General features: G+C 40.8%; 109 protein-coding genes (2 of these 109 running past the window's edge). 82 read left to right on the forward strand and 27 right to left on the reverse strand.

The window, feature by feature from the left end:
* Nucleotides 1-244 carry the 3' end of a hypothetical protein gene (locus AC1DOK_RS09355; protein WP_477553984.1) on the forward strand. 671 nt of this gene lie to the left of the window's left edge, so only the last 244 of its 915 coding nucleotides appear in the window; the start codon falls outside the window, past its left edge; the stop codon is at nucleotides 242-244.
* 421 nt (nucleotides 245-665) lie between these two features.
* Entirely contained in the window at nucleotides 666-1,118 is a 453-nt protein-coding gene (locus AC1DOK_RS09360) for a DUF2663 family protein (RefSeq protein WP_477553985.1), read from the forward strand.
* A 2-nt stretch (nucleotides 1,119-1,120) separates the two neighbouring features.
* On the opposite strand, the gene AC1DOK_RS09365 is transcribed toward AC1DOK_RS09360, so the two are convergent.
* Nucleotides 1,121-2,083, reverse strand: coding sequence for a peptidoglycan DD-metalloendopeptidase family protein (locus tag AC1DOK_RS09365; RefSeq protein ID WP_477553986.1), 963 nt, complete (start codon nucleotides 2,081-2,083; stop codon nucleotides 1,121-1,123).
* A 164-nt stretch (nucleotides 2,084-2,247) separates the two neighbouring features.
* Here AC1DOK_RS09365 and AC1DOK_RS09370 point away from each other — a divergent pair, with 164 nt between their 5' ends.
* The 10 genes from AC1DOK_RS09370 (at nucleotide 2,248) to aroF (ending at nucleotide 15,506) form a co-directional block, all read left to right on the forward strand.
* Entirely contained in the window at nucleotides 2,248-2,964 is a 717-nt protein-coding gene (locus tag AC1DOK_RS09370) for a response regulator transcription factor (RefSeq protein ID WP_477553987.1), read from the forward strand.
* Nucleotides 2,954-4,693 carry a sensor histidine kinase gene (locus tag AC1DOK_RS09375; protein WP_477553988.1) on the forward strand — a complete coding sequence of 580 codons (1,740 nt, stop codon included), beginning with the start codon at nucleotides 2,954-2,956 and terminating at the stop codon, nucleotides 4,691-4,693. The genes AC1DOK_RS09370 and AC1DOK_RS09375 overlap by 11 nt, the downstream gene beginning before the upstream one ends.
* 134 nt (nucleotides 4,694-4,827) lie before the next feature.
* Nucleotides 4,828-5,739 carry a sporulation protein YtxC gene (gene ytxC, locus AC1DOK_RS09380; protein WP_477553989.1) on the forward strand — a complete coding sequence of 304 codons (912 nt, stop codon included), beginning with the start codon at nucleotides 4,828-4,830 and terminating at the stop codon, nucleotides 5,737-5,739.
* Nucleotides 5,740-6,081: 342 nt separating this feature from the next.
* Complete coding sequence (thrS, locus tag AC1DOK_RS09385) at nucleotides 6,082-8,028, forward strand: threonine--tRNA ligase (protein ID WP_477553990.1); 1,947 nt, start codon at nucleotides 6,082-6,084, stop codon at nucleotides 8,026-8,028.
* 115 nt (nucleotides 8,029-8,143) lie between these two features.
* A complete protein-coding gene (locus AC1DOK_RS09390) occupies nucleotides 8,144-8,866 on the forward strand; it encodes a 3D domain-containing protein (protein WP_477553991.1) in 723 nt (240 codons plus the stop codon).
* Between the two features lie 253 nt (nucleotides 8,867-9,119).
* A complete protein-coding gene (locus tag AC1DOK_RS09395; RefSeq protein ID WP_477553992.1) occupies nucleotides 9,120-10,748 on the forward strand; it encodes a S1C family serine protease in 1,629 nt (542 codons plus the stop codon).
* Nucleotides 10,749-10,920: 172 nt separating this feature from the next.
* Entirely contained in the window at nucleotides 10,921-11,610 is a 690-nt protein-coding gene (locus tag AC1DOK_RS09400; RefSeq protein WP_477553993.1) for a response regulator transcription factor, read from the forward strand.
* A 4-nt stretch (nucleotides 11,611-11,614) separates the two neighbouring features.
* Nucleotides 11,615-13,165: a sensor histidine kinase gene (locus AC1DOK_RS09405; RefSeq protein ID WP_477553994.1), complete on the forward strand. Its 1,551-nt coding sequence runs from the start codon at nucleotides 11,615-11,617 to the stop codon at nucleotides 13,163-13,165.
* A gap of 94 nt (nucleotides 13,166-13,259) precedes the next feature.
* On the forward strand, nucleotides 13,260-14,219 hold the full coding sequence (locus AC1DOK_RS09410; RefSeq protein ID WP_477553995.1) for a 4-hydroxy-3-methylbut-2-enyl diphosphate reductase: 960 nt from the start codon (nucleotides 13,260-13,262) through the stop codon (nucleotides 14,217-14,219).
* Nucleotides 14,220-14,462: 243 nt separating this feature from the next.
* Entirely contained in the window at nucleotides 14,463-15,506 is a 1,044-nt protein-coding gene (gene aroF, locus AC1DOK_RS09415) for a 3-deoxy-7-phosphoheptulonate synthase (RefSeq protein ID WP_477553996.1), read from the forward strand.
* Nucleotides 15,507-15,583: 77 nt separating this feature from the next.
* Here the strand turns inward: aroF and AC1DOK_RS09420 are convergent, their stop codons facing one another.
* Nucleotides 15,584-16,021, reverse strand: a complete 438-nt coding sequence (locus AC1DOK_RS09420; protein ID WP_477553997.1) for a Dps family protein — start codon at nucleotides 16,019-16,021, stop codon at nucleotides 15,584-15,586.
* Between the two features lie 154 nt (nucleotides 16,022-16,175).
* On the opposite strand from AC1DOK_RS09420, the gene serC reads away from it, so the two are divergent.
* From serC to AC1DOK_RS09435, 3 genes are all read left to right on the forward strand, one after another.
* Nucleotides 16,176-17,267 (forward strand): 3-phosphoserine/phosphohydroxythreonine transaminase, encoded by a 1,092-nt coding sequence (gene serC / locus AC1DOK_RS09425; RefSeq protein ID WP_477553998.1) that lies wholly within the window; start codon nucleotides 16,176-16,178, stop codon nucleotides 17,265-17,267.
* Nucleotides 17,268-17,467: 200 nt separating this feature from the next.
* A complete protein-coding gene (gene trmL / locus AC1DOK_RS09430; protein ID WP_477553999.1) occupies nucleotides 17,468-17,932 on the forward strand; it encodes a tRNA (uridine(34)/cytosine(34)/5-carboxymethylaminomethyluridine(34)-2'-O)-methyltransferase TrmL in 465 nt (154 codons plus the stop codon).
* 165 nt (nucleotides 17,933-18,097) lie between these two features.
* Nucleotides 18,098-18,352 carry an AbrB/MazE/SpoVT family DNA-binding domain-containing protein gene (locus tag AC1DOK_RS09435; RefSeq protein ID WP_477554000.1) on the forward strand — a complete coding sequence of 85 codons (255 nt, stop codon included), beginning with the start codon at nucleotides 18,098-18,100 and terminating at the stop codon, nucleotides 18,350-18,352.
* Between the two features lie 319 nt (nucleotides 18,353-18,671).
* On the opposite strand, the gene AC1DOK_RS09440 is transcribed toward AC1DOK_RS09435, so the two are convergent.
* Both AC1DOK_RS09440 and AC1DOK_RS09445 read right to left on the reverse strand, forming a co-directional pair.
* Nucleotides 18,672-19,733, reverse strand: coding sequence for a phosphodiester glycosidase family protein (locus AC1DOK_RS09440; protein ID WP_477554001.1), 1,062 nt, complete (start codon nucleotides 19,731-19,733; stop codon nucleotides 18,672-18,674).
* Nucleotides 19,733-20,182, reverse strand: a complete 450-nt coding sequence (locus AC1DOK_RS09445) for a hypothetical protein (protein ID WP_477554002.1) — start codon at nucleotides 20,180-20,182, stop codon at nucleotides 19,733-19,735. The genes AC1DOK_RS09440 and AC1DOK_RS09445 overlap by 1 nt, the downstream gene beginning before the upstream one ends.
* Nucleotides 20,183-20,430: 248 nt before the next feature.
* Here AC1DOK_RS09445 and AC1DOK_RS09450 point away from each other — a divergent pair, with 248 nt between their 5' ends.
* Nucleotides 20,431-20,592: a hypothetical protein gene (locus AC1DOK_RS09450; RefSeq protein WP_477554003.1), complete on the forward strand. Its 162-nt coding sequence runs from the start codon at nucleotides 20,431-20,433 to the stop codon at nucleotides 20,590-20,592.
* On the opposite strand, the gene AC1DOK_RS09455 is transcribed toward AC1DOK_RS09450, so the two are convergent.
* Nucleotides 20,589-21,341: a DUF2161 family putative PD-(D/E)XK-type phosphodiesterase gene (locus AC1DOK_RS09455; protein ID WP_477554004.1), complete on the reverse strand. Its 753-nt coding sequence runs from the start codon at nucleotides 21,339-21,341 to the stop codon at nucleotides 20,589-20,591. The two genes, AC1DOK_RS09450 and AC1DOK_RS09455, sit on opposite strands and share 4 nt — an antisense overlap.
* Complete coding sequence (locus tag AC1DOK_RS09460) at nucleotides 21,257-21,598, reverse strand: hypothetical protein (protein ID WP_477554005.1); 342 nt, start codon at nucleotides 21,596-21,598, stop codon at nucleotides 21,257-21,259. Before AC1DOK_RS09460 ends, AC1DOK_RS09455 begins: the two co-directional genes overlap by 85 nt.
* 482 nt (nucleotides 21,599-22,080) lie before the next feature.
* Between AC1DOK_RS09460 and AC1DOK_RS09465 the strand changes: the two genes are divergently transcribed.
* Nucleotides 22,081-23,976, forward strand: coding sequence for a PrkA family serine protein kinase (locus AC1DOK_RS09465; protein ID WP_477554006.1), 1,896 nt, complete (start codon nucleotides 22,081-22,083; stop codon nucleotides 23,974-23,976).
* A gap of 161 nt (nucleotides 23,977-24,137) precedes the next feature.
* On the opposite strand, the gene AC1DOK_RS09470 is transcribed toward AC1DOK_RS09465, so the two are convergent.
* Nucleotides 24,138-24,371: a hypothetical protein gene (locus AC1DOK_RS09470; protein WP_477554007.1), complete on the reverse strand. Its 234-nt coding sequence runs from the start codon at nucleotides 24,369-24,371 to the stop codon at nucleotides 24,138-24,140.
* Between the two features lie 331 nt (nucleotides 24,372-24,702).
* Between AC1DOK_RS09470 and AC1DOK_RS09475 the strand changes: the two genes are divergently transcribed.
* The 6 genes from AC1DOK_RS09475 to AC1DOK_RS09500 all read left to right on the forward strand — a co-directional run bounded on the left by AC1DOK_RS09475 (nucleotide 24,703) and on the right by AC1DOK_RS09500 (nucleotide 30,408).
* Nucleotides 24,703-25,005, forward strand: a complete 303-nt coding sequence (locus AC1DOK_RS09475) for a hypothetical protein (protein WP_477554008.1) — start codon at nucleotides 24,703-24,705, stop codon at nucleotides 25,003-25,005.
* Between the two features lie 24 nt (nucleotides 25,006-25,029).
* Nucleotides 25,030-25,287, forward strand: a complete 258-nt coding sequence (locus AC1DOK_RS09480; RefSeq protein WP_477554009.1) for a hypothetical protein — start codon at nucleotides 25,030-25,032, stop codon at nucleotides 25,285-25,287.
* A 265-nt stretch (nucleotides 25,288-25,552) separates the two neighbouring features.
* Nucleotides 25,553-27,613, forward strand: coding sequence for an S-layer homology domain-containing protein (locus tag AC1DOK_RS09485; protein ID WP_477554010.1), 2,061 nt, complete (start codon nucleotides 25,553-25,555; stop codon nucleotides 27,611-27,613).
* A 329-nt stretch (nucleotides 27,614-27,942) separates the two neighbouring features.
* Entirely contained in the window at nucleotides 27,943-28,698 is a 756-nt protein-coding gene (locus AC1DOK_RS09490) for a DeoR/GlpR family DNA-binding transcription regulator (RefSeq protein WP_477554011.1), read from the forward strand.
* A 36-nt stretch (nucleotides 28,699-28,734) separates the two neighbouring features.
* Nucleotides 28,735-29,712: a sugar kinase gene (locus tag AC1DOK_RS09495; protein ID WP_477554012.1), complete on the forward strand. Its 978-nt coding sequence runs from the start codon at nucleotides 28,735-28,737 to the stop codon at nucleotides 29,710-29,712.
* 33 nt (nucleotides 29,713-29,745) lie between these two features.
* Complete coding sequence (locus AC1DOK_RS09500) at nucleotides 29,746-30,408, forward strand: bifunctional 2-keto-4-hydroxyglutarate aldolase/2-keto-3-deoxy-6-phosphogluconate aldolase (protein WP_477554013.1); 663 nt, start codon at nucleotides 29,746-29,748, stop codon at nucleotides 30,406-30,408.
* A gap of 220 nt (nucleotides 30,409-30,628) precedes the next feature.
* Here the strand turns inward: AC1DOK_RS09500 and AC1DOK_RS09505 are convergent, their stop codons facing one another.
* Nucleotides 30,629-31,687, reverse strand: coding sequence for a M15 family metallopeptidase (locus tag AC1DOK_RS09505; RefSeq protein ID WP_477554014.1), 1,059 nt, complete (start codon nucleotides 31,685-31,687; stop codon nucleotides 30,629-30,631).
* 266 nt (nucleotides 31,688-31,953) lie between these two features.
* Between AC1DOK_RS09505 and AC1DOK_RS09510 the strand changes: the two genes are divergently transcribed.
* The 3 genes from AC1DOK_RS09510 to AC1DOK_RS09520 all read left to right on the forward strand — a co-directional run bounded on the left by AC1DOK_RS09510 (nucleotide 31,954) and on the right by AC1DOK_RS09520 (nucleotide 33,998).
* Entirely contained in the window at nucleotides 31,954-32,397 is a 444-nt protein-coding gene (locus AC1DOK_RS09510) for a MarR family winged helix-turn-helix transcriptional regulator (RefSeq protein WP_477554015.1), read from the forward strand.
* A gap of 112 nt (nucleotides 32,398-32,509) precedes the next feature.
* Complete coding sequence (locus tag AC1DOK_RS09515) at nucleotides 32,510-33,289, forward strand: pirin family protein (RefSeq protein ID WP_477554016.1); 780 nt, start codon at nucleotides 32,510-32,512, stop codon at nucleotides 33,287-33,289.
* Nucleotides 33,290-33,293: 4 nt separating this feature from the next.
* Nucleotides 33,294-33,998: a pirin family protein gene (locus tag AC1DOK_RS09520; protein ID WP_477554017.1), complete on the forward strand. Its 705-nt coding sequence runs from the start codon at nucleotides 33,294-33,296 to the stop codon at nucleotides 33,996-33,998.
* A 156-nt stretch (nucleotides 33,999-34,154) separates the two neighbouring features.
* On the opposite strand, the gene AC1DOK_RS09525 is transcribed toward AC1DOK_RS09520, so the two are convergent.
* Both AC1DOK_RS09525 and AC1DOK_RS09530 read right to left on the reverse strand, forming a co-directional pair.
* A complete protein-coding gene (locus tag AC1DOK_RS09525; protein ID WP_477554018.1) occupies nucleotides 34,155-34,943 on the reverse strand; it encodes a polysaccharide deacetylase family protein in 789 nt (262 codons plus the stop codon).
* A gap of 175 nt (nucleotides 34,944-35,118) precedes the next feature.
* Nucleotides 35,119-35,322, reverse strand: a complete 204-nt coding sequence (locus AC1DOK_RS09530; RefSeq protein ID WP_477554019.1) for a hypothetical protein — start codon at nucleotides 35,320-35,322, stop codon at nucleotides 35,119-35,121.
* A 166-nt stretch (nucleotides 35,323-35,488) separates the two neighbouring features.
* Between AC1DOK_RS09530 and AC1DOK_RS09535 the strand changes: the two genes are divergently transcribed.
* Together AC1DOK_RS09535 and AC1DOK_RS09540 are read left to right on the forward strand one after the other, a co-directional pair.
* Nucleotides 35,489-36,502: a protoglobin domain-containing protein gene (locus AC1DOK_RS09535; RefSeq protein WP_477554020.1), complete on the forward strand. Its 1,014-nt coding sequence runs from the start codon at nucleotides 35,489-35,491 to the stop codon at nucleotides 36,500-36,502.
* Between the two features lie 28 nt (nucleotides 36,503-36,530).
* Nucleotides 36,531-37,091: an N-acetyltransferase family protein gene (locus tag AC1DOK_RS09540; protein ID WP_477554021.1), complete on the forward strand. Its 561-nt coding sequence runs from the start codon at nucleotides 36,531-36,533 to the stop codon at nucleotides 37,089-37,091.
* Between the two features lie 86 nt (nucleotides 37,092-37,177).
* Here the strand turns inward: AC1DOK_RS09540 and AC1DOK_RS09545 are convergent, their stop codons facing one another.
* From AC1DOK_RS09545 to AC1DOK_RS09555, 3 genes are read right to left on the reverse strand one after another with little or no spacing between them, the layout of a single operon-like run.
* Nucleotides 37,178-37,543 carry a DUF2304 domain-containing protein gene (locus AC1DOK_RS09545; RefSeq protein WP_477554022.1) on the reverse strand — a complete coding sequence of 122 codons (366 nt, stop codon included), beginning with the start codon at nucleotides 37,541-37,543 and terminating at the stop codon, nucleotides 37,178-37,180.
* On the reverse strand, nucleotides 37,540-38,250 hold the full coding sequence (locus AC1DOK_RS09550) for a glycosyltransferase family 2 protein (RefSeq protein WP_477554023.1): 711 nt from the start codon (nucleotides 38,248-38,250) through the stop codon (nucleotides 37,540-37,542). Before AC1DOK_RS09550 ends, AC1DOK_RS09545 begins: the two co-directional genes overlap by 4 nt.
* The gene (locus tag AC1DOK_RS09555) at nucleotides 38,247-39,479 is read right to left on the reverse strand and encodes an ArnT family glycosyltransferase (RefSeq protein ID WP_477554024.1); all 1,233 of its coding nucleotides are present in this window, start codon (nucleotides 39,477-39,479) and stop codon (nucleotides 38,247-38,249) included. Before AC1DOK_RS09555 ends, AC1DOK_RS09550 begins: the two co-directional genes overlap by 4 nt.
* 129 nt (nucleotides 39,480-39,608) lie before the next feature.
* Between AC1DOK_RS09555 and AC1DOK_RS09560 the strand changes: the two genes are divergently transcribed.
* From AC1DOK_RS09560 to AC1DOK_RS09660, 21 genes are all read left to right on the forward strand, one after another.
* On the forward strand, nucleotides 39,609-39,974 hold the full coding sequence (locus AC1DOK_RS09560) for an EamA family transporter (protein ID WP_477554025.1): 366 nt from the start codon (nucleotides 39,609-39,611) through the stop codon (nucleotides 39,972-39,974).
* 425 nt (nucleotides 39,975-40,399) lie between these two features.
* Nucleotides 40,400-41,215: a sugar phosphate isomerase/epimerase family protein gene (locus tag AC1DOK_RS09565; protein ID WP_477554026.1), complete on the forward strand. Its 816-nt coding sequence runs from the start codon at nucleotides 40,400-40,402 to the stop codon at nucleotides 41,213-41,215.
* Between the two features lie 31 nt (nucleotides 41,216-41,246).
* The gene (locus tag AC1DOK_RS09570; RefSeq protein WP_477554027.1) at nucleotides 41,247-42,263 is read left to right on the forward strand and encodes a sugar ABC transporter substrate-binding protein; all 1,017 of its coding nucleotides are present in this window, start codon (nucleotides 41,247-41,249) and stop codon (nucleotides 42,261-42,263) included.
* Between the two features lie 12 nt (nucleotides 42,264-42,275).
* Nucleotides 42,276-43,775, forward strand: a complete 1,500-nt coding sequence (locus AC1DOK_RS09575) for a sugar ABC transporter ATP-binding protein (protein WP_477554028.1) — start codon at nucleotides 42,276-42,278, stop codon at nucleotides 43,773-43,775.
* On the forward strand, nucleotides 43,768-44,733 hold the full coding sequence (locus tag AC1DOK_RS09580; protein WP_477554029.1) for an ABC transporter permease: 966 nt from the start codon (nucleotides 43,768-43,770) through the stop codon (nucleotides 44,731-44,733). Before AC1DOK_RS09575 ends, AC1DOK_RS09580 begins: the two co-directional genes overlap by 8 nt.
* A gap of 76 nt (nucleotides 44,734-44,809) precedes the next feature.
* Nucleotides 44,810-45,652: a sugar phosphate isomerase/epimerase family protein gene (locus AC1DOK_RS09585; RefSeq protein WP_477554030.1), complete on the forward strand. Its 843-nt coding sequence runs from the start codon at nucleotides 44,810-44,812 to the stop codon at nucleotides 45,650-45,652.
* Between the two features lie 5 nt (nucleotides 45,653-45,657).
* Nucleotides 45,658-46,659 (forward strand): Gfo/Idh/MocA family protein, encoded by a 1,002-nt coding sequence (locus AC1DOK_RS09590; protein WP_477554031.1) that lies wholly within the window; start codon nucleotides 45,658-45,660, stop codon nucleotides 46,657-46,659.
* Nucleotides 46,660-46,682: 23 nt separating this feature from the next.
* Nucleotides 46,683-47,513: a class I fructose-bisphosphate aldolase gene (locus AC1DOK_RS09595; RefSeq protein ID WP_477554032.1), complete on the forward strand. Its 831-nt coding sequence runs from the start codon at nucleotides 46,683-46,685 to the stop codon at nucleotides 47,511-47,513.
* A gap of 20 nt (nucleotides 47,514-47,533) precedes the next feature.
* Nucleotides 47,534-48,688, forward strand: a complete 1,155-nt coding sequence (locus tag AC1DOK_RS09600; protein WP_477554033.1) for a Gfo/Idh/MocA family protein — start codon at nucleotides 47,534-47,536, stop codon at nucleotides 48,686-48,688.
* Nucleotides 48,689-48,693: 5 nt separating this feature from the next.
* Nucleotides 48,694-50,022: a carbohydrate kinase family protein gene (locus tag AC1DOK_RS09605; protein ID WP_477554034.1), complete on the forward strand. Its 1,329-nt coding sequence runs from the start codon at nucleotides 48,694-48,696 to the stop codon at nucleotides 50,020-50,022.
* A 24-nt stretch (nucleotides 50,023-50,046) separates the two neighbouring features.
* Nucleotides 50,047-50,802 carry a DeoR/GlpR family DNA-binding transcription regulator gene (locus AC1DOK_RS09610; protein WP_477554035.1) on the forward strand — a complete coding sequence of 252 codons (756 nt, stop codon included), beginning with the start codon at nucleotides 50,047-50,049 and terminating at the stop codon, nucleotides 50,800-50,802.
* A gap of 14 nt (nucleotides 50,803-50,816) precedes the next feature.
* On the forward strand, nucleotides 50,817-51,521 hold the full coding sequence (locus AC1DOK_RS09615) for a PIG-L deacetylase family protein (protein ID WP_477554036.1): 705 nt from the start codon (nucleotides 50,817-50,819) through the stop codon (nucleotides 51,519-51,521).
* A 25-nt stretch (nucleotides 51,522-51,546) separates the two neighbouring features.
* Nucleotides 51,547-52,497 (forward strand): sugar phosphate isomerase family, encoded by a 951-nt coding sequence (locus AC1DOK_RS09620; RefSeq protein WP_477554037.1) that lies wholly within the window; start codon nucleotides 51,547-51,549, stop codon nucleotides 52,495-52,497.
* Between the two features lie 171 nt (nucleotides 52,498-52,668).
* Nucleotides 52,669-54,003 (forward strand): APC family permease, encoded by a 1,335-nt coding sequence (locus AC1DOK_RS09625; RefSeq protein WP_477554038.1) that lies wholly within the window; start codon nucleotides 52,669-52,671, stop codon nucleotides 54,001-54,003.
* A 51-nt stretch (nucleotides 54,004-54,054) separates the two neighbouring features.
* The gene (locus tag AC1DOK_RS09630; RefSeq protein ID WP_477554039.1) at nucleotides 54,055-54,813 is read left to right on the forward strand and encodes an SDR family NAD(P)-dependent oxidoreductase; all 759 of its coding nucleotides are present in this window, start codon (nucleotides 54,055-54,057) and stop codon (nucleotides 54,811-54,813) included.
* Nucleotides 54,814-55,161: 348 nt separating this feature from the next.
* Nucleotides 55,162-56,859, forward strand: a complete 1,698-nt coding sequence (locus AC1DOK_RS09635; RefSeq protein WP_477554040.1) for an extracellular solute-binding protein — start codon at nucleotides 55,162-55,164, stop codon at nucleotides 56,857-56,859.
* Nucleotides 56,860-56,953: 94 nt separating this feature from the next.
* A complete protein-coding gene (locus AC1DOK_RS09640; protein ID WP_477554041.1) occupies nucleotides 56,954-57,859 on the forward strand; it encodes an ABC transporter permease in 906 nt (301 codons plus the stop codon).
* Nucleotides 57,860-57,893: 34 nt separating this feature from the next.
* A complete protein-coding gene (locus AC1DOK_RS09645) occupies nucleotides 57,894-58,778 on the forward strand; it encodes a carbohydrate ABC transporter permease (RefSeq protein WP_477554042.1) in 885 nt (294 codons plus the stop codon).
* Nucleotides 58,779-58,818: 40 nt separating this feature from the next.
* Entirely contained in the window at nucleotides 58,819-60,552 is a 1,734-nt protein-coding gene (locus AC1DOK_RS09650; protein WP_477554043.1) for a sensor histidine kinase, read from the forward strand.
* Between the two features lie 13 nt (nucleotides 60,553-60,565).
* Nucleotides 60,566-62,233 carry a response regulator gene (locus tag AC1DOK_RS09655; RefSeq protein WP_477554044.1) on the forward strand — a complete coding sequence of 556 codons (1,668 nt, stop codon included), beginning with the start codon at nucleotides 60,566-60,568 and terminating at the stop codon, nucleotides 62,231-62,233.
* 91 nt (nucleotides 62,234-62,324) lie between these two features.
* Entirely contained in the window at nucleotides 62,325-63,581 is a 1,257-nt protein-coding gene (locus AC1DOK_RS09660) for a Gfo/Idh/MocA family protein (protein ID WP_477554045.1), read from the forward strand.
* A 239-nt stretch (nucleotides 63,582-63,820) separates the two neighbouring features.
* On the opposite strand, the gene AC1DOK_RS09665 is transcribed toward AC1DOK_RS09660, so the two are convergent.
* Both AC1DOK_RS09665 and AC1DOK_RS09670 read right to left on the reverse strand, forming a co-directional pair.
* A complete protein-coding gene (locus AC1DOK_RS09665; RefSeq protein ID WP_477554046.1) occupies nucleotides 63,821-65,212 on the reverse strand; it encodes a SpoVR family protein in 1,392 nt (463 codons plus the stop codon).
* 152 nt (nucleotides 65,213-65,364) lie between these two features.
* On the reverse strand, nucleotides 65,365-65,544 hold the full coding sequence (locus AC1DOK_RS09670; protein ID WP_477554126.1) for an EamA family transporter: 180 nt from the start codon (nucleotides 65,542-65,544) through the stop codon (nucleotides 65,365-65,367).
* Nucleotides 65,545-66,077: 533 nt separating this feature from the next.
* Between AC1DOK_RS09670 and AC1DOK_RS09675 the strand changes: the two genes are divergently transcribed.
* From AC1DOK_RS09675 to AC1DOK_RS09755, 17 genes are all read left to right on the forward strand, one after another.
* Nucleotides 66,078-66,815: a hypothetical protein gene (locus tag AC1DOK_RS09675; protein ID WP_477554047.1), complete on the forward strand. Its 738-nt coding sequence runs from the start codon at nucleotides 66,078-66,080 to the stop codon at nucleotides 66,813-66,815.
* Between the two features lie 11 nt (nucleotides 66,816-66,826).
* Nucleotides 66,827-68,515, forward strand: a complete 1,689-nt coding sequence (locus tag AC1DOK_RS09680; RefSeq protein WP_477554048.1) for a vWA domain-containing protein — start codon at nucleotides 66,827-66,829, stop codon at nucleotides 68,513-68,515.
* 34 nt (nucleotides 68,516-68,549) lie between these two features.
* Complete coding sequence (locus AC1DOK_RS09685; RefSeq protein ID WP_477554049.1) at nucleotides 68,550-69,689, forward strand: toxic anion resistance protein; 1,140 nt, start codon at nucleotides 68,550-68,552, stop codon at nucleotides 69,687-69,689.
* A gap of 215 nt (nucleotides 69,690-69,904) precedes the next feature.
* Entirely contained in the window at nucleotides 69,905-70,588 is a 684-nt protein-coding gene (locus AC1DOK_RS09690; protein ID WP_477554050.1) for a GntR family transcriptional regulator, read from the forward strand.
* Nucleotides 70,589-70,794: 206 nt separating this feature from the next.
* Nucleotides 70,795-71,268, forward strand: coding sequence for a flavin reductase family protein (locus AC1DOK_RS09695; protein WP_477554051.1), 474 nt, complete (start codon nucleotides 70,795-70,797; stop codon nucleotides 71,266-71,268).
* Between the two features lie 15 nt (nucleotides 71,269-71,283).
* Complete coding sequence (locus tag AC1DOK_RS09700; RefSeq protein WP_477554052.1) at nucleotides 71,284-72,168, forward strand: cytidyltransferase; 885 nt, start codon at nucleotides 71,284-71,286, stop codon at nucleotides 72,166-72,168.
* 168 nt (nucleotides 72,169-72,336) lie between these two features.
* Nucleotides 72,337-73,554 carry an ABC transporter substrate-binding protein gene (locus AC1DOK_RS09705; protein ID WP_477554053.1) on the forward strand — a complete coding sequence of 406 codons (1,218 nt, stop codon included), beginning with the start codon at nucleotides 72,337-72,339 and terminating at the stop codon, nucleotides 73,552-73,554.
* Between the two features lie 38 nt (nucleotides 73,555-73,592).
* Nucleotides 73,593-74,474, forward strand: a complete 882-nt coding sequence (locus AC1DOK_RS09710) for a branched-chain amino acid ABC transporter permease (RefSeq protein ID WP_477554054.1) — start codon at nucleotides 73,593-73,595, stop codon at nucleotides 74,472-74,474.
* Nucleotides 74,475-74,483: 9 nt separating this feature from the next.
* Nucleotides 74,484-75,557 (forward strand): branched-chain amino acid ABC transporter permease, encoded by a 1,074-nt coding sequence (locus tag AC1DOK_RS09715; protein ID WP_477554055.1) that lies wholly within the window; start codon nucleotides 74,484-74,486, stop codon nucleotides 75,555-75,557.
* Complete coding sequence (locus tag AC1DOK_RS09720) at nucleotides 75,557-76,339, forward strand: ABC transporter ATP-binding protein (protein ID WP_477554056.1); 783 nt, start codon at nucleotides 75,557-75,559, stop codon at nucleotides 76,337-76,339. Before AC1DOK_RS09715 ends, AC1DOK_RS09720 begins: the two co-directional genes overlap by 1 nt.
* A complete protein-coding gene (locus tag AC1DOK_RS09725) occupies nucleotides 76,339-77,070 on the forward strand; it encodes an ABC transporter ATP-binding protein (protein ID WP_477554057.1) in 732 nt (243 codons plus the stop codon). Before AC1DOK_RS09720 ends, AC1DOK_RS09725 begins: the two co-directional genes overlap by 1 nt.
* Nucleotides 77,067-79,103 carry a methyl-accepting chemotaxis protein gene (locus AC1DOK_RS09730; RefSeq protein WP_477554058.1) on the forward strand — a complete coding sequence of 679 codons (2,037 nt, stop codon included), beginning with the start codon at nucleotides 77,067-77,069 and terminating at the stop codon, nucleotides 79,101-79,103. The genes AC1DOK_RS09725 and AC1DOK_RS09730 overlap by 4 nt, the downstream gene beginning before the upstream one ends.
* 134 nt (nucleotides 79,104-79,237) lie before the next feature.
* Nucleotides 79,238-80,146: a 2,4-dihydroxyhept-2-ene-1,7-dioic acid aldolase gene (gene hpaI, locus AC1DOK_RS09735; RefSeq protein WP_477554059.1), complete on the forward strand. Its 909-nt coding sequence runs from the start codon at nucleotides 79,238-79,240 to the stop codon at nucleotides 80,144-80,146.
* Nucleotides 80,147-80,207: 61 nt separating this feature from the next.
* Nucleotides 80,208-81,704, forward strand: coding sequence for a 5-carboxymethyl-2-hydroxymuconate semialdehyde dehydrogenase (gene hpaE, locus AC1DOK_RS09740; protein WP_477554060.1), 1,497 nt, complete (start codon nucleotides 80,208-80,210; stop codon nucleotides 81,702-81,704).
* 23 nt (nucleotides 81,705-81,727) lie between these two features.
* Nucleotides 81,728-83,200: a 4-hydroxyphenylacetate 3-monooxygenase, oxygenase component gene (gene hpaB / locus AC1DOK_RS09745; protein ID WP_477554061.1), complete on the forward strand. Its 1,473-nt coding sequence runs from the start codon at nucleotides 81,728-81,730 to the stop codon at nucleotides 83,198-83,200.
* Between the two features lie 25 nt (nucleotides 83,201-83,225).
* Nucleotides 83,226-84,209, forward strand: coding sequence for a 3,4-dihydroxyphenylacetate 2,3-dioxygenase (gene hpaD / locus AC1DOK_RS09750; RefSeq protein WP_477554062.1), 984 nt, complete (start codon nucleotides 83,226-83,228; stop codon nucleotides 84,207-84,209).
* Between the two features lie 20 nt (nucleotides 84,210-84,229).
* A complete protein-coding gene (locus AC1DOK_RS09755; protein ID WP_477554063.1) occupies nucleotides 84,230-85,648 on the forward strand; it encodes an aldehyde dehydrogenase family protein in 1,419 nt (472 codons plus the stop codon).
* A gap of 56 nt (nucleotides 85,649-85,704) precedes the next feature.
* Here AC1DOK_RS09755 and AC1DOK_RS09760 read toward each other — a convergent pair whose 3' ends face one another.
* The 3 genes from AC1DOK_RS09760 to AC1DOK_RS09770 are packed head-to-tail and all read right to left on the reverse strand — an operon-like array spanning nucleotide 85,705 to nucleotide 87,669.
* A complete protein-coding gene (locus tag AC1DOK_RS09760) occupies nucleotides 85,705-86,091 on the reverse strand; it encodes a 5-carboxymethyl-2-hydroxymuconate Delta-isomerase (protein ID WP_477554064.1) in 387 nt (128 codons plus the stop codon).
* Nucleotides 86,092-86,116: 25 nt separating this feature from the next.
* Nucleotides 86,117-86,878: a fumarylacetoacetate hydrolase family protein gene (locus tag AC1DOK_RS09765; protein ID WP_477554065.1), complete on the reverse strand. Its 762-nt coding sequence runs from the start codon at nucleotides 86,876-86,878 to the stop codon at nucleotides 86,117-86,119.
* Nucleotides 86,875-87,669 (reverse strand): fumarylacetoacetate hydrolase family protein, encoded by a 795-nt coding sequence (locus tag AC1DOK_RS09770; protein WP_477554066.1) that lies wholly within the window; start codon nucleotides 87,667-87,669, stop codon nucleotides 86,875-86,877. Before AC1DOK_RS09770 ends, AC1DOK_RS09765 begins: the two co-directional genes overlap by 4 nt.
* Before the next feature lie 268 nt (nucleotides 87,670-87,937).
* Between AC1DOK_RS09770 and AC1DOK_RS09775 the strand changes: the two genes are divergently transcribed.
* A complete protein-coding gene (locus AC1DOK_RS09775; protein ID WP_477554067.1) occupies nucleotides 87,938-89,161 on the forward strand; it encodes an MFS transporter in 1,224 nt (407 codons plus the stop codon).
* A gap of 46 nt (nucleotides 89,162-89,207) precedes the next feature.
* On the opposite strand, the gene yhbH is transcribed toward AC1DOK_RS09775, so the two are convergent.
* Entirely contained in the window at nucleotides 89,208-90,347 is a 1,140-nt protein-coding gene (yhbH, locus tag AC1DOK_RS09780; protein ID WP_477554068.1) for a sporulation protein YhbH, read from the reverse strand.
* A gap of 379 nt (nucleotides 90,348-90,726) precedes the next feature.
* Here yhbH and AC1DOK_RS09785 point away from each other — a divergent pair, with 379 nt between their 5' ends.
* Nucleotides 90,727-91,098, forward strand: coding sequence for a cytochrome-c oxidase (locus AC1DOK_RS09785; RefSeq protein ID WP_477554069.1), 372 nt, complete (start codon nucleotides 90,727-90,729; stop codon nucleotides 91,096-91,098).
* Nucleotides 91,099-91,235: 137 nt separating this feature from the next.
* On the opposite strand, the gene AC1DOK_RS09790 is transcribed toward AC1DOK_RS09785, so the two are convergent.
* From AC1DOK_RS09790 to AC1DOK_RS09805, 4 genes are all read right to left on the reverse strand, one after another.
* Complete coding sequence (locus AC1DOK_RS09790; protein WP_477554070.1) at nucleotides 91,236-92,471, reverse strand: molybdopterin-dependent oxidoreductase; 1,236 nt, start codon at nucleotides 92,469-92,471, stop codon at nucleotides 91,236-91,238.
* 202 nt (nucleotides 92,472-92,673) lie between these two features.
* Nucleotides 92,674-93,438 (reverse strand): DUF6081 family protein, encoded by a 765-nt coding sequence (locus tag AC1DOK_RS09795; protein ID WP_477554071.1) that lies wholly within the window; start codon nucleotides 93,436-93,438, stop codon nucleotides 92,674-92,676.
* Between the two features lie 29 nt (nucleotides 93,439-93,467).
* On the reverse strand, nucleotides 93,468-94,388 hold the full coding sequence (locus AC1DOK_RS09800) for a UbiA family prenyltransferase (protein WP_477554072.1): 921 nt from the start codon (nucleotides 94,386-94,388) through the stop codon (nucleotides 93,468-93,470).
* Nucleotides 94,389-94,598: 210 nt separating this feature from the next.
* Nucleotides 94,599-95,303, reverse strand: a complete 705-nt coding sequence (locus AC1DOK_RS09805; RefSeq protein WP_477554073.1) for a FadR/GntR family transcriptional regulator — start codon at nucleotides 95,301-95,303, stop codon at nucleotides 94,599-94,601.
* A 105-nt stretch (nucleotides 95,304-95,408) separates the two neighbouring features.
* On the opposite strand from AC1DOK_RS09805, the gene AC1DOK_RS09810 reads away from it, so the two are divergent.
* The 4 genes from AC1DOK_RS09810 to AC1DOK_RS09825 all read left to right on the forward strand — a co-directional run bounded on the left by AC1DOK_RS09810 (nucleotide 95,409) and on the right by AC1DOK_RS09825 (nucleotide 101,484).
* The gene (locus tag AC1DOK_RS09810) at nucleotides 95,409-96,824 is read left to right on the forward strand and encodes an FAD-binding oxidoreductase (protein ID WP_477554074.1); all 1,416 of its coding nucleotides are present in this window, start codon (nucleotides 95,409-95,411) and stop codon (nucleotides 96,822-96,824) included.
* Nucleotides 96,821-98,194: a (Fe-S)-binding protein gene (locus tag AC1DOK_RS09815; RefSeq protein ID WP_477554075.1), complete on the forward strand. Its 1,374-nt coding sequence runs from the start codon at nucleotides 96,821-96,823 to the stop codon at nucleotides 98,192-98,194. The genes AC1DOK_RS09810 and AC1DOK_RS09815 overlap by 4 nt, the downstream gene beginning before the upstream one ends.
* Before the next feature lie 61 nt (nucleotides 98,195-98,255).
* Complete coding sequence (locus tag AC1DOK_RS09820; RefSeq protein ID WP_477554076.1) at nucleotides 98,256-99,365, forward strand: serine hydrolase domain-containing protein; 1,110 nt, start codon at nucleotides 98,256-98,258, stop codon at nucleotides 99,363-99,365.
* A 349-nt stretch (nucleotides 99,366-99,714) separates the two neighbouring features.
* Nucleotides 99,715-101,484 (forward strand): putative bifunctional diguanylate cyclase/phosphodiesterase, encoded by a 1,770-nt coding sequence (locus AC1DOK_RS09825; protein WP_477554077.1) that lies wholly within the window; start codon nucleotides 99,715-99,717, stop codon nucleotides 101,482-101,484.
* A 24-nt stretch (nucleotides 101,485-101,508) separates the two neighbouring features.
* On the opposite strand, the gene AC1DOK_RS09830 is transcribed toward AC1DOK_RS09825, so the two are convergent.
* Nucleotides 101,509-102,018, reverse strand: a complete 510-nt coding sequence (locus AC1DOK_RS09830) for a hypothetical protein (RefSeq protein WP_477554078.1) — start codon at nucleotides 102,016-102,018, stop codon at nucleotides 101,509-101,511.
* 202 nt (nucleotides 102,019-102,220) lie between these two features.
* On the opposite strand from AC1DOK_RS09830, the gene AC1DOK_RS09835 reads away from it, so the two are divergent.
* From AC1DOK_RS09835 to sufB, 6 genes are all read left to right on the forward strand, one after another.
* Complete coding sequence (locus AC1DOK_RS09835; RefSeq protein WP_477554079.1) at nucleotides 102,221-102,535, forward strand: YunC family protein; 315 nt, start codon at nucleotides 102,221-102,223, stop codon at nucleotides 102,533-102,535.
* A gap of 308 nt (nucleotides 102,536-102,843) precedes the next feature.
* Nucleotides 102,844-103,671: a Fe-S cluster assembly ATPase SufC gene (gene sufC, locus AC1DOK_RS09840; protein ID WP_477554080.1), complete on the forward strand. Its 828-nt coding sequence runs from the start codon at nucleotides 102,844-102,846 to the stop codon at nucleotides 103,669-103,671.
* Between the two features lie 23 nt (nucleotides 103,672-103,694).
* Entirely contained in the window at nucleotides 103,695-104,996 is a 1,302-nt protein-coding gene (gene sufD, locus AC1DOK_RS09845; RefSeq protein WP_477554081.1) for a Fe-S cluster assembly protein SufD, read from the forward strand.
* Nucleotides 104,993-106,219, forward strand: coding sequence for a cysteine desulfurase (locus AC1DOK_RS09850; protein WP_477554082.1), 1,227 nt, complete (start codon nucleotides 104,993-104,995; stop codon nucleotides 106,217-106,219). Before sufD ends, AC1DOK_RS09850 begins: the two co-directional genes overlap by 4 nt.
* Nucleotides 106,206-106,634 carry a Fe-S cluster assembly sulfur transfer protein SufU gene (gene sufU / locus AC1DOK_RS09855; protein ID WP_477554083.1) on the forward strand — a complete coding sequence of 143 codons (429 nt, stop codon included), beginning with the start codon at nucleotides 106,206-106,208 and terminating at the stop codon, nucleotides 106,632-106,634. Before AC1DOK_RS09850 ends, sufU begins: the two co-directional genes overlap by 14 nt.
* 12 nt (nucleotides 106,635-106,646) lie before the next feature.
* Nucleotides 106,647-108,044 (forward strand): Fe-S cluster assembly protein SufB, encoded by a 1,398-nt coding sequence (gene sufB, locus AC1DOK_RS09860; RefSeq protein WP_477554084.1) that lies wholly within the window; start codon nucleotides 106,647-106,649, stop codon nucleotides 108,042-108,044.
* Nucleotides 108,045-108,278: 234 nt separating this feature from the next.
* Here sufB and AC1DOK_RS09865 read toward each other — a convergent pair whose 3' ends face one another.
* Nucleotides 108,279-108,353, reverse strand: coding sequence for a YjcZ family sporulation protein (locus tag AC1DOK_RS09865; protein WP_477554127.1), 75 nt, complete (start codon nucleotides 108,351-108,353; stop codon nucleotides 108,279-108,281).
* Between the two features lie 755 nt (nucleotides 108,354-109,108).
* On the opposite strand from AC1DOK_RS09865, the gene AC1DOK_RS09870 reads away from it, so the two are divergent.
* Nucleotides 109,109-109,633 carry a DUF3189 family protein gene (locus tag AC1DOK_RS09870; RefSeq protein WP_477554085.1) on the forward strand — a complete coding sequence of 175 codons (525 nt, stop codon included), beginning with the start codon at nucleotides 109,109-109,111 and terminating at the stop codon, nucleotides 109,631-109,633.
* Between the two features lie 73 nt (nucleotides 109,634-109,706).
* Here AC1DOK_RS09870 and AC1DOK_RS09875 read toward each other — a convergent pair whose 3' ends face one another.
* Together AC1DOK_RS09875 and AC1DOK_RS09880 are read right to left on the reverse strand one after the other, a co-directional pair.
* Complete coding sequence (locus AC1DOK_RS09875) at nucleotides 109,707-110,816, reverse strand: HD-GYP domain-containing protein (protein WP_477554086.1); 1,110 nt, start codon at nucleotides 110,814-110,816, stop codon at nucleotides 109,707-109,709.
* 108 nt (nucleotides 110,817-110,924) lie between these two features.
* Nucleotides 110,925-111,977 carry a ThiF family adenylyltransferase gene (locus AC1DOK_RS09880; protein ID WP_477554087.1) on the reverse strand — a complete coding sequence of 351 codons (1,053 nt, stop codon included), beginning with the start codon at nucleotides 111,975-111,977 and terminating at the stop codon, nucleotides 110,925-110,927.
* Nucleotides 111,978-112,174: 197 nt separating this feature from the next.
* Between AC1DOK_RS09880 and AC1DOK_RS09885 the strand changes: the two genes are divergently transcribed.
* The 3 genes from AC1DOK_RS09885 to AC1DOK_RS09895 all read left to right on the forward strand — a co-directional run.
* Nucleotides 112,175-113,623, forward strand: coding sequence for a bifunctional metallophosphatase/5'-nucleotidase (locus AC1DOK_RS09885; RefSeq protein WP_477554088.1), 1,449 nt, complete (start codon nucleotides 112,175-112,177; stop codon nucleotides 113,621-113,623).
* A 15-nt stretch (nucleotides 113,624-113,638) separates the two neighbouring features.
* A complete protein-coding gene (locus AC1DOK_RS09890; RefSeq protein ID WP_477554089.1) occupies nucleotides 113,639-114,457 on the forward strand; it encodes an undecaprenyl-diphosphate phosphatase in 819 nt (272 codons plus the stop codon).
* Between the two features lie 177 nt (nucleotides 114,458-114,634).
* Nucleotides 114,635-115,343, forward strand: the 5' portion of a protein-coding gene (locus AC1DOK_RS09895; protein WP_477554090.1) for an HD-GYP domain-containing protein. 395 nt of this gene lie beyond the right edge of the window; the window shows 709 of its 1,104 coding nt (coding positions 1-709); the start codon lies at nucleotides 114,635-114,637; its stop codon lies beyond the right edge, outside the window.

Here is a 115,343-nt window from a genome sequence, read left to right on the forward strand (position 1 = left end):
CATGGTTGATTCTGATAAAAATGAAAAACCAACAATGATGAATAAAATATCATATATTGTAAAGCGAAGTATTCAGGCAAAATGGTTTAAAGTTGCAATATTTATATTTTTAAATATTAGTATATTTTGTTTAATGGTTTTATATAAAGACATTACCTATATTCCAGCTATTGTGACAGTGATTGCATTTTCATTTGGCGTACTTAGTTTGATGTTGCAAACTAATGGTAACTCAAACAACTAAATAAAATCTATAATTAAATTGATCCTAATGACAAAAATACTATAAACAACTAGATACGAGCACAATTCTGGATAGGTAAAAGAAAGAATCCAAGTGTTTTATATGTCATATTGTCTGGAGATGACTTAATATAAAACAAGAACATATTAAAGAGTTTATTGTCATTTACCAAAAACAACATGCATCTTGTCCATAATGTGGTTGGATATTTTAATGATGCAGAAATTGGATTCGTTTAGTGTGTTCGAGGTAAGAAGAATATATAAATCGATACTTAATCACTTAATTAGATAGAATACTCTAAATGGAACGCTTATCTCATCACTCCTACTACTAGGGCGATGTTAGATAAGCGTTCTTTGTTTTTAATCGTGTTATTCAGTTGGACAACCGCATACAATGTGTACAAAAGGTGGTGTATATGAAGATGTGGAATGAATTCGGAATATCAGCGGACTCACAAAAGATGCTTGAGACATTAATCAAAAGTAACAACAAGCTCAATAATCTGAAGCAACGACTGAGGTACAGTGTAACGGCAAGTATATTTTTCATGGCCCTGTTTGGACTCGCATTTCTGAAGCTTACTCTAATTCCATCCCATGGCGATGTTCTCTATATCCTAAGTGCGTTGACGAATGAAAAGCTTCTACTGACTCTTCTTCTTGCTAGTGTTACATGTGTTATTTATACAAGCAATGTATCCAAGAAGGTCGAATCCATGAAAAAGAAATATGAAGGTCTGAGATCAGAAGTGATTGATAAGCTGTATACTTCCTGGCTCAAAAATACAAGCTCAGAAATTAGAGATCGGATATCCCAAAAAATGAATGAAGAGTATGGCATTAATATGGTATACAAAACGAAACAGTAGTCTTATATGCCCGGTTTGACGAACTGTCCGCGAATTGGTTCAATATCGCCTTTGAGTCGTATACGAATGGACTTCCCGGCTTCTAAATCGGGTGAATTCTGTACTTGGAAATGAATATGAGCCTCACTGGAATTCCCCGAATTTCCGCATAGTCCGATAGGATCCCCTTGTTTAACTTGATCCCCAATCTTGACGGTGGCTGATTGGTGTTTCATATGAGCAACTACGCTGTATTCCTGATTCCCATGGTCGATGATTACATAATTTCCGTAGGGCTCTTGCTCGTTCATTTGGCCTACAGGCACATTATCTTGCACATTCATCTCCACATCGACTACAACCCCGTCCGCAGGAGCAACCACAGGCTTCTCATAAGCATAATAACTCTCATTGACTGCATCATTTCCTTCAAAGGTTTGATTATCTTTCATTACAACAAGATCATATGCGTAACGCTGGCTTTCATAAGGATAATGGTAGTTGAGTATTTCATTTGTCCCACCCCAAAAGGTGAACCATTTCTCCTCGATCGGCATGATGTAAGTATTCTTCGTATAGATTTGATCTGTTTCTCGGAATGTTAGATTCGGCTGAATCATTAAGCCTGAGATTATGCCTGTATGGTCTGCAAAAGCTACGATGCTTTTGGTACCGGTTTGATCAAACCAAATGTATTGTGTTTGGTTCGGATCAAGTGGCAGACTCGTTTGGAATACATATTCGGTTACACCTTCATTAAATTGTTCTCCAAGTGATCGTAAGTCTTGAAGTGATACCTCTTTTTGAAAATCCTCAGACATCTGTCTATAGATACGTTCAAAATCCCCCTGCAAGAAAAACTCGTTCAATTGTTCAATTTCTATTGTCTCGATTGTACTCACTCCTTTTGGCCCACTACAGCTTATAAGTAAACTTAGACTCACGATAGCAATGATCCACTTACTCATTCTCTTCACTGCGCTCATATGGTTAGCCCCCTTTATTTATGTATGTATACTTATCATAGGGTAGTAACTTTACGAGAGCCTTAAGTTGAATCTTACAATTACCTTAATTTTCAGCGATATTCGATTTGCACCGCGATAAGCATGTTATTCTTAGTCATATAAAGCTACTAGGAGAGGATTTCATGGATAACGCACAAATCTTGCTTGTCGACGATGAGCAGGCTATTCTCAAAATGTTAACAATAATTCTTCATAAAGAAGGCTTCAAGCATATAGATACAGCTATTACGGGAGAGCAAGCGATTGCGTCTTGTGAGAGAAAACGTTATGACCTCATTATTCTAGATGTCATGCTCCCTAAGCAAAGTGGCTTTGACATCTGCCCCTTCATACGTAGAACGACGAATGCACCGATTCTTTTCTTGACGGCACGCATGACTGATTTTGATAAATTAACCGGGTTTGCTGTAGGCGGTGATGACTATATTACGAAGCCTTTTAATCCACTAGAGGTTGTCGCGCGCATAAAAGCTCAATTACGTCGATATCTTCCCTCGGAACAGATCGTTACCATTCCTAAAATTTATGATTTTGGAAGATTTACTTTGGATGAGCATGCTGGTGAGCTGCGTGTTGAGGGGAGGCTTGTTGAATGTCCTTCACAGGTATTTGGGCTGTTACTATTCTTCTGCCAAAATCCAAATCGTTTATTTAGTAAAGCACAGCTGTATGAACAGGTATGGGGGGAGCAAAGCATTTCAGATGATAATACAGTGATGGTGCATATCCATCGTATTCGGGAGCGGATTGAGAAAAAATCAAGTGCCCCAGAGTATTTAATAACGGTAAGAGGGCTTGGATATAAGCTTGTTCGAAAAGAGGCTATCCATGAGCGCTAGGAAGCGATTGACAGGACAATTCGTCTGGCAGCTCATAATAGCGGGTGTGCTCATGATCATGCTGATCGTAGGAACCTTCTTTGTTATAGTAAACAAATTATTAGAAGTGGAAATGAACAAAGACTTTGCATCTACTGGCCTTCCGATGCTGATCGAGTCGATAACTCTGAAGGACGGGCAGGTTGTTTTTGATGAGCAACTGCTTGAGAGTGCACGAAAGCAAGGGGGATGGCTGCAAGTACTTAATGAACAAGGTGAGGTAATCTCCTCCTATCATAAGCCAGATGATGTACCGACCTTCTATACAGCAGGGGAACTCGCTTCGTATATAAATGGTCAAATGGAGTTTCCGTATCACTTGTATATTTGGATAGAGCCCAAAGACAATACGATGTATACGTTATTGTATGGCACGCCTAAGGAAAGCATAGACTTGGTGAGTGAGATTAAGCAATCTGCTATTTTACAGAACGGTCATATTGATTTATCACCAGCACTTATCAAGCAAATTCAAGATATGAATGGTTATATACAAGTTCTAGATGCACGCGGATTGGAGATTGCATCACGATTTAAAGCGGCTGATGCACCCGATCATTATACCGTTCAAGAACTAACACTGAGATCGATGTATAGTGAGCGATATCAAAGTAAGCTTTATTTTGAATATGATGCGGAAGCTATGCAGACCTGGCTTTTACATGTTCCTTTGCAAAACGGCGTTAAGTCGAATCCTAGCTTAACACCAGAGCTTGCCATTGTATTTATGGGATTTATTTTTATTATAGTGGTAATCATTGTGATTTTCTTATTTCTGTCTTTGTGGTACGGGAATCGATTTGGCACACCGATCTTACATATGATGAATTGGCTCCGTAATTTAGCTCTGGGGCAATATGAAGAACCGCATGATCTGTCAGGGCGGCCCAAAAGTCAGACAAGAACAGGTAAAATTAGACGAAAATATCGAATGTACGCGGATATTATACAATCTTTGCGGCATCTAACGGATAGTTTGAAGCGTAATGATGAAGTTCGTCTCCAATTAGAGAAGACCAAAGAGGAATGGATCGCAGGAGTCACCCACGATATGAAAACACCACTTTCCTCTATTATGGGTTATGCGCACATGCTTAAAGCTGAGAATTATGAATGGACGAATGAGGAAATACATGAGTTCGCAGCCATCATTAATGATAAAGCGGATTACATGGATCTGCTAATCGCTGATCTCAGTATGACATATCGTCTTCAGAACGATTCGGATGTATTGCATTTTGACAAGGTTGAAATCAATCAATTTGTTCAATTATGTATGGTGCAATTTATGAATGATCCAAACTATGAGACAGCAGAACTTACGCTTGAACAAGCGAGTGAGCCCATTATTTATCCTATCGATACGAATGGATTCAAACGGATCATGATGAATTTGTTAGCGAATGCATTTATTCATAATCCCATTGGGACCAAGGTACAGGTGACCATTTATTATCAGAATAAAGGATTTAGTATTCAATTTCAGGATGATGGTGAGGGCATGGATGAAGAGACAATGAATCAGCTTTTTGAGCGATATTATAGAGGAACGAATACGGAGGGAATCGGGAATGGTACGGGTTTAGGAATGGCTATTGCCAAGCAGCTCGTACTTAAGCATAGGGGTACAATTGAGGTTATAAGTGCTAAGGGCCAAGGAACTCAAATTGATCTGAGTTTTCAATTGTGAGGAACTTGTAATTTAGAAATCATACGTTTGCTTTCTGCCAAATTGTTCGTCGTATATCTGTCGATGCTGAGCCATATACTTAGCTTAAAGCAGAGGAATATCAACGTGAGAGGCAATAGAAAGGAAGTGAGCGTGTGAAGCTATTATCGATCATTGTCAAGCCATCGAAGTCCTATGTGTCTAAATTATGTGAACGAATAACAATTGAACTGGGAAATTTACATAACGGTCGTATGCAGGAAACGATTAATTGCCAATCGTTTGAGCAGTTTGACCAAATAACCATTCATGCAGACTTGTTTAGTAATGATACTGAAGAGATGGATGTTCAAATTTTTGATGCGGTATCCATTGCGCTTGCTCAGCATGTCATTAATGAGGAAACACCTAGCATAATCCAGGATATTATAACCAAAGAATTTCACTATCGTGATCGTGAGGAAATACAGCAAATCAAGCAATATTGTGATCAATTTCTGTGTGGTTCTTGTGAATCAATTCAAGATTTAGAACAATCAAGGGTTCGTCGCGTCCTCAAAATGAGTACACATCTACATCAATATATAATGGAAAATAAGACGATTAATTTAACTGGATTCATTCGTTTTCGTCTAGATGATTATATGGAAGAAATGCGTGAAATCGTGGAATACGCGATTGATGAGTTTATGATGGAGCGTCAATACAAGGAATTTATTGCGTTGCTTAAATACTTTGTCTATATCCAAGAATCCAAAATTTCAGGCGTACATTTGCTCCATAAAGGGGGGCATGAATTTACGATTCTTAATGAGATGATGCAGCCAGTAGATGCCAATCGATTTGAATCTACGCTTACAACGGAGTTTCTGGAGAAAGATATGAATTTTGAGGATATGATCGTCTCCACACTAATTACTGTATCACCTGCGAATATTTATATTCATACCAAAGAACCTGAACTTCCCATTATAAAAACAATTATGCAGATTTTTGAAGATCGGACGGAATTGTGCTCCCATTGCCCAGTCTGTCATGGCTTTTTTGGAGAGATCCTACAATATTGACAAGTACTGCTCATCCGTTATAAAGTAAGTAATACAGGCAATAATCAAAGATATGAATTCCTTGACGTTAGCTGCTCAGAGATAGGAGACATTAGGCTGTAAGCTCCTACTGCATCGCATGGAATTTACCCCTTTGTAGCCGCACTATGGAATACGCGAGTTAAGATCAGCGTTAGTATAGAGTGCCGGGTTCATTCACGTTAACGAATGTTTTAATGAGGATTTGTATATCTATGACAGATCAAAATTAGGGTGGAACCACGAGCTAAGCGCACTCGTCCCTTTATGGGATGAATACTGCGCTTTTTATTATGTTTATATATGTGTATAGGAGGAAGTAAAATGACAATCAAGGTTAAATTACCTGATGGAGCAGTAAGAGAATACGAGCAAGGTACAACAATTGAAGGTGTGGCAGAGTCGATCTCCACAGGCCTACGCAAGAATGCAATTGCTGGAAAAGTCGATGGCAAGCCAGTTGATTTGAGCTATATACTCATGAATGACGCTGATCTTGAAATTCTGACAGTTGATTCCGAAGCGGGACTTGAAGTATATCGTCACTCTACAGCGCATTTACTTGCACAAGCTTTGAAGCGAATTTATGGTGACCGTAATGTGAAGCTAGGGATTGGTCCTGTTATTGAAGACGGTTTCTATTATGACATTGATATGGAGACATCCATTACTCCAGAGGACTTGCCAAAGATTGAGAAAATGATGGAGCGTATTATTGGGGAGAACTTGCCGATCACAAACCGCGTTGTTTCTAAAGAAGAAGCACTTGCGATTTACACTGAGCTTGAAGATCCACTTAAGCTTGATCTGATTAAGGATTTTTCAGACGATGCTACCATTACAATCTATACACAAGGAGAATTCTTCGATCTATGTCGTGGACCGCATTTGCCGTCTACTGGCCGCATTAAAGCCTTTAAATTGCTAAGTATTGCAGGTGCATATTGGAGAGGCGATTCCAAGAATAAAATGCTACAACGTATTTATGGAACAGCTTTCCCTAAGAAAGCGCAGCTGGACGAGCATTTGGTACTACTTGAAGAAGCGAAGAAACGTGATCATCGTAAACTGGGTAGAGAGCTTAAAATGTTTACTTTCTCACGTGAAGTTGGACAAGGCTTGCCTATGTGGTTACCTAATGGTGCAACAGTTCGTCGTACATTAGAAAGATATATCGTTGATCTTGAGGAAAGATTAGGCTATTCTCACGTTTATACACCTGTGCTTGCTAATGTTGAACTCTACAAAACATCAGGTCACTGGGATCACTATAAAGAGGATATGTTCCCTCCAATGGCACTTGATAACGAAGAGCTTGTCCTTCGTCCGATGAACTGTCCACATCATATGATGGTGTTTAAGAGCGATATGCGTTCGTATCGTGATCTACCAGTGCGTATTGCTGAGCTTGGTATGATGCATCGTTATGAAATGTCTGGTGCATTGACAGGTCTTCACCGTGTTCGTGCAATGACACTCAATGATGCCCATATTTTCTGTCGCCCAGATCAAATTAAAGAAGAATTCGGACGTGTTGTTCATTTAATTCAGCAGGTATATGCAGACTTTGGAATCACTGATTACCGTTTCCGGTTGTCTTATCGTGATCCTAAGGATACAGAAAAGTATTTCCCGAACGACGCTATGTGGGAAATGTCTCAACGTATGCTTCGTGAAGTTGTAGAAGAAATGGGAATTCCATTCTACGAAGCTGAAGGTGAAGCAGCTTTCTACGGTCCTAAGCTAGATGTTCAAATTAAAACAGCTCTGAAGAAAGAAGAAACGCTGTCGACTGCACAGCTTGATTTCTTGCTTCCTGATCGCTTTGAACTTGAATATGTTGGCGAAGATGGACAGAAGCATCGCCCTGTTGTTATCCACCGCGGAATTATTTCGACAATGGAACGCATGATGGCTTACCTGCTTGAGAACTATGCGGGTGCTTTACCTACTTGGCTCTCACCAGTTCAAGCTAAGGTCATCCCTGTATCACCTAACTACGAAGCTTACGCTCGTGAGGTAGCAGAGCGACTTCAAGGATCTGGTATTCGCACTGAATATGATATTCGTAACGAAAAGCTCGGATACAAAATTCGTGAAGCACAGCTTGAAAAGATCCCATACATGCTTGTTGTGGGAGAGAATGAGATGAATAGTGGCACTTTCTCTGTTCGTAAGCGTGGCGAAGGAGATATCGGCGTTCATACAATCGAAGCAGTAGTTGAGATGATTACCACTGATATTACTCGCAAGGGCAGAGTAGAAGCTTAAGTTAAACAAGTTATATAATTTCAGAACAACCCTTAATTCCAACAATTGGATTTAAGGGTTGTTTATTTTATCTCTCATATGGGTACACTCCATTAGTAGGGGGAGATATAACCATATGTTAAATAAACTATTGAGTCATTCGAAATGGGTAAGTGCGTGGGTTTTTATTCAGATTGTGTTTATGATCACCGGATCAAACCAATTAGATGGTCCAAAAGTAGAAAATACGAGTGTAATAAATGCATGGCCGCATAAATCAGCAGTTCAGTTGACACGGAGTCAAATGAGCCTTGATCCAGCTCCTTTACATCAACCGCAAGTCGTACATGAGCTTCCTGAGCCGGAATCTGAACCAGTTCAAGAAAGCTATAAGTATAAGCCTGATCTAGGTCATGATTTACAAAAATATGTACCTGTAGAAGTTGTGGCCACTGGTTATTATGCTGGCAAAGAATCAACTGGTAAAGATAAGAATCATCCAGAGTATGGCGTTACCTATTCTGGGGTTAAGGTCGTGAGGGATGTAAATTCCTTCTCCACGATAGCTGCGGATCCTAAGGTATTTCCGATCGGGAGTATACTCTACATTCCAGGTTATGGTTATGGTATTGTCGCAGATACCGGTAGTGCGATTAAAGGGAAGAAAATTGATTTATATTTCGAAACCAAAGATCAGGTCTATAAAGAATGGGGTAAGAAGAAGCTGAATATTTTTCTAGTCAAGAAAGGCGTAGGTAAGCTTAATAAGACCATTTGGAATGAATCTAAAATTGAGTTATTCCCTGTTGCACATAATCAGAAGCAACCAGCTCACAGGGTGAATGGAAATACTATGTGATGCAAATGCTAAGCTTACAGCAAAAACAAATCGCAAAATGAGCAAAATCAAAAATAGAAGATGTAAACAGTAGAGACATCATGTATAGCTCTCTGCCAAACTAGAAAGAGGGGGCAACCCCTCTTTCTAACTTTTTAACTGTCATTTACCCAATTTTAATGTGTATTTAAGGTTGATAGACGATTATATATACATAGCTTGTTATACTTAATTAAATAAACAGATATAGTTATTTAAACGGAGGGGAAAATTAATGACTGATAACAATCGTAATGATTATAGTGATTTTTTCAAAGACAACATGAATGAGGCAGAGCCAACAAATGATAATGGTGGTAGAGAGAAGGAGAATGTGTCTTCTAATCAACCGGATGAGTCAACTTATTATGCATACGGCCCATACAGGAATCAGGTTGAACCAAGTGAAACTAAACAGCCAAATCAACCAATAGATGTGACACCTGTATATTCACATATAGATGGAAATCCAACTAGTGATATTACGCCACCTAAACCTTTACGCACAATTACTTATGGGGATGAGAGAGGCAAAATTCCATTTACACCGGCTTCACCTGGATCTGGTAACGGAGGATCTTGGACAACACCACCGAAGAAGAAATCTAATTTCAAAGGATACTTTGCCGCTTTTGCCGCTGGCGTCATTCTGGTAGGTGGTCTTATGGCGACAGCTGATTATAATAATTGGTTCACTAAAGGCGGCACACTTGCATCAAGCGGCAACAAGATCACTCAAGGAACGGATGCAAACAAGAATGGGACTAGTTCCAATGCGACTCAATCATCGTTTGATACAGCTAGACCTGATATTTCAGGGATAGTAGATCAATCATCTAAAGCTGTCGTTCTCGTTGAGAGTCTGGTTAAGAAGAGCAGTTCATCTCAAGGAAATAGTAATAGTCCACTTAACGATGAGTGGTTTAGACAGTTTTTTGGAGATAGTTCTGGTAGCGAAGCTCCTAAGACGAATCAAGATAAAAATACTGGAGAATTGCAAAAGCAGGGTATGGGAACTGGATTTATTTTTGAGGATTCTGGCTATATTTTAACTAATCAACACGTTATTGATGGTGCAGATCAGGTTAAGGTTACAGTGGAAGGCTATGATAAACCTTTCGTTGCTAAAGTTCTAGGAACTTCATATGAGCTAGATCTTGCTTGTTTAAAGATTGAAGGTCCGGAGAAATTCCCGATCCTTCCTCTTGGGAACGCAGATGAAGTAAAGGTAGGCGACTGGGTTGTAGCGATTGGTAATCCATATGGATTCGATCATACTGTCACAGTTGGTGTACTTAGCGCCAAAGGTCGTCCAATTTCCATTCCAGATACTAAGGGTACACGTAATTATGAGAACTTGTTCCAAACAGATGCTTCCATTAACCCAGGGAACTCGGGTGGTCCCTTACTCAACATGCGAGGCGAAGTGATTGGGATTAACACAGCGGTTAGCTCTCAAGCACAAGGCATTGGATTTGCGATTCCATCATCTACTGTCTCAAAGGTTGTGGATAATCTGAAGAATAACGTTGAAATTCCAAAGACACCTAGCCCATATATTGGTGTACAGCCTACAGATATTGATAAAGACTGGGTTACTGAGCTTAAGTTGAAAAATACAGAAGGTGCGTTTATGCAGGGTGTTGAGCGCAAGAGCCCTGCATTTGCAGCTGGTATTCGCCAATATGATGTGGTTGTAGATATCGGAGGCAAAAGTGTTAAGAATGCACAGGAATTACGCGATATCATTCTAACGCATAAGGTTGGAGATAAGGTTAAGTTTGGTATTATGCGTGATGGTGAGAAACTTGAATTAACGGTTACGATTGGTGATCGTAATGAGTACGTGCAATCCCCAAATTAATCACATACTGGGATTATGCTAAGTAGCGATTCATTTGGCATATCGATGATGGGAAAAGCAAGGTATGAAGGGAATCGGGTTCCCTTTGTGCTTTGCTTCTTCTGCTTTCATTCAACAAGTATTTCCACAGAGTAGGTATTTCTAGTAAAATAGGTTGAAGAGGTGAGGCAATATGAGGGAAACAATTATTGTAATAGACGACGATGATAAAATTACATCCATGCTTAAACGTGCACTTGCTTTTGAAGGATACACCGTTACAACAGCTGGAAATGGAGCAGATGGATTGAAAGTTATGCTGACACAAGATCCTGACCTCATTATTCTTGATGTTATGATGCCACAGATTGATGGCTTAGAAGTATGCCGGAGGATTCGGGAAAGTGGGAGCCAAGTTCCCATTATGATGTTAACAGCCAAAGATGAAATTAGTGATCGTGTGCGTGGTCTAGACTTAGGAGCAGATGATTATCTTGTTAAGCCCTTCGCACTTGAAGAGTTATTAGCACGAGTTCGTGTACTGCTCAGAAGACGCAGCGAAGCAACTGTTAAGCAGGATACCATTCTAACCTATGAGGACTTGATCCTAAATGTTGAATCTCGAGAAGTTGTCCGTGATCAACATTCTATTGAGCTAACCGCCAAAGAGTTTGATCTCTTGCATTTTCTATTGCAAAATCCGAATCGCGTGTTATCAAAAGATATACTGATGGAGAAAATTTGGGGATATGACTTTAGTGGAGAATCTAATGTGCTTGAGGTTTACATAGCACTGTTAAGACAAAAAATGGAGGAACACGGCCACACACGCATCATCCAAACTGTTCGCGGAGCGGGGTATGTGCTTAGGGGGGAATCATGACGTTATGTCGATTCGACTTCGTTTAACACTGTGGTACTCCAATATTCTAGCGATTACATTACTGCTGTTCGGTGTAGGTCTTTATTACTTTTTGAACATGAGTATTTATCAGGAACTCAAGAAGGATGTAAGTACTCGAACACATGAAGTATACAATCGGGTCGAAACTAATGCATGGTTAACTCTTAAGGGGTTAAATATCAAGCTACAGCTAGGAGAACGCGACCGTTACTCTAACATGGACTACCAAGTTAATAATTTTACGAATAACAATAAGAGTCGTTCTTCACGACTGGAGGAAGCTGGCTTATATATACCGGTCACAGAATCGATGAAGAAAAAAGCAGATCAGCAGCAAATGTTTTTTGAAGAAGTCCCTCTCGGCAATGATATTTTGTTAACTTATAACATCCCGTTTGTAGCAACAGGAGAAAATGGGAGTTCCGCGACGATTGGACTGCTGCAAGGTGCGATTTCTGTTGGTATGTATAAACGTTTCTTTGATTTGTTAACTTATATGCTATTCTTTCTTGCTTTAGTATCGGTCATACTCGCTGCAACTTTTGGCTGGTTCCTATCTAGAAAGGCACTTCAGCCTATTGAACAAATTATCAAATCAGCTGATCAGATTGGCAAAGGCTCTGATTTGGATAAGCGAATTGCATATACGGGGCCTCCAGATGAAATCGGGCGATTAACCGAAACGATTAATAGCATGTTAGCGCGAATTCAAATAGTTTATTCTGAACTAGAGGAAGCTTATGGTACACAGCGTAGGTTCGTCTCGGATGCTTCACACGAGCTAAGAACTCCGCTTACAACCATTCGGGGAAATGTAGATTTACTTGAGAAAATGTGGCGACAAAATCTGAATAATACGCAAGCGATACAATCGGGTGATCATAACCAGTCGAAGGGAATTTATATTCAAGATCCAGAGCAAATGCAAATGTCATTAGAGGCGATGCAAGATATTGCCGGAGAAGCCAGACGAATGAGCCAATTAGTTAATGATTTGCTTGCACTTGCAAGAGCCGATGCCGGCTTCAGAATGGAACTAAAGCCGCTTGAGCTCAGACCATTAGTAGAAGAAGTAGCTCGCAAGATTCAATTCCTGCCTCATACAGCTAGTTGGCATGTAGGTAATCTAGATGCACTAGATCAGGATAAATTCGTAATGGGAAACAATGATTATTTGCAACAGATGCTGATGATTTTCATTGAGAATGCATTCAAATATACGACTGAAGGTACAGTTGAGTTAGATGCTTTACTAGGTAATGGACAGATAGGAATTCGTATTTCAGATACCGGTATTGGGATGGATAAGGCCGAGGTCCCTCTAATATTCGAACGTTTCTATCGAGCAGATCTCTCAAGGGGAGTAACAGGGGGGACAGGCTTAGGTCTATCAATAGCGAAGTGGATTATTGATGAACATGGCGGGTCAGTGGAGGTCATTACTCGAAAAGATGAAGGTAGCAGGTTTATCGTGTGGCTACCACTTTCGAATCTAACGAAGAATCAAACGAAGGAAATTGATAACATTATGTAAGATGTACAGTAGTTGCTCCTAGCTAATATTCCTCATGTAAGCTATAATTAAATGGTTAATATATATACAAGATTTGTACTAAGGAGTGGTTCGAATGGAAGTCATTAAGATTTCTCCTAGAGGTTATTGCTACGGAGTAGTTGATGCAATGGCCATAGCGATGCAGACAGCTAGAAACTTAAATTTACCACGTCCCATTTATATATTAGGTATGATCGTGCACAATGCACATGTGACAGAGTTTTTTGAGAATGAAGAAGGCATCATTACGTTAGATGGACCCAATCGTTTGGAAATTCTGGAGAAGGTCGATAAAGGAACGGTTATTTTTACCGCTCACGGAATTTCACCGGAAGTACGTGTGCGTGCTCGTGAGAAGGGCTTGACTGTCGTAGATGCGACTTGCCCAGACGTTACAAGAACACATGATTTGATTCGTGAGAAGGTAGCGTTAGGATATGAAGTCATCTATATTGGCAAAAAAGGTCATCCTGAGCCAGAGGGAGCAGTAGGCGTTGCGCCTGATCATGTTTATTTGATTGAGCATGTTGAGGAAGTGGAAGCACTGCAATTGAAGCCAGGTCGTATTCTAATTACGAACCAGACAACAATGAGTCAATGGGATATTAAACATACAATGAATAGACTGCTTGAACGCTTTCCAAATGCTGAGATTCATAACGAAATTTGCCAAGCGACTCAAGTCAGACAAGAAGCTGTAGCAGAACAAGCGAAGGAAGCTGATCTTGTGATCGTCGTCGGCGATCCTAAGAGTAATAATTCGAATCGACTCGCTCAAGTATCAGAAGAGGTCGCAGGTGTTAGAGCCTATCGTGTCGCTGATGTGACGGAAATCGATCCGAAGTGGTTATTGAACGTTCGTAAAGTTGCAGTCACTTCGGGCGCCTCTACACCAACACCGATTACGAAAGAAATCATTACGAATCTAGAAAATTTTGATCCACAGGATGAAAATTCCTGGCAGGTTGTACGTTCTATAAACATGAAAAAGCTTATTCCTACTGCTAAACAAGCCAAAACGGCTACAAAGTAGGTCTCATGAATAGTAGTTATTAGGCATCTGAATAGTAATAAGATAAAGGACTCAGCAGAAATAGTTTCTGCTGAGTTTTTTTGCGTGAATCAATTTCATAACTTACCTGAATCCATTTTATATCGTCTAGCTCAAAAGATTGTTATAGTGTTTGACTAAATGTCATTAAGTGAGTAATATAAACTTTAATATATAAAAGCTTAAAAGCGAAGACGCACTGAAGTTGACTGGAGGAAAATTATAATGATCGTAATTACATCAGCAGGTTTGCAAGAAGAGCGTTTAAATGAAATTGTTCAATTCATTGAGAAGCATGAGGTTAATACGCATGTTGTTAGAGGCGAAGATCGAATTGTCATTGGTATCATTGGTAAAGCAGATCCTAAGTTAGCAGAACAATTGCGTCAAATGAAAGGTGTTACTGAAGTTGTGAAAATATCTAAGTCATATAAACTTGCATCAAGAGAGTTTCAGTCTGCGAATACAGTTATTTCGATCAAGGGTGTCGATATTGGTGGCGATCAGCTAGTTGTAATGGGTGGTCCTTGTGCAGTTGAAACTGCTGAGCAAATCGATGAAATAGCAAGACTTGTCAAAGCTGCGGGTGCTCAGGTTCTACGCGGTGGCGCATTTAAGCCTAGAACAGGTCCATACAGCTTCCAAGGAACTGGTGTTGAAGGGCTTGAAATGATGGCAAGAGCAGGCGAGAAGCATGGTATTCTAACCATTACAGAGGTTATGACACCGGAATATGTAGATGTATGTGCTGAATACGCTGATATCTTGCAAGTTGGTACACGTAATATGCAGAACTTTGATCTTCTTCGTAAGCTTGGGTCCATTCAGACTCCCGTTCTGCTCAAGCGTGGCTTTAGTGCTACGTACGATGAGTTCCTGAACGCAGCAGAATACATCTTAGCTGGCGGAAATCCCAATGTAATGCTCTGTGAACGCGGGATACGTACATTTGAGACGTATACACGTAATACACTTGATCTTGCTGCTATACCAGTACTACAATCGCTAAGCCACTTGCCTGTCATCTCTGACCCAAGTCACGGGACAGGACGTAGAGAATTGGTTGAGCCAATGGCTAAAGCATCTGTTGCGGCTGGCGCTAACGGCTTAATTATCGAAATGCATACAGACCCTGATAATTCTATGACTGGTGATGGTGTACAGTCTTTATTCCCAGATCAATTTGCAAATCTTATGGTTGATCTTGAGAAGCTTGCTCCGCTATGCGGCAAAAAATTCGATACACCTAAACTAGTGCTGAATGTATAGGTCAATGATTTAGGTAAAGAAAAAGCGCACCTATAATTATGCAGGTGCGCTATTTATTTATTTATGTAATTATTTATTTAAGCATTAAATGCTGTTAACATCCAAACATGTTTTTCTAATTCTGAATGGATAGCAAGTAGTGCATCTGCAGTTGTTTCATCGTTAGATTCTTGTGCGAGATCCATTCCCACTTTCAGTTCAGCGATTATAGTGGAATAATCTTCGATTAGGGTTTGAACCATTTGTGCAGCTGATTCATTACCAGTAGCCTCTTTAATGCTAGCTACTTGTAAGTAATCCGACATTTTGGCAATTGGTTTACCACCAAGAGCAAGTACGCGTTCAGCAAGGTCATCGATATGTAATCCTGCCTCGTTGTAGAATTCTTCAAATTTCACATGTAAGGTAAAGAAATGTGGGCCTTGTACATTCCAATGGTAATTATGTAGCTTAACATAAAGCACATTCCAATTGGCCACTTGTTTGTTCAATACTTCAGTGATCTGAGTTGACATAATAAAACATCCTCCTTTAATTGAACTATGTTCAATTTTACCACTTGGACGTCTGAAGTCAAATCAATAGTGGTATATTTCACATATCTATTGAAGCTTCACAATAAACTTGCTATCATAGGAATATTACACAGAAAAATAGGGAGTGAGAGACATGGGTAAACGTACTTACAATTTTAATGCGGGTCCAGCAGCATTGCCTTTAGCAGTACTTGAACGCGCACAGCAGGAATTAGTTGAATATAAGGGAATTGGCATGTCTATTATGGAGATTTCCCATCGCAGCAGTGAGTATGAAGCCTTAAACAATGAAACTCAAGAGCTTCTCAAAGAACTCTTCGAGATACCTACTGGCTATCAAATTTTGTTCTTACAAGGTGGAGCTACCTCTCAATTCGCTATGATCCCTATGAACTTCTTAAAATCAGGTCAAGTGGGCAGCTATGTGGATACGGGAGCTTGGGCTGAAAAAGCTTGGAAAGAAGCAAAATTACTTGGCGGCGAAGTACATATTGCGGCTAGCTCTGAAGCAGAGAATTATATGCGTATTCCAGACTTAAACGATATTCAAATCCATCCGAATTCTGCTTATTTGCACATTACTTCAAATGAAACCATTGGCGGTACCCAATATCAAGATTACCCGGATACAGGAAACGTTCCACTTATTGCAGATATGTCCTCTGATATTTTGTGTAGACCCGTAGATATCTCAAAATTCGGAATGATATACGCAGGAGCACAGAAGAACCTCGGTCCATCAGGTGTGACTGTTGTGATCGTTCGTGAAGATATGCTTCAGGATTTGCCTAAGAATATTCCGACTATGTTCCGTTATGAAATTCATAGCAAGAACAATTCACTATACAATACACCACCAGTGTATTCGGTTTATATGGTTAATCTTGTTCTGAAATGGATCAAAGAACAAGGTGGCTTAGCTGTAATTGAACAAATCAATCGTGATAAAGCGCAGCTTATCTACGATGCAATTGATACATCTGGTGGATTCTATACTGGTTGTGCTGAGGTAGGAAGTCGTTCCATCATGAACCTGACATTCCGACTGGCTAACGAAGATCTTGAGAAAGAGTTCATCAAGCAATCTCAAGTAGCCGGATTTGTTGGGCTAAAGGGCCACCGTAGTGTTGGAGGTCTTCGTGCATCAGCGTATAACGCTGTTCCAGTAGAAGCATGCCAAGCACTTGCTCAGTTCATGCGTGATTTTCAGATTAAGAACAGCTAATAAATGATGAAAGAAGTATACATTGAATAAATCAATGTATACTTTTTTTAGTGATATAGAATTTATAACTGAATCGAATCAATTTCATAATAAGAAACGCATCTGCCCTTTTAAAGACGATGAAACCATTTCTTCTTGTGCATCATTATTGATTTCAAGTTCATTGTGTAATACGATACATTCAGAGGTGAAGAGACAACATGGCATTTCATATTGTGTTAGTAGAACCAGAAATCCCGGCTAACACGGGAAACATCGCAAGAACATGTGCAGCAACAGGAACTCATTTACACTTAGTTCATCCATTAGGCTTTAATACGGATGACAAAACATTGAAGCGTGCAGGACTTGATTATTGGCATTCTGTTAAGCTCGAATATCATAATTCATTCGCAGAAGTGACGGAGAAATATGCAGGTAGTCGGTTCTTTCTAGCAACGACGAAGGCGTCTAAACAATACTCTGATTTTGAATTTAGAGATGGGGACTTTTTCGTATTCGGCAAAGAAACTAAGGGACTGCCTCCGGCTATTCTAGAAGCTCATCCTGATACTTTACTCCGTTTGCCAATGTCTGATGCGGTTAGATCGCTGAATTTATCCAATTCAGCAGCAATTATCGTTTATGAAGCGCTCAGACAAATTAATTTCCCTGGCCTAAATTAATCATTCGACATAAAGATTTATCTTCCATTCTGAAATAGGAAGGAATTTTCAGAAAAATAGCGAATCTTAGATGTGATAGACAAACATATCCACCTTATAAGGATAGAGAATATGTTTTTTCTTACATCAATTGGCATATTTGTGGAAATGGGGTGAATGGTCATGATGAAACCGGCTGGTGTAGTACGTAAAGTGGATCAACTGGGAAGAATCGTTTTGCCAAAATCTTTACGCAAACGATATCAAATGAATGAAGGCGATCCGGTTGAAATTTTAGTGCAAGGTGACCACATTATTTTGGAAAGATATCGTCCAAAATGTGTGTTTTGTGGAGCGATGAATGGTGTAAGTGAGTTTAAAGATCGGCATATTTGCTCAGTCTGTCTAACTCAAATGCACTCAATAAGAGAACGCGCATAGATGCTTATACCAAGAGGGAGCAACTTCATTGTTCAGCTTGGTCTAACTAGGTTTCCTGCAAAGCAAGAAAAATAGGCTGAGATTCCCACTTAGGGAAACCACAGCCTATTTTTGCGTTACTTGTTATTACAATCCCGCTGTTTTATCTTCGTTATAAGATGAAGTCAAGATTGCAGTGATAAAAATAATGAAAACTGTAATACCAATCCAGAAAGTAGCTGACATCGTCATACACCTCGCACATTGTCAAAGATAGGTTAATTATACCCCAAAGAAGAAGTAAAAGAAAATCAATCATTCTGAATATACTGTGACATTTTTACTTAAAGAATAAAAAATGAGTGGCTAGTGATCTAGCTTTACCGTCTGCCGGTTGGTTGAACATTTCATTATTTAGAACGAGTGAGGATGAGCCTCCTCCGTCTAAATTATAAGCGTCCTTAACTCCAAACCGAATCAGCTGGTCTTGCAATTCATGAAGTGTTGCTCCGGAACGGTTATTTGTTTCATCACCTTCAATGACGAGAAATAGCAACTGGTTATCTGTGTAATTAGCAATAACTGTTCGGGCTGATCTAGCAGTTGAGGCTTGCCATGTACTTGGAATCGTTGTTTTGAGACCGTTCTGTACCAAGATGGGACCAGCGGTTACACCAAACTGTGGATTTAATTGATCAAGTTCACTCTGCGATGTAAGTTTACTGCCAATTAATTCTCGTTTATGATTCAATCCGATAAATATAGAATCACCGTAGCTTGGATTAAATCCAGTCGTATATTGACCGTCTATGATTGTGGTTTCAATCGGTAGAAGATCTTTTTTATTTTCAATGAATCTACCTGCATTAACACCAGCAACTGCCTTATACCTATTTACGGCTTGAAGGGTTGTTTCTGCTTCACCAAGCTTATCTTTACTGAGTACTAATTTCATTGCTTGATCTGACTTTAGCTTCACCTTCATAGCGTAGCCCTTGTATTTATTCTCATTTAATACGAATAATTTGAGGTCAATATTATCGGATGACTCGTGTCTGGCAGGACGACCTAACTTCGATATGATGTCCTGATCATATATTTGCTCAGGCATTAGCGCGCTTGCTGTAGCTGTTGAGAGCATATGGGCTGCTTGGAGCGCACTTTGCTCGTAGAGAGAATCAAAGCTTTCAATCGTTGGTTTTGTATTTATTACTTTTGATGTTACGTCCTCTAGTTTGGCTTCTAATATGGACGTATTTAAATTAATGGGTATGTATTCTACAGAAGTAGCTAATTTTGGAACTTCTATTGACATATTTACTTGGTATAGGCATATTACAATACCGATAAAAGGAGCTATGAATAATAGCATCAATCGATTTAGGGCCTGGACTTTATTCATTATTTCAACACATCCAGGTTTGCTTTGAGCTCATCGAGCTGCTTACGGAGTTCGGCAAGCTGGGTATATAACGAGTTTGAACTGTCCGTCTTGGTATTAGTAGCATCACTTGTAAAAGACAGCTGCTCACTGAGTGAGTTGACCTTCGCCTCTAATTGACCTATCCGAGCTTGTACATCGGTTTGCAATAAGGTAAGTTGCTCTTGGTAATTCGCTTTAACTTGCTTTAATTGCTCATTCGTTTGGTGTGTAATGTCACTAGTAATCTGCTGCTTGAGTAATTGGGTGTAGAAAAAAGCTGCCGCAATACCACTTAGGATCAGAATAATCCAGATCGTAAAAAAAACGCGATAGGTGATATTTTTCTTCTTCTTAACTTTACTTGTAGACATAGCCATACCCGTAGAATGATCCACACGTGCAGCAGTGCCTAACGGTGTATTCATCATCTAATAGTCACCTCGGCAAAATAAGTGCATTTACTTATTTAGTTCGACAATTTATTCAGCGAAGCTGTTTGAATTATCCTTTTCTAGTATACACTAAGTCGAATTGCGCTGACAAAATGACTTTGGAACTAGATCAAGCCTAAAAAATGATTCGAAGGTTCCATTTTGGTGGTTAATTAAGTATGAAGCTGTATGAAAGCTTGTTAGATGACTTGTCAGTTTACTAATTGTTGAGAGGAGTGTTCTTTATGAGTAATCCTACCGAGGATCAAAGTTTAAGTACGGCTATTACGAATGCTGAGACTGCTGCAGAAAACCGGGCAAAGGAGTTAAGTGATCTTGAGGATGAGCAATCACAACGATTTTCTGCAGAAGTAGAATCAATGAATGAACAAAGTGATGGTAGCTAGTGCAGATCACGTGCAATGACAGAGACGACGTCTGCGAACGTCGTGGTAAGTGCAGTTTCGCCCTCCGGCAAGAGGGCGTAGACGCCTCGCTGCTGTCTACGGAACCAGCCGTAGACATTCTGCTGCATCAGCTGCGCTACGCTAGCGCAACCGGTCCGCTCCCGCAGCTCCCGCAGGCTTAGCGGACCGTGCTGTGAGAGCGCTGCGGCGCACAGCAGCGCCCGTTCACGGTAAGCGGTGACACGCCGCTTACCGCCTGGAGAGCCGCCCACGTTGAAGTCACCGTGGCGGCTCTCAAACTCGGCCGCTAAGCGTGCAGCGGCCTTCTTACTCACGCGCACCTGCTTCGCAGGGGTGCGCTTCATCTCCATCGCCGCAGCGTGCAGCGGCGGATGGCACACCACCTCGACGAGCGGCTCCCGCCTCGTCTTATAGAAGCGGACTGTGATGAGCCCGAGTCCGAGTAGCTCACACATACGCCTGATCTCACTCCACTGAAGGCGATGGGGTGCTTTGCCTTTGCTCGGGAGCTCGATTGCAAGATACACGCGATCTGATAGTTTCTGGCGTTCAATGCCCTGCGCAAGCAGAGGTACACTGAAGCTTCGCTTAAGCTCGACCACAACTAGCTCGTCTTCTCTTACAGCTACAAGATCGCAATGTTTTACTTCTCCGCGCACCTCATACCCACGATTCTCCCAATATTTTTTGACTGGATCATATAATTCAGTTTCTGTATGTATAGCCATGTCCGCTCTCCCTTACAAGACATTTCAATTTGCTTCATTAACATATGGCTCAACACCAAAATCAGTGCTTGAAAAAATGGAATCGTGTCGATTGATGAATGCTGCGTGGACGGATTATCCTTACGATCGCTGTTGCCCCCAGATTTCTTGATCGTATACCGCTTATAGCGGTAGAAATCCGGTGGCAAAGGCATACGCTTACGAAGTAGTTTTCCTTCGGAAAACTTGTAGGCGAACGCTTCGCTTCTCCAGGACAATTCCGTCCTCTACGCTACGATCTGCATATGGTTTTGTCTTTAGCAAGCACTGATTATGATTTAGAGCCTAACATATAGCACGAAATATAGATAAATTTGTTAATATTTACAAATGAATCAATTTCATAACTGATCTAAATGATTATATTGAAACTATATATAGACAAATTAAACCGTTTTGATCTATATATACTCCCGATTAAAGCAGCTAAAGGTATTATGAAATTGATTCAAATCTCAAACCGTTTTCTTCTTGCATTATAGCATGATCTATATCGAACGACAGTTGTTGATTAGATGAAATACAATAGTTTCAGAACAAAAAGTTGCTTTAATCAAAATAACGAAATCTTTTCTTCTTATACTTCTTATAAAAAAATTGTACGAAACTATATCCTTCTACTCGCATAGGTATGTAATACACCTTCCGAAGATAGCTTTCCTTCGGAAAGCTTATGGCAAATGCTTGTAGGAGGTTCCTCATGGACATTTTTAAACGAATCGCAGAATATCGTGATGAGAAGGAAAAATTAGCGTGGTCAGGAACATTTGCACAATATATCGAGCTCGTTCGTCAGAACCCTCATTTGACAATGTCAGCTCATTCGCGTGTATACGAGATGATCGCATCACATGGCATTTATGAGGAGAACGGCCAGCGTCGATATAAATTTTTTGATCAAGAGATTTTTGGACTTGATCGGTCTATTGAAAAGCTAATTGAAGAGTACTTTCATTCTGCAGCCCGGCGACTTGATGTGCGTAAACGGATTTTATTATTGATGGGTCCAGTCAGTGGAGGCAAATCGACAATCGTAACGATACTTAAACGTGGAATTGAGGCCTTCTCTAGAACAGATCGAGGGGCAGTATACGCAATTAAGGGCTGTCCAATGCATGAAGACCCTTTTCATCTGATTCCTCATGAGCTTCGACCAGAGGTGGAACGTAATCTAGGGATTCGGATAGAAGGAACCTTATGCCCATCCTGCCAAATGCGACTTCGAACAGAATTCGATGATCGGATTGATCAGGTAGAAATTGAACGTGTACTCATTTCAGAAGAGGCACGAGTCGGAATTGGGACATTCTCGCCATCAGATCCGAAGTCGCAAGATATTGCTGATTTAACGGGGTCTATCGATTTTTCTACGATCACAGAGTTTGGTTCGGAATCGGACCCACGAGCGTATCGGTTCGATGGAGAATTGAACAAGGCGAATCGAGGCATTATGGAGTTCCAAGAGATGCTTAAATGTGACGAAAAATTCCTGTGGAATTTGTTGTCGCTGACACAGGAGGGTAATTTTAAAGCAGGAAGGTTTGCTTTAATTTCAGCAGATGAATTGATCATTGCCCATACGAATGAGGCCGAATATAAATCCTTTATCACGAATAAGAAGAATGAAGCACTGCAGTCACGTATGATTGTGATGCAAATCCCTTATAATCTCAAGGTAACAGAAGAAGAGAAGATTTATACCAAGCTGATTGCACAAAGTGACATGAGCCATGTACATATTGCACCTCATGCGCTTAGGGCTTCTGCATTTTTCTCCATTCTAACCAGACTCAAGGAATCAAAGAAACAAGGGATGGACTTACTGAAGAAATTACATCTCTATAACGGTGAGACTGTGGAGGGTTACAAAGAGTCTGATCTTCGAGAAATGCAAAATGAATTTGCTGAAGAAGGTATGTCAGGTATCGATCCTCGTTATGTTATTAATCGCATATCGAGTGCTCTTATTCGAGGCGACCTTGAATGCATTAATGCGCTTGATGTATTGCGTGCGATTAAGGATGGTCTCGACCAGCATCCCTCGATTACCAAAGAAGAGAAAGAGCGCTATTTGAATTTTATCTCAGTAGCACGGAAGGAATATGACGAAATTGCCAAGAAGGAAATTCAAAAGGCATTTGTCTACTCCTATGAAGAGTCAGCTCGAACTTTATTCGAGAATTATTTAGATAATATTGAAGCTTATTGTAATTGGGGTAAAATCACCGATCCACTTACGCGTGAAGAAGTCGATCCGGATGAGCGGCTAATGCGATCAATCGAAGAACAGATTGGTATATCTGAGAATGCCAAGAAAGCTTTCCGCGAAGAAATACTCATCCGAATTTCCGCCTATTCCAGAAAATCTCGTAAATTCGACTACAGCTCTCATGATCGTTTGCGCGAAGCAATTGAGAAGAAACTATTCAATGATTTGAAGGATATTGTCAAAATTACGACTTCCACTAAGACACCTGATGAGAAACAGCTCAAGAAGATTAATGAAGTTACGAAGCAGTTAATTGATGAGCATGGCTATTGTCCAGCTTGCGCAAATGAATTACTTCGTTATGTTGGCTCCTTACTCAATCGATAAGTGATCGCCCATTTTATCGTTTGGATGACACACAGTATAGGCATACACACATATGATGTCATATATCGTGTGTATCAAGCACCTTACTTTGTATAAGAAAGGACTGTGAGTCATCTAAATGGCGATAACGAATGAGAATCAAATCATAGACAGACCTGCAATTAGACCACTACATGGAAATCATAATTCAGGGCCAGCACATCACGGCGGAAGCTTTCCTCAACATGGCGGAGGTTCTCCAGGTCAAAGAGATATTGGGGGTGGACCATCGCAATTACCATTTCAACTATTAAGTCCATTTCGCTACGGTAATCAACAAACCTATTATCCCTATCCACCATCATATCCGTACCCCAATTCAGATCAAAACCAATATCAATATCCGGTTTATCCACTCTATAATCCACCTTATTGATCGGTTCATAATGAAGCCTATGAAGCCTATGAAGTCAATGAAGTCAATGAAGTCAATGAAGTCAATGAAGTTTAAAGCCTTTTAGGAGCTCTGCTCTTAAAGGGTTTTTTCGTTATTTTCAGTCGACATTAGGCAAAAGCTATAAAGAATATTATTTATAACTGAATCAATTTCATAATACCTATAGCTGCTTCAATTAAGGCTATATATAGATCAAAATGGTTTAATTTGTCTATATATCGAATGAAACAGTGGAATGCTAAGCATTACGATGATAAAATGGGATATGTGTCACAATTAGGGAGTGCTGATTGCGGAAGCTAAGCTCAAATATCCCAACCTTCAGTTCGAAGTACAAGATGCTCGTGAATTTCGAACGACACAGCCATTTGATGCTGTTTGATGCCTCAACGCTTAATCCTTGGTATTTTCCAAGTATCGGGACTTATACTTCTTTATTAGAACAGTACGGATTCCATGTTGTTTATGCCAAACATATTGACCGTCCGCTTGCCTATAAAGAGATTAATGAGCAGCTAAGAATCGGCTTGTTTCATGATGATGTATGGATTGCAGACTATAAGCGAATACGGGTCTATGCAATCAAAAAATAATAGTCTAGACAAGGATGGGAAGATATGAAGTTGGTTGACATTTCGAATACTCTTTTTTATATTTCTTTGATTGCTATTATACTAGGTGTCCTAATCAGTGGAGTTGGTCCTCAAGGATTCTTTCCTCTTAAGAGCGACAAGAAACCAGGGGAGTATGAAACGCCAAGAAAACAAACCATCATCGAAAGACAGGACAAAGGACTTGCAAGACTGAAGCGTTCCAAGCTTCTCTGGGGTGGAATTGTATTGATGCTTATTTCGATTGTAATTACTTTGATATAAATGAACTGGATTTGGACAGAAGACAATCTTATTGTGGATAAGGTTGTCTTTTTTTTGTGGGCTTAATACTAAAATCAGTGCTTGAAAAATTGTAATGGTGCCGATAGATGAACGCTGCGTGGACGGTTTGTCCTTATAATATGATTTTTCATAATAATTTAATAAATATAAAAATTTGAAAGGTAATTGAAGAATGGTGTCGAATAGTAATAAAGATATGGGTGAATCTTTGCTCAACTTAATAATTATAACTAGGAGGAAAAAAATGAAGAAAAGAAACACAGCAAAAAGATTTTTATCAACAATGCTAGCAGTTTGTTTGATGTTTTCGACTTTTAGCATGGTAGCTGCTTCAACTACAGCTTCAGATGTTGAAGGATCATGGGCCGCACCAACACTTAAGGAATGGATTGCTAAAGGTTGGTTAACAGGTTATTCAGATGGTAGCGTCAAGCCTAATAATAATATCACTCGTGCCGAGTTCGTTACTCTGATTAACAGAGTTCTCGGTCTTACAGTGAAATCAGACGTTACATTTAACGATCTGAAATCTGATAGCTGGGAATATGACCAACTGTCTATAGCAGTTACAGCTGGTTATATTAAAGGCTATCCCGATAATAAGATCGGACCTAAGAACGAGGTAACTCGTGAAGAAGCAGCTGTAATGATTGCGAACCTCTTAAAGCTTGATACAACGCAAGGTGATGTTTCATCACTGACAGATGCTAGCGATCTAGCAAGCTGGAGTAAAGGAGCTGTAGGTACTCTTGTTAGCAAGGGGCTATTAAGAGGCCTGCCTGATGGTTCTTTCAAACCTACTAACTCAATCACTCGTGCAGAAACAATTGTTGCGCTTAATAGTGCTGTTCAAGCCTTTTTTGCGATGAATAGTAAAACCTATGACGTTGCTGGTACATATGGTCCTGAAACAGGGACTGAAGTAATTGCAGGTAATGTAACAGTTACTGTTCCAGGTGTAACACTTAAGAACACAGTAATCAAAGGTAATCTATTATTGGGCGAAGGCATCGGTAAGGGTGATGTTACGCTTACGAATGTGAGAGCAGAAGGTACAACTACAATTAAAGGTGGAGGAGCAAACTCCATTCACTTGATCGACTCCGTGTTTATCACGATCGTAGTTGATAAGAAAGACGGCAGCATTCGCATTGTTGCCAAAGGTAGTACATCTGTTCAAGAAATAATTCTACAATCAGGTGCTAAGCTTGAGGAATCAGGTCTAACGGGTGCAGGATTTATTAATGTAATACTAGCAAATCTACTTCCTAAGAACTCCAAGGTTGTTCTAGTGGGTTCATTCGAGAATGTACATGTATTAGCTCAATCGATCTCTGTAGAAGTTCCAAGTGGAAGTTCAATTGAGAGTCTTGTACTTGATGCAATAGTGAAAATGTTAGGTCAAGGAACAATTGAGTCAGCTACTATCAATGATGGTGCAAAAGGCTCCTCATTCGCTAAAAAACCTAAGAGCGTTAATGGTCCAGCGAGCGGTAGCATTGTTACAGCTCCTCCAGCAACTTCAGGAGGTAGCAGTAGTGGTGGAAATAGTGGTGGAGGTTCGGATGGTGGAAGTAGTACACCAACACCGACAGCAACACCAGCGCCAACAGAAACGCCTAGACCAACAGAAACACCTGCACCGACACCGACACCAGACCCAACAGTAGCAAATGTAGGTACAAAAGCAGAATTGGAAGCAGCAGTAGCAAAGCCAGAAATCACAACAATTAACTTAAAAGGAAATATTGAATTAACATCAAGCCTAGAAATTAGTAGAGCATTGACAATCAATGGTAACGGTAAAACATTGAGCTTTACAGGATTAGCAAATGCAACAGGCACAGTTGATGATGGAATCATAATCTATGCGCCAGTAACGTTAAATAACTTAGTAGTAGATGCAGGGCTAGCATCACCATCAACATGGGTCGGCACATATGCAATCCAGGTATACCTAACAACAGCTACATTAAATAACGTAACAGCAACAAATGGTAATGGTGGGATCATGGTAAATGGATCAACCGTAACCCTAGATGGAACAGTAGATGTATCAGATAATGRATTTGGTGGAATTGAAGTAGGACAAGGAAGTGGAGTAACAGAAGATAGTTTATTAGCAATTAATGGAGCGAATCTAATAAACACAACGGAAGCTTACCAATTACCAACAATCTGGGTTGAAGGAGAAGGTATAACAGCAAAAGGAACTGTAACAGGTGGCGTATTCACACTAAGTACACTAGCTAAGCCAGGACAAACGCAATACTACTTAACACCAGGAAATGCATTAACACCATAAGTATTAGTTGTTCTATTAAACATGGTACAGATGTTTAATAAAGTACAGTAGTAAAAGTGCTTGTTAACAAGTTGAGTATGACTATCAAATGATGAGTGTTATTGATTTTTGGGAGGCCCTGCGGAAAAATTATCCGCAGGGCTTTTTTTTATTTGTATTGTGTATCTATCCATGTTAGGAATAACTTATTCGCTAAAATTTTGTCAAGCCATGTACTAAGTTACTAGAGGATTTAAATTAATAAAATTAATCAAACCAAACTATACATAAATGAACGTTTATATTATACTGATAGTGAACGTAAATGAACGGAAGAAGGGAATGGGATCATGTCCATTACGGCCTTAAAACGGCATGAGAAGATAATGGAATTGCTGCTCTTGAATGGCGAAATTAAAGTTATAGAGATTAGCGAGTTGCTAGCCGTATCTGGCAAAACAATTCGTGAAGATCTAGCTAAGCTTGAACAGCAGGGGCTACTCATGCGTGTACATGGAGGGGCGATTCTTCAACAAGACGGGCATGTGGGTTCGTTTCCAAATCGAGTATCACAAATCGATCATTTAGTAGAAAAGAAAGCGGCTGCAATTAAAGCGCTTGCGTTAATTGAAGAACGAGATGTTATTGCGCTTGATGGTGGTAGCACAATGCTTGAGATGGCACGAGCCTTACCGAATGCCCCTCTTACCGTTATTACGAATGATTTATATATCATTAGTGAGCTTGTAACAAAGGACCAAATTCATCTTGTTGTACCAGGTGGTTACCGTAAACGTAATCTACTAATTAGCGGTGAAGCCGTACCATTCTTGCGAAAGTTGAATATTCAAAAGGTTTTTATTTCCACAACAGGCTTGCACTTGGATTATGGGTTGTCGATTTATACAACAGAGCTAGCTGAACAGAAACAGGCGTTATTGGAGCATGCCAAATATAGATATTGTGTTGCTGACCATACGAAGTTTGATAAGTATGCTTTAATGACGTTTGCTAAATTGACGGATATCGACCGCATTATTACCGATGATGGCCTACCTAAAGATGTTCGGCAGAGGTTTGAAGCAATTGGAGTAACAATTGATTAATGACATACAACTACACAGCAGAAGGTGGGATTATCGATGAGTGACAAGCATCAAACCTACGTGAAGACTTCTCCAGATGTGATTACATTTGGTGAATCCATGGCTCTAATGATGCCAACTAGCAACAAAGGGATTGAATACAGCCCGACACTTGAATGTACATTTGGTGGTGCTGAAAGTAATTTGGCGATTGGTATTGCACGTTTAGGGCACCAAGTGGGTTGGTTCTCACAATTAGGGGAAGATCCGATCGGAACGATTATTGTCAAAACATTACGCGGTGAAGGTGTCGATGTATCACGCGTAGTACGCACGAACCAAGCATCAACCGGGATGATGATGCGTGAGGTGATCGCAGGACAAACTTCTGTGTACTATTATCGCCGTAATTCTGCGGCGAGCCTAATGACTCCTGAGTTGCTAGACGAGGAATACATAGCAGGTGCTAGAATCTTGCACGTAACGGGTATTACTACAGCACTCAGTGAGACTGCACGTCAGACGGTTATCGAATCTGTACGTCTGGCACGTAAACATGGGGTCAAGGTGAGCTTTGACCCGAACCTGCGGCTGAAGCTCTGGAGCATAGAAGAGGCCCGGGAAGTGCTGCTACCGCTTGCTGCGGAAGCGGACTATTTCCTGCCGGGCCTAGATGAACTCAAGCTCTTGTATGCAACTGAAGATGTCGATGCCATCTTCAACAAGCTGCATGAGCTTGGCAATGTGTGCGTTGTCAAAGGTGGCGACAACGTCACGTACCTTGTTGAACAGGGGCGTGTCACCCCTGTTCCTTACTTCCGTGTCGACAGAGTCGTCGACACAGTAGGAGCCGGCGATGGCTTCTGCGCCGGCTTCCTAAGCGGGTTGCTGCGAGGAATCAGCCATGAAGAGGCAGTACGCCTCGGCAACCTCCTAGGCTCCATGGTGATCCAGACCGAGGGTGACTGGCAAGGTCTGCCTACTTCAGCACAAGTAGATGCAAGATTAAGTAGTAAAGCGCATGTCGAACGCTAATATATACATGAGAATGAAGGGATGGATCACAATATGCAAAAATTAAATATCATTAAACGTATTCACGAAGAGGGAGTAGTAGCTGTACTTAGAGGTGAGAACTGGCAGCAAGTCGTTCAGCTATCAGAGGAAGCAATTGCTGGTGGGATCAAAGTCATTGAAATCACAATGACTGTACCAAATGCACTTAAAGCGATCGAGGAATTATCGAGCCGTTATTCCGTTAATAATCCAGATCCAACTAAGAACGCGATTATCGGAGTGGGCACAGTGCTTGATCCTGAGACCGCGCGCGCTGCGATCCTCAGTGGTGCTGCGTTCGTTGTGGGTCCATCACTTAATGCTGAAACGGTTAAGCTCTGCAATCGTTACCGCGTACCGATCATGCCTGGTATTATGACGATTCATGATATTCAAGATGCACTTGATTTAGGGGTAGATGTGGTGAAACTATTCCCAGGCAGTCAATTTAGCCCTAGTATGATTAAGGATATTAAAGGTCCATTGCCTCAGGCTAATGTTATGCCAACTGGCGGCGTCAATGTTGCGAATTTAGGCGAGTGGATTAAAGCTGGTGCATTTGCAGTAGGTATTGGATCGGATTTAACCAAGGATGCTCTAGCAACAGGAGATTATTCTCTTGTTCGTGCCAAAGCAGCACAATACACAGAAGCATTCAGACTTGCAAAGAACTAATTCTTTCATCACACTCATAGAGCTCTTAGCAAAGAATTAATTCACTCATCACACTTCATGATGCTCATAACAAAGAACTAATTCTTTCATCAGAATCATATCGCTTATTACAAAGAACTATTTCTCTTCTATAAATACAAAAGCTGTCTCACAAGTAGATTTATCTACAGATGAGACAGCTTTATTTGTATATTTATTTCGATCCTTATTTATTTCAGTATTAACCTTGAGCAGGAATAGCATCTTGGAAATATTGTTCTAAGATCATATCCTTTTCTTTCACTTCAGTTGCAACTTCTACACCAACGTAACGAATGTGCCACGGTTCGTAGGCATAGCCTGTTTGTTCTTCTTTACCTTTAGGATAACGAATGATGAAGCCATGCTCATGTGCATGTTCAGCTAGCCACTTGCCTTCTTTGGTGTCTCCAAAGGTTTCCTCTAACGAATACTTTGCACTTGCACTAGAGACATCCATAGTCAACCCTGTTTGGTGCTCACTGTAGCCTTCTCGTGCGCTTACCTGAGATGCAACTTCAAGACCTTGTTCCTTAACATTTCTAGCGAATATGGATTTTTGTGTAGCAAAGGAACGGTAGCCTGATATCGCTACAAGCTCAATATTATCCTTTTTGGCAGCGTCAAAGAGGGATTCAATTGCTTTGGCAGCTTCAGAGCGCATTTTGCGTTTGTCGTTTTTTTCAGTAAAAGAAAACTTTACATTCGGATATACTAAGTCAGCAGGGATATAGTCACTTGGTAAAGCACGTTCCTTATTAACAACTACAGTACGGTCTGTTGCATTTGTTACAACTACTTTGTCGCCCTTGCCGGGCTTCGAAGTACTTTGAAGTGATGCTTTTACAATAATAGTAGTAACTCCACTCTGATCGTGTAGGTTTACAGTAATTTTGGCAGTATCTCCTGTCTGAGCTTGTGCGGACACATTAAGTGTTCCGTCTGCGTCTACTTTGACGAGACTAGATTCACTTGATTCGTAACTAGTTCCTTTGGTATGGGAAACATCAGCCTTACTTCCATCCTTCATAACGCCCACTACAGGGAATGGTAGCTTAGCTCCTGGCTCTAATACGATTTCTTTAGGTACTTCAAGTGATGTAAGTTTACTCTGTTTGACAGTTTCAACTGGAGCTGGAGTTGTAGTCACTGTTCCAGTCTGATCTGTTGGCTTGGCAGCTTCATTGCTTCCACAAGCGGAAAGCAATAATGAAGTAACTAGTAATGAAGTTAAAAGAATATGACGTTGTTTGGATTTCATCCGATAGTTCACTCTCCTATTTTCTATCGATATATTATACCATGGGTTGAGGATTGAAGCATTTTATTGAAGGAAGATTTATGAGCTGTTTGATGTGATACGTATGTCGTACGTATGTTGAATACATGATGAAATCATGTGCTACTCCTGTTGCTCTCCTTGCTGCACTTATCAGATGAATGTATATTTATAATTGCTGACTGTTGACAAATAATAATAGTTTGAATATAATCATCTTAAATTAAAAGTATTTATGAGGTGGTAAAGTGAACGCAAAGGACAAAGATATATCCTTAGAATTGTTTGTTGCACTTACTCGCTCATACAATTCACTCATAGAGCATACCTCACGAGATATTCGTCGGCACTCACTTAATGTAACTGAATTTGCCGTGCTAGAGCTGTTGTATCATAAAGGGCAACATCCTTTACAACAAATAGGTGGAAAGATACTGCTTTCTAGTGGAAGTATTACGTATGTAGTTGATAAGTTGGAGAAGAAGGGCCTTTTAGCTCGTCAGCTTTGCTCAAAAGATCGTCGTATTATATACGCAGCGTTAACTGAACAGGGAACTGAGTTGATGGATAACATTTTTCCAGATCATGCTGAAATCATACGTAATGCAATGAGTGGGCTTGAGCCTGCTGAACAAGAAATGGCGACTTATTTACTGAAGAAACTCGGCAAGCATGCGCAGAGTAAGTTATAGCTACTTACTCTCTGGCATTCTTTACGTTTATAAGGTAAATGATACAATTTTTTTTATTCTAATATCTTGAATTTAAAATATAAAAAAATAAGATATATGAGGTGAAGATAAAATGAATGTAAATGTGTATTCATTTGAACAGCAAGCATCGGGTTCATTTGATGGTGGAACGATAACAGAACGCAAGCCAATTGGTTTCCCTGGTGAAGGTTCTGAGGTGAATAGACTTGGTCCCTTGTTCTACTGGGCATGGGCATTTGCTCCACAAGAGGGTAATATCGCTTCTCATCCACACCAAGCATTTGAAATAATGACTTATGTGATAGAGGGTGAAGCACATCATGGTGACTCGCTAGGAACTGAGAGTGTTGTTGGACCAGGTGGCGTACAGCTTATTCAAGCTGGTTCAGGTGTTTCCCATAATGAACGAATTGTAGGTCCGAATGCAGAGTTATTTCAAATCTGGTTTGAGCCATCCATACAGGAAGCACTTAAGCGGCCCCCAGCGTATAGCCAGTTTGAACATCATGATTTCCCTGAATATGACCTTGATGGGGTTCGCGTCAAGACGGTAATTGGTGACGATGCTCCGATCCAGATTGTGACTGATGCGAAGATGTGGGATTTGCATATGACAGCTGGTTCAGCCTATACCCACAGCTTGGCAGCTAATCGAGCACTAGCTATCCTTGCAGTCCGCGGTGATAGTTCCTATATCAAGGATTCTGAGGAAACAATTAAGTTCCATCATAAGGATTTTGCAGTTGTTGAGTCAGATCGTGAATCTTCCAGTCAAGTGACTATCCGTGCAGGATTAAATGAACTAACCAGATTAGTTGTTATTGAAGTGCCAGTTCAAGTAGATTATCCGCTTTATCCAAAAAGGAGGTAAGAAAATGATTAAAATCTATCCAGCTAAGAACCGTTACCATGCTGATCATGGTTGGTTAAAGAGTAACTTCAGCTTTTCATTTGCTGATTATTATGATCCGAATAACCAGCAGTTTGGTGATTTGCGTGTACTTAACGATGATACTGTAGCACCGGGTAAAGGCTTTGGCGCGCACCCACATCATGAGATGGAAATTGTCTCGATTGTTCTCAAAGGTTATTTGGAACATAAGGATAGTGCCGGTCATTCTGCAACAACAACTTGGGGTGGCATACAGCGAATGAGCGCTGGTACTGGAATTACGCATTCCGAAATGAATCCTTCAGATTCGGAGGATGTACAATTCATGCAATTGTGGTTCTTCCCCGATACGCGGAATTTGGAGCCTTCATACGAGCAAACGAACTTTGATCAGACCAAAATGTTGAATAACCTGCTGCCAGTGGTGTCGAAGTCTCATAGAGCGGATGACATTGCTTTTATTAATCAGGATTTAACCATTTATTTATCTGATCTCGAATCGAATCAATCGATTACTTATAAGCAGCCAGTAGGACGAAAAATTTTTGTCTTCGTCATAGAAGGCGAAATTACCTTGAATACGAATGCTGTTCTTAGTAAACGAGATTCTGCACGCATAACAGATACCCCTGAACTATTGATTCAAGCAAGTTCTGATGCAAGATTCATGCTTATTGATTTAGCTTAATCCCAAAGAAGCAAGCTGGGTTAAAGCAGGATTGGCTCAATAATTATACAAAACGGCTTCTCCATCCATTAGGGTGGGAAGCCGTTTCTTCTTGTTTTGGTATGGAATCAATGAGTTATGAAATTGATTCAATGGGATGACATTTAGAACATTCATTCATTTGGATGGAAGAGAGACTTTATCCGTTTCGATTTTATAAGCTTGAGTGGTTAATAGTTCAGGCACAGTTACGAACTCATATCCTTGCTGTTTAAGCATGGATACAATTTTGGGTAGAGCTTGCAAGGTATTGTTTAAATCGACTTTAGGTCCATTCGCACAATGTTGTAGAATGATCCCACCTGGTTTGATTTGTTTGGTAACCGTCTTGATGATCGTATCTACATCGGGTCCAGCCCAATCCCTCGTATCCACAGACCATCCGATTAATATATGCTCCATGGAACGTAATTCGACCTCTAAATGGCGTGTAACATTCCCGTATGGTGCTCGAAATAGAAGAGGCTTATGACCAGTTATTTGGGTAAGTAAATGATCCGTTTTGGTTATTTCTAGCCGAATTTGTGCTCGGCTTAGTTGTACAAAGTTCGCGTGATCCCATGAATGGTTGGCTAGGATATGTCCTTCATTCGCAATACGCTTAATGATCTCAGGAAATTTAGCAGCATTCTTCCCGATAACGAAGAAGGTGGCCTTTATGTTCATCTTTTTGAGCATATCTAAGATTTGTGGTGTGTATGTCAGATCAGGTCCGTCGTCGAAGGTAAGTGCGGTTTTGTAAGGCTTATTTGTAGGTCCATGGTGGATCGCCATATGCGACACATAGTGACCTTGCTGCTGCTTAATTGTGGAGGTGTGAGGATTTATGGAGGCATATGCAAGAGATGAAACAGGAGGAATAAATACAAGCAGGATAACGAGTATTCTACTCAACAGATTGCACATGGTTGTCCGCCTCCTCATGACTTGAGTTGCAAGAAGAAACGGCTTCGCTGTCTTTACAGGACGGATGCGTTTCTTAAGGTGAATACAAGAAAGTATAGGTGAAAACTTATACTTTCTTATCTTATTTACTAAAAAATACCTCCGATCACCGGAGGTATAATGTTTTCCTCTATTCTTATAATGTCCAAGAACTAGCTATAAATATAAATGCGGTAAGACTGACTACTGCTCCGCCAAAACAGACAATACCGTAACGAGCACGTTGCTGGAATAATCTTAGTACACCTAAACTAATTAATGAACCGATTAACAATACAAACACAATAATGACAACAAACATTGGCATAGTAAGTGCCTTATCTATGACTAGTGTATCCAATATAAACATCCTTTCTAACCAAATGGTATTAGCATACTCCTTTATTTATAATACTCTGATTGGGAAGATATTGTCCAACTATTCACAATCTATTCATAAATTAAGTTGATAAGTATAGACAGTTATGTGACAATTTTAATAGATTATAAAAAAAGGGTGGGATTAAGTGATTATTGTAGAGGAATATCGAAAGCAGCAATTACATTTTATTGGACTTACGGATAAGGATTTGACGCTTCTGAATGAGAACCTCCATTATTTTGAACAAATTTCTGAAGAGGTTGTATCTAGGTTATACATACATATAGCGGCACAGCCACATTTACTAGCGATTATTGAGAAATATAGTTCTATTGAGCGGCTTAAGGAAACGCAACGATGGTATTTCATTTCTCTAGCTTCTGGTATTATTGATGATGGATTTATTAGTAAGCGTTTGCAGGTTGGAGCCATACATTCTCGAATTGGCTTGACAACTAATTGGTACTTAGGCTGTTACATGATTTATCTGGATATTGCGACAATTTACTTTAAGCAGCTAATGCCGGATAATTGGATTGAAGTTATATTAGCTATTTCCAAAATGTTCAATCTTGATTCACAGCTTGTACTTGAGGCATATGAGCAAGACGAAAAGGCCAAAATCCAACAAATTGCAGATTCCAAGCAGAATATGTTACAAGGAATTACAAGAGCTATACAAGAACTGGCGTCGATGATGGCAGAACTATCGGGAAGTACACAGTCAATTGCTACTACTGCCATGCATACAGCAGATTCTCAAGAGAAATCTCATCAGCTTGTAGAGAAATTGAATGAAGAGGTTGCAGAAATTTATAGTATGGGAAGCTTAATGCGTGAAATTTCGGATCAGACACATCTGCTAGGACTCAATGCTGCGATTGAAGCAGCTCGTGCTGGTAATGAGGGTAGGGGATTTGAAGTTGTTGCGAATGAGATTAGAAAGCTAGCATCCCATTCTAAGAAGGCTTTGGAACAGATACAGGATGTTTTAAGTCAGATTAATGCCTTATTAGCGCAAGTGCAGAGAGAGTCTGAGCAGACAGCAGTTAATGCTAGGGAACAAGCAGGACATTCAGAAGAACTTGTTGCATTCGTTGAAATGATTGAACAGGTTACACTCGATCTGGAGTTATTGAAGGAATCGCAAGCACATTAATGGTATATCATCAGGAGGTTAGACTTTAGTGATACGCGCAGCTAGAAAATCAGATGTGAAGCAAGTTGTACAGCTTATGCATAAAGCAATTGGAACCATTGGCAACACATTAGCAGGAACAGATGACGATTGTGAAATGATTCGAGCCCTAGAGAATTATTTTGAGCAGGAGGGTAATCGCCTCAGTTATCAGAATACGATTGTGAAGGAATTAGATGGCCAGGCTGTTGGTTTCCTATTGTCCTATCATGGTAGTGAGGCAGCAGAATTAGACCGCCCAATCATTAATCGATTAATTCAATTGACGGGTAATCCGGATACAACGCTAGATAAAGAAGCTAATCTAGATGAATATTATCTAGATTCAATTGCTGTGTCAGATGAATATCAAGGTCGCGGGATTGCGAAAGAGCTGATGCGTGCTTTTGAACAAGCAGGAATTGAGAAAGGCTACTCGAGGCTTTCGTTACTTGTTGACAAGGATAATCCAGGAGCACATGCGTTATATGAGAAAATGGGCTATAGAGGAACAAGTAGAGTAGTGATTGGAAATTATGACTTTTTGCGTATGATTAAGGATATAGGATAACAAAAGCTCTCACAATTAGTGAGAGCTTTTAATTTTGAATATGAAAGTATAAGTTAATCGTCCTTACTTGTTAAGCAAAGGAATTATCACGGGATGTCCTTGGATGATTGTTGTTTCTTCTCTTCTTCTCGTTCGTTCTTAAGCAGTGCGACTTCTTGAATCAGTCGTGTCATTTGACGATGGAGCTTAGAGACAACCATTGTGAGATGCAAGATAACCACCAGTGCAAACACATAGCCTAGGAAGAATAACAGAGATGGTGGATATACGACGTGCAGTAGCTGTGATATCGTTTCTAGAAAGCTCGGAAAGATCGATAGGACAAGCATAATGAGTCCAATAACGATCCAAAGAATGGAATATCGTTCTTCTAGTCTTCTGCGACGGATTAAATCAATTACGACAACGAGAAAGAATAGACAGAATATAATGGATACCAGAAAAATGTTCATACATTAACCCTTCCTATGGTGCGGAGTAAGGTCATGAGTACCGCAAGTGATACTTTAATCATGTAATAGACTGATTTAAGTGGTGTTATAGAGGATGCTCCAGTTTCGCGGCTATGCATGAGAACTGAAGTTTCCTTGACTCTAAACCCAAGACGATCGAGTAGGACGATAGTTTCGACCTCAGGATAATCATCTGGATAGTAATTAGCAAATATTTGTATGATTTGTCGATTTACAGCACGGAATCCGGATGTGGGATCTGTGAATGTTTTCTTCGTTACGAGCTTCAATAGCCAAGTGAAGAACAAGATGCCTGTCCGTCTAGACAAACTAGAACGATACGCTGTTTTCTCTATAAAACGGGAGCCGATCATACAATCTGATTCCCCAGCTTGTATGGAACGAAGTAAATGCTGCAAATAGGTTGGATCATGCTGTCCATCTGCATCCATCTGAACAGCAATATCATAATTATGCTGCTGTGCGTACATGTAGCCTGTTTGCATAGCGCCGCCAATACCTACGTTAAGTGGCAATGTGATAACATGGGCAAGCCTTGTAGCTTGAGCCACCTGTGCGGTGGTATCACGGGAACCATCATTAATAACAACGATTTCGACCTCGGGAGCGGTTGATTTAATGGCCCGTATCACATTTCCGATGGAAGCTTCTTCATTGTAAGCAGGAATAATGATGAGTACTTTCACAAGGAGCCCTCCAATTTCCGGCCTGTTAGTTGATATATGAATTTTACGCCTACGGTAATCAGATACGCAGTGATTAGCATAAGGAATGGCATCATTCCAATCGTATAACGTGCTTCTGGGATGAATAGCAGATGAACTGCTAGAAGTAAGCCGAAGTTAACTAGCAAGAATAAGACGGCTTTATTCCAGAACATTGCAATGAAGCCACCACCTATCCCGATGAAAACATAGGCTCTATGAAGGAATTTAATGACTTCGGCATACCAATCTGCAACGTACATCGAATATGGACCTAGATAGTAGGTTGACAGGAACATATGACTTGCCTTACCAATGGTAAACCATTGTATCCAGAATAGGGGATCAGTCTTCAAACCTTCTTTGATCCGTTCGATAGCAACTTTACCCTGATCTTCGAACTTGATATCGTTCCAAGGAATTGTTTTGTAGAAATAAGGGTCAGTACCTGCAAGAAGTGCATTCCCTGTTACTCCATTAGAGATTAGAATTAATTCATGGAAAGTAATCAGATTGCGAATCCACCAAGGCAGCATAACAAGGGCAAAAGCACCTACACCCCAGAGAATTTGCTTAATAAACAGTTTGCGATATTTAAACATAAGGAAAATATAAGGTGTAGCGGCTATAATAATGGAGTTGGGCCTGATAAGCACCATCATCCCAAGGAGTACGCCTCCCCATAAATGATCCTTCATTCGATTATTCTGCATGATTCGGACTTGGAAATAGACAAGTGCCATCAAGCAGATGAGAAAGATCGTTTCTGTTAAAATGAGTGAGGACATCCAGACAAAGGTTCCATAAAATGCAGCAGCAAGTGCAGCTATCAAGCCTGTAGTACGATTGAAGAGTCTAAGCCCAACTAAGTATATAAACCATACATAAAGCGGAGAGATAACGGCTTGTATGTACCTAACGGTCATTTGTGTTTCCTGGATATCGGAATAGCCGACAACAGCAAAGATAGAGGTTAGGAATAGTGGATACCCAGGAGTTACCCTTGAATCAGGTAGTCCTTCCTTGTTATAACCGTAAACTCCTTGATCTAATAGTCGAACTGCCATATCGGTATAATTCTTCTGATCATATTCGAGAGGTTTAAATTCTTCGTGAGATATATAATCAACACGTATCCAAATAGTGAGTATAAGTATAATGAAAATGAAGTATTTACTTGATTTTCTGATATTATTTAGCATGGAAGCCATATACATTCCTCTTTTTCCTAATTACTTTAGACTAATACACGGTATCAAATTACTTTGACGGAAGCAATAAATTTTGTAAAATAGTTTTATTAACCTTGGAGCTTAAGGTCGTTGAGAAGGAGATTATAAATGAATTTGTCGAATGCCGTGCTTATTATACTAAATGCGATCACACTTGTCATCGGGCAGTTTCTCTGGAAAGCAGGTCTCGAACGGAAGGTCAATCCATTCGAGAGCTTCAGAAGTATTATTGATTTAGTGTTCTCTCCATTCATTATGGGTGGACTTGTCCTCTATGGATTAACCACGATATTGTGGTTATTCATCCTATCAAGGGTCCAAATCTCAATTGCTTACCCCATGCAAAGCGTAGCTTATTTAATTTCCGTGTTTGGAGCTTACTTTATATTTGGTGAAAGTTTAACATGGATGAAGGTACTTGGATGTCTGGTTATTCTGGTCGGTGTTGCGATGGTAAGCTTATCGACTAAATAACGATTATTGCCTATCAAAAATCATAAGAAAACGGAAAAAGTGGTGGTGCGCGATATAACTCGTAGCACCATTTTTCGCATTTAAATCTTTAATTATTTTTCATTCTTTTTTTATTACCAACTAGTAGTCTATTGTAGAAAAGGGAATGTGTCTCCTGTAGGAGCGATAGCGTTTGCCTTTGAAATCGTGAAATTACCTTAAGTTGAGTTTACCTAATCAGATTTCGCGATTTCAACAGCAACCGGAAGGAAATGCATCCCTGCATAAACTAATTGAGGAATTGAGTTGGTAATTTGTCGAGTTAAATTATCTGAATATTTAGATAATTAACTAGACTTTTTGTTTCTGATGAACTACTATTTGTTATAAACGAACATATAAATCATAAGAGATGTGTTAAATGAACAATTAGAAGGAGGTTCTACATGCAAAACTTAGTTTGTTTGAACAGCAATACCTATCATGGTTTTTCACTGGATGAAGCTTTGAATGGAACTGCTAACGCAGGCTTTCGGAACATCGAATTAGCCGCAGTTCGTGGTTACACTGAGCATGTGCGATGGGAAATGACGGATGCTGAAATTGAAGAAGTGCTGAGTAAATTGAAAACGCTTCAATTAGATTGTATCGCTCTAGGTGCTCACAGTAATTTAATGCGAGATGAAGGAGTTGATAATTTTGGCAGAAGCATTGAACTTGCACATCGATTAGGCTGCAGTTATATCGTGACTTCAACGGGTGAAGCTCATGATGATCATGATGAGATTGAAGATGAACAAGTATTGATTCATTCGATTCATAAGTTGATTGAGCAATGTGCTAAATATGACGTGACGATGGTAATCGAGACGCACGGCAATAACTATGCAACAGGTCAAGCTGTCAAAGCACTTGTACAGCAGGTGAACTCTCCTTATTTGGCGATAAATTACGATACAGCTAATACGATATTTTATGGGAATACGATGCCTTATGAGGATTTAGAGCAATCATCAGATCATGTGAAGTTTATTCATTTAAAGGATAAGCTAGGTGACAATCAAGAATGGAATTTCCCTGCTATTGGTCAAGGAGATTTGGATTTCAAACGAATTTTTGACATCCTGAATACCCACGAGTGTATAGCTCCTTTAAGTGTAGAAATTGAATTTACATCTGCGGGTCCAGCGAATTTAGCTGAGGTTGATCTGGCTGTAGCAGAATCTTACAAAGCGATCAGACATATTCAAGCACAAATGTAAGCTCGATTAACACGATATTAGGAGGGTTTCTATGAGAAAGAGTATGTTTCGTTTAACGAATGTCGTAATTGCAATCATGATGGTTGGCTTACTTATAGCTGGATGCAGTACCAAGACAGCGGATGCACCCAAGGATAGTCCTGCAGCAGGCAAGAAGCTTACCTTTGGCTATATTGCCTATAACATGAAGGATGTATGGAACATGTATAGCGCTGAAGCGTTTCAATATGCGGGTAAGGAAAAAGGTGTAGAAACGATTGTATTAGATGCTGAGAACAACCTGGAGAAATCCGTATCGCTCATGCAGGATTTAATTCAGAAGAAGGTGGATGGAATTTCTGTATTTCCGATCTCACCAGAACAAGCAGCTACGCTAAGTAAGATGGCTAACGATGCCAAAATTCCAGTTACATTCGAGAATCTAAAGCCAGCTGATAATGCAGGAGATTACATTTCGACGATTGCAGCGGAATATGATTTGATCGGTGAAGAGGGCATTAATTTCATTGCCGAAACATGGCCAGGAGCCAAGGTGCTATTCGTTGCTGGAGCTAAAGGCGGCGGTGTATATGAAAAGTACCAAGAAGGCATTGATCGCGCGATGAAGAAAGTCGGCGACAAAATTTCGATTGTTGGAATCATACATGGCGATTGGGAAACCGAAAAATCGATGAATGTGACTCAGAGCTTTATCCAATCAGGTAAAGCATTCGATGTTGTTTTTGCCAATAATGAAATGATGGGTAAGGGAGTTATGAATGCACTGAAGGAGGCTAATCTACAAGATAAAGTGAAGATTGTCTCTACGGGCGGTGGCCCAGATGGCTTGAAAATGATTGAAGACGGCGAGATCACGGCAACGATGTCTGCACCTGTATCTTTACAAGGCTTAATTACATTTAAGAATCTGTATCAGCATTTGAATGGGAAGACACCAGAGAAGTTTACACCACTGCCTATTATTCCTGTGACTAAGGATTCGTTAAGTAAAGCAGTTAACTGGAAGGTAGACGAAAAAGCAGTTAATTACATTGGCGGCTTAGAATAGGACCCTTAGATGATGACATTTATTCAGATGAACAATATAAGCAAAAGCTTCTCAGGTACGCATGCGCTGTCTGATATAACCTTTGACGTATATCATGGCGAGATTCATTGCCTAGTAGGAGAGAATGGAGCGGGTAAGTCAACCTTAATGAAGGTGCTTGCCGGAGCTTACACACCTGATAATGGAACGATTATCGTGAACGGTATCACTTATTCGAGCTTAACCCCTCAGCTTGCTCAGCAGCTTGGAATTAATATTATATATCAGGAGAACTTGCTAGCTCCCTCGATGAACGTGGTTGAGAATATTTTTATCGGGCATGAGCTGACGACTAAGCTAGGGATCATTGATTTTAAATCCATGTTGAGACGGACCAGAGAAGAGATGGCGTTTCTTGGCATCGAGCTGAATCCATTCAAGAGAGTGGAGCAGCTAAGCATTGCCGAACAGCAGTTTGTCAAAATATTAAAAGCACTTGTACTGGAAACGAAGCTTCTCATTATGGATGAGCCGACATCGATGTTTAATGTTGAAGATGCAAGTCGTGTTCTGAAATTTGTGAAGCGAATTACGGAGAAGGGTGTAAGTATCATTTATATTTCCCACTTTCTGAAAGAAGTGGTTCAAATCGCAGATCGGATTACGGTAATCCGAGATGGTTCTGTCGTCAATACGTATCTCAATGATCAGAAGGATGTCAACTTAGATTTGGTTACGAAGGACATGGTAGGTAGACCCGTTGATATGTTCTATGACAAGGAAGATCATGTGATTGGTGATGTCGTATTTAAAGTGGATGATTTACGACTTACGAAGCATTCGGAAGCGATTCATTTTCATTTACGAGAAGGTGAGATTCTAGGTATTGCAGGGATGGTGGGAGCGGGGCGCACAGAAATTGTGCGCGCCGTCTCTGGCGCAGATCCTCGCTATAGCGGAACGATTACTTATAAGGATGTAAGACTGTCTAATCAGAGTCCGAGAGATGCGATTCATGCTGGAATTGCTCATATTACAGAAGATAGGCAGAAGCTCGGTTTAATGCTTGGTAACAGTATTGTTGAGAATATGACTGTCGTTGGTATGGGGAAACGGATCAAAGGCTGGTTCGTTCGTGTACGTAAGCATCCTCCATTAATCGAACCTATTGTTCAGGATCTGAATGTCAAAACATCTTCTGTTTTTAAGGAAGTTCGATTATTAAGTGGCGGCAATCAACAGAAGGTTGTTCTAGGCAAATGGCTGTTTGCGGATGCTTCGATATTCATATTTGACGAGCCAACACGAGGAATAGATGTGAATTCCAAGACGGAATTCTACAAAGTGATGTCTGCTTTAACCAAGCAAGGGAAGTCAATTATCTTGATTTCATCTGATATGCCCGAGCTCGTATCGATGAGTGATCGCATTCTTGTTGTGCGTAAGGGACGAATAACGAAACAATTAATGAAGGGTGAAATAACAGAAGAAGCCATTATTAAAAGTGCACTAGAGGTGAATATTGATGAGTGAAATTGGCCTGAAGCTACGGAATCAAGAAGCGCTATTCAAGAATCAGAAATTTATCCTACTGCTCATCATTCTAATTGTTTCGATTATAGTAGGCAGCATTAATAATCAATTTTTTGGACTGACGAATATCTTTGCTATTTTTCAGCAGATATCTGTACTTGGTATTTTGACGATGGGAATGGCTTTGCTCTTAATTTCGGGTGGAATTGACCTGTCGATCGGAATGATTATGGCGCTGTCTGGTGTATGTATCTCGAAGATTATTATGAATGGTGGTTCAATCGCATTAGCGATATTAGTTGGTATTTGTGTAGGAACTTTATGCGGAATTGTGAATGGATTCATTATTAGTAAAAGCAAAAGCATGCCGCTTATTATTACCCTTGGAACGAGCAGTGTATATTTTGGTATCGCACTGATTGTCTCTGGTGGGAAGTTTATGAATTTCCAAGGGAAATTCGAATCCATTAGTCGTACGAAGTTCTTTGGTATATTTCCGGTTACGCTAATTTTCTTGTTTGCAACAGTCATCTTGGCATTCATCCTACTGAATTACACGAAATTTGGTCGTCGAATAGTTGCCATTGGTGGTAATGAAGAGAATGCTTATTTATCAGGAATCCGTGTTGATCTGCACAAAATTATTACGTATGGGATTAGCGGATTTATAGCGGGTGTGGCGTCTATTGTACTTGTATCTAGGCTTGACTCGATCGTTGCAACCGCAGGAACGGGCTATGAATTGTCAGCGCTAATGGCCGCCATTATTGGTGGAGTAACGTTCGAGGGTGGACGTGGAACGATTGGTGGAGCTTTCTTAGGTGTCATCATGACAGGGCTTATTGCCAATGCAATGACTGTTCTATCTGTAAATTCGTATCTGCAAACGGCGATAACAGGAGCTATTATTGTCATTGCTGTTGTCCTAAGTAACGTGAGTAAGATCCGTAAGAAATAACAGATGTAGGTTTTCTATGCGACTTATAAAGTCAGTTGGTAAAATCGTTTCTTCATATTAAAGGAGGTGAACGGAATTGAAGAAAGGGATTAATTATTGGTCTTATCAAGAAGGGACTTCAATGCTCGAAGCAATGAAGCTCGCGAAGTCTGCTGGTTTTGATGGCATTGAGTTCTGTTTGGCTGAAGAGGGTGAGATTAGTCTTACTAGTACGGAGAAGGAATTGATGGCTATTCGCCAAGCAGCTGCAGATATCGGGATTGAAGTTGCAAGCCTTGCTTCCTGGCTCCCATGGGAGAATTCTTTAACTAGCGATTCTCCAGTCAGAAGACAGAAGGCCAAAGATATCGTTCATAAGCAAATCGAAGCAGCAGCTTGCTTAGGCACGGATACTATTCTTGTTGTTCCAGGTTATGTGGGTGTCGATTTCATTCAGAATGCGGAAGTTTGTGATTATGACAAGGTATATGATCGGGCTATGGAAGCGATTAGTGAATTAGCGAAGGATGCAGAGTCAGCTCATATCACGATAGGTGTAGAAAATGTATGGAATAAATTCCTATTATCTCCGCTTGAGATGCGTGATTTTATCGATCATATTCATTCTCCATATGTAGGTGCTTACTTTGATGTAGCGAACGTCCTTCTAACGGGTTATCCGGATCAATGGATTCGTATTCTGGGACCTCGGATTAAACGGATTCACTTCAAAGATTATCGAAGAGATCCAGGTGGGTTTAATATGTTCGTGGATTTGCTAGCTGGGGATGTTGATTATCCAGCAGTTATGGAGGCACTTCGATCGATAGGCTATGACAATTATTGTACTGCTGAAATGATGCCGCCTTATAAGCATTATTCGGATCAGATCATCTACAATACATCAGCAACAATGGACCGAATATTCAAGGGAGCGTGATAGTGATGAAGGTTGGGATAATCGGTTCCGGGTTTATGGCAAGAACTCATGCGGAAGCATATCGCCAAATGAGTGATGTAGAAATTGCAGGAATTTCATCAACGAACCCAGTTACTGGCTCTAAATTCGCAGAGGAATTCGGCTGTCCATATTACCCTCAGGTTGAAGTAATGCTAGCGTGCGATGATATTCAAATTATTGATATATGTGTACCTACGGATGTCCATGAGAAGTATGTTGTAATGGCTGCTGCGGCAGGTAAGCACGTGCTCTGTGAGAAGCCGATGGCGATCACCTTGGAAGCAGCGGACCGGATGATTGCTGCCACTGAACAAGCAGGTGTCAAATTCATGATTGCTCAGGTACTTAGATTCTGGCCAGAGTATGTGAAAATTAAGGAGCTATATGAGGCCGGGAGTCTAGGTGAGATCAACATGGTCTATGCCAATCGTCTAGCACAGCATCCGACCTGGAGCGAGTGGTTCGCTGATGTGACGAAGAGCGGAGGCGGTTTATTCGACTTACATTTGCATGATATCGATTATGTGCGACATTTGCTTGGCCCTGTAAAGAGTGTGTATGCAGTAGGAAAGAAGTTTAGTAATGGCGCATGGAATCATGTCATGACTAGCTTAAGCTTTCATAATGGCAGTAAAGCGTCTGTAGAAGGAAGTTATCATATGCCGAATGGATATCCGTTCACCATGTCCTTACGTGCCACAAGTGATCGATCTGGGATTGATTTTCACTTATCAGCCGGGTTTAATTTGGAGAATTTGAATGAATCTCAAAGTCGGTTGCTATTCTTTGATGAAGGCCAGGATTTGAAGTCTGTTGAATTCGTTAATGGGGATCCTTATTTCAATGAACTGCGCTATTTTGTGGACTGTGTTGCTAGCGACGAGCAGCCTAAGATCATGATGCCTAGAGAGAGCAGAGAAGTACTAGAAATCGTTCTGGCAATCGAGCAATCACTTGAAACGGGAGAAATTCAATATATACGTTAATTTGCAATTGGGAGTGATGCATAATGGCTTCAAACGCAAGGCTTAAGCGGATGTTTAGTTCCGCAGGGAAGTGTTTTAACGTAGCAGTTGATCATGGCTTTTTTAATGAATATCAATTCTTGTCTGGCATCGAGAACATGGAACAAGCAGTTGCAACGATTGTCAAAGCGAATCCAGATTGTATTCAACTAAGTGTAGGACAAGCGAGAATGCTGCAACAGATTCCTGGTAAGCACAAACCTTCATTAGTCCTCCGTACCGATGTTGCTAACATATATGGGAAGGAGCTTCCCAATCATTTGTTTAGTGAACTGATTCAGAATCCTGTAGAGCAAGCTATACAATGGGATGCGGTTGCAGTATGTGTGAATTTACTTCTACTGCCGAATCAGCCTGAGCTTCATCATCAATGTGTACGTAATGTAGCTCAGTTGAAGCTTGAATGCGAGAAGATGGGTATGGTGCTGATGGTTGAACCTTTGGTTATGCTGCCAAATGAGAAGCATGGTGGTTACATGGTGGATGGTGACATTCATAAAATTTCGGCTCTTGTCAGGCAAGCCGTTGAGCTTGGAGCTGATGTTATCAAGTCAGACCCCTGTGATCGAATTGAGGAATATCACCGTATCATTCAGGTAGCCTCGGGAATACCTGTGCTTGTGCGTGGTGGAGGCAGGGCGAGTGACCTGGAAATTGTGAATCGCACCTGTACATTAATGGCGCAAGGTGCCTCGGGAATTGTATATGGCCGGAATGTGATTCAGCATCCATCTCCAGACCTTATGACAAAAGCGCTCATGGCGATTGTACATGAGGATGCCGATGCAAGTCGTGCATTAGCGATCCTAGGTTAATCAGAGGAGGAATAGAGCTAATGACTAAACGTATCATACGGTTCGGCGTGATCGGTTGTGGACTTATGGGCAAAGAATTCGCAAGCGCTGCTGCACGTTGGTGTCATTTAACAGATATGGATGTTGAACCACAGATTGTTGCTGTTTGTGATGAGAATAAGCAGATGCTCGAATGGTTCGAGAAGAGTATTCCATCTATCACGGGTGTCTACACCGATTACAGAGAACTGCTTGCTGATCCGATGGTTGAGGCTATCTATTGTGCGGTGCCGCATCACTTACATGCGCAGTTTTATGTCGATATCATCGAAGCGGGTAAGCATCTACTTGGTGAAAAGCCATTTGGAATTGATCAACAAGCGAATCGCCTGATTATGGATGCTTTGCAACGGAACCCAGAGGTCATTGTGCGATGCTCTTCAGAATTTCCTTTCTATCCAGGTGCTTATCAGCTGGTAGAATGGGTGAAACAGAATAAGTTTGGCACGATTATCGAAGTAGAGATTGGTTTTTGGCACAGTAGTGATTTGGATCCTAATAAACCGATTAATTGGAAAAGAAGAACACAAACGAATGGTGAATACGGTTGTATGGGTGATCTGGGTATGCATGTTCTGCATCTCCCGCTTCGGTTTGGCTGGAAGCCGCAGAATGTTACAGCATTCCTAAGCCAAATCATTCATGAAAGACCAGATGCTGATGGAAATATGGTCGCCTGTGATACTTGGGATAATGCGGTACTAGCATGCAAGACTGATTACGAAGGGCAGAGCTTCCCTATGATGCTTTCTATGAAACGGATTGCTCCTGGTCATGCCAATACTTGGTTCATGCGAGTAATTGGTACATCGTTTTCTGCGGAATATTCGACTAAGTATCCTAAACAAATTTCCTCGATGACCTATACATCAGGGGGCAATCAAGCGTGGCATGTATCGGATGTTCCTTATCGCTCAGCTTACCCTACAATTACAGGTAACATATTTGAATTTGGTTTCTCAGATTCCATTCTACAGATGTGGGCAGCATTCTGTGATGAACTCATACATGGTGAGATGATGCAACAGCCATTGTACTGTGCTACACCCCGGGAGTCTTCAGATTCACATCGATTATTAACTGCAGCATTAGAGTCTCAGCTTACAGGTCAAACTATTGAGCTTGACTGGGGGTAATACCGATGCAGCGGAATTATGATAATGACGGTGATGAAGTTAAGGCAAAGGCAAAGGTTGACGTTAATGTTGGCGTTGAAATTGAAATTGAAGTTGAAGTTGAAGTTGAAGTTGACGTTGAAGTTGACGTTGAGGCTGGGGCCGGGGTCGAGGTCGAGGTCGTCGTTGCTGGTCATGTTTGTCTAGATATCATTCCATCGATAACGAATCGACAGGATAAGGAGAATATCTGCTTGCCTGGTCGTTTAGTAGAAGTAGGGAGTGCTCTATTATCTACAGGCGGGGCTGTTTCAAATACAGGCGTTGCACTGCATCGATTAGGTGTCAAAGTGAAGCTTATGGGGAAAGTGGGGGATGATTTATTTGGGTCAAAGATTCTAAGTATTCTTGCAGAGCATGGAGAGCATTTGGCTGATCGAATGATTGTTGCTGAAGGGGAATGCAGTTCGTACTCTATTGTACTTGAGCCGCCTGGAGCCGATCGTATGTTTCTTCATTGTAAGGGAACGAATGATACCTTTACGACAAGTGATATTAATTTCGATGATTTGTTAGGTGCTAGATTATTCCACTATGGTTATCCACCTCTGATGCAGAACATGTATAAGAATGATGGGGAAGCATTAACTTCCATGTTCCAGCAAATAAAGGCGATGGGGATCATGACTTCACTTGATATGGCGATGCCAGATCCTAATTCTGAAGCAGGACATATAGATTGGAGGAGTCTATTACAGAACGTACTCCCTCATGTAGATTTATTTCTGCCGAGCTTGGATGAAATTCTATATATGCTCCAAAGAGAACGGTTTGAACGATTACAAGCAGTAGTTCAGAATGATAATCTTGTAGCTGCGGTAGATGGTTATCTACTTCATTCACTATCCGAAGAACTGCTTCAGATGGGGGTAGCAGTTGTTGTCTTGAAGCTTGGAGAACACGGTCTGTACATGCGAACTACTTCCAATAAATTGCGTTTACAAGCCATTGGAGGCAGCTTGCCGGAACATTTATGGCTGAATCGTGAGCTGCTCGTTCCAAGCTATGACGTTCATATAGAAGGAACAACGGGTGCAGGCGATTGTACAATTGCGGGCTTTATTGCTGGAGTTCTCAAGAATCTAAAACCCGAAGATATACTGCTTCGAGCTGCTGGTACAGGTGCGCATAATGTGGAGAAAGCTGATGCAACTAGTGGAGTCGTGTCGTGGCAAGCGCTTGAGTCAAGAATTAGAGGTGGCTGGAATCAATACCCAGTTCAAATGTCACTGCAAGGATGGTACCCTCATTCGTCAGGAACCTATTGGCTGGGACCAAGCGATCATCATACTTGAATTTAAGTTCAGAGGAGCAATAGTATGCAAGTAATGTTAAATGACAGACAGCAACAAATTATGGATATGCTCATCGCTGATGGTGAAGTCAAAATAACACTTCTGAAAGAATTGTTTGAAGTAACAGAGATGACACTTAGACGTGACTTAGAGAAGCTCGAACAGTTCGGTTATTTACGTCGTATATTTGGCGGAGCTATTTTTCGTGATAAAGACATCACCTTACGAGAACGGGTAGGTGTGATGAAAGAGGAGAAAATGAGGATTGGTAAGAAGGCAGCAGAACTCATTCTGCCCGGAGAATCAGTGTTCATAGATGCAGGTACAACAACAGAGCAAATTGCCAGATATTTAAAGCCCGATGCAGGTAATACCGTTGTGACTAACGCGCTTAATGTGGCAGGCGAATTGCAAAGTAAAGGGATAACTACAATCGTTACCGGAGGTATTCTACTCGAAGCAACCAATTCGCTTACAGGTCCATTGACCGAAGAGATCTTATCCAAGATGGCGTTCGATAGGGTGTTCTTAGGAGCGACGGGTGTCACGAGTAAACATGGCTTTAGCAACTCTAATATGCAAGAGGCAGCGATAAAGCGAATTGCGATTAGACAATCAGATGAAGTAAATGTCGTGCTCGATCATACTAAATTCGGTGCTAAAGTATTGGTTTCATTCGCTGAACTTCATCATATTAACCGGTTGATTACTGATCGAATACCAGATGATGAATTAATGCAGGAATGCATGACGAACCATGTTGAGATTCTGATTAGTTAGGGGGTATTGTTCAAATGAATGTATTAGCAGTAGGATGCCATCCAGATGATCTAGAAATTGGATGCTCAGGTACGTTAGCTAAGCTAGCTTCACAAGGGCATTGTGTGACAATGGTACATGTAGCTAATGGTGATAAGGGACATAAAGTGATCCCATCAGAACAACTGAAGGAAATAAGAGCAAGAGAGGCACTTGTCTCAGGTGCTTTAATCGGAGCTGATGTCATTAATCTGGATACACCTGATTTGCTCGTTAAATCTGATAATGATGTATTAATTTATCGGTTGACGGATATCATTCGGCAAACACAGCCCTCCTATATCATTACACATCCACCACAGGATTATATGAAGGATCATATGGAAGTGTCCAAAGCGGTGTTTGATGCAAGCTTCGCAGCAACTGTACCACATTACGGGACGAAATTTCCCGCATACGATAAGGTTGCACCTGTTTACTACATGGATACAGTAGCAGGGGTGAATTTTATCCCAACTGAGTATGTTGATATTTCTGATTTTATTGATGTTAAGCTTCAGATGGTCGATTGTCATGAGAGTCAGATTAAATGGCTCAAAGAGCATGATGGCATTGATTTTCTAGATTTTGTTCGAACCGTGTCCAAGTTTCGTGGTTTGCAATGCGGAGTCTCCTATGCAGAAGGCTTTACGCAGTGTCAGGTATGGCCAAGAATGACTACGACTCGTTTATTACCATAAGTAAGTAGAAGGGGGATTGAATGACATGGACTTAATAAGTACGATCAAGGGATCTCTACTCGAGAACTTCTATCCTCGTGGTTGGGATCTACGTAAGATGGATGATTGTTGTGCTCATTCACCAGATGGAGTTACCCTTAGACAAACGTTCTGGCATCCGGAATTTCAGCCGATTGCATGTGACAATACGTTCGATTTTGACATGATGATGGGACATGAAATTGCACAGCAAATCCGCAGGACGAAGGAAGAGGGGAAGAAGCTTGCTCTCATTCTACCAGTCGGACCTATGGGAATGTACAAATGGGCAGTTTATTTCCTGCAGGAGTGGAAAGTGAATTGCTCACATGTGTATGGATTTAATATGGACGAATGGAGCGATGATGAAGGCAATACACTTATTTCATCGAATAGCGGATCGTTTCAGTTCGCAATGGAGCAAGCATTTTATGGCCCCTTAGGTACATTGTCTGTTCCAATCGACCAGCGGAATTATGCCACGAAGGATAATCTTCCTACATATTCGGAGAAGATTGCGAGTCTCAAAGCAGAAGGTGCAGAGCTGATTACCGTGTTTGGTATTGGACGCATGCTGCATATCGCTTTCTGGGAACCGCATTTCGCTGAAGAATACGAATCGGTTGAGGCATGGAAGAAGGAAGCATACCGGATTGGTGCTAAGCTTCATCCCTTAACAATTGAGCAGAATGCAATTACTAGCTTTAAGAGTAGAACAACGCTCGTACCATGCAGGGCTAACACAATTGGTCCCGGCTTGTTCTTGCAATCAGATCGAATCATCGGTGGCTGCGATGGAGCGCTTGGAAGAGGTATGCAGTGGCAGGGGCTATCCCTGTGCGTTACACTTCAATATGGACCGGATATGTGGTTGCCATCTACTTTTATGCCTACACTAGCAGGTAAATTATTTTACTTACAAGAATTAACAGGTCCTTTAGAACCTGATTGTAATTGAATAGAGCGCTGATTAAGTGATGACTAAGTGATGCTTAGGCGTCTAAATACCTATGGATGAAAGATTCATAGGTATTTTTAATTGAATATTAGAAATATTTTTTTGCTTTACCGCTTTACATTATCAACTTTCCTCTTATAATAAACTATAAAACTAAAAAGGAGTTGCTGAATGTATAAACAAGAGTTTAATCGCGTTTTGTCTTTAAAACATTTATTAGTGTATGGACTAGTATTAATGTCACCATTAGCTCCTTTTCAGGTATATGGGATGGTTGCTAAAGAAAGCTTCGGCATGGTCCCACTCGTCTATGTCATTGGAACCATTGTTATGTTGTTTACAGCTATGAGCTATAGTAGGATGAGCAATGTGTTTCCTTATGCAGGTTCTGTATACTCTTATGTACAGAGAGGGCTTAATTCACATGTTGGATTCATTGCAGGTTGGAATATCTTATCGGACTACATATTAGCGCCAGCACTCATTTATATGTTTGCGGGACTGTGGATGACAGGTATCTTCCCTGATATTCCGCCTTACCTATGGTCATTATTATTTATTCTAATTACTTCTGTTGTTAATGCGTTAGGCATCTCACTTAGTGCACGAGTCAACATGGGGATGTTCTGGCTGCAAATAGCTGCGCTTGTTATATTTTTAACCCTATCGATAAAATTTGTATTTGTGGATGGGCATGGTACTGGAGGCTTCTCCGTAACTTCCTTATTCCAAGGTGATGTATTCGATTTTAACTTTATTGCAGCTTCCATCTCTATTGCTGTCCTAGGATTCATAGGCTTTGATGGCATCAGTACCTTATCTGAGGAAGCCAAAAACCCGCAAAAGGATATTGGTAGAGCTACTGTATTATCCGTCGTCATGGTGGGTGTACTATTCTTCGTTCAGAGTTATATGGCTACTCTAGTTCATCCGAACTTTGAAAATTTAGATAATGATATGGCTTTATTCGATATCAGTAAAGAAATTGGTGGTCAATGGTTCTATGTAACCATGATTATTGTGAACGTTCTTTCTGTGGGAATCGCAGTTACGCTTAATCTTCAGACTGCAGTAGCACGTATCCTATATTCGATCAGTCGAGATGGCTTGCTTCCAGGAAGCAAGTTTCTCAGCAAGGTTCATTCCAAATATAAAACGCCGATCAATTCGATTCTTTTCTCAGGCGTTATTTCACTTATCGTTCTATTCACTCTTTCAATAGAAACAATTGTTAGATTCGTAAACTTTGGTGCAGTTACCTCGTTTATGTTCCTAAACATAACAGTTATCTACTATTTTATTTTCAAAAAGAAACAAAGAAGCTTAAAAGCATTGATCATTTATCTCTTGTTCCCGCTAATTGGTTTTGCGACGACGTTATTTGTATGGACTGGCTTTGATAAAATGACTTATATGTATGGATTCGGATGGCTATTGGTCGGGCTCATAATTGGCGCTGTTCAATCTAAGGGCTACAAGAAAGAAATTACATTTAAGGATATGTAAAACAACTGCGAGCGAATCAATCACATAAGAAATGAAAAGGAGTGATCTCCCATGAGATTACAGGACAAAGTAGCAATCGTTACAGGTGGAGCAAGAGGAATTGGTGAGGCGATTGTAAGACGATTCGTGCTAGAAGGGGCTAAAGTTACCATTGCGGATGTACTAGGAGATGGTTCTAAGCTAGCAAGTGAATTACAGGAGGCAGGCTACCCGGTAATTTATGCACATACGGATGTTTCTAAAGCAGCACCGATTCAAAATATGGTCAGTGAAACGATTAAAGCATTCGGCAAACTCGATATTGTCGTGAATAATGCAGCAATTAATGTTCCTGGAAATGTGGAAGAGCTGGATGAAGACGTGTGGGATAGAACGATGGAGATCAATGTGAAGTCCATGTTCTTAATGGGGAAATATACAATTCCTGAACTAAGAAAAAGTGGAGGCGGTTCAATTATTAACATGGCCTCAGCTAATAGCTATATTGCAGAGCCGAGACTATCCGCTTATGTAACTTCCAAAGGTGCGATTCTTATGTTAACTAAACAAATGGCACTTGATTATGCCCCTGAAAATATCCGTGTGAACGCGATCTGCCCAGGTTGGGTGGATACGACCTTTAATGATTCTCATGCTGATTTATACGGCGGTCGAGATAAAGTGCTTGAAGACTTATCGTCCTTACAAGTGCTTGGAAGAACGATTAAGCCATCCGAAATAGCTAATCTTGCCTTATTCCTAGCATCTGATGAATCCTCCGCGATGATTGGTTCTCCTGTACTAATGGATGGCGGAATTTGTATACATTAAGAATAGATACAATAAGTGGCGGTCATTATCCTTATCCCCATTGGGAGTGGGAGAACGACCGCCTATTTTAATGTTAAATATACTTACGAACTTGCTTCTTCCCATCGCTCGTAAATAAGACCTTCTTATCCTCAAGTGTTGTTTAAAGGAAGTATCCGAATCAATTTCGCGTACCCTCATTCCAGGGTCAATTATTCGTTTTCAATGGACAAGTCCTTCGGTAGTCAAGAGGTGTATACGAAAGTAAAGACTAGTATATGGAATGAAGGCGCCTTCATTTCTATACTAAGATTATGAAAGGAAGCAGCAACGTCTGCAACCTATTTTGAGACATGATGGAGGGGTACTATGAGAAGAACAAGGAAAAGTCTTATGATCTTTGCCTTAATCCTCAGCTTAGCGATAACTGCATGCAGCAATACAACGAAAGAGGCGGAGAAAAAGCCGGCCGATGCGACACCGGCACCGACAACAACAACAACGACAACGACAACGACACCGACTCCGGCAAGTGAAAAGGTTGAAGTTGTAGAGGTTTCAACGGTTTCACCAAATGATCAGTATCTTAAATTTGATCCAGGCGAGAGCTTTGAAAAGAACGCGGTCTACGATGCGTATGAGAAAGACATCGGTGTGAAGATCACGAACAAATGGGTGGCTCCCGATGACCCTCAATTCAAGGAAAAATTGAAGATGTCCATCGCCTCCAATGATATTCCAGACTTCATGCGGGTCAATGCTACGCAGCTAAAAGAGTTGACCGAAGCGGATATGATTATGGATATCACGAGTGTATATGACAAGTACGCAACGGATGAGACGAAGAAATTCTTGACGATGGATGGCGGCTTGCAGATGAAGACCGCCACGTTCGACAATAAGTTGATGGGGATTCCGAGTTCGTATAACCCGTACCAATACCAGTTTCTCTTTATTCGTACGGACTGGTTGAAGAAATTGAACTTGCCGGAACCGAAGACGATGGCAGACCTATTGACGATCGCCGAGGCGTTCAAAACGAAAGACCCTGGCGGCACCGGGAAACCGTATGGAATTGCAGTAAGCAAAGATCCATTTAATATTGACACAGGTGTTACAGGACTAAGAGCATTCCTATATAGTTACCATGCATATGTGAATAATTGGATGGAAGACGGAAAAGGCGGTTTGGTCAATAGTGACATCCAGCCTCAAGTGAAGGAAGCACTTAAGGCACTACAGGATATGTTCAAGAAAGGATTAATTGATCCTGAGTTCGCTGTTAAAGACATGGAGAAAGAAGCAGAGCTCCTCTACAACAACAATATCGGTATCGTATATGGTGCGTCTTGGGTACCAGCTCAGCTCGTCAAAGGCGCTGTGAAGGACGGTAAAGTCATACAAGAGTGGGGCGTATTCCCGCTTTCATCGGTGGATAGCAATCCTGCACTATCGCAAATCGGAATCGGTGTTGACGAATATTATGTCATCTCCAAGAAAGCAAAGCATCCGGAAGGTGTTATTAAGCTGTTAAATCAATACATCGTTACTCAACAACATCCAACAGAAGAGCAGAAAGTATATGAATACGGTAAAGATTTGAAGGAAAAAGGCGCAAACTACTGGTTGCTTAACCCACTTCGCGTTGGTAGACAATTGGACAATAACGGCGACATTCTACCAAAAGCCATTGAAACCAAAAACGCGAGCATTTTAGAAACAAAGGATCAAAAAACACGGTATGAGCGCGCTATGAAATATGTTGACGGCAGTGATATCAACATGTGGTGGGAATACCTGATTTCGGGACCGAAAGGCGCATATTCGAATGTTCCGGCAATTCAGCAAAATAAACAGTACCTACAAAATAAATTTTACGGTGCACCTACACAGACGATGGCGGAAAGACAAGAAATTCTGACCAAGAAGCGGGATGAAATATTCTTCAAAATTATCATGAATCAAGTATCCGTGGATGAATTCGATAAATTCGTAGAAGAATGGAAGAAGCTTGGCGGCAACGAAATGACCAAAGAAGTCAACGAATGGTACGCCACTCACAAATAATCGCAAAGCGGATAGATTGAGGGGTTGGACAAAAACAATCCCTCTTTTCTTTAACCTAGTTCATATTTAATAGTCATACAGCGAGGTGAATGGCATGAATGGATTAACACGCATGTGGAAGAGGGAGTGGCCGCTTCACTTGATGTTGCTGCCAGGGCTGGCATTAGTCATCATTTTCAGTTATATCCCGATGGCCGGCATTATGATGGCCTTTCAGAAATTCGTTCCGAATAAAGGTTTGTTTGGTTCACCCTTTATTGGTCTCAAGAACTTTCGGTTATTGATCGAGTATCCTGATATTGGCCGCATATTCTTCAATACGGTATACATTGCCGTGATGAAAATTGTAGCAGGTCTGATCGTTCCGATCACGATTGCGATAATGCTGAATGAGCTGCGGAAAGAATGGGTCAAACGGACCTTCCAGACGCTCGTTTACTTGCCTCACTTTCTATCATGGGTATTGTTAAGTGGGATTTTAATCGATGTATTGTCTCCATCCTCCGGTGTTGTCAATCAAGTGCTGAATTTGTTCGGCATCAAGCCTATTTTTTTTCTGGGTGACAATGACTGGTTCCCTTATGTCATGGTCATTTCGGATGTATGGAAGGAATTCGGATTCGGTACCATTGTCTATCTGGCTGCGCTCACCAGCATTAACCCGTCACTCTACGAAGCAGCGGAAATCGACGGTGCAGGACGCTTCAAGCAGACGTTACATGTGACACTGCCTGGGATGCTTCCTATCATCATTCTTATGTTTACACTCACTATCGGAAATGTACTCAATGCCGGATTTGAGCAAATCTTCAACCTTTACAGTCCTCCGGTCTATGAAAGCGCGGATATTATCGACACCTTCGTATACCGCATGGGGATTCAGCAAGCACAGTTCGGTTTCGCTACGGCCGTAGGGCTGCTGAAATCCATCGTATCTTTTATATTCATATCGATTTCCTATTTCTTAGCCTATCGTTTAGCGAATTACCGCATTTTCTAATGTGATCGGCGGTAATTCAGAAGGGAGACACATCGTGCGTACTAACAGATCATTCGCTAGTAGATTGTTTTTAATAGGCAACTTCATCGTTCTAACGTCCATATCCTTGTTGTGCCTTATGCCTATTATTCATATTTTGGCGATCTCGTTCAGCTCCGGGTCAGCAGCTGCTGCCGGCAAAGTCGCTCTATGGCCTATTGAATTCACAACGGCTGCATATGAGAACGTATTTGGAAAACCGGAATATTTGCGGGCATTCTGGGTATCTATTCAGCGGGTTATTCTGGGAACAACCATCAGCATGTTGCTGACGATTATTACCGCATATCCATTATCCAAAGATTCTCAGCAATTTCGGCTGCGGACCTTCTATGCATGGGTATTCGTATTTACGATTTTATTCAGCGGAGGGCTCATTCCCACGTATTTAACCGTGAAGGCGCTTTGGATGATCGATACCATCTGGGCTCTGGTGCTACCGGGAGCCGTTGCGGTGTTCAACGTTATTCTATTGCTGAATTTCTACCGCAATCTGCCCAAAGAACTCGAGGAATCCTCGCGCATCGACGGGGCCGGCCATTTTACGACCTTATGGAAGATCTACGTACCATTGTCTTTGCCTGCACTTGCGACTACAGGTCTTTTCACCATGGTGGGACATTGGAACAGTTGGTTTGACGGCATGATTTACATGAATCATACTGAAAATTACCCGCTGCAAACCTTCTTGCAGACGATTATTATTAAACTGGATTTTCGCTTCATTAAAGCAGAGAATGCCGAGTTGATGATTAAGTTGTCCGATCGTACGAGCAAAGCAGCGCAGATTTTCGTGGCGGCATTTCCGATCCTCATCGTCTATCCGTTCATGCAGCGGTTTTTCATTAAAGGAATTGTGATGGGGAGTGTCAAAGAATAATATCGTAGTGCTCTATTAAATGATTCCAGGAGAACAAACGATGAAAAGCTTATTCTTTTTGCATGACTCCTCCATATTCAAGAAAATTATGGCTGCCTTTCTGGCGGCCTTGTTGCCGCTGATGGCAATTACCTGGATGATTAACGAGAAGGGCGCGGAGAATATTCGCAGCGAAATCTCGGAGTCAGTTCTGAATACGACACGGTTCTATCTGGATTCGCTGGATAAGGAAGGGGACCGGATTAGCCGTTATTTGCCGAACTATGTGATGGATGAAGATTTGATGGAAATTGCCACAACGGGCACAGCCATGAGCTATTACGATCGTGCACGCAAAATACTGGACATCCAGAAGCGACTCGATCTCATGAAAAATTCAAGTCCATTCATTCAAGAAGCGAAGGCTTATGTGCCCTTAATTGAACGCACGATTCTTAGTTCCAAATATGAAACCTCGATTGACCGGCAAGAATACGAAGCGATGCAACAAAGCACAAAGCATTACGAGCAACCGTTCGTTTATTGGAACGATCGATTATTTATTACCATGCAGTACCCCACCAGTACAGTGAAGAATCCGATCTACGTCGTTGGGGTCGAGGTATCTACGAGTAAGATCAAAGAGACCTTGATGCAAATTAGCAGCGCGCGTGGCGGACAGAGCGTATTGTTTAACTTGGACCGAGGGTGGAAAGTCGAGAGCGGTGTGGACTCGGAACTGCTAGAGCGCATGAAATCTTTTGCTTTGGAGAAGAAGAATGCTGCGTCCGAAGAAGGATATGAAACACTGAATTATGGAGGACAACGCTATCTCACGGTTTATAAATATTCTAGCCTATGGAATTCCTATTCCATTACTTGCATTCCGGAGGCAAAGGTCCTAGGCCCGCTGCAGATGTATCGAATGTGGTTCTGGGTGGCATGCGCTCTCGGCGTGTGCATTCTATTTTTCTTTTCATATTTTCTATTGCGATTCATCTACCGACCCCTCATGAAGTTGGTACATTCATTTCGACGTGTTCAGCAGAACTGGCTGGAACCGATCGTGATCGATCGCGGATCAGATGAGTTCGGGTATTTGTACCAAGCTTTTAACGATACCGTGCGATCCTTGAAAACATTAATCGAGGAAAATTACGAGCAGCAAATTCGGAATCAACGCTCGGAGCTGAAACGATTACAATCGCAAATCAATCCTCATTTTTTATATAATTGTTTTTTTGTGTTATGTCGACTGATAAAATCCGAGAATCAGAAGGAGAAAGCCTATCAATTCTGCTTACATATCGGTCAATACTTTCAATTTATTACACGTAATGATGAGGATGAGATTCCGCTGGAGCTTGAGGTAAAGCATTCTCGCACGTATGTAGATATGCAATCCATTTGTTACGGGGACCGCATTCAAATCAAATTTGAAGGAGACGTTCCAGATATCTTCGTTCCGAGACTGATCCTGCAGCCGATCATCGAGAATGCTTATAAGCATGCCTTAGGCAATATGATTCAAAATGGTGAGCTTTGGGTCCACAGCGAACTCAAGGGAGACGTGTTCTCGCTGTATGTCGAAGACAATGGAAGAAGCATCAGTGATGAGGAAATCGAGCTCCTCCAAAAGCGACTGCGCCGGGCTTCCAATCGGATGGAAGAAACAACAGGAATCATAAATGTACATCGGAGAATACAACTTCGTTACGGAGAGGGATATGGCATTGCGATGTCACGTTCTGATCTGGGCGGACTACGGGTAAGAATCAATCTGAGTGTGTGCTAGAGGAGGAACCAGTATGTACAGACTGCTTATCGTCGATGATCTTCCCATAATCGTCGACGGTCTTCTTGAGCTATTCGAACAGACCGTTCATTTGCCACTTGAAGTGATGAAAGCCTATTCAGGTGAAGAGGCTTTGGAGGTTCTGTCGTATCATCACATAGATATCGTAATTTCCGATATTAAGATGCCTGGACTAGGGGGTATAGAGCTGCTTCAAGAGATTAAATCCCATTGGCCTTCCAAAGTTATTTTTCTAACAGGATATAACGATTTTCATTACGCAAGGAACGCGATTACCCATGGAGGCTTCGATTATATTCTGAAGGTCGAAAGTGATGAGAAAATAATTCAGTCGGTGGAACGAGCCATCGAAAAAATTGAAGAAGAACATGATCAGGAGCAGATGATTGCAAGAGTACAATCCAAAATGAGATTGGCAATGCCTTCGCTCCAAAAAGAGTATATGTGGGGACTCTTTCAAGGTAAGCAGGTATCAGAGAGTCAGTTAGGGCAGGCTTTCAGAGAAATCGATATTCCGCTCGACGCGACATTGCCGGTTTATCTGCTCATTGGAAGGGTAGACGCCTGGAAAGAGATGTTCAAGACGCCGGATAAAGTGCTGCTTTCTTATGCACTCCAAAACATCTGCGACGAGTATTTGTCGACGCATGTAAGAAGCTATTCCGTCGTATACGAGCTATCGAAAATCGTTTGGATGATTCAACCGAAAGTGTCGGACTCATCGTCTAATGATTCCGATTGGATTAGAGCCCACCGCTATACGAGCGGTATACTGGAGACCCTACAAGCAACTTGCAAGAGATTGCTGGGGCTTTCTGTTTCTTTCCTTCTGGGAAGCGAAACGGCCACATGGGATAATGTCTCAGACCGGTTTCATTCGATAAAATACGGTTTGGTGCAAGGTCATGGATTGTTTAGAGAGGTCATTATGACCGACAAAGACATCCAGAAAGAAGGTAACGATAAAACCGGCAGCTATCACGATAGTTTCTATCATGCTCGTGTTCAATTGCTCATGTCTTGTCTCGAGAACAATCATCGGGAACAGTTCAACAAACTGTATGTCGAGCTGACAGCAATATGGAACGATCAGGGAACTCCTTATGAGCGGAAGACCGAATTGTACCATTCCCTTTCAGCTGTATTTCTGTTCTATATTCATAAAAATCGAGGAATTCGTGATTACATGAATACCCTTCTGGATTTGGATAAGCTATTTCGTCATAGCGATTCGGCTTCATGGCCGGAATTGATCCAATACTTTTGGCAAATGGCGGATTACTTCTTCGAATGGAATGCGCTGCGAGGCACCCAATTGCCGGCGGAGGTCGTGAATAAGGTGCATCGATATATTGAGGAACATATATCTACGGATATTTCCTTAAATGCACTGGCGGATAACGTAGGCTTGAATCCTTCTTATTTATCTAGACTCTACAAGCAAATTACCGGGATCGGGTTGTCGAAATACATAAATGACTATCGGAATTTGATCGCCAAAGACATGCTGCTTAATACTACGATGAAAGTAAATGAAATTGCTACCGCTCTAGGATACAACTCGGCACTTGCGTTTATCCGCTTTTTCAAAAAGCAGAACGAAACGACGCCGCAAGAATTCCGAATGGCTCGATCCCATATACAGAATCAAGGTCAATAAGTGTATATGAAATGTCAGTAACGATCTCTTTTGCCTCCGAATCTATCCCCTTACAATGGAAGTACAATAGTACACAAGAGGAGGAGAAGTCTTGAGAACATTAACAGCCGTACTACTAGGCGCTGGCAGTAGAGGAAGATATATTTATGGTCCCTATGCAGAGAAGTTTCCGAATAACTTAAAGTTTGTTGCGGTAGCTGAGCCAGACGATGAACGTAGAAATCGATTTGCAGAGATTCATCAGATCGCCCCGGAGCATGTATACGATTCTTGGGAGAAAGTATTTGATCAAGGACGCTTTGCCGATGTAATGATTATCTGTACACTTGATCGGATGCATTATATACCGGCGATGAAAGCAATGGAACTAGGCTATCATGTCCTGTTGGAGAAGCCGATGTCTCCTTCGATGGAGGAGTGTATCGAGCTGGAGCAAGCTTCGCTTAGACATAAGCGTCTGCTCGTTGTAACCCATGTCCTTCGGTATTCCCCTTTCTGGTCGGGGATCAAAAAATGCATCGAAGACGGCGAACTCGGAACGGTGGGCACGATTCAATTAACCGAAAACGTCGGTTATCTTCACATGACGCACAGTTTCGTGCGTGGGAATTGGCGTAATTCAGAGGAGACGAGTCCGATGATTCTAGCTAAGTCGTGCCATGATCTGGATATCATCTCCTGGCTTATGAAGCAGCCGTGTACAAGCGTGAGCTCGTACGGTTCCCTGCTTCATTTCAGACTGGAGAATGCCCCAGAAGGCTCCACCGAACGCTGCATCGACGGTTGCGAGGTCGAGAAGGAATGCGCCTTCTCCGCAATGAAAATGTATATGCAGCCACCACATCACCCTTGGGCGCGTTATATGACGAATGATTTGTCACAAGAGGGCATCTTAAAAGCGCTAAAAGAAGGACCGTTTGGCCGCTGTGTGTATCGGTGCGATAACAATGTTGTCGACCATCAGGTGGTCAACATGGAGTTCGCGAATGGAGCGAACGCGTCGTTCATCATGTCAGGGTTGACGCAAAGCGGTACGCGCAGGGTGCAAATCATGGGGACGCAAGGCGAAATCATAGGAGATATGGACAAAGGAGCCTTTACATTATACCGATATGCTTCAGGGGAAAAGCTTGAGATTAGCTGCAATGTTGAAGGCGATGGCCATGGAGGCGGCGATGAACGAATGGTGAGCTCGTTCCTGCGGGATGTTAGTCAATTCGACAGCAATTCATCGCAAGGCTTGACTTCTGCAACGGCTTCCTTACAGAGCCACCTCATGGCATTTGCGGCCGAACATTCGAGATTGCACGAAGGCCTAGCTGTCAAGATGATTTGTTTCACTCCTTAACTGCTTTGTACAAAGATATGAACCCATACCATTCGATGAAGGACGAGTTGATATAATAATAGAAAACTTGTCTATACTGTCCCAAAATTAAGGGAGTAATAAATAAACCGACCAACTCTTATGAGGAGGTCGGTATATTTATTACTCTATTGTGCAAAATGTGATGCGTTACGATTGTCAGGTTCGTCGAAGTTGGTTGACTAATAGATATTTTGGATAGTTAATAGATCATTATTCATTTAAATGAATTTCCTAGTCTGCTTCTTTCCATCGCTAGTAAATAAAGCCTTCTTATCCTCTATCGTCGTTTCTAGATGCACACTCTTACCCCAGAGTCGACAAATATTCGGAAGTGTCTTCTCCAAATACTTAAGATCAAGTTCAATACCTTCATACACATGTGTGAGATATAATTCGCCCTTCTTCTCAAAGTCGCCATCAGTCACGATAATATAGGGAAATCCACCGTTAACACGTGAATAAACAAGTTCGTCTCGCACATTTTCCCACGACTTATCCGTGATCTTCCACTCAGGTCCCTTCTTCTCAAATACATATAGATCCAAATCTTCGACGAGCTCTTTGGTTAAGTAATTACGTACAAAGGATGTATCGGAATCCATTTCACGTACTTCGAATATTTTGTCCCTACCAAAGCGTTTCTCGATATCCTCGAAAATTTTGAGACCCAGATAATAAGGGTTCAGGCTGTGGCGTGAAGGTATGACAACAGATGAGTTCAGCTTGGCGTATTCAATCGTTTCATCCTCTGTTAAATCCAACTCACGAATAATTCGCTGATGCCAGTAGGAAGCCCAGCCTTCGTTCATGATCTTCGTCTCCAGCTGTGGCCAGAAGTAGAGCATCTCATCTCGAAGCATTGTTAGGATGTCACGTTGCCATTCTTCTAGATCGCGAGCATACTCTTCTATGAAAAGAAGCAGGTCTTTAGCTGGTTGTGCGGGGAATCGCTTCTCAGCAGCTTCCTTCGGTTCAGTCGGATTAGCTTGCTGGTCCAAATCCCATAGATCTTCATAGCCCATTGTTCGTTCTGGCTTGGTTCTGGAAGTAGCCTGTTGCTTCGTGTGTCCATGGCGATTACGATGTTCTGCTTTCATATAGGGCAAAGTTATGCTGGGATCGATGTGTTCTTGAATAGAAAGCACAGCGTCGATAAATTGTTCGACTTGGTCAGTACCATACTCGAGTTCGTACTGTCGTATACGTTCGGCTGTTGCTGACATGCTTTCGACCATGTCACGATTCGTTTTGGAGAAACGAGCATTATTCTTGAAGAAATCACAATGTGCAAGCACGTGAGCAACGATCAGCTTGTTCTGAATAAGCGAATTACCTTCCAGTAGAAAGGCATAGCAGGGATTGGAATTAATGACGAGCTCATAGATTTTACTTAGGCCAAAGTCGTATTGTGTCTTCATTTTATTAAAAGATTTTCCAAAGCTCCAATGCGAGAATCTTGTGGGCATACCATAAGCACCGAATGTATAGATAATGTCTGCAGGACAGATCTCATAACGCATCGGATAAAAATCCAGACCGAATTCTTCAGCAACCTTCGTAATTCCTTCAATAGCTTCCTCTAGTGCAGTCAGATTATTACGTCCCGACATAGGCAACCTCCCTGATTAGAAAATGATAAGAAGCAGTTTCTAATCAATATATTCAGTTGGTGAGGTGTGTACCACAATCGAAGATGAAGTTCTATATGTTCTATTATGAAAATGATGCAATTGAGATGAAATTGTTCGTTAGTTATTGGAATTTATATAGAAATTGTATTCTTGTTTCTTCTGGATAGGATGAGAGTGCTAACTGGAATGCATCCGGTAAAGACAGCAGCAGTACCTGCCGACACTTTCGCCACTCCTAGGAACCATAAGACATAACCCGCAGCTGTCACGATCACACCGTAGTAAAAATCGTTCAGGATCTTCGTGCCCAGATATTGAAAGTAAGCAACTTATAAAAATTATAATATTTACAATATTATGATAATTGCATTAATATGAAAGATGAGAGAATATGTCTTAATTTATGAGCGCGAACCAAGCACACATTATTTCCTGGGATTTTCGCAATCCTTGTGGCACAAGGGTTCCAGTGATCTTTGATCCATATGGTAGATGATTTCACCTCGTCAAAATCAGGTTCACGGATAAATGTCCGTGTATATCGCGATTTTTTTATTTTATCGGAACCTATTCTTGTCAAAACGCTGTGACAACAGTATGTTCCGATTGCCGACAGGTCTCAATAAATAAGTTTGTTGTTCATTGCTTATAACATGCATACATTTTGAATTGCTGATAAAATAGAAATAGAGCAAATATTCAAAAAAATAGTTTATCTGTGATGTGTTGGAACGGAGGATGGTTGAAGTTGGGGGACTTAAAGTATCTTCCTTCCAGTCTACTTTAAGGTGTCACTTTATATAATATCTGCGTATTCTTAATGGAGGTTAAGGAGGTATAAGTATTGACTGGTACAAAGTACATAAAACTACTAGGATTTATTCTTGGTGTAGTGATTTTGAATATCCTAGTGCTCTCGCCCGGATTTTTAGGGGTAGAGATAGGCGGAAGTGCTCTCTCAACAGCATTTGGGGTAACATTGCTGTTCGCCAGTGCGCTTGTACTGCTTTACGTGAGTTATGTCTTACTTTTTAAGCCGTCCGTCGTTTTACCAGTAAAACAGATCAAGACGCACGAGGACTACGTGGAGGCTTTGACTCACTACAGAAGTGTAAAAGCGCTGGAGGATGATATTACTCTTGTCTTAGAGCAGTTGGATCGCATGTTAAAAAAGAAGGACACCTTATTGAATGTTCTAAATCAGAGATTTGATACAACTGAGTTAAGTTACAAGAAGTTTACTTCTGTAACTCAAGAGGTAGAAAAACTATTCTACCTTAATGTCAGAAGTATACTGAACAGGCTCAATGTTTTTGACGAGTCGGAGTTTGAGAGTGTCATGAACAAGAAGTCAACTCAGTTCTCACAGGAACTTCTTCAAGAGAAAACCAACGTGTACAACGAGTACCTGTCGTTCGTGAAAGGTTCGATTGGCACTAACGAGGAAATTTTGTTGAAGTTGGATAAGTTACTACTGGAAATATCTCGATTAGATAGTTTTGAGCTAGGTGATATTGAAAATATGCCTTGTATGCAGGAAATAGATTCGTTGATCAAACAAACTAAATATTATAAGAACTAAGAGGTGTCATATTGAAAAAGAAGAGTAAGTTTTTCCTACTGTCGGCTATTATCGTGGTATTAGTGTTTGCACTCGTTTATTTCGGGGTAAATTTAACCTCTAATTTTGGGAAAACAAAAACGCAGGTGACTTCAGAAAATGCGGGTAAGCAATTAAGTAAACTTTATTCCGAAATCTCCGTCTCAACTGAGGCACCTGTAAAAGGTCAGATAGACCTTAATCCTGCTGATGTTGCGGAGTCGTTGCCGGATATCTCTAAATTTGCGGTATCCGTAAACAACACGACTGATAGTTTTGTAGAGATTTTCTCGTCTACAGAAAAGTCAGGCACGGGTGTTGACGGTTGGCTTAATGGCGTAGCAAACGATTTTAACAAAGCGAATATAGAAGTAGATGGAAAACCTGTCTCTGTCAAGATTCGCAATATTGCTTCTGGTACAGCCTCTGATTATATCAAATCAGGTAAATATGTACCAGACGCCTACACACCTTCAAATGAGCTGTGGGGTGAGATGGTAAAGGAAAGTGGCGTTAAGACTCAGCTTGTCTCTAAGCGTCTTGTTGGCAATGTTCCCGGGATCGTCATAGCCAAGAAGAAGCATGACGCTTTGGTAGATAAGTACGGTTCTGTGAATGTCAAAACTGTCACCGAAGCGATCTCTAATAACGAGTTTTCTATGGGGTATACTGATCCCTTTGCCAGCTCTACAGGCTTAAACTTTCTCGTAACAGCTCTCAATACTTTCGATAGCTCAAATATCTTGGGGGATAAAGCTGTTCAGGGGTTTGAGAAGTTCCAAGCTAACGTACCATTTACCGCATCTACAACCATTCAAATGCGAGATGCGGCTAAGTCGGGTATGTTGGAAGGGTTTGTACTTGAGTACCAAACTTATGTCAATGCGGCTGACTTGAAGGGTGGGTATGTCTTCACTCCTTTCGGTGTAAGGCATGATAGCCCATTGTACGCTTTAGGTGAACTAACGCAAGCTAAGTTAGAAATTGTAAAGAAGTTCGCAGATTTTGTCACACAGGATAGGTACCAAAAAACCGCAAAGGATAATGGGTTCAATGGTCTTGAAGACTACAAGTCGGAACTCAGTGCGGTAGATGGTAGCCTTCTATCCTCGGCGCAAAAGGTGTGGAAAGAGAAGAAGAACGGCAATAAACCTATCGCTGCGGTGTTCGTCACCGACGTGTCCGGTAGTATGGCGGGAGAGCCGTTGAACCGCTTAAAAGAGTCCCTGTTGAAGGGTCAGAAGTATTTGGGGAAGGATAACAGAATTGGTCTTGTCTCCTATTCAAGTCAGGTAACAATCAACCTCCCTATTGGAAAGTATGATACGAACCAACAGTCCATGTTTGTTGGTGCGGTAACCAGTCTTCAAGCCAGTGGCGGTACGGCTACATTTGATGGTATTATCGTAGCCTTGAAAATGCTCCAAGATCAGTTAGCTCTTGATCCAAATATGAAGCCAATAATTTTCGTCTTGAGTGATGGTGAGACGAATGAGGGATTTTCGCTGAAAGATATTAGGAGTCTGATCGAGAACTATAAGGTTCCAATTTATACAATCGGATATAATGCTGATATTAAGGCACTTCAAAGTATTTCGAGTATCAATGAGGCGGCTAGTATTAATGCAGATACAGATGATGTTGTCTATAAGATCGGAAACTTATTTAACGTTCAAATGTAATTACCAATGTAATTACCAATAGAGGAGGGTTACAATGTCATTTACAATGGAAGTAGCTAGTCCCGAAGAAATTAAAGTTGCGATCGAGGAGCAGGTTAAACCTGTACCGGAGGAAGTCGCAAAGCTTAAAGAGCAAGCGGATACCAATGTCGCAACGATCATGGCGTTAGACTTGGATTCGATTGATAAACGAAAAGAAATTCTTACCACTGTGGAAAGCTTCGGCTTAACTACGATGAAGGCGTCTTCAGAGAAAAACTCCTTGCTTCAAATCTCGGTAGGGAATCTCTCCAAGTCTGGAGATGAGGGTGGTGCAGTAGCTAAGGGTCTAGCAGAGCTTCAAATCCAATTGAAAGACTTAGACCCAAGTGTGATTGACTTTACAAAGCGAGGTTTTCTTGGTAAGTTCTTCAATCCGATCAGAGCATACTTCCAACGATTTGAAAAAGCGGATGCGGTTATTTCCAATATTATTGAAACCATGAATAAGGGTAAAATCACCTTGAAGAACGACAATACTACCTTGGAGATTGAACAACAGGGCCTTCGAGATCTTACGAAGCGGCTCAAAAAGGAGATTCAGCTTGTTTCGTTTATGGATGAGTCCATTGAGACTCAACTTGAAGCAGCAAAAGCCCGCAATGAGGACCCTGATAAAATCAGGTTCATCACGGAAGACGTGTTGTTCCCCCTACGTCAACGGACTATGGACATGCAACAGATGTTGGCGGTTAATCAACAAGGTTTCATATCATTCGAAGTAGTTATGCGGAACAATAAAGAACTTATGCGAGGGGCGGATCGTGCTAATACGGTAACGGTTGCGGCTTTGAGAAATGCTGTGATAGTTGCAAGTGCGCTTTACAACCAAGATATCGTATTGAAAAAGATCGAGGCTTTGAATGCAACCACAAACAACATTATCGCAGCTACGTCTAAAATGTTGAAGGAGCAAGGGGTTGCAATCCATAAACAAGCGATGGAAGCAAGTATTTCAGTTGATACATTAAAACAAGCTTTCACAGATAGTCTGTCGGCTTTGGAATCTATAAGTACTTATAAGCAAGAAGCTCTACCTAGGATGCGTGAGACGATTAATCAGTTCCGTGAACTGGCTGAAACCGGTGAGAAGCAGATTCAACGTTTAGAGAGTGGCAGTAAGTTGGGTCTGTAATATAAGCATACACGATCTGCAGAAAATCCCACTAACCTTTATTGGTCGGCTGGGATTTTTAAATTCACAGGCTTTCGGCAGGAACAATTGAATTAAATCAGAAATAATACTAACTACTTAGAGTCATTCACACCTTAGGCATGTACAACCCGAACAAACAGATTACTCTCATAATTTGACTTGAAATCATATATGGTTTAGTTTATGATCTAGATATGAAAACTACAAATATTACCGTAAATAAGAAGCAGCTTGCTTATGATTTTATTCGTGCTCAGATTGTAAATGGAGTCTTTGGACCGGGATATCGGGTTGTAATTGACCAGATTGCCAAGGAACTCAAACTAAGCATAATACCAGTAAGAGAGGCGATTCGTCAGCTTGAAGCGGATGGTTTAATTCAGTACAAGCCTTATAGTGGGGCGATTGTTAGTATAATTAATGAAGAAGAGTATATGGAAACTCTGGCAGTATTAGCCGTGCTTGAGGGATATGCAACCGAGCTCAGCTGTAAGATAATGGATTCGGACAGTATCACGCTTCTAGAACAAATTAATCAAAGTATGAGTGATGCTTTGTATGAGTTCGAGTTTGAGGAATTCGGAGAATTGAATCGTAAATTCCATGCTGTCATTATTGATTATTGTGGGAATGAGTATTTAAAGGAACAAATCCGCCAAACATGGGAACGGTTGAATCGCGTACGTAAATCTGGCTTTACCTTTATGCCTAAACGTGCGAGAGAATCTATCAAGGAGCATGCTCAGATTATTGAAATGATCAAGGCACAGACAATAGATGAACAGTTTGTAAGGCAGCATAAGCTAAATACAGTTAAAGCATTTAAAGATCGCAAAGATATGGAAATCAATATCGAAAAGTCGAATTCAACACGGTGAACTAATTATTAGGGACAGTTTCGTAGGGGGTGCAATTGCTGCACCTCTTTTTTACCTTTAAAGGAGTTAGGATTAATCGCGGAACAAATGATATATCATAAATAGTATAAAGATATAATATTTTATTAAAAATAACTTGTAATCATATACGATTTATTTTAAGATAATACCAATAAACTCAATTATATCAATAGGGGGTCTTGAGGATGGATGATCAAACTTTTCGAATGGCAATGGGGAAGTTCGCAACTGGCGTGACCGTTATTACGACTTGTTTAAATGGTGAACCTCATGGCATGACTGCAAACGCCTTCATGTCAGTGTCTCTAAATCCGAAGCTAGTATTAATCTCAATTGGTGAGAAAGCGAAAATGCTAGATAAAATTAAGGAAGCTGGAAAATTCGCTGTAAGCATACTAGCTGAAGAACAGAAAGAGATGTCTATGTACTTTGCAGGGCAAATTAAAGAACAGCGTGAGATTGATTTTGAATGGATTCATGATGTGCCAGTCCTACGTTCCTCATTAGCTACCATCGTATGTGATGTTTATCAAACGCACAAAGCGGGTGACCATACTTTGTTTATTGGTGAAGTTAAGCATTTAACACTAAATGATAGTGACCCCTTACTATTTTCAGCGGGCAAATATCGCAGCATGGAGAAGATAGACACTATTTAAGGAAGGAAGTGCAAATTGCAAATCACATTTCTTAACCATTCGTTCGAAGAATTATCATCATTAGACACTAAGGATTGTGTGATGGCACTTGGTTTTTTTGATGGAATTCATTTAGGTCATCAGCACATTATACGTAAGGCCAAAGAAATTGCCGAGAAAAAACAATTGCAGTTTTCATTGATGACCTTTACACCTCATCCTTCGGAGGTAATAAATCCAAGTCACGGAGCCTTTCCATACTTAACACCTTTTCATGACAAACTGCAAAAATTAGCAAGCCTTGGAGTTGAGCAGCTCTATATCGTAAGATTTGATATCCCGTTCTCTCGTTTATCTCCTCAAGAATTCGTGAAATATTATATAACTGGCCTGAAATGTAAGCATGTAGTTGCTGGCTTTGATTTTACCTTTGGATATCGGGGGGGTGGAAACATGACGCAGCTAGCAAATGATTATCACTATGAATTTGAAGTAACATCGGTTGCTAAGGTGGAGCACAATAATCAGAAGATAAGTTCCACTCTGATCCGTAAGTTGATTTCTTCAGGTGATGTAGATCTAATTCCAGATTATCTAGGTCATTATTACGAGATTACGGGGCAAGTGATAGGTAATCCTATGCACCCGAACCTTACATTTGGAAAGTTAAGTGTAATTACGGATGGTTACCTTCCTGAGTCTGGCGTCTATACAATCGTAGCAGAAATAAATAACCAATCATATGAAGGGACTTGTCGGGAACGGTTCTCTTTGGACAGCCACTGTATATTAATTCTAGATATACCTCACTGTCCAGAATGTGATGAGGCAACTTCTATTCAAGTAAAATGGATTTGTCGTGATTTAAGTCACTCCGATCGTTGTCGAATTCCAGTAGAATTAAGTTTTGCTAGCGTATAAGGGACCAGAGTGGATTGAATTATCTGAATTATTAGAAATGTACTTGTTATTGTATATGAAATAATATATGATATTTGTGTATACGGGAAAATCCTACATAATGTAACAAAAACTAACTTTTTACAACAGAATGAATACGCTTTCTTTCAAAAAAATGGAGGGTACAAAATGAAAAAAACCATGTCTATTGTCATCAGTTGTATGTTACTAATCGTCATGACAGCATGTGGAGGAGGCACTACTTCAAGTTCAAGTGCTCCTGCTACAACTAAACCGGATTCAGGTTCATCAACTCCAGCACCAGCTAAAGGATCGGATACGATTAAGATTGGTGGTGTATTTTCTTCATCTGGTGGTTCTTCTACACTTGGTAAGCCTCAAATGGATACACTTAAAATGCTTGTCGATGAAGCGAATGCTGCTGGAGGAATTAGTGGCAAGAAAATCGAGCTTTATTCATACGATGATAAGTCGGATCAGAATGAAGCTGTTCTTAACATGAAAAAGCTGCTTGAACAGGATAAAGTGTCGGTTATTGTCGGTGGCACGATTTCTGGTAATGCACTTGCAATCATCCCCCTTGCTGAGAAAGCTAAGGTACCATTAATCGCAGTTGCAGCTAGTAAAAAGATTAATATTCCAACTAAGCAATTTATTTTCAAAACAGCACAAGGTGACGATTTAGTTGTACCACGTGTAATTGAGTATCTGAAGGCGAATAATTTAACGAATATCGCTTGGTTAAATGTCGATAATTCATTCGGATCAAGTGCGCATGAAGAATTTAAGAATTTAGCTCCAGCAGCAGGTATTAAAGCAGTAATTGAAGATGTATTCGAACCAACGGTTAATGATGCTAAGCCAATGTTAACACGTGTCAAAAATGCGAATCCACAAGCGATTATCATATGGGGAACGACACAAGAATCAGCTGTTGTAACCAAGAACGTTCGTGAACTTGGTATTACTTTACCCATTATAGAATCTCATGGTATAGCGAATGCACAATTTATCGAGCTTACAGGAGATGCTTCAGAAGGTGTTGTTTTCCCAGCAGGAAGTTTACTAGTATCGGATCAACTTGGGGATGACAATGTACAGAAGAAAGTTCTAGAGAATTACAAGAAGCAATTTGAGGCCAAATATGGTTATGCAGCTAGTACATTCGGTGGACATGTATGGGATGCTTTCGAAATTATTAAGAAGGCAGTTGAAACAGCAGGAACAGATCCGGTTAAACTTCGTGATGCGATTGAAAATGGTACGAAAGACTTCGTAGGTATCAGTGGTATCTTTACTATGTCAGACAAAACCCATAACGGTTTGAAAACGGATGCATTATCCATAATTGAAATCAAGGGTAAGAAATGGACATTGAAAAAGTAAAGTGTGATCTTAACTTGTCATAAGGGAGGATATAGCTAATGGAATTCCAAGAGCAAATCATTCAACTTATATTTTCCGGATTGACCATTGGCAGCATTTATGCGTTAATTGCAACCGGTTTCGTAATAACTTATAACATCACTGGCGTATTAAATTTTGCTCAAGGCGAATTTGCGATGCTTGGTGCGATGATCTCCATATCATTGGTTTCTGCAGGGATGCCTCAAATACCCGCATTTATATTAACCATTCTATGTGTATTTCTAATTGGTACCTTATTCGAACGAGTTGCAATTCATCCAGCAAGACGTTCGAAGGGCTCAACGATGATTATTATTACGATAGGTGTTGCGATTGCAGTAAGAGGTATTGCGCTATTAATCTGGGGGACGGATCCTAAGATCCTCCCTCCCTTTACAGAAGGCAAACCCCTTAATATTCTCGGTGCAGTCATCCAACTGCAGAGTCTATGGGCTATCGGTGTAACACTAATTAGTTTATTCTTTATGTATGTTTTCTTCGAACGTACCTATATGGGAAAGGCCGTTACAGCATGTGTTGTTAACCGCTTTGCAGCACAGTTAATGGGTATTAGACCTGAGAAAATGTCCCTAATAGCGATTAGCGTAAGTGCTGCTCTAGGTGCAATCGGAGGTATTGTTATAGCCCCAATCTCGGGTGCTACATATGAAATGGGATTGATGCTTGGAATGAAGGCATTTATTGCTGCAGTTATTGGTGGATTAACAAATGCTCCTGCAGCGATTGTTGGCGCATTAATCGTAGGTTTGCTTGAAGCATTTACTGAAGGTCTATGGTCGAGTGGTTATAAGGACCTCATTATTTTCGGTGTGTTGCTTCTGGTGTTATTCTTTTTACCGAACGGCCTGTTTGCAAAAATGTCGGGTAAACGAGTATAGGAGGCCGTGATGAATAAATCGGGAATTAGTAATGTTTATACTCGTAGTGTCAAAGGAATCGTGTTTTTTGCCCTAGCTTTTATGATTATTCCACTCTTCTCTCCTTCAGCTTATATCTTGAGTACCTTGATCATTATCGGCCTTTACGGATTAATCTGTACGGGACTTAGTATGTTGATGGGTTACGCTGGCCAAATCTCTTTAGGTCATGCTGCATTTTATGGAATAGGAGCATATTCCTCTGCATTTGTTACTGTTAAAATGGGACTGCCTTCAGTAGCTGGGATTGCGGTTGGTATATTACTTGCAGCACTCATTGCATATATCGTCGGTATACCAACGCTCAAATTAACGGGTCATTATTTAGCGCTGGCGACGCTTGGCTTCGGAATGATTATGTTTGCTATATTCAAGCAATTAAAGGGAGTAACAGGTGGTTTAGAAGGATTCCTGAATATCCCTCCTTTGAACTTTTTTGGGATAAAAATTGATACAGACATTAAGTATTATTATTTCGTGTGGATATTGGTGCTTGTTGGTATTTTGGTAACTCGCAACATCATTCAATCTCGTGTAGGTCGTGCTTTGCGCTCGATTGAGAGCAGTGAAGTGGCTTCAGATTCAATAGGTGTCGATACGAGAAAGTATAAGCTACAAGTTTTTATTATGAGTGCTGTATTCGCATCTGTCGCTGGCAGTATATATGCTCACTACATTTCATTTATAAACCCTATGCTATTTAATTCAAACACATCGATCCATTTATTGATTATGTCGGTACTTGGTGGAGGCGCAAGCATATGGGGTGGACTAGTGGGAGCTCTCACCTATGTCTCTCTCGGTGAAGTGTTGAAAGAAATCATGCCTATATTTGTAACGACTGGCAGTGATGAATTCAAGATTATTTTCTTCGGTATCGTGCTAGTTGTCATGCTTATTTATATGCCAGAAGGATTAGCCTCCATTTTTGGTAAATTACGAGGGAAATTATTCCCGGCGATCAAGAAGAATGGTAATAGTGCCAGGATGAAAGGTAAAACTCAAATCGAAAAAAATGTTGATACCCCTGGAGGTGAAGTGTGATGAAATTTCATTCACCCCTACTTAAAGTATCTAATCTGACGAAATCGTTCGGCGGTGTCTTAGCTGTTAATGACGTTTCATTTGATATTGATCCGGGTCAAATCACTGCTGTAATTGGTCCGAATGGTGCAGGGAAGACAACGTTATTTAATATGATAACCGCAATTCTTCCGATGACTTCAGGAAATGTTCAATTTATGAATAAAGACATTACGGGACTTAAGCCTTCACAAATAGCAAGGATCGGGATAACGCGAACGTTTCAAAATTTGCAAATATTCGGAAACATGTCTGTTGTTGAGAATGTCATGACGGGCGCTCATACTCAGCTCAAGACGGGGATTATACGTTCTGCATTCAGACCCCCTTCCGTTATTCGAGAGGAAGAGAAAGTGCATGAAGATGCACTGAAACAGCTCGATAATGTCGGATTGCTCGAGTTTGCTTATGATGAAGCCGATACGCTGCCATATGGTAATCAGCGTCTCCTCGAGATTGCTAGAGCAGCAGCATCAGGCTCGAAGCTCATTCTGCTTGATGAACCAATGGCGGGTTTAAATCCACAAGAATCCAAGAAGCTGGTAACTATTATCGAACGCATGAGAGCAGATGGAATGACGTTTCTATTCGTAGAGCATGACATGGAAACGGTAATGTCGATTGCAGATAATATCGTTGTACTTGATTTTGGTGAGAAAATTGCAGAAGGTACCCCGACAGAAATATACAATAACCCAGCGGTGATTGCGGCCTATTTGGGAGACGAGGAGATCGTGATCTGATGTTACAAGTATCTGGTTTGCACACTTATCATGGGCATTTACATGCGCTCAAAGGTATTTCCTTCTCCGTTAAGAAGGGAGAGCTTCTATCTATTGTAGGTTCCAATGGAGCAGGTAAGAGTACGCTACTCGGAACCCTTGCTGGTGTGTATACTCCTAAGGCAGGCAGTATTATTTTTGAAGGTGAAGATATTACCAAATTACAAGTTGAACAGGTTGTTGCTAGAGGAATCTGTCTCGTACCTGAACGTAGACAAATATTCGACTCGCTTTCTGTCAAAGACAATCTACTCCTAGGTGCCTATCACCGTATGGGGAAGAACAAGAAACGCATTGGGCAGGATTATGATAAAGTACTTGAGATGTTTCCAAAATTAAAAACAATGCTGGAACGTCCGGGGGGACTACTTAGTGGTGGTGAGCAACAGATGCTTGCGATTGGTCGCGGATTAATGTCTCATCCCAAATTAATGATGTTGGATGAGCCTTCACTCGGACTAGCACCGCTTATTGTGAAGAGTATCATGGAGATCTTTTCGCAACTAAAAAGTGAGTTTGATACGACGATCATTCTCGTTGAGCAGAATGTGAAAGCTGCCCTTGGTGTAGCGGAACATGCTTGTGTACTCGAACGAGGCGAAATCGCTATACAAGGCACAGCCTCTGAAATAATGGATCATCCAGATGTTCGCAGCGCTTATCTAGGCAAAAACAAGACTGTTGTACTATGAGAAAAATTGGTGTAAAACTATTCCTGTTGTTTTTTTGTTGCACGGTTTCGCTTGTTACCATTGTTGGTTTTTTCTCCTACTATGAATCAAAAGGGATTATTGAAGATAAACTGTCCTCCTCAACAGTACAAACGATTGAACAGGCTGCGGATAAGCTGGATCTTATTTTTCATAATTTTGAAAATACAGCAACTCAAATTTTGGCTGATCAGAATTTTCAGGTTAATACTAAGAAATATTTTACACTCAGTGACAGTGATGCTGAGAAAGTACCTTTAGCCGTTACAACAGGCAATATTCTTAATAGCATGGCAGGTACAAACTCGGGTATTGATGGTGTCTATTTAATTCCCGTTGATGGCTCGATGATGATTTCCAGCACATTCAATGCTTCTCTAGCTAGTAATAATGCCATTGTGAAAGAACCATGGTTTGAAAGGGTCCTGCAAGGCGAAGGATCTCTTATATGGATGGAACCGAGAAGTACAAGTTATAGTGGTACCAGGAAAGAAGCTGTTTTTGCGCTTGCTCGCTTATTAACGAACGCAGATCAGAAGGGTCCAAACTATGTTCTTATGGTCGAGATCAGGAAGGATCTTCTTGATTCTGTCCTCGAAAAAATTAAAATCAGCGACAGTAGCCGTGTTGTCATTTTAGATGATGCGAACAAACTAGTTCTTACAGCAGAAGAGGACAAAATCGGAGAATTATTCGATCTTGAGCTTAATAACTCACAATTTGAATTGGCAAAAGAACAGGGTCAATCTACATTTATAGATGGGCAAGATGGCAAACAACTCGTTTCGTATAAGAAAATGAGCACATCTGGTTGGAATGTTACCACAGCCGCTTCGTTATCTGAGCTACTAAAGGAAACAGATTCGATCCTGTGGGTAACGATTATCATGATTGCTATCTCTATTGTTGTTACATCTGTTGCTGGTTATTTCGTCGCCCGAATGATTGGCCGTCCACTGACCAATTTGCGAAATTTGATGAAAGAAGGCGAACTAGGGAATCTGACAGTTCGTACTGAATTCCGTAGCAGGGATGAAATAGGACAGCTTGGCTCAAGTTTTAACCTGATGATGGAGCAAATTACGAAGCTTATGAGGCAAACAACTGCCACAACGAACGAGGTGCTCGTTACAGCAGGTAAACTATTGGAAGTATCCCAAAGGACATCTTCTTCAGCGAATGAGATTGCTCTTGCGAACGAACAAGTAGCAATGCGTGCGACAAGCTTAGCTGTGGAAGCTGATAAAGGCTATGAATTAACGCATCAGATTGGTAACAAAATGGGCCAAGTTCAAAATTCTAATGTAGAGATGACCGATATCGTAACAAATATCCAAAGTGTGAGTGAAAGTGGTTCTGCTGCAATGACAGAGCTAGCTTCGCAAACGAACCTAACGGAAACCACGACACGTTCAATGGTGACGAGAGTCAACAGTTTAAAACAAAGTACGTTGTCGATCCAAAAAGCACTCAATTTACTAAAATCGATTGCTAAACAGACGAACATCTTATCGCTTAATGCTTCAATTGAAGCGGGTCGAGCGAATTCAGCGGGTAAACAGTTCTTAGTGGTAGCCGCAGAAGTCCGTAGTCTAGCTCATCAATCTAAGGAATCCATTGAACAAGTAGAAGGCATCACTGACCTCATTCAAAGGGAGATTGACGAGACGGTAGCTGTCATGACGAAGGCTTACCCTATCTTTAATAAACAGATTGAATCTGCAAAGGAAGCTAAAGTTGTATTTGAACAGGTACAGGATCATATGGGGGCATTCGTTGAGAGCTTACAAGGTGTTACAGAATCCATCTATACCCTTGATGAATCTCAATCAGAGTTGACTAACGTAATGGGTCATGTAAGTGCGCTATCACAGGAATCATCTGCGACCTCTGAGGAAGTATCGTCGCTGAGTATCGAACAGTTAAGAATGAGTGAAGGTTTGCTTGAGCTGTCAAGTACGCTTGAACTGTTGTCGAATACGCTTAAAGAGTCACTAAAGAATTTTAGAATATAATATCATATATGATTTAGTAAAATAATACTTGAAAGCATATATTATTTGTTATATGATCACGATATAAATAAAATTTTTAGTCAACTCAGAAGATTAATATTATTTACTAACATGGAACAGAAGGGATGAGTATCATGACAAATTTAGCCGAAGCAACACAACGTTTGAGAGGGTCTATTGCACCCATAATCACCCCGTTTGATACGAATAATAAAGTGGACTTGAACGTGATGAGCAGCCTCATTGAATGGCACATCGAATCCGGTTCACATGGAATCTCCGTGACTGGTACGACTGGAGAGCCCAGTTCACTATCCATCAAAGAACGTGAACTTGTTATGGAGAATGCGATTAAGACTGTAAATAAGCGTGTACCCGTAATGCCAGGAACAGGATCTACGAATCACGAAGAGGCGCTACATTTGACGAAGCTTGCGCAAGAAATGGGGGCAGATGCAGCACTAGTAATCGTGCCTTATTACAACAGACCGAATCAACAAGCGCTATATAATCATTTTAAAATCATCGCTAATTCCGTAGATATTCCAATCATTCTATATAACATTCCAGGCCGTACAGCAGTAAACATGGAAGTGAGTACACTAGCTAGACTTGCAGAGGATTGCACCAATATTGTCGGAGTTAAAGAATCTAATAAAGACTTTGAACATGTAAATCGTGTGCTACATAGTTGCGGAAGAGACTTCCTCTTGTTTTCAGGAATTGAGCTTCTTTGTTACCCAATGCTAGCGATCGGTGGAGCAGGTCATGTTGCGGCAACAGCAAACGTTGCTCCTAAGGAAGTAGCTGAGCTTTATAATAGCTGGGTTGCGGGGGATGTAGAGAGAGCGATTGAACTTCATTATTACTTAATGACACTCAATGACGTTCTGTTTAAAGATACGAATCCAGTTCCTCTCAAAGCTGCGATGGGTATGATGGGTAAAATTAATCCTGATGTGAGACTACCACTTGGACCAACATCAGATGCGCTATATAAAGAGTTAAAAGAAACACTTATTCAATACAAAATTATTAAATAATACCATGAGGATTGCTGCCCTAAGAAGAACAGATTGTGAGACGGAAAGGAATGAGGAAGACATGAATCAGACTAAAATTGGCAAAGTGCTGCATTATATCAATGGTCAGTTCGTTGAGAGTGTATCAGGCAGTGTGTTCCAAAACATCAATCCGTTCAGCAACGAGCCGATTAACGAAGTCGCTGAGGGATTCGCAGAAGATATCGATAAAGCAGTCAAAGCGGCTCGTAAAGCATTCGACGAAGGTCCATGGCGGACAATGAGCGTTAACGAACGGATGAAATATATCATTAAGATCGCTGAATTAATCGAGAAGAACGCAGAAGAAATATCGTACTTAGAATCATTGGACAGCGGTTTACCCATTGCACAGACGAAGAAACAAGCTGAACGTGCAGCGCAAAATTTCCGTTTCTACTCGGAGATGGTTAAGAGTCGTCTAGTTGGCGAATCATATCAGGTCGATAACTCCTTTATCAACTATACGATTCACAAACCAGTTGGCGTTGCTGGACTGATCACACCATGGAATGCACCGTTTATGCTAGAGACATGGAAGGTGGCTCCGACACTTGCTACCGGAAATACATGTGTATTGAAACCGGCGGAGTGGTCGCCACTTACAGCCAATAAACTAGCTGAGATTATTCATGAAGCAGGTTTACCAGAAGGTGTCTTCAATGTCGTACACGGATTCGGCGAGACATGTGGAGCACCACTCGTAGCTCATCCAGGAGTACAATTGATTTCCTTTACTGGAGAGACATCAACAGGTTCTGCAATTATTAAGAACGGTGCGGATACGCTTAAGAGATACTCAATGGAGCTTGGCGGCAAATCCCCAGCAATCGTATTTGAAGATGCTGATCTAGATACAGCATTAGATGCTGTTGTATGGCAAATTTTCTCCTTTAATGGCGAAAGATGCACGGCTAATTCCAGACTCCTCATTCATGAATCTGTCCATGATCAATTTGTAGATAAGCTGAAGGAAAGATTGTTTAGTATCAAAGTAGGTGATCCGCAGGATCCAACGACAGAAGTAGGTCCACTTATCCACCGTGAACACTACGCTAATGTCATGAGATATATTGATATCGCACGCAAAGAAGGTGCTGAGGTCATTTCTCCTATTATTCCTCCTGAGTTTAGTGCGGGTAACTATGTAGCTCCAACGCTCATTCTGGGTGCCAATAATAAAATGACGGTTGCACAAGAAGAGATTTTTGGTCCCGTGCTTACGGTAATCCCATTCTCGAGCGACGAGGAAGCTTTAAATATGGCTAATGATTGTAAGTATGGATTAGCTGCCTATGTATGGACCAATGATATTAAGCGGGGACACCGTATGGCACAAGCGATTGACTGCGGAATGGTGTGGCTCAATTCACAGAATGTGAGAGACTTGCGTACACCTTTCGGAGGCTCCAAAGCAAGTGGAATCGGTCGTGAAGGGGGTCACTACGGATTCGAGTTCTATACAGAAACACAGATCGTTCATGTAGCATTAGATGAGCAGCACATCCCAGCATTCGGCAAGAAGAAGGTTACCGTGTAACAACCATATGAGGAGGTAGTACCATGCCAGCTAAGACAGGCCAGCAGTATATCGACCGTGTAGACCAAGCACAATCAGATGTCTGGATTGATGGGAAACAGATAACAGGTAAAGTATCGGAACATCCTGCTTTCAGTGGGGTTATGAAAAGCCAAGCTGCTTTGTATGATATGCAATTTGACCCTAACAAGAAAGAGATCATGACTTATGTATCGCCAACATCAGGTGAACGCGTAGGTACTTCCTTCTTACAACCAAGCACCAAGGAAGATTTAGAACAAAGACGGAAGATGATTCAGGAATGGGCGAAGTATAATGGCGGTATGATGGGTCGTTCCCCTGATTATATCAATGCAGGAATGATGGCCTATGGGGCTGCCGCAGATATGTTCGGAGTACAGGATCCTATGTATGCTGAAAACATGAGGAAATATGCGGAATATATTCGTGAAAACGATTTATCACTTACTCATACGCTCATTCAGCCGCAAGTGAATCGTGGTATTCAAATTAATGAATTATCGGATCCTTATATAGCAGCTCGTATTGTGGAGAAGAATGATGATGGTGTTATTATTCGAGGTGCTCGCTTGCTCGCTACTCAAGGTGGAATAACCGATGAAATCATGGTTTTCCCATCTACGCTACTAAAGCAATCGGAAGAGGAGAATCCGCATGCATTTGCGTTCTCAATTCCTAACAATACACCTGGATTGAAGTTTATTTGCAGAGAATCGTTTGACTACGGCAGATCCAATTTTGATCACCCACTAGGCTCTCGTTTTGAAGAGATGGACGCAATTGTTGTTTTTAATGACGTTACTGTTCCTTGGGATCGAATCTTTGCACTTGGTAATGCTGATATTTGTAATCGTGCTTACTCTGAAAGTAACGCTGCTGTTCATATGACACACCAAGTCGTATCGAAGAACGTTGCAAAAACGGAATTCATTCTTGGTATTCTTCAGTTAATGGTAGAAACGATTAATATCGGACAATATCAACATGTACAGGAAAAAATGTCAGAAGTAATTATCGTGCTTGAAGCAATGAAAGCGTTTTTAATTGCTTCTGAAGCAAATGCTAAGGTTGACCGCTTTGGAGTCATGACGCCTGATTTCGCTCCTCTTAATGCAGCACGTAACTACTTCCCGAAGATTTACCCGCGTTTTTCTGAAATTATGCAGCTCCTTGGAGCAAGCGGATTAATGGCAATTCCAAGCGAAGCAGATTTTAATTCTGTTCTCCGCCCTGAATTGGACAAGTACTTACAGGCTGCAAATGGCGACGCTTACAATCGAGTTAAGCTGTATCGTTTGGCATGGGATGTATGTATGAGCGCATTCGGTACTCGTCAAACGTTGTATGAACGCTTCTTCTTCGGAGATCCAGTAAGAATGGCTGGCGCTTTATACAGTGGATATGATAAGCAAGTATATGTTGATCGTGTGAAGGAATTCTTGGATCGTTCCGAACAGTTAGTGAGTAGTCGTTAAACATTTCAGAATTGGGGGCAACAAAATGGATTTCTCAATTATTCGAATTGCAAATGTGGTTATGAATGTAACTGATCTTGAACGTTCAAGAAAATTTTATGTTGATGCTTTGGGCTTTATCATAACTGAAAGTGACGAGAACAATTTGTACCTTCGCGGTCTAGAGGAGCATAATCATCACAGTCTTCATTTGATAAAAGCCGACAAACCAGGAATTGTTGTACTAGGTTATAAAGTTATGAAGGAAAGTGACTTGGAGGAAATCGAGAAGCTATTCGTATCCAAAGGCCTCAAAACCAAATGGATGCCCAAAGGCTCTCAACATGCGATTGGAAGAACTTTGCGTGCGCAGGATGTTAGCGGACTTTCCTTAGAGTTTTATGCAGAGATGGATAAGGCTGAAAGATTACTTCAAAGATATGACCTATACAAAGGCGCTAGAATTCAGCGAATGGATCATGTGAATTGTTTTGTTCCCGATGTAACTAAAGCCTATAATTTCTTTACACAGGATCTCGGCTTCGCTTGCTCGGAATATACCGCTCTTGAAGATGATACCTATTATGCGACTTGGCTGCATCGGAAGCAAAATGTACACGATCAAGCCTTCATGAACGGCGATGGCCCAAGACTTCATCATGTGGGCTTCTGGTTACCTGATCCGTTAGCTCTCATTCATGCTTGTGATGTGCTTGCGTCCCTTGGCTATCAAGATAGTATTGAAAGAGGACCTGGTAGACATGGACTTTCCAACGCATTCTTCTTATACTTGAGAGATCCAGATGGTATTCGCGTAGAGTTATATAACGGTGACTATCTGACAAGTGATCCTGATCTTGGACCAATTAAATGGAGTATTAACGACCCAAGAAGACAAACGTTCTGGGGAAGTAAGACACCTGCATCCTGGTTTGATGAAGGTACGCCGTTCATCGATATTGAAACAGGAGAAGAGACAGATCAGAAGCCTCCTGTTCTAGCACCTAGAAAACCGGAGCACTTAATCTAAGGTTAGTAAGGTGGCTTATTATGGAAAAAAAGTTATTTATTAATGGTGAATGGATCGATACATTACATCATAGTCCTCTCTTATCACCCTATTCTGGCGAGATTATTGCACAGATTCCGATAGCAAGTGAAAAGGAAATCGATCAGGCGATCGGAGCCGCATATGAAGCTAGAGGAGTCATGGCGCGTATGCCAGCTCACCAACGAGCTGAAATTTTGGAGAATTTGGCAAGGCTATTGCAGGAGCGGGCTGAAGAGGCGGCTCGTATTCTCGCTCTTGAGGTGGCCAAACCAATTACTACAGCAATGAACGAAGTTTCCCGGACGATTGAAACCTATAAGTTCGCAGCTGAAGAGGCAAAGAGGATTCATGGCGAAACATTACCATTAGATGCATCGAAGAGTGGTGAGGGAAGGGTTGCTTACACGATGAGAGAGCCAATTGGCGTTGTGGCAGCGATAGCTCCTTTTAACTTCCCGATGAATCTTGTGGCACATAAAGTAGGACCGGCGATTGCTTCAGGGAATACGATTGTTCTCAAGCCAGCATCTCAGGCGCCATTATCCAGTTTGTTTATAGCAGAGTTACTGCAGGAAGCGGGTTTACCGGCTGGTGCACTCAATGTCGTGACTGGGAGCGGACGTGTAATAGGGGACAGAATTGTAACGGATGATCGAATTAGTATGATCACTTTTACGGGGAGTCCTCCTGTAGGAATTGGGATTCGGAATAAAGCAGGTTTAAAGCGTGTGACACTTGAGCTTGGTTCCAATTCAGCACTGATTGTGGATCAAGGTGTAAATGTAGATGAGATTATTGAGCGAGCGGTTGTAGGTGCATTTACTTTTCAGGGACAGGTGTGTATTTCACTGCAACGTGTGTATGCTCATGAATCGGTTTATGATGAATTCGTAGAGAAGTTCATCAAGCAGACCCAAACGTTGAAGATGGGGGATCCGTTTGAACCTGAAACCAATGTATCCGCACTTATTTCACCGAATGACGTGCAAAGGGCTTTGGACTGGATTGAAGAGGCCAAGCAGTCTGGGGCGATTATCGCCACAGGTGGTCAAGCAGATGGGAATATCGTTTATCCGACCGTTATTTTGCATGCTGATTCTTCTCTAAAGGTATCTTGTCAAGAAGTGTTCGCGCCAATTGTCATGATCAATAAAGTGAAATCGGTGGATGAAGCGATTGATCTTGTGAACAATTCCCGATTTGGTCTACAAGCGGGTATTTATACGGAAAATGTACGCGTTGCCCTGAATGCAGCCGAGAAATTGCATGTTGGAGGCGTCATGATTAACGATATTCCTAGCTTCCGTGTGGATCATATGCCATATGGTGGAGTAAAGGAAAGTGGTTTCGGTCGTGAAGGTATCAAATATGCGATTGAAGAAATGACAGAACTTAAGCTCGTTGTCTGGAAAAAATAATAAATGTAAAGCGCTTCGTCCTTTTTAAGGAGACGAAGCGCTTTTTTGATTATTAATTATTTCTTATATCGTGAATGAATATTATTGTGTTTATAGGAACCGCTTTCGCTAAATTCAACTATTTCCATTGATAGAGCTAAATATCGTTTGGCAAACAATTCTTCGAAATGAGCTTTGATAGCCTCAAACATCTCATCACATGTTGCTTGCTTGATTGCGTCTGATCGACCAGCTGCAATCTTGAGAATGGTATGAACGAACGCATCGTCTTCAGATCCATCTGCAACCCGGTAATCAGTAAGTTCAATTGCTCTAGAGCGAATACCACCTATAGGAAATGTATCACTTCGCGCGATCAGAACGTTATTCATTTTCTCTAGTAGGCTAGGAATATTAGCTTGGGCTTTAATGTTGTCGGAATACTCAACAATAATATGTGGCATGTCAGTCTCCTTATGCAATAGTAGTTTATGCGCGTATTTGGAAGGCATCATCCGAAGTGATGGTATTGACCAATCTTCCGATTCCCTCGATTTCTGTAATGATTTCATCGCCGATTGCTGTGTCAACAAGTCCCTCTGGAGTTCCTGTCAGAATGATATCACCTTTATTCAGCGTCATAAAGCTGCTTAAATACGATATAAGTGCTGGAATATTAAAAATCATATCTCTCGTCGATCCGTCCTGTGTTAATTTGCCATTCACATAGGTACGAAGGGACAGATTCATTGGATCTGGAATATCCTTGGCATCAACGAGCCATGGTCCAATCGGTGTACAAGTATCTCGGTTCTTGACTCGTAAATTCGGTCTATAATAATTTTCTAAGTAATCACGAATCGCATAGTCGTTCGCGACTGTATAACCTGCGACATAATCATATGCGCTATCTTGTTGTACTTTGCGTGCGGGTTTACCAATAACGACTGCTAACTCGCACTCGTAATGCATGTAGGTTGCATCGGCTGGACGACGGGTATGCGCACGATGACCGACGAATGTATTCGGACCTTTTAAGAAAACGAGTGGTTCGGTAGGAGCCTTAAAGGCTAATTCTTTTGCATGATCGGCATAATTCAAGCCAAGAGCAAATACAGTACGTGGTTGTACAGGTGGCAACCAAACCACTTCATGTTCATCCACCACACGTCCGTCTTCAAGTTTCAATCTACCACTAACTTCGATAGCGTTGTGAATCGCTCCTAAATACGCTACACGTGCGTGTTTCATAGTGTGACTCCTCCCGCCACTAGTTTATCCTCTGGAACAATCTGGTTTTCCAGGCTGCCAATGCCATCAATCTCGATTCTGACACAATCACCTGCTTTAGCAAGAGGTGCATTCTCAGGTATGCCTACGAGGAGCGTATCACCGACGCTTAGCGTCATGAAGTCCGTAATCTCAGCGATTAAGCGAGCTACTGAACGGATCAGATTAGCTGTCGTATTCTCTTGCATTAGCGAGCCGTTAATGAATACCCGAATACCTAAATCATCTGGGTTGTTAATAAATTCAGGTTTGATAATCCAAGGTCCGATAGGACAGAAACCATCACGAGCTAGTTGGCTTACAGCGGGACGATATACACTACTATGCGGAATACTGACATCATTAACGATTGTGTAACCTGCTACGTATTCAAATGCTTCATTCTCGCTTACACGTGTTGCTGTACGGCCGATCACGACTCCTAGGGCTGCACCGATCGCAAGCTCGGTTATTTCAGTCGGTAGTGGAATGGGACTACCATAACCAATATGTGTATTGATAGGCTTAATATAAAGGATAGGTGCTTTGGGAGCTCCGTTATAGGGGGCTTCATGAACAGCATTCCCGAGTGATGCAAGAGCCCCTTTGTAATTCAATAACACACCATAAATCGTTCCTGGTACTGGTACATCCCAAGATAACATGTTTAAATGATAGCGCTCACCTTTTAGCTCAACCAGGTTCTCTGCTGGAACAACAATTGTATGTTCCGGTTCATACATGCCTCTCAATTTAATCATTGCATTACTCATTCGTATCACTCCTGTTCCGTTCATAGCCACATAATAGGTGGGAATCATATGAAGATTAATCTAAATATTCTTAATTTTCATATATTATATCATATACGATAACCTACGAACAACACTTAATAATATGACAATCCCCGCATTACAAAAGATTGCATGTTTTCGATAAATAATATATTATAAAAAAATTGAAATGGACCGGAATGAGTATCTTGAGACCTTGTGAGCATGAAAAGGAGGAAACTATAGATTTAGGGGAGAGATGTAGGGTGTGAATACGTATAAAAAGATAATTCAAAATAAAAACTTAATGATCATTTTAATAAGTCAGCTTGTGTTTCAATTGGGGATATGGTTTGGTACGATTGGTAATTTGCAGTTTCTACAAATACATGTGGAATCTTCTTTTTTACAAGCTTTTTTTCTCGTTATAGGTGGAGTCATAGGCGTACTAATAGGTCCCTATGCTGGACGTTACATTGATTCGACTTCTAAAACGAAAGTATTGCAATTAGTAGGTTTGATGAGAATTGTATCGGTAGTTTGTATGCTATTAGCTATCTATCTAGATTCTATTTGGTTGATGCTAGCATATAGCATTGGCATCGGTTGCTCAGCTTCCTTCTTTAACCCAGCTATTCAGTCGATTATTCCTAAAATTACACAAGAGGACGAGTTGATTACTGTTAATGCGATCAATATTAACATTGTCACATTATCACGCATATTTGGTGCTGTTTTAGCTGGTTTGTTATTGACTGTTGCGCCATTATACACGCTTTTTATCATTGCACTAGTCGCCTATTTGGCTCTCTATCTGTTAAATCAATTTGTAGTTGTAAATGAAGAGGATTATGAGCGAAAGAGCAAAAAAACATCTCTGCAGTTTAGGGAGATAATTCCTTTACTTCAAAGTAATTATTTACTTCGAATGATCCTTATCCTATCCATGATTCCTTTAATTTTCATCTCAGGATTTAATCTTTTTGTCATTGAAATTAGTCAGAATAGTAATACATCAATCAATGGTTTTTTGTACTTAGTAGAAGGCGGTAGTATTTTAATATCTAGCTTTTTTGCTGCGAAAATTGCAAGGCTGCGTTTTCAACCCTTTTATATCTTTCTATTCATTTGTTTATTGATGGGGATTTCTCAATGGCTGCTGTCATTTTCGAGTATTAGTTTATCTATCGTTGCATTTAGTTTATTTGGATTCTCTTATGGGATGTTCAACCCTCTTTTATATACTTTTTCTCAGAAAACGATCCCTCCTGATATTCACGGTAGATTTTTTTCTTTAAAGACGATGTTGGATCGAAGTGTGTTGCAAATATTTTTAGTGCTTATCGGCTTCTTATTAGATACGATTGGATATCGTTTTTTAGTCATGATACTGGGTACTCTGACGATTCTTATTGTGTTATGTTCATTTATTGTTAATCAGATTCAAGCGAATAAAATAAAGCAAAAGGCAAGTGAAGTTGAATTTAATTAAAATAATAAGAGCCGAACCTATGTAGGTGTCGGCTCTTTCGCGTATTTCATGAAAAGAAAGTTTTCAAGGCCTTATAGACTTCGCCCTTTTCTTTAATAATGTAATGCAGGAACTTAGAGTTGTGGATATTACGATAAGCTGACATAAGGGTGGAAGAGCGATTGTATTGATTCACCTCTCCATAGCCGAACATGTTGCTGCGTTCCATTAACTGCTCGATGAGCTTAACGCAACGCTCGTTATCTGATGTTAGATTGTCACCGTCTGAGAAATGAAATGGGTAGATATTATAGTTGGCTGGCGGATAATGCTTATCTATGAGGTCAATTGCAGCTTGATAGGCTGATGAACAAATCGTTCCTCCGCTTTCTCCCTTAGTGAAAAATTCATGTTCAGTTACGATTTTGGCTTCTGTGTGATGAGCAATGAAAATAATCTCCACATTCTCATATTTGGTGCGAAGAAAGCGTGTCATCCAGAAAAAGAAGCTTCTAGCAACGTATTTCTCGAATGAGCCCATAGATCCAGAAGTATCCATCATGGCAATAATAAGCGCATTGGAGTGCGGTAGTACGATTTCTTCCCATGTTTTAAATCTCAGATCTTCTGGTGAAATATGATGAATGCCAGGAAGACCTGTACTCGCATTGCGTTTTAGATTTTCAAGAATGGTACGTTTCTTGTCAATATTGGACATGATTCCTTTCTTGCGTATATCCGTGAAGGTAATATCTTGATTGGTAAGAATATCTTTTTGTTTGTTCTGCAAATTAGGTAGTTCGAGCTCTGCAAACAACATCGTCTCAAGTTCAGCTAAGTTGACTTCAACCTCGTAGTAGTCATCTCCAGCTTGATCGCCTGCTCCTTCACCTTTACCCTTACCTGAACTAGCGGCTGGTGCTGGATCGACCCCAAGAACGTCCCCTACCTGAGTATCGCCATCTCCTTGACCTACATGTTTACTTTTACTGAAGTTGTATCTAAGCCTGTATTCATCTAATGAGCGGATGGGCACTTTAATAATTTGTTTGCCATCTGAAAGAATAATACTTTCCTCGGTTACCAAATCGGGCAAGTTCTGTTTAATCGCTTCACGTACTTTTTGTTGATGACGTGATTGGTCTTGATAGCCTTTACGATGCAATGACCAGTCCTCTCGGGACACGACAAAGTTACTGTGATCCATATCAGACACCTCCCTGCTTTAATCGGCACAAGCATGTTGTTACTCAATATATTCAAGGGAGGGGGAGATATGTGAGAGGCTTTGAAATTCTAAAGTAACTTTATGAAGGTTAACTCTTTCAAAATTCCATGCTATGTGAGACAAAGTTAGACAATAATGAAACATAAAATTTGGATAATTATTGTAAACTTAGACTATAGGTACATATAATGTCTACAGACCGAATCAATTTCATAATACCTTTAGCTGCTTCAAACGGGAGTATATATAGATCAAAACAGTTTAATTTGTCTATATATAGTTTCAATTTATCCATTTAGATCAGTTATGAAATTGATTCGACCAGATGGAAATTGAAGAAAAAAGGAGCATGATAAATTTGGGCGTTAGGTTTATTAAGATTTCAGTTATTTACTTTGTCATCGGCGTAATCATCGGGATGTACATGTCAATGGTACATGACTACACATTTACAGGTGTCCATGCTCACGTTAATTTGTTAGGTTGGGCTTCAGGTGCTTTAGCTGGTATTATTTATTTCTTATTCCCGCAAGCAGGCAACAGTGTATTAGGAAAGATCCATTTTTGGTTATATAATATCGGATTGCCAGTGATGATGATCGGCTTAGCATTGCTTCTAAGTGGAATAGCCCAGCTAGAGGTAGCTGTAGCGATCGGTGGTACAGTTGTTGTGCTGTCAGTTATTCTTTTTGCTATCAATGTACTTCTTAATGTTCGTTCCACGAAGTAATAACGTTGGCATAATGCAAATGCAAATGCAAAAGTAAAAGTAAAAGTAAAAGTAATACAGAAAGAGGCTACAGTTCAAACTTGAACTGCAGCCTCTTTTGCAAGATACGATAGGGGGATATGTGAAGAGGCTGATAATCACACCCATGCATCTTTCGCATAACCTCTTTGTTCCCAGTACCCAACATGTTCATCTGGAATGAGTTCGATACGATTTAACCATTTGACAGATTTGTACGCATACATTTTGGGTACGATTAATCGCACTGGGCCACCAAGATCACTTGGAATTGGTTTTCCATCATGCATAACGGCTACGATCACATCATCCATGATGGCTTGATCAAGTGTTAATGAATCGGTATATACGCCATCGCCTGAATATAGTTTCACTGTCTTTGCATTAGCCTTGACACCAGCTTTTTTCAACAAATCCTTCAAGGGTATGCCTTCCCATGTATTGCTATATACGGACCAGCCGGTTACACAATGAAAATCACTAACTTGTACGGTACGCGTAAGTTCATTAAACTGTTTCCAGTTCCACTTGAATGAATTTTCTACAAGCCCATCTATTGTGAAAGACCAATTATCGTTCGTGAATACGGGAATCGGTGTAACGGTATAGATTCGAAATTGCCCTCTAGCTCCCCCGCCTATTGGAACTGAGGATGAGGGTAATGGCTGTGGTGCTGGAATAAGTAGGTTTGCATCGCTCCTGATCAATTTTTCTATTTGGTTACTCCCCATACCTACAAATGAATTGCTTAACCATTTTAGAAAAGAAGGACCGATCGTAACAGCTAATCCAATTCCGATTGCGCCACGAAGAAATGCTCTGCGCGTATATACGGGCTGAGGCTTACTAGCAGGATGGAATACATTATCTTTGGGATCTATGACTATCGTACGACGGATCGGTTCCTTGAGCCACTTGGCGCGCGAGATGGAGTGGTAAATGATATAAGGAAGACCGATCCAGGTTAACAAATCGTGAATGCTGAGCGCAGCGTTCGATACACCTGGACCAACTGCTCTGAATTGCCATAATAGAACACCCGATCCAAACCAACCGAGTAGCAGAAAAAGCACGACAAGTACATTATATCGCTGCCATGGCTTTCGCTTCAATTTCTTCCAATGCTGCCCTGCTAGCAATAAATAGTAGATGACAGGAAGAATGGAAGCAAGTCCGACAATAATATGAAGCCACTTGATCCAGACCCTACCCTCACCGAGAAATCCACGCCAAAATCCACCAACGAGTATGAGTCCAGATAGTGTTAAAATAACGATAATCCACCCATTCCACGAATGGAGTGATATCAGTTTTTTACCGTAGCCTTTAAGTAAGCGGTCAATCAGTTTGCTCATCATTAAGCCTCCTACTTGACTCATTAGTCATCTATTCAACATGTTTATGATAATCTAATAATTCAAATATTTACTTTCATTATACGGTTAAACTAAAGCAGATACGACTATAAGAGAAAATGGTTTAACGAAAAAACAGCCTGAAAGCATCTCTAATGGATACCCTCAGGCTGTACGTTATTTATTGTTTAATCTAACTTGATTATTTAGCTTTGTTATCTGTTTTGTTATCCAGCTTATTTTCTTTAATCGTAACTGTTACTGGCGAATACTCAGCGATTACCGTTTGACCATGAATGGAGACACTGCCTTGCGGTGTTAAATCTTTCTCTGTCATGATGCCAAGCGCAATCGTGAATTTATTAAACTTAATTGGAACATTCTTCTCACGGCGAATTTCTTCACCATTGAGATAGAACACAACTTCATCATTACCACGGTGATAAGTGATTCGGTATGTGTTGAATTCACCAGCCTTGAAGTTTGTACCTTCTTTAAAAATACAGAAGAATCTCGTCTTATCTGTTTCAGGCACTTCAACACCAGGGAAAGGTAGAACGGCATAGACGCTCGCATATTTATCATTTCCAGCAAAGAAATCAAGCGCGCCCCCAGTTGTGAAATCAAGTAAATTCAGAGAAACATAACCATCATATAAATCGTTCGGTGTCGTATTCTTCGATTTGGCACGAATCTGAAGCTCAAAGCTAACTTCTCCTTGCTCAGGCACTTCAATTTCTTCTACAGAATAATACATGTGTTTCGCATTATCTAGAATTTGAATCTGATTGTTTTGGCGACTAAGTGGAGCACGCACGTACAACATTCCGTTACGAACTATAACGACTGCATTTGGTTCACGATATTCCCAGAACGATCCGTCAGGAAGCTTAAAACCACCTATTTTCCACACTTGACCCTCGTTAAGAATTGTATCAAAATCACCGATAATTAATTGTTTTTCCATAATGATGACTCCTTCTTCGATGAATTATTTTATTGAATCAGACCTTGAATAATAAGTGATAGCATCATGATGGCTCCACAGCGAATCGTTGCTTGAAGAGATGCCTTCATCAGAGGCAGAAAGCCAAGAGCGCGATTACTTCGGTTCAATCTCCCATATGTTAGATAGAGCGGAATTACGGTAATGAAGGCAATTAGTGCATATAGCGGTAATATGCCGAGTACGATACACAGCAAGAGAGTAGCATAGGCAAGGAAGAGTAAGAACTTAGAGAATCGAAGTGCTCTGTCTTCTCCCCAAACAACAACAAGTGTATTCTTACCCGATTGCTTGTCCGCTTGCCAGTGAAGAAAGTGATGATTGAACAAGATGAGTGTTGTTAACAAACCAATCGGTAAGGATAAGAGTATTGCACGGTAATCAAAGGTACTTGTCTGTACGTAATAAGAACCTACAATCGGTAGTATACCAAACGAGAGTAGGATTGCAATTTCACTATATCCTTTACCACGATATCCAAGGCGAAGGGGTGGTGCAACGTAATAATAGGCAATAAATCCGCCGAGTCCACCGTAAACAATGACCCATGGGCCACTGGTGATACATAATATAATGGCACTTAACACGCCTATGCCAAATAGCATCCAAGTAAGTTGTGCGAATGTACTTTCCTTCATCGTCCCGTTAGCTAGAAAACCAGAATTAGTAGAAATGGATCCTTTCATTTCCTTAGCAGCAACATCTACACCACTACGATAATCCCATAAATCGTTTATCATATTGGAGAAAAGGTGTGCGGCAGCAGAGCCAATTAGTGTGATGACTAATAGAATCGGATGAAAGACACCTTCCCAAACATAAGATCCTAGTGCTCCGAGTATCACGGGAATAAGCATGATTGGAACGACCTGTACTCGTGACGCTTTCATAAATAGTTTGAGCTTGTTCATACTTACCTTCCCTTCAAATTAACAAATAACGTGGTAAACAGAATCATTATAAAACAATAGCCCAAAAGAATCTATCATTGACATTATTAAGTAAAAGGTTTAATAGTGCTGCTGGTGGTGGACGTTGCGTGGACGGATTGTCCTGCCGATCGCTGCCCACTACCATATTTCTTGATCGTATATCGCTTAGAGCGGTATAAATCCGGCACTCTATAGAAATTTCTTTACAACCATCTCAACCTTAGCTAAGTGCTGCATCATGATATCTGCTGCAAGTGTAGCATCCTTCGATTTGATGGCTTCATAGATCGAAAGATGCTCAGCTAGCAAACGCTCCGAATTAGCACGTTCACTATAGAACCATAATCTTCTAGATTCACTTATGCTTTCTTGTATGCGCTGGTTGAGAGACTCCATCAGATGAATCATGAGATGATTATGACTGGATTTAGCAACTTGTAAATGAAACTCAACATCAGCCTTTTCACTCTGTTCTTCATCTCCAACGGAATGAATCATAAGCTGGGTAATTTGTTCCAATGCTTCTAAATCTTCTGCCGTATGTCTTTCTGCGGCTAGTGCAGCGCAGCCAGTCTCAATATATTTACGTGCTTCTATTACTTCTTTTAATGATTCTGTCTGAGTGGTAAATACGATTCGATTCGGGTCTTCTTCGCTTGGCAGTTCTTTACTCACGAAAGTACCGCCTCCATGACGAATCTCAATGTATCCCATCGCTTTAAGTGCGCTAAGTGCTTCGCGGATCGTAGAACGCCCTACGGTAAAGCCACTTGCTAGATCAACGACGGTTGGGAGTCGACTGCCAGGAGGGTACTCTCCAGTAAGAATTTGATTGTGTAAGTGCTGTCTGACAATTTCTGAGCCCTTTTGGGGTTTGATTACGTTAAACGTCATAAGAACCTCCGCCAAATGAATATACATCTATTCAATCATACGCTATACTATTGTAAAAGTCATCTGATCACCTGATCAATTATTAACGTCGCGGAGGTAATAATCATGCTTGATCCCTTAATAAGTCAGAAACTTCGAAATATTGTTGGTGAAGCCAATTTTAAGAATGATATGGAAGCACTTGTTGCGTACTCTTATGATGCAACTCCTATGTATCAACAACTACCCGATGGCGTTATTTTTCCAGCTTCCACTGAGCAAGTTTCTAGCATTCTTAAAGTTCTAAATGAGCATCTTATCCCTGTAATTGGTAGAGGAGCAGGTAGTAACTTATGTGCCGGGACGATTCCAGTAGAAGGTGGGATTGTTATGGTGATGAACAAAATGAATAAGTTACTCGAAATCGACACAGATAATCTAACAGCAACCTTTCAACCAGGACTAAATACAAAGGAATTTCATATAGCTGTTGAGCGAATAGGACTATTTTATCCACCTGATCCTAGTAGTATGGTTATCTCGACTCTCGGAGGTAATATCATGGAATGTGCGGGAGGACTTAGAGGACTTAAGTACGGTACAACCAAAGATTATGTTATAGGACTCGAAGCTGTTCTACCAACAGGAGAAATCATACGGACTGGCGGTAAGCTATATAAAGATGTTGCAGGATATGATCTGACGAAGCTATTAGTCGGTTCTGAAGGAACACTCGCGATTATTACGGAAGCTATTGTGAAGCTGTTACCTGCTCCCAAATATAAGAAGACGATGTTAGCCATGTATAAGGACATTCATGATGCAGCTAGAACGGTTAGTCAAATTATAGGGAATCAGATTATCCCTGCTACACTGGAATTTATCGATAATCCAACACTTGTAGTTGTCGAGGAATTCAATAAAATTGGATTGCCAACCGATATGGAAGCGGTACTCCTAATCGAGCAGGATGGTGTAGATGAGAATAGTGTGAATCAAGATATTGAAGCGATGATTCGGATATGCCGTGATCAGAATGCAGCCGATGTTAAGGTAGCAACTACCGCTCAAGAAGCTGAGAATTTGATGAAAGCACGCCGATCTGCTTTATCTACACTAGCACGAATTAAACCTACAACTATACTTGAGGATGCGACAGTACCTCGCTCTAAAATTGCCGATATGGTTATTGAGATCAATAAAATTGCAAAGAAATACAATGTTCCAATATGCACTTTTGGTCATGCAGGTGACGGGAATTTACACCCAACCTGTACAACAGATGCTCGTGATCAGGAAGAAATTCACCGAGTTGAGCAGGCGTTCGAGGAAATATTCGAAGCAGCGATACGTCTTGGAGGCACGATTACTGGCGAGCATGGTGTTGGTATGGTCAAGGCACCTTACCTTGAATGGAAGGTTGGAGCTGCAGGCATTGAGGTTATGAAAGGAATCAAACGAGCATTCGATCCGAATAACATTATGAATCCTGGCAAAATATTTGCCAAGCAATCACGTAAGAGAGTGGTGGTTCAGCAATGAGTACAGCGAATACATCAGTTAAGCCCCAAATTGCTAATGCAACTAGTCAACAACTAGCTGAACGAATGAAGATATCGCTGAACTATGATGAACTGACGAATTGCATGCGCTGTGGATTCTGTCAGGCTGCTTGTCCGACATTTAAGGAAACAGGTTATGAAGCTGCCTCTCCACGTGGACGAATTGCTTTAATGAAGGCAGTAGTTGATGGGATCATGGAGCCTGATGATTCATTTCGTGCCCAAATGGATTTATGTATTGGCTGCCGTGCCTGCGAACCTGTGTGTCCTGCAGATGTAAAGTACGGTCAGTTGCTTGAACACACTAGAGATGCGATTGAGGTTGATGCTGAGCACCGCTTTTGGGTGAAATCTGCGAGATCGATTGCGTTTAAGCATGTCTTTCCTTATCAAAATCGAGTGCGAGTTGTTGGTTTTGGTATGAAAACCTATCAACGCTCTGGATTACGCTGGATCCTGCGTAAATCTGGGTTCATGCGTATTTTCCCAGAGCATGTCAAGCAGATGGAAACGATTTTGCCTGATGCATCATCTAAGGGAGTTGTAGAGCAATTAGGTACGTTCTATCCAGCTAAGGGCAAACCAATTGCTACAGTTGGTATGTTTAGAGGCTGTATCATGGATGTTCTATTTGTACAGACGAATATGAATACAGTTAAACTTCTATCAGAAGCAGGCTTCGATGTTGTTATACCTGAAACGCAAAATTGCTGCGGAGCCTTATATGCTCATAGTGGAGAGCTTGACCAAGCTAAGGAGCTTGCCAGGAAGAATATTAGAGTGTTCAAAGAGGCGAATGTTGATTATATTATTTCAAATGCAGGAGGTTGTGGTGCACTTCTTGTAGAATATAGTCATTTATTACATGATGATGAAGTCTATGCAGATTTAGCTAAACAATTTGCAGAAAATGTACGCGATGTTAGTCAACTGGTGCTAGAGAAGGGGCGTATTCCTGAATTCGCTATACATTCGAATGAATCTATTACAATTACTTATCAGGATTCATGTCATTTGCGGAACGTCATGAAGGCAGGCAATGCGCCTCGGAATTTGATTTCGCGTGTAGCAAATGTGAATTTCGTCGAGCTGCAAGGTGCAGACACATGCTGTGGGTCTGGAGGAATCTATAACCTTGTCCAGCCGGACATGTCATTACAAATTCTAGATCACAAAATGGAGCATGTGAAAGAAACAGGAGCTCATTATTTACTGACAAGTAATCCGGGCTGTCTACTTCAAATGCAGCTTGGAATCGAAAGAAAGCAACTATCTAATCAGATGAAGGCTGTACACGTCGTGGATTTTCTCTATGAGCGAATTAAATCTGTTGATAAAGTAACTGAGTAATAAGTAGTGAAGTGTAAATTTAGTGAATACTCGAATTGATTCTGTATGGGAGTGATAGCGAGTGGTAGAACATTGTGACGATCAAGCAGCTGAAGCGATGGGTTTATCTCATACAAGGCTACAACATGCGTGGAATGTCATTCGAACGGAGATAGCTAGAGAGGTAACACCTTCTGTTGTAGCTATGGTGATGAGAAAAGGAAAGCTTATCAGGTTTGCAGCCGGCTCTACGTTGTATACAGACAAGGAACAATGTGATGTCGATTATGATACTATTTATGATTGTGCTTCACTAACGAAGGTTGTTGTAACATTGCCATTAATTCTGATGTTGATTGACCAAGGCAGAGTAAGGCTGAAGGATACAGTTGCGCTTTTCTTACCTGAGTTTGGGGTTAACAATAAAGCGCATGTTACAGTTGGACACTTACTCACGCACACATCTGGTCTGGCACCTTTCTATGATCTACATACGCATGGATGGAGTCGTGACAAGATCATGAGCTTCATTTATGAGTGTCCCTTGCAGAATGAATCTGGCAAACAAATGGTATACAGTGATTTAGGGTTCATTTTACTAGGAGAAATAATTAGTAAGTTACTAGGGATGACCTTGGATCAAGCCGCACAAACTTATTTGTTCGAACCATTAGGGATGAGTGATAGCAGTTTTTGTATGTCTGATCGTCCTAAATCTCGTATAGCCGCAACCGAATTTGATACAGTAACAGGTGATTATCTTCACGGAGTCGTTCATGATGAGAATGCTAGAGCAATGGGAGGGATTTGCGGACATGCGGGGCTGTTCTCGACAGCTGAGGACTTACTTCGTTATGCTAGTTTGTGGTTAGAAGGCGGACAGTCAGGTGGACATTTCATTCTTTCGCGCTCCATCATTAAAGCTGCTACCGTACCAAGGACAAATCATCTTCCGATTGGAAGACGTGGACTAGGCTGGGCTCTTCAGGGTGATCCATACGATGCATCTGGCGACTTATTATCCCCAGCAGCATATGGACATACAGGATACACAGGTACAAGCTTATATATTGATCCTGTGAATGAACTGGCTGCAGTCATACTAACGAACCGAGTACACTTGGGGAGATCCAAATCTGTTGTTAGACTTCGGGATTACTTTCATAATGCAATTGTTGCTGCGATTGATTAAACCAGATAGGTGTAAAAATACAAAGGCAAGTCCACTATCCGTGGGCTTGCCTTATTTCTATTCATAAAATTTAAATTTATCCAAAACCCTCGAATTGATCACAGCAGTTGTAGTTATTTAAGTATATGATCACAATGAGACCTCATACATAGAAATGGTGGCGAACGATGCAAATAACATAACAATGGTCCTTGAAAAAAATGTCTAATTATTCGATAAAATACGACAAGTTTATTGAAAATAATCTATTTTATTATAAAATATTGTTTTATAAGCAGGAAAAATGATTGTAAATGTAGAAAATATGCGAGTAGAACAAGAACTGGGCTGATCTCTAGGAGGAATAGTTGTGACTTGGACGTATGGATTCTGCTGCGGGATCATCTTTATCGTATTCATTATTTTTTTATTCAAAAAAAAAAGCTCGAATAAAGGTAAACCCTTGAATAGGGATGGGATTAGTGCATGTTTGTTTGATTCTTTATTTATGAATAGTACGAATGGGATTGCTGTACTTGATTCGCTTGGAAATGTAATTCGTTTAAATACCGCTTTTGAACAAACGATAGGCTATACAACAAAGGAGGCAATTAATACACCGATTATTTCCTTTGCTTTGGAGGAATATGTAACAGTTATGACCCATAATCTCCATAAAAAATTAAACACAGGGACAACTAACTACATCACTGCGTTACGTCACAAAATGGGTTCGAGAGTAGACCTCAAGGCTTTAACGGTGCCTGTAGCTCTTAATGAAAGTACGAATGGGTATTTATTCATTTGTGAAGATGTCACCGAACGTAAGCGGTTTGATGAACATATACGGCATATGTCCTTCTATGATGATATGACAGGATTACCAAATCGACAATTGTTCAAAGAACAATTAAGCAATTTGTTACGAGTTCCAAAGCAAGATAATCGTCAATTAGCTGTATTTTCTGCAGACGTGGATGAATTCAGAATTATTAACGAATCGTTTGGATTCGAATATGGGAATATCGTTTTATTACAGATGGCAGAACGGTTTATGCGCTGTATTGGAGAGAATGATTTACTTGCAAGGTCTGAGGGGGATCAGTTTTTATTTTGCTACCCTAATATGAATGATTTAGATCATGCAATGGAGCTAGCGCGAACGATTATAGGTGTTATGGAGCAGCCGTTTGTCGTGGATCAGCAGGAAGTATATATCTCAGTTAGTATTGGGATTGTAATGCAATTAGATGAGAATGAAAATGCAGACAGTCTGATGAAGAGTGCAAACATTGCTTTGACAAGGGCCAAAGAGAAAAGTAAAATTCAAGTTTTTCATATTGATATGGAATCTTATTCGATACAGCGACTTAAGATGGAGAATGAATTCCGCCATGCACTAATCAATAAAGAATTTATTCTACATTATCAACCACAAGTTGATATTACTACCGGTAAGATTATTGGGATGGAAGCCTTGGTTCGTTGGTTGCACCCCGAAAGAGGTATGATCCCGCCGAAAGATTTTATACCATTCGCCGAGGAATCTGGGTTAATCGTTCCACTCGGGGACTGGGTAATGTATGAAGCATGTAGACAGAATAAAGAGTGGCAGGATAATGGTTTTCTACATATTCCAGTATCCGTTAACTTATCCATGAGACAATTTACTGAACCTAATATCAAGAATAAGATTTTGAATGTTATCGTTGAAACAGGACTTGCACCAGCATATTTAGAAATTGAAATTACTGAAAGTATGACGATGGATGTTGGAAATGCCTCTGCGTGGCTAATGGAATTGAAAGAGCTAGGTATACAAGTGGCAATGGATGACTTTGGAACTGGTTATAGTTCCTTGTCCTATATCAAGCAATTTCCAATTGACAAGTTAAAAATTGATCGTTCTTTTGTGAATGATATGTTATTAGATAATAATAATGCCACTATTGTTTCAACGATTATCGCTATGACAAGACAGCTCAATCTGAAGGTAATTGCTGAGGGAGTAGAGACGGATGAACAGCTCCATTTTCTACGAGAAAATCAATGCGATGAAGTGCAGGGTTACTTGTTTTCTCCGCCGATTCCATCAGATCAAATGGGCTTATTGCTCGAAAATAATAAATCAGGCCGCTAACGTTATGGTTAGCGGCCTGATTTATTAGGTAATATAAATATCTTCTATTTCATTGAATTTATAAGTAAATACCTTCTTTTCATCTACATGATAGACGGTTAGGGTCTGTTCTTCAGGTGAATAATGAATAATTCTACATGGAATATCGAATTTCAAGCCCTTAGCTTGTAAAATAATCACCCGAACGAGGGTATTATCATTCTTCATTTGATCAACCTGATTTATCCAGCTGTTAGAGGATGGGGATGGTGTATAATTAGGTTTAGGTGCAATCGTTTTGCTTACGATCTTGGGTTTAACTGAAACTGCTCTAATGGGTTCAGCAATAGGTTGAAACTGCTGCTCCTTGTCTTGATTTAATTCAATTAGTTTGCCTAGTTCAATACCGGAAACGATTTTGTAATCTTTGATCACTTCAGAACTGTTAAGTGTCTGTAATAATTTTTCCAAAGCAAGTCCGTTAGATAATTCATCTAGTAATATTTCAACGGAGAATAAATGACCGGATTTAGCATTGTTTTGTTTAGAACCCATGACTTTTCCACTACCTTAATCCAGTTATTTGATAAATAAATATAATTTGCATGACTTTAGATTTAATATAACATGACATGATTCGTGAAAAAATGAGTCAAAAGTATGAGTTAGCAGTAAGTTCATTATTTTGAACTGTTTTGGGTTTAACGGCATATAATGCGGTAAAACTGAATTCTGACAGTAAAGGATGTGCAACTACATGATTCATACGGAGTCAATTGATTTGGATGGTCGTACTGCGATTGCGATCGAAGTTAAGCTGCCCAAGACTACATTGATCGTCGTTACGACGAAAATTGGCTATATTATGTGCGGAGCTCTCGATATCGACTTATTAAATGAGCGACTTAATGATCGTCAGATTATTGCCGCAAGAGCAATTGGTGTACGTACGATAGATGATTTGATGGATGCACAATTAGAATCAGTTACTCGAACAGCGGAGACGCTAGGTATCGTACCAGGCGTAACAGGACGAGAAGCTATACTTAAAATGCTGGATCAGGAACAATAGTAATGGATGAATAAAGGAAGAACGAAGATAGATGTGAGTGAGCTAAGTCAAGCTGTTAGCTCACTTTATCTCGATTCAAATACAAGGTGGACAAGCGTTTTGTAATCAATATTACAAAATATTATAAATAATCAAACAATAATTTCATAAAAAAATATGTGATAAATGTCATAGAATATTGAAAAATGGTCTTTATTGATTTTTGTATTAGATATATAATAAACTTATATGTATTGAGAATCACTGATAATCAAATTAGAATGATTATTAAGTTGAAAATATAATTGAAATAGTGGAGGGTCATATTCATGTCAAATTCACCCAGATTAACGATTGAAAATCTTAAAGCACAAATAGAAGGTAAAGAAATTCTTAAAGGTTTAAGCCTTGATATAAAGGGCGGCGAAGTACATGCTATCATGGGACCTAACGGTACAGGTAAAAGTACACTTGCCTCAACATTAATGGGGCACCCCAAATATGAAGTGACGGAAGGATCAATTACACTTGATGGTGAAGATGTCCTTGATATGGCAGTTGATGAAAGAGCACGTGCTGGTCTATTCCTTGCGATGCAATATCCAAGTGAAATTACAGGTGTAACGAATTCAGACTTCTTGCGTTCTGCAATTAACGCTCGCCGCGAAGAAGGAAATGAAATTTCATTAATTCGTTTCATTCGTCAAATGGAAGCTAAAATGAAAGAGCTTGAAATGAACCCTGAATTTGCTCATCGTTATTTAAACGAAGGTTTCTCTGGCGGCGAGAAGAAGCGTAATGAAATTTTACAAATGATGTTGCTTGAGCCTAGAGTTGTCATTCTTGATGAAATTGACTCTGGTCTTGATATTGACGCACTTCGTATCGTAGCTAACGGTGTTAATGCGATCCGTAGTGAAGATCGTGCGTTCCTGATCATTACACATTACCAACGCTTACTGAACTATATTACGCCAGATTTTGTTCACGTTATGATGCAAGGACGCATTGTTAAATCAGGTGGTCCTGAATTAGCTCAACGTCTAGAGAACGAAGGTTATGACTGGATTAAGGAAGAACTAGGCATAGTTGATGAAACAGTTGGTCAGGATGAAGAAGAGTTCAAAGTTCCAATGAACACTAAAGCGCCAAGATAATAAGACTTATAGGAGGAATACACATGACTGAACAAACCATTCTTCCGATTGATCTGGCGACAGTTACTGAATTGTCACAAGCTAAGGGCGAGCCCGAATGGATGACTGCTCTTCGTACAGAAGCTTCTGACCTTGCTAGATCGTTGGAATTACCAAAACTAGAGAAAACAAGAATCGACCGTTGGGATGTACATGCTTACGGTTCATATAAATCCGTAACACCTATTACTTCTATTGATAGCCTGCCAGAATTAGCGCAATCGCTAGTTACGAATGACAATGTAATCGTACAGCGTGATTCAGATGCAGTTTACAGCAATCTTGCTGAAGATTTAGCTGCACAAGGTGTAGTCTTCACAGATCTAGGATCAGCATTGCAAAGTCATGGAGAGATCGTACGTAAACATTTTATGTCTGTTGTCCGTAAAGACGAGAATTTATTGACAGCACTTCACACTGCTCTATGGAGCGGTGGCGTGTTTCTATATGTGCCTAAGAATGTGAATGTATCCATTCCTCTTCAAGCGATCTTCTTATCAGAAGATAGTGCAGCGAGATTTTCACCACATGTATTGATTGTTGCTGAAGCTAACTCGTCGGTAACCTATGTCGAAAACTACTTATCCATTGGTGATAACAGTGGCACGAAGCTTACGCATAACGGAGTAGTAGAAGTAGTTGTAGGAGCAGGCGCTAATGTAAATGTCGCTTCTGTTCATGGACTTAGCGACAATGTGATTGATCTAACTTATCGTCGTGCGAACGTAGAACAAGATGCTACTGTTAATTTTGTTGTCGGTGATATGAGTGAAGGTAACGGAATGTCAGATACCAAAGCGATCTTGACAGGTAAAGGCTCAAACTCAGATACCAAAATTGTTTGTGTAGGTTCAGGCGAACAAAAATTAAGCATTACCACAAGTGCAACTCACATCGGTAAAATGTCGAGCAGTGATATGATTACGCGTGCTGTTATGCGTGAGTCGGCAACTGCCATTATTAACGGCATAACCAAAATTGAGAAGGGTGCGACTGGTGCAAATGGTCAGCAGACAGAGAAAGTGCTGATGTTAAGTCCAGCTGCACGTGGCGATGCGAACCCAATTTTACTTATCGATGAAGATGATGTTAAAGCAGGACACGCAGCGAGCGTAGGTCAAGTCAATCCAGAACAGGTTCATTATATGATGTCACGCGGTATTTCCCGCGATGAAGCACACCGTTTAATCATCTATGGTTTCCTTGCACCAGTTGTTGCAGAAATACCAGTTGAAGCGATTCAAACGGCATTGCAAAAATTAATTGAGAGGAAGCTTGGACAATGAACGTTTCAGAAATCCGCAAATTGTTCCCAATCTTGAATCAAGAGATAAACGGTCATCCACTTGTTTATTTAGATAGCGGTGCATCATCTCAACGACCAATATCTGTCATTGAAACGATGAAGCGGTATGAAGAAACGGATCACTCTAATGTACATCGCGGTGTACATACACTCGGTTCACGAGCGACAGATGCTTATGAAGCAGCACGCGAGAAGGTAGCTAGATTTATTGGCGCTTCTTCCGAGGAAGAGATTGTGTTCACACGTGGTACAACAACTGCGTTGAACCTTGTAGCAAGCTCATATGCCCGAACACATTGCAAGGAAGGCGATGAGATTGTTATCACGCCAATGGAACACCATGCTAACTTAATCCCTTGGCAACAAGTTGCCAAGGCGACTGGAGCAACACTTAAGTACATTCCCTTGCAAACTGATGGTACGATTTCATTAACTGACATCGAGTCTGTAATTACAGATCGCACGAAGGTTGTATCTGTAACCTATGTATCTAACGTACTTGGATGCATTAATCCGGTTCGTGAGATTGCTGCCATTGCACATCGGCATGGTGCTGTTATGGTCGTTGATGGAGCACAAAGCACACCGCATATGAGAGTCAATATGCAAGAGCTTGATTGCGACTTCTATGCTTTCTCAGGGCACAAAATGTGTGGACCTACAGGTATTGGGGTATTATACGGTAAAAAGGCTTTGCTTAACAACATGGAGCCGATTGAATTTGGCGGTGAGATGATTGATACCGTTGAACTATTTGATTCCACATGGAAAGATGCACCGGCGCGCTTCGAAGCAGGTACGCCGATCATTGCAGGAGCGATTGGACTTGGCGCAGCAATAGACTTCTTAGAAGATATTGGAATGGATGCCATTGCTGAGCATGATCACAAGCTTGCAGCTTATGCAGAAGCGAGACTGTCGGAAATTGAGGGCGTTACTATATATGGTCCTAAGGCCAATCGGACTGGGCTTGTAACCTTCAATTTATTCGATATTCACCCGCATGATGTATCGACTGTTCTAGACGCTGAAGGGGTAGCAATTCGTGCAGGACATCACTGCTGTCAACCGCTTATGCGCTGGCTTAAAGTGTCATCAACCGCACGTGCAAGCTTTGCCCTGTATAACACAGAAGCTGAAATCGATTTGCTGGTATCGGCTCTAAATAAAACAAAGGAGTACTTCGATTATGCAACTAGATGATTTATACCGCCGCGTAATAATGGATCATTACAAGCATCCGCATAATCGCGGGAAGTTTGAGAGTTTAGATTCGATCACAGTTGATCTGAACAATCCAACCTGTGGTGATAAAATTACGCTTCAAATGCAAATTGAGAATGGAATTGTTGTAGCTGCTAAATATGACGGTGAAGGCTGCTCTATCTCAATGTCGTCAGCGTCCATGATGACGGATGCAGTTAAAGGAAAAACACTCGAAGACGCTCTTGCACTAGTAAACGATTTCTCTAGTATGATGAAGGGTGAAGACGTAGAGTTCGAATATGAAGATATTGAAGCTCTGTCAGGCGTATGTAAATTTCCTGCTCGTATCAAATGTGCGACATTAGCATGGAACGCATTACGCAAAGGCATTGATCAACAAACAAAAGCATAGGAGGGATAATCAATGGCCAAGCAAATGCCAGAAATGGAAGATTATAAATATGGTTTTCGCGATGAACACAAATCTATTTTCCAATCAGGAAAAGGTCTAACTCGTGAGATCGTTGCAGAAATATCCAAGATGAAGGGTGAACCTGATTGGATGCTGGATTTCCGATTGAAATCGCTAGACATTTTCAATTCTATGCCGATGCCAACATGGGGCGGTAATATGGATGATCTAGATTTTGATGACATTCAGTACTATGTTAAACCATCTGAGAAGCAAGGTAAGACATGGGAAGAGGTTCCAACTGAGATTAAAGAAACATTCGATAAATTAGGAATCCCTGAAGCAGAACAAAAGTATTTGGCAGGTGTGTCTGCACAGTATGAGTCCGAGGTTGTCTACCATAGCATGCAAAAGGAGCTTGAGGATCAAGGGGTTATCTTCACTGACACAGACTCTGCATTGCGCGAATACCCTGAGCTATTCCGTAAATTCTTCGGTACAGTTGTTCCACCAAGTGATAATAAGTTTGCTGCGCTTAACTCAGCGGTATGGTCTGGTGGTAGCTTTATCTATGTTCCTAAGGGTGTTAAATGTGAAGTGCCACTTCAAGCGTACTTCCGTATTAACTCTGAGAATATGGGACAATTTGAACGCACGTTGATCGTTACGGATGAAGACAGCTTTGTGCATTACGTTGAAGGCTGTACGGCTCCAATCTACTCAACGAATTCCCTGCACTCCGCAGTTGTTGAGATCATTTGTAAGAAGAATTCTCGTGCTCGTTACACAACGATCCAGAACTGGGCACCGAATATTTATAACCTCGTAACGAAGCGTGCGGTTGCTGAAGAGAATGCAACGATGGAATGGGTAGATGGTAACATCGGGTCGAAGCTAACAATGAAATACCCAGCCGTTATTCTTAAGGGTCGCGGCGCCAAAGGTACTGTATTATCGATCGCTGTTGCAGGTAAAGGCCAGCATCAAGATGCAGGAGCTAAAATTCACCATCTTGCACCGGACACTACATCAACGATTATCTCGAAGTCGATTTCTAAACATGGTGGTAAAGTAACTTACCGCGGTCTAGCACAATTTGGTCGTGATTCTGAAGGAGCTAAATCGAACATCAAGTGTGATACACTCATTCTTGATAATCAATCCACTTCAGATACGATTCCTTACAATGAAATCAAGAACGATAACATCACACTTGAGCATGAAGCAACTGTATCCAAGGTATCTGAAGATCAATTGTTCTACCTAATGAGCCGTGGTATGACGGAAGCAGAGGCAACACAAATGATCGTTATGGGCTTTATCGAGCCATTTACGAAAGAATTACCAATGGAATACGCTGTAGAGATGAACCGTTTAATTAAATTTGAAATGGAAGGCTCGATCGGTTAGCCCTACTTTCTGTATTAAATACGTGTCCGTTGTGACTTTCACGCTTGCGTGTCCAAGTCTCTCGGACACGTATTTTATATTTCACCGGCTTCGGCAGGTGGGGGGATTAGACCACCACTAGGAAACATAAAGAGCCACTCGGTTAGGAGTGACTATGATAATCATGTTAGAGTGCATATACTATGAGAGAAATAAATGTAGCCGGCGGATTACATCCTTCTTACTGGATAACTCTTAGAACAAAAATGATTGAGTGATAATAACTAAAAGGATAAAAAGAACCAAAATAGCACCTGTAGATGTAAAAATATTTTCACGTCTTTCTTCACATCTTTCTTCACGTATTTCTTCACGACATCCACCCATACGAAATCCCTCCTTTTCTCCAATCTAAGATATAATATGTCCAAGAAATTGTTTTGATTGGATGAAAGCATAGGGTATTCATCTGTTTAAGTTTACGCTAAAGAACTGTTTGGAAAGCTTCTGGACGACCTATTCAATAATTCATTCACCACTCGCTTCGGCAGGTGGGGGATTAGACCTCCACAAGGAAACATAAAGAGCCACTCGGTTAGGAGTGACTATGATGATTATGTGAAAGAGAAGATACTATGAGAGAAATAAATGTAGTCGGCGGATTACATCCTTCTTACTGGATAACTCTTAGAACAAAAATGATCTAGTGATAATAACTAAAAGTATAAAAAGAACCAAAATTGCACCTGTGGAAGTGAACATATTGTGATGATGCTCTCCAAAGCCTCCCATGCGAAAACCCCCTTTCCTTCCAACTAAAATATAATATGTCTAAGAAAATGTTTTGATTGGATGAAAGCACAGGGTATTCACCTATTTAAGTTTATGCAAAAGAAAAGGACCACCTATTATTCTCGCGATCCTTTCAAACCTTTTGTTAGTATCTGCGACCATTATTATAGGGGAATCACTGAGTGCTTGCGACTATTTGTCCCTTTGTTTGTTCAACTAACGATTCTTTATCGGATAAGTAACTCAATAAATGGTGATAATAATGCAATGAAACAAGCATAAAGGATGATTATATGATTTACATATATAATGATTATGGTGGAACACATACGACATCACTAGCAGCTGCATACCATCTAAATAAATTGCCTGTTAAGCGAAAACTTACCAAAGAAGAGATTCTAAGCGTTGATTATTTCAACAAATTAAAGACCTCTGATATGGGAAAGCTCATTTTTCATGGAATTGATGAAAATGGGAATTCTGTTTACACAATCGGACACGGAGCATCAAAGGCTGTTATTCCCGCTATGAAAAATTTAAGCCTAGTTTTACAAGATAAATATCAGGGCAACGAAACAATTGTGTATTCTAATACATCACCAACTGTACCATTTGCTATGACGATAGGTGGACTTTTGTCTAGAAGATTAAAACTTGATTTTATTGGTGTTCCACTTCTAGTATTAGGAGCAAAGCAATGCTGTCAAGACATCCTTCAACTGGTAATACATACTAAGACGTTTGAAAATTCTAAATCTGGTTCCATTATTGTGTTGGAAAACAAAAATGTTCCCATTTCCTCTGTTGATGTATAGAAAATAGTACAGGCTATCCGCGAGTATTTGAATACTCATGAATAGCCTGTTTTTTATTTAGAAAGAAGTCATATTAGGTCATTAGAATGCTTTGAATTTCTAAATTACGTTGTTTGGTCATGTCTACGAATTGGTCATCTATTTGAATAAGCGGTCGGAAGAAATCTGTAGGATTCGTCATGATGATTGAACCGACTTGGCCACTCGTTAATACAACCTTCTTGCCGATGAAGTTCGGAAGCATATTATTAATGAATACCTGTACAATTGTAGGATCTAGCTTACCGAAGCTCATTTCATTCAATTCTTTGAGTACGTACAGTAGATCGCGATCATCAGAGTACACTCTTTTGGAGATCATTGCACTATAGATGTCTGCTACAGCGATAATTTTGGCGATAGGGTGGATTTGGTCAGCTGTTCGACCTTCTGGATATCCAGAACCATCTGAACGCTCATGATGCTGTAGAGCGGCTGCGGCAAGTTCTTCATCCTGCATGGAATTAAGAATGATTTCGTAGCCGTAAGTAGTATGCTTTTTCACCTCTTCAAATTCTTCCGGACTTAATCTGCCAGGCTTATTCAGTATAGTAGGATTAACCTTACTTTTACCAATATCAAGTAAGAAACCGGCTTTACCGATAAACTTAGCTTCTTCCTCGGACTTATTTAACCAACCAGCGAGGAAATAAGAAATGAGTCCGACCTGGACACAATGCTGGAATGTGTAGTTATCATCAGATCCAAGCGATAGAAGTAATCCTACTACATCCTTCTCTTGTTTAATATTGTTCACTAGCGGCAAGAATGAAGCGTTTACACTAGAGTTATCTATACGATCATTGAATGCAGCGCGATCAAATAAATCCTTGACGCCAACAATTGCTTCATGAAACGATACGACTGTGAAAGGTGATATCTGATTCGATAAATTGGTATTTGAAAAATGAACGGCGATCTCGTCCTCTGAATTAAAATCGGAGAGGTTTGGAACGGGTACAGTTACTGCTTGTGGTACTTCACGCCATTTGATATCAACGTAATCCACCTGGTGTTTCTTGAGATAGGAAATATCTTGAGATACAAGTGTTGTGGAAGCCGATAATAGGTGAAGACCATTTGAGCTATAAACATCTGCTAAAAGTATGTCCCCAGATTTAAGATTCAGGATGCTAATTTTCATGCTATTCACCTTTACTGATATCCGAAGATATCGATTAATATGATATTTACAATTTTTATAGTATCAGTTCCTTCTTTACATCGCAATGATTATTGTGACAAAAAAACGTTACATACCCAAGTAACGGGCATATAACGTTTTGGCTGTATCGAGATCTGATACACCTTGAATAATGACTCGACCATCAGGGAAGATGATGAACTCAATTTCTGAGGTTGGTTTGAATTTTAATAGGAATCGATTAAGTAAGGTTTCACTGATTGGCTTAAGTTTCTTTTCCCATTGTTCTAGGGTAAGTGTCGTCTTGCTCAGAGGGAGGATTTGAACAGCATTACGCCCACATAAGGATTGAATCGTATTCTCTTGGAACAACGCATCTAGAAATTCATATTGCTGCTTGCCGCAAGCAGGACAATTTGGCTTCTTAGCATTCGTAACATCAATTGCATATGTGTGATTATGCCACAGATCAAAATGACACATTTTACGGTTCAATAGCTTTGTTTCACCAATCAGTAGCTTCAAGGCTTCAGCAATTTGATGGGATGCAACGGTATTCGATGCAGGAGCAATGATCCCAGCGGTGTCGCAAGTATCAGCTATGCCAGCAGCTGGCGGATCTGGGAAGAGACAGCGCAGACATGGAGTCTGCCCTGGTTGTATCGTAAAAGATACTCCGCGTGAAGCAACTGCAGCACCGTAAATCCACGGTATGCCAAGTTTAAGCGCGACATCGTTAATGAGATAACGGACGGCAAAATTGTCCGATCCGTCAAGAATAAGCTGAACGTCGTCCAGTAAGCGTTCAGCATTCAAGGGATTCAAATCGACGACATGTGTGTCGACTTGAATTTGGGAGTTAGCAGCCTTCAGCTTGGCGGCTGCAGCAATGGCTTTAGGCGCGATCTCCATTGCATCGTGCTCATCATACAGCATTTGTCTCTGCAAATTGCTCACTTCTACATAATCACGATCGATAAGTCTAATATAGCCTACACCAGCACGTGCTAGCTGGTCCGCAAGCACGGTTCCAAGTGCACCTAATCCAACGATGGCTACACGTGAATTGTTTAACTTACTTTGACCAAGCTCGCCAATTCCTGAGAAACGAACTTGTCTTGCGTACCGAGTAGGAACAGATGTAATATGTTTTTGGTTCATTATTGAATAGTCTCCTTAATTTCGAACATAAATATAGGGTATCGATTGAACTGTTCCTTCTAGTAATATGTAAAAAGCATATCACATTTGAATGCGAAGAGGGTACATTCGGTGTTATAATAATATAGTTAAGTTATAGCTCTAAGCTTTCCTAATGAAGCTATTTCTTTTCTTCTGGTAAATGGAGGTGTAGGGTCATGACTCTTGAAACACAACGACTAGTTCTATTACATACCAATGATCTGCACAGTCATTTTGAACAGATGCCACAGATTGCTGCTTATATTAAACAGATGCGAAACAAGGTTGGCCATGATCATTTATTAACACTTGAGATCGGTGATCATATGGATCGTATGCGTCCTGAGACGGATGGCACAGGTGGAATTGCGAACGTTGAAGTGATGAATGCAACAGGTTATGATGCAGCAGTCCTTGGTAACAATGAGGGGCTGACATTCACACCAGAGTCACTGCGAACTTGTTACTTGAACAGAGCTGAGTTTCCCGTTATTGGTAGCAATATAAGAGATATCAGAACAGGTTCGATACCAGATTGGATGGAGCCGTACAAGATTGTTCGTAAGGGTTCGCTCAATATTGGGCTTATTGGAGTTACAGCAGCTTTCCAAACTTTCTATAAAGAGCTTGGTTGGGATGTCACCGATCCGCTAGTAAGTATTGCCCACTGGGTGAGGGAGCTTAGGCCACAAGTTGATTTACTAATTGTTATGTCTCATCTAGGCATTCGAGAAGATGAGCGCATGGCAACAGAAATCAACGGGATCGATATTGTACTCGGAGGACATACACATCATGTTCTACTTAAGCCGCAGGTAGTTGGTAGTACGCATTTATGTGCAGCAGGCAAGTTTGGTCAATACATTGGAGAAGTTGTCATCGACTATGAATCAGATCATCATTCGAGACAAATCAAGAGCATTACAGGTTGTTTAATTGAAACAAATCAATTACCGCTAGATGATGAAGTAGCGCAAATCATTGCGGATAATACGGTAAGAGCAGCCAATGAGCTATCGCATGAGATCGCCTTCTTGGATCATTCACTTGCAATCAATTGGTACGAAGAATCAGAATTAGGAAATTTGTTAGCTAATGGTCTGAAGCGATGGACGAGCGCAGAAATTGGACTTGTCAATGCGGGCCAGATCCTGCAAGGTTTACCCCAAGGAAAGGTTACAAGGGGGCAATTATTAGAAATTTGCCCAGGTCCAATCAATCCATGTCTATATCTACTACGAGGCAAGGATCTGCTTGAAGCATTGGAGCAAGCGCTGATTCCTGAATTCACACATAAACAAATTCGTGGGTTTGGTTTTCGGGGTGAAGTGCTCGGGACACTCTGTATAGATGGGCTGAATGTGGAGTACGACATATCAAGATTGCCAATGGACAGAATTGTTAAAGTTCTTGTGAATAACGATCTCCTAGTGCTAGAACGAGAATATAGTATAGGTACAATCGATATGTTTACCTTTGGTGTTGGCTATATGTCTCTAAGTAAAGGGTTCCGTACCAAATATCTGTTGCCTGAATTTCTTCGTGATATACTCAGTGATCAACTTCAATCTAAGGAAGAATTTAAAAAGGCACAGAAACCAAGATGGATTTCGAGTATTAAATAGAATGGGAGAGCGTTTATGTACGATTATTATGTAGCTATTATTATTGGTATTGTAGAAGGATTAACTGAGTTTTTACCTGTATCATCAACGGGTCATATGATCTTAGCGCAGGAACTGATGAATATTTCACACGAAGACTCTTTGCTTAAAACATTTGATATCGTCATTCAGCTTGGGGCAATATTAGCCGTTGTAATTGTGTATTGGAATCGAATATTAAGCTTGTTCGGTATTCGTGTTGGCGTTCAGCCTGTAAAGAGTAGCCAAATGAATTTAGTTCATATTCTAATCGGTATTGTTCCTGCGATGGCACTAGCATTCTTCTTTGAAGATATTATTGATGCTTACTTATTCTCATCGTATACAGTGCTCATCGGGCTTGTGCTAGGCGGGATTTTCCTAATTGTTGCGGAGAAGAAGAAGCACACTAAGCCAGTTACGGATGATCTTGATAACTTAACCTATCGACAAGCATTATACATCGGTCTTTGGCAAATCATTTCCTTATGGCCTGGCTTCTCACGTTCGGGGTCAACAATAGCAGCAGGTATGCTTGCAGGTGCAAGTCGTAAGGTTTCTGCTGATTTCACCTTTATTATGGCTATTCCGATTATGTTTGCTGCATCTGGCTATAAGCTTCTGACGAACTGGGAACAATTCACATCAGATACAGTAACCTTCTTTGCAATTGGTTTCTTTGTTTCTTTTGTTGTCGCACTGTTCGCGGTTGTGACATTTATTAAATTAGTAGGCAAACTTAAATTGACATATTTTGCGTATTATCGATTTGCGCTTGCGGCGGTTTTCTTAGTCTATTTGCTGTATAAAGGTTAATAGTTTAAGAGCTAATATGGTTGAAAATGAGATATGTCTGTATCAAGGCATGGCGTGTTCTTCGTAAGATTACTGCCATGTTCTGTTATAATTTTCGTTGCATCTTATGCTGAAATCTTTTAGAGTAGAATGTATAAGAGAGACCAAAACATACATAAGAAGATATGGAGAATTGACATGCGTTTACTGCCATTAAGTATGTGTACACATGGTATGAGACTACAACAAAATATTTATAGTGCAGATGGCGTCATTCTTTTAGCAGAAAATGTTGAATTATCAGATCATCTGATCAAAAGACTTTATTCGCACGGAATAAACTATCTGTATATACAAGATTCAAGAACGGATGATATTGAGTTTCATGAACCATTGAAGATGGAAACGAAAGCCAAGGTACTTGTCGAAATTCGTTCTTCTTTTCGTAAAATGATAACAGAATCTCATTCGAGTAATCGGACGTCGTATAGCCACTTGGGTAAAACATTCCGCAATTTGATCGGTATGATTCTGAACGACCTTAGCGATCACAGAGAAGCGATGTCTCTGTTGACGAACATATGTGTAATGGATTCACATCTGTATCAGCATTCAATGAATGTATGTGTATACACTTCCATTCTTGGAGCTTCTCAAGGATATTCACGTGAAGAATTGTTTACTTTAGGACTGGGCGCTCTACTTCATGATGTTGGTAAAATGAAGATTCCACAGGATATTTTACTTAAACCAGATAAGCTAACGAATGAAGAATTTAAAGAAATTCAGAATCATACCGTATATGGCTACAAAATGCTAAAGGATGAAGCGAACATTCCACTACTTTCAGCACATTGTGCGTTTCAACATCATGAACGAATGAATGGCAGTGGATATCCTCGTGGTA

Source organism: Paenibacillus sp. P5_B5 (assembly GCF_056400365.1).

Bases quoted from the DNA above. Each gene is read 5' to 3' on its own strand.
- AC1DOK_RS09360 (WP_477553985.1), top strand. From the start codon at position 666: ATGAAGATGTGGAATGAATTCGGAATATCAGCGGACTCACAAAAGATG.
- AC1DOK_RS09365 (WP_477553986.1), bottom strand. From the start codon at position 2,083: ATGAGCGCAGTGAAGAGAATGAGTAAGTGGATCATTGCTATCGTGAGT.
- AC1DOK_RS09370 (WP_477553987.1), top strand. From the start codon at position 2,248: ATGGATAACGCACAAATCTTGCTTGTCGACGATGAGCAGGCTATTCTC.
- AC1DOK_RS09375 (WP_477553988.1), top strand. From the start codon at position 2,954: ATGAGCGCTAGGAAGCGATTGACAGGACAATTCGTCTGGCAGCTCATA.
- thrS (WP_477553990.1), top strand. From the start codon at position 6,082: ATGACAATCAAGGTTAAATTACCTGATGGAGCAGTAAGAGAATACGAG.
- AC1DOK_RS09390 (WP_477553991.1), top strand. From the start codon at position 8,144: ATGTTAAATAAACTATTGAGTCATTCGAAATGGGTAAGTGCGTGGGTT.
- AC1DOK_RS09395 (WP_477553992.1), top strand. From the start codon at position 9,120: ATGACTGATAACAATCGTAATGATTATAGTGATTTTTTCAAAGACAAC.
- AC1DOK_RS09400 (WP_477553993.1), top strand. From the start codon at position 10,921: ATGAGGGAAACAATTATTGTAATAGACGACGATGATAAAATTACATCC.
- AC1DOK_RS09405 (WP_477553994.1), top strand. From the start codon at position 11,615: ATGTCGATTCGACTTCGTTTAACACTGTGGTACTCCAATATTCTAGCG.
- AC1DOK_RS09410 (WP_477553995.1), top strand. From the start codon at position 13,260: ATGGAAGTCATTAAGATTTCTCCTAGAGGTTATTGCTACGGAGTAGTT.
- aroF (WP_477553996.1), top strand. From the start codon at position 14,463: ATGATCGTAATTACATCAGCAGGTTTGCAAGAAGAGCGTTTAAATGAA.
- AC1DOK_RS09420 (WP_477553997.1), bottom strand. From the start codon at position 16,021: ATGTCAACTCAGATCACTGAAGTATTGAACAAACAAGTGGCCAATTGG.
- serC (WP_477553998.1), top strand. From the start codon at position 16,176: ATGGGTAAACGTACTTACAATTTTAATGCGGGTCCAGCAGCATTGCCT.
- trmL (WP_477553999.1), top strand. From the start codon at position 17,468: ATGGCATTTCATATTGTGTTAGTAGAACCAGAAATCCCGGCTAACACG.
- AC1DOK_RS09435 (WP_477554000.1), top strand. From the start codon at position 18,098: ATGAAACCGGCTGGTGTAGTACGTAAAGTGGATCAACTGGGAAGAATC.
- AC1DOK_RS09440 (WP_477554001.1), bottom strand. From the start codon at position 19,733: ATGAATAAAGTCCAGGCCCTAAATCGATTGATGCTATTATTCATAGCT.
- AC1DOK_RS09445 (WP_477554002.1), bottom strand. From the start codon at position 20,182: ATGATGAATACACCGTTAGGCACTGCTGCACGTGTGGATCATTCTACG.
- AC1DOK_RS09450 (WP_477554003.1), top strand. From the start codon at position 20,431: ATGAGTAATCCTACCGAGGATCAAAGTTTAAGTACGGCTATTACGAAT.
- AC1DOK_RS09455 (WP_477554004.1), bottom strand. From the start codon at position 21,341: ATGGCTATACATACAGAAACTGAATTATATGATCCAGTCAAAAAATAT.
- AC1DOK_RS09465 (WP_477554006.1), top strand. From the start codon at position 22,081: ATGGACATTTTTAAACGAATCGCAGAATATCGTGATGAGAAGGAAAAA.
- AC1DOK_RS09480 (WP_477554009.1), top strand. From the start codon at position 25,030: ATGAAGTTGGTTGACATTTCGAATACTCTTTTTTATATTTCTTTGATT.
- AC1DOK_RS09490 (WP_477554011.1), top strand. From the start codon at position 27,943: ATGTCCATTACGGCCTTAAAACGGCATGAGAAGATAATGGAATTGCTG.
- AC1DOK_RS09495 (WP_477554012.1), top strand. From the start codon at position 28,735: ATGAGTGACAAGCATCAAACCTACGTGAAGACTTCTCCAGATGTGATT.
- AC1DOK_RS09500 (WP_477554013.1), top strand. From the start codon at position 29,746: ATGCAAAAATTAAATATCATTAAACGTATTCACGAAGAGGGAGTAGTA.
- AC1DOK_RS09505 (WP_477554014.1), bottom strand. From the start codon at position 31,687: ATGAAATCCAAACAACGTCATATTCTTTTAACTTCATTACTAGTTACT.
- AC1DOK_RS09515 (WP_477554016.1), top strand. From the start codon at position 32,510: ATGAATGTAAATGTGTATTCATTTGAACAGCAAGCATCGGGTTCATTT.
- AC1DOK_RS09520 (WP_477554017.1), top strand. From the start codon at position 33,294: ATGATTAAAATCTATCCAGCTAAGAACCGTTACCATGCTGATCATGGT.
- AC1DOK_RS09525 (WP_477554018.1), bottom strand. From the start codon at position 34,943: ATGTGCAATCTGTTGAGTAGAATACTCGTTATCCTGCTTGTATTTATT.
- AC1DOK_RS09545 (WP_477554022.1), bottom strand. From the start codon at position 37,543: ATGAACATTTTTCTGGTATCCATTATATTCTGTCTATTCTTTCTCGTT.
- AC1DOK_RS09555 (WP_477554024.1), bottom strand. From the start codon at position 39,479: ATGGCTTCCATGCTAAATAATATCAGAAAATCAAGTAAATACTTCATT.
- AC1DOK_RS09560 (WP_477554025.1), top strand. From the start codon at position 39,609: ATGAATTTGTCGAATGCCGTGCTTATTATACTAAATGCGATCACACTT.
- AC1DOK_RS09565 (WP_477554026.1), top strand. From the start codon at position 40,400: ATGCAAAACTTAGTTTGTTTGAACAGCAATACCTATCATGGTTTTTCA.
- AC1DOK_RS09570 (WP_477554027.1), top strand. From the start codon at position 41,247: ATGAGAAAGAGTATGTTTCGTTTAACGAATGTCGTAATTGCAATCATG.
- AC1DOK_RS09575 (WP_477554028.1), top strand. From the start codon at position 42,276: ATGACATTTATTCAGATGAACAATATAAGCAAAAGCTTCTCAGGTACG.
- AC1DOK_RS09580 (WP_477554029.1), top strand. From the start codon at position 43,768: ATGAGTGAAATTGGCCTGAAGCTACGGAATCAAGAAGCGCTATTCAAG.
- AC1DOK_RS09590 (WP_477554031.1), top strand. From the start codon at position 45,658: ATGAAGGTTGGGATAATCGGTTCCGGGTTTATGGCAAGAACTCATGCG.
- AC1DOK_RS09595 (WP_477554032.1), top strand. From the start codon at position 46,683: ATGGCTTCAAACGCAAGGCTTAAGCGGATGTTTAGTTCCGCAGGGAAG.
- AC1DOK_RS09600 (WP_477554033.1), top strand. From the start codon at position 47,534: ATGACTAAACGTATCATACGGTTCGGCGTGATCGGTTGTGGACTTATG.
- AC1DOK_RS09605 (WP_477554034.1), top strand. From the start codon at position 48,694: ATGCAGCGGAATTATGATAATGACGGTGATGAAGTTAAGGCAAAGGCA.
- AC1DOK_RS09610 (WP_477554035.1), top strand. From the start codon at position 50,047: ATGCAAGTAATGTTAAATGACAGACAGCAACAAATTATGGATATGCTC.
- AC1DOK_RS09615 (WP_477554036.1), top strand. From the start codon at position 50,817: ATGAATGTATTAGCAGTAGGATGCCATCCAGATGATCTAGAAATTGGA.
- AC1DOK_RS09620 (WP_477554037.1), top strand. From the start codon at position 51,547: ATGGACTTAATAAGTACGATCAAGGGATCTCTACTCGAGAACTTCTAT.
- AC1DOK_RS09625 (WP_477554038.1), top strand. From the start codon at position 52,669: ATGTATAAACAAGAGTTTAATCGCGTTTTGTCTTTAAAACATTTATTA.
- AC1DOK_RS09630 (WP_477554039.1), top strand. From the start codon at position 54,055: ATGAGATTACAGGACAAAGTAGCAATCGTTACAGGTGGAGCAAGAGGA.
- AC1DOK_RS09635 (WP_477554040.1), top strand. From the start codon at position 55,162: ATGAGAAGAACAAGGAAAAGTCTTATGATCTTTGCCTTAATCCTCAGC.
- AC1DOK_RS09640 (WP_477554041.1), top strand. From the start codon at position 56,954: ATGAATGGATTAACACGCATGTGGAAGAGGGAGTGGCCGCTTCACTTG.
- AC1DOK_RS09650 (WP_477554043.1), top strand. From the start codon at position 58,819: ATGAAAAGCTTATTCTTTTTGCATGACTCCTCCATATTCAAGAAAATT.
- AC1DOK_RS09655 (WP_477554044.1), top strand. From the start codon at position 60,566: ATGTACAGACTGCTTATCGTCGATGATCTTCCCATAATCGTCGACGGT.
- AC1DOK_RS09665 (WP_477554046.1), bottom strand. From the start codon at position 65,212: ATGTCGGGACGTAATAATCTGACTGCACTAGAGGAAGCTATTGAAGGA.
- AC1DOK_RS09685 (WP_477554049.1), top strand. From the start codon at position 68,550: ATGTCATTTACAATGGAAGTAGCTAGTCCCGAAGAAATTAAAGTTGCG.
- AC1DOK_RS09690 (WP_477554050.1), top strand. From the start codon at position 69,905: ATGAAAACTACAAATATTACCGTAAATAAGAAGCAGCTTGCTTATGAT.
- AC1DOK_RS09695 (WP_477554051.1), top strand. From the start codon at position 70,795: ATGGATGATCAAACTTTTCGAATGGCAATGGGGAAGTTCGCAACTGGC.
- AC1DOK_RS09705 (WP_477554053.1), top strand. From the start codon at position 72,337: ATGAAAAAAACCATGTCTATTGTCATCAGTTGTATGTTACTAATCGTC.
- AC1DOK_RS09710 (WP_477554054.1), top strand. From the start codon at position 73,593: ATGGAATTCCAAGAGCAAATCATTCAACTTATATTTTCCGGATTGACC.
- AC1DOK_RS09715 (WP_477554055.1), top strand. From the start codon at position 74,484: ATGAATAAATCGGGAATTAGTAATGTTTATACTCGTAGTGTCAAAGGA.
- AC1DOK_RS09720 (WP_477554056.1), top strand. From the start codon at position 75,557: ATGAAATTTCATTCACCCCTACTTAAAGTATCTAATCTGACGAAATCG.
- AC1DOK_RS09725 (WP_477554057.1), top strand. From the start codon at position 76,339: ATGTTACAAGTATCTGGTTTGCACACTTATCATGGGCATTTACATGCG.
- AC1DOK_RS09730 (WP_477554058.1), top strand. From the start codon at position 77,067: ATGAGAAAAATTGGTGTAAAACTATTCCTGTTGTTTTTTTGTTGCACG.
- hpaI (WP_477554059.1), top strand. From the start codon at position 79,238: ATGACAAATTTAGCCGAAGCAACACAACGTTTGAGAGGGTCTATTGCA.
- hpaE (WP_477554060.1), top strand. From the start codon at position 80,208: ATGAATCAGACTAAAATTGGCAAAGTGCTGCATTATATCAATGGTCAG.
- hpaB (WP_477554061.1), top strand. From the start codon at position 81,728: ATGCCAGCTAAGACAGGCCAGCAGTATATCGACCGTGTAGACCAAGCA.
- hpaD (WP_477554062.1), top strand. From the start codon at position 83,226: ATGGATTTCTCAATTATTCGAATTGCAAATGTGGTTATGAATGTAACT.
- AC1DOK_RS09755 (WP_477554063.1), top strand. From the start codon at position 84,230: ATGGAAAAAAAGTTATTTATTAATGGTGAATGGATCGATACATTACAT.
- AC1DOK_RS09760 (WP_477554064.1), bottom strand. From the start codon at position 86,091: ATGCCACATATTATTGTTGAGTATTCCGACAACATTAAAGCCCAAGCT.
- AC1DOK_RS09765 (WP_477554065.1), bottom strand. From the start codon at position 86,878: ATGAAACACGCACGTGTAGCGTATTTAGGAGCGATTCACAACGCTATC.
- AC1DOK_RS09770 (WP_477554066.1), bottom strand. From the start codon at position 87,669: ATGAGTAATGCAATGATTAAATTGAGAGGCATGTATGAACCGGAACAT.
- yhbH (WP_477554068.1), bottom strand. From the start codon at position 90,347: ATGGATCACAGTAACTTTGTCGTGTCCCGAGAGGACTGGTCATTGCAT.
- AC1DOK_RS09790 (WP_477554070.1), bottom strand. From the start codon at position 92,471: ATGAGCAAACTGATTGACCGCTTACTTAAAGGCTACGGTAAAAAACTG.
- AC1DOK_RS09795 (WP_477554071.1), bottom strand. From the start codon at position 93,438: ATGGAAAAACAATTAATTATCGGTGATTTTGATACAATTCTTAACGAG.
- AC1DOK_RS09800 (WP_477554072.1), bottom strand. From the start codon at position 94,388: ATGAACAAGCTCAAACTATTTATGAAAGCGTCACGAGTACAGGTCGTT.
- AC1DOK_RS09805 (WP_477554073.1), bottom strand. From the start codon at position 95,303: ATGACGTTTAACGTAATCAAACCCCAAAAGGGCTCAGAAATTGTCAGA.
- AC1DOK_RS09810 (WP_477554074.1), top strand. From the start codon at position 95,409: ATGCTTGATCCCTTAATAAGTCAGAAACTTCGAAATATTGTTGGTGAA.
- AC1DOK_RS09815 (WP_477554075.1), top strand. From the start codon at position 96,821: ATGAGTACAGCGAATACATCAGTTAAGCCCCAAATTGCTAATGCAACT.
- AC1DOK_RS09830 (WP_477554078.1), bottom strand. From the start codon at position 102,018: ATGGGTTCTAAACAAAACAATGCTAAATCCGGTCATTTATTCTCCGTT.
- AC1DOK_RS09835 (WP_477554079.1), top strand. From the start codon at position 102,221: ATGATTCATACGGAGTCAATTGATTTGGATGGTCGTACTGCGATTGCG.
- sufC (WP_477554080.1), top strand. From the start codon at position 102,844: ATGTCAAATTCACCCAGATTAACGATTGAAAATCTTAAAGCACAAATA.
- sufD (WP_477554081.1), top strand. From the start codon at position 103,695: ATGACTGAACAAACCATTCTTCCGATTGATCTGGCGACAGTTACTGAA.
- AC1DOK_RS09850 (WP_477554082.1), top strand. From the start codon at position 104,993: ATGAACGTTTCAGAAATCCGCAAATTGTTCCCAATCTTGAATCAAGAG.
- sufU (WP_477554083.1), top strand. From the start codon at position 106,206: ATGCAACTAGATGATTTATACCGCCGCGTAATAATGGATCATTACAAG.
- sufB (WP_477554084.1), top strand. From the start codon at position 106,647: ATGGCCAAGCAAATGCCAGAAATGGAAGATTATAAATATGGTTTTCGC.
- AC1DOK_RS09870 (WP_477554085.1), top strand. From the start codon at position 109,109: ATGATTTACATATATAATGATTATGGTGGAACACATACGACATCACTA.
- AC1DOK_RS09875 (WP_477554086.1), bottom strand. From the start codon at position 110,816: ATGAAAATTAGCATCCTGAATCTTAAATCTGGGGACATACTTTTAGCA.
- AC1DOK_RS09880 (WP_477554087.1), bottom strand. From the start codon at position 111,977: ATGAACCAAAAACATATTACATCTGTTCCTACTCGGTACGCAAGACAA.
- AC1DOK_RS09885 (WP_477554088.1), top strand. From the start codon at position 112,175: ATGACTCTTGAAACACAACGACTAGTTCTATTACATACCAATGATCTG.
- AC1DOK_RS09890 (WP_477554089.1), top strand. From the start codon at position 113,639: ATGTACGATTATTATGTAGCTATTATTATTGGTATTGTAGAAGGATTA.